Annotated in this window: 91 protein-coding genes and 2 pseudogenes; 62 read left to right on the top strand and 31 right to left on the bottom strand. The window is 64.6% G+C overall.

What is annotated here, in order from left to right; genetic code table 11:
- Window positions 1–54 precede the first annotated feature (54 nt).
- The 3 genes from E5S66_RS13315 to E5S66_RS13305 form a co-directional block, all read right to left on the bottom strand.
- Entirely contained in the window at window positions 55–2,091 is a 2,037-nt protein-coding gene (locus E5S66_RS13315; RefSeq protein ID WP_138349993.1) for a hypothetical protein, read from the bottom strand.
- On the bottom strand, window positions 2,088–2,807 hold the full coding sequence (locus E5S66_RS13310) for a helix-turn-helix domain-containing protein (RefSeq protein ID WP_138349992.1): 720 nt from the start codon (window positions 2,805–2,807) through the stop codon (window positions 2,088–2,090). The genes E5S66_RS13315 and E5S66_RS13310 overlap by 4 nt, the downstream gene beginning before the upstream one ends.
- 642 nt (window positions 2,808–3,449) lie before the next feature.
- A complete protein-coding gene (locus E5S66_RS13305; RefSeq protein ID WP_138349990.1) occupies window positions 3,450–3,848 on the bottom strand; it encodes a hypothetical protein in 399 nt (132 codons plus the stop codon).
- A gap of 185 nt (window positions 3,849–4,033) precedes the next feature.
- On the opposite strand from E5S66_RS13305, the gene E5S66_RS13850 reads away from it, so the two are divergent.
- From E5S66_RS13850 to E5S66_RS13275, 6 genes are all read left to right on the top strand, one after another.
- Complete coding sequence (locus E5S66_RS13850; RefSeq protein WP_138349988.1) at window positions 4,034–4,387, top strand: HNH endonuclease; 354 nt, start codon at window positions 4,034–4,036, stop codon at window positions 4,385–4,387.
- A 109-nt stretch (window positions 4,388–4,496) separates the two neighbouring features.
- Window positions 4,497–4,652, top strand: a complete 156-nt coding sequence (locus E5S66_RS13295) for a site-specific integrase (protein WP_246037248.1) — start codon at window positions 4,497–4,499, stop codon at window positions 4,650–4,652.
- Window positions 4,653–4,881: 229 nt separating this feature from the next.
- On the top strand, window positions 4,882–7,008 hold the full coding sequence (locus E5S66_RS13290; RefSeq protein ID WP_138349986.1) for a TonB-dependent siderophore receptor: 2,127 nt from the start codon (window positions 4,882–4,884) through the stop codon (window positions 7,006–7,008).
- A gap of 10 nt (window positions 7,009–7,018) precedes the next feature.
- Window positions 7,019–7,291 carry a hypothetical protein gene (locus E5S66_RS13285; protein WP_138349984.1) on the top strand — a complete coding sequence of 91 codons (273 nt, stop codon included), beginning with the start codon at window positions 7,019–7,021 and terminating at the stop codon, window positions 7,289–7,291.
- Window positions 7,288–7,575 (top strand): hypothetical protein, encoded by a 288-nt coding sequence (locus E5S66_RS13280; RefSeq protein WP_342777298.1) that lies wholly within the window; start codon window positions 7,288–7,290, stop codon window positions 7,573–7,575. Before E5S66_RS13285 ends, E5S66_RS13280 begins: the two co-directional genes overlap by 4 nt.
- Window positions 7,572–9,107: a PepSY-associated TM helix domain-containing protein gene (locus tag E5S66_RS13275; RefSeq protein ID WP_138350013.1), complete on the top strand. Its 1,536-nt coding sequence runs from the start codon at window positions 7,572–7,574 to the stop codon at window positions 9,105–9,107. The genes E5S66_RS13280 and E5S66_RS13275 overlap by 4 nt, the downstream gene beginning before the upstream one ends.
- Before the next feature lie 331 nt (window positions 9,108–9,438).
- On the opposite strand, the gene E5S66_RS13270 is transcribed toward E5S66_RS13275, so the two are convergent.
- The 6 genes from E5S66_RS13270 to E5S66_RS13240 all read right to left on the bottom strand — a co-directional run bounded on the left by E5S66_RS13270 (window position 9,439) and on the right by E5S66_RS13240 (window position 20,924).
- Window positions 9,439–10,206, bottom strand: coding sequence for a hypothetical protein (locus E5S66_RS13270; protein ID WP_138349982.1), 768 nt, complete (start codon window positions 10,204–10,206; stop codon window positions 9,439–9,441).
- Window positions 10,207–10,503: 297 nt separating this feature from the next.
- Window positions 10,504–12,468, bottom strand: a complete 1,965-nt coding sequence (locus tag E5S66_RS13265; protein ID WP_138349980.1) for a lipase family protein — start codon at window positions 12,466–12,468, stop codon at window positions 10,504–10,506.
- Between the two features lie 1,275 nt (window positions 12,469–13,743).
- Complete coding sequence (locus E5S66_RS13255) at window positions 13,744–16,734, bottom strand: type I restriction endonuclease subunit R (RefSeq protein WP_138349976.1); 2,991 nt, start codon at window positions 16,732–16,734, stop codon at window positions 13,744–13,746.
- A 2-nt stretch (window positions 16,735–16,736) separates the two neighbouring features.
- Entirely contained in the window at window positions 16,737–17,918 is a 1,182-nt protein-coding gene (locus tag E5S66_RS13600) for a restriction endonuclease subunit S (RefSeq protein ID WP_212745369.1), read from the bottom strand.
- Window positions 17,911–19,446 carry a type I restriction-modification system subunit M gene (locus E5S66_RS13245; RefSeq protein WP_246037247.1) on the bottom strand — a complete coding sequence of 512 codons (1,536 nt, stop codon included), beginning with the start codon at window positions 19,444–19,446 and terminating at the stop codon, window positions 17,911–17,913. Before E5S66_RS13245 ends, E5S66_RS13600 begins: the two co-directional genes overlap by 8 nt.
- Window positions 19,434–20,924: a type I restriction-modification system subunit M gene (locus E5S66_RS13240; RefSeq protein WP_138349974.1), complete on the bottom strand. Its 1,491-nt coding sequence runs from the start codon at window positions 20,922–20,924 to the stop codon at window positions 19,434–19,436. The genes E5S66_RS13245 and E5S66_RS13240 overlap by 13 nt, the downstream gene beginning before the upstream one ends.
- A 148-nt stretch (window positions 20,925–21,072) precedes the next feature.
- Here E5S66_RS13240 and E5S66_RS13235 point away from each other — a divergent pair, with 148 nt between their 5' ends.
- Both E5S66_RS13235 and E5S66_RS13230 read left to right on the top strand, forming a co-directional pair.
- Window positions 21,073–22,656, top strand: coding sequence for a competence protein CoiA family protein (locus E5S66_RS13235; RefSeq protein WP_484421929.1), 1,584 nt, complete (start codon window positions 21,073–21,075; stop codon window positions 22,654–22,656).
- A 325-nt stretch (window positions 22,657–22,981) separates the two neighbouring features.
- Window positions 22,982–25,618 carry an AAA family ATPase gene (locus E5S66_RS13230; RefSeq protein WP_138349970.1) on the top strand — a complete coding sequence of 879 codons (2,637 nt, stop codon included), beginning with the start codon at window positions 22,982–22,984 and terminating at the stop codon, window positions 25,616–25,618.
- Between the two features lie 587 nt (window positions 25,619–26,205).
- Here E5S66_RS13230 and E5S66_RS13225 read toward each other — a convergent pair.
- The 7 genes from E5S66_RS13225 to E5S66_RS13195 form a co-directional block, all read right to left on the bottom strand.
- Window positions 26,206–26,586 (bottom strand): hypothetical protein, encoded by a 381-nt coding sequence (locus tag E5S66_RS13225; RefSeq protein WP_138349968.1) that lies wholly within the window; start codon window positions 26,584–26,586, stop codon window positions 26,206–26,208.
- A 69-nt stretch (window positions 26,587–26,655) separates the two neighbouring features.
- Entirely contained in the window at window positions 26,656–28,887 is a 2,232-nt protein-coding gene (locus E5S66_RS13220) for a heavy metal translocating P-type ATPase (protein ID WP_212745368.1), read from the bottom strand.
- 127 nt (window positions 28,888–29,014) lie between these two features.
- Window positions 29,015–29,908 carry a cation diffusion facilitator family transporter gene (locus tag E5S66_RS13215; protein ID WP_138349966.1) on the bottom strand — a complete coding sequence of 298 codons (894 nt, stop codon included), beginning with the start codon at window positions 29,906–29,908 and terminating at the stop codon, window positions 29,015–29,017.
- Window position 29,909: 1 nt separating this feature from the next.
- Window positions 29,910–30,239 carry a P-II family nitrogen regulator gene (locus E5S66_RS13210; protein WP_138349964.1) on the bottom strand — a complete coding sequence of 110 codons (330 nt, stop codon included), beginning with the start codon at window positions 30,237–30,239 and terminating at the stop codon, window positions 29,910–29,912.
- Window positions 30,236–33,364 (bottom strand): efflux RND transporter permease subunit, encoded by a 3,129-nt coding sequence (locus E5S66_RS13205; protein ID WP_138349962.1) that lies wholly within the window; start codon window positions 33,362–33,364, stop codon window positions 30,236–30,238. The genes E5S66_RS13210 and E5S66_RS13205 overlap by 4 nt, the downstream gene beginning before the upstream one ends.
- Window positions 33,365–33,394: 30 nt before the next feature.
- A complete protein-coding gene (locus tag E5S66_RS13200; protein WP_138349960.1) occupies window positions 33,395–34,621 on the bottom strand; it encodes an efflux RND transporter periplasmic adaptor subunit in 1,227 nt (408 codons plus the stop codon).
- Window positions 34,618–35,904, bottom strand: a complete 1,287-nt coding sequence (locus E5S66_RS13195; protein WP_171033571.1) for a TolC family protein — start codon at window positions 35,902–35,904, stop codon at window positions 34,618–34,620. The genes E5S66_RS13200 and E5S66_RS13195 overlap by 4 nt, the downstream gene beginning before the upstream one ends.
- A 656-nt stretch (window positions 35,905–36,560) precedes the next feature.
- Between E5S66_RS13195 and E5S66_RS13190 the strand changes: the two genes are divergently transcribed.
- From E5S66_RS13190 to E5S66_RS13060, 27 genes are all read left to right on the top strand, one after another.
- Window positions 36,561–36,983, top strand: coding sequence for a CopL family metal-binding regulatory protein (locus E5S66_RS13190; protein WP_171033570.1), 423 nt, complete (start codon window positions 36,561–36,563; stop codon window positions 36,981–36,983).
- A 104-nt stretch (window positions 36,984–37,087) separates the two neighbouring features.
- The gene (locus tag E5S66_RS13185) at window positions 37,088–38,926 is read left to right on the top strand and encodes a copper resistance system multicopper oxidase (protein ID WP_028840176.1); all 1,839 of its coding nucleotides are present in this window, start codon (window positions 37,088–37,090) and stop codon (window positions 38,924–38,926) included.
- A gap of 5 nt (window positions 38,927–38,931) precedes the next feature.
- Window positions 38,932–40,005 (top strand): copper resistance protein B, encoded by a 1,074-nt coding sequence (locus tag E5S66_RS13180; protein ID WP_171033569.1) that lies wholly within the window; start codon window positions 38,932–38,934, stop codon window positions 40,003–40,005.
- A 91-nt stretch (window positions 40,006–40,096) separates the two neighbouring features.
- Complete coding sequence (locus tag E5S66_RS13175) at window positions 40,097–40,609, top strand: nuclear transport factor 2 family protein (protein WP_028840177.1); 513 nt, start codon at window positions 40,097–40,099, stop codon at window positions 40,607–40,609.
- 173 nt (window positions 40,610–40,782) lie between these two features.
- Window positions 40,783–41,148 (top strand): DUF411 domain-containing protein, encoded by a 366-nt coding sequence (locus tag E5S66_RS13170; RefSeq protein ID WP_028840178.1) that lies wholly within the window; start codon window positions 40,783–40,785, stop codon window positions 41,146–41,148.
- A 91-nt stretch (window positions 41,149–41,239) separates the two neighbouring features.
- On the top strand, window positions 41,240–41,596 hold the full coding sequence (copC, locus tag E5S66_RS13165; protein WP_246037245.1) for a copper homeostasis periplasmic binding protein CopC: 357 nt from the start codon (window positions 41,240–41,242) through the stop codon (window positions 41,594–41,596).
- Between the two features lie 10 nt (window positions 41,597–41,606).
- Window positions 41,607–42,542 (top strand): copper homeostasis membrane protein CopD, encoded by a 936-nt coding sequence (copD, locus tag E5S66_RS13160; protein WP_028840180.1) that lies wholly within the window; start codon window positions 41,607–41,609, stop codon window positions 42,540–42,542.
- A gap of 132 nt (window positions 42,543–42,674) precedes the next feature.
- Entirely contained in the window at window positions 42,675–43,094 is a 420-nt protein-coding gene (locus E5S66_RS13155) for a hypothetical protein (RefSeq protein WP_028840181.1), read from the top strand.
- 125 nt (window positions 43,095–43,219) lie between these two features.
- Window positions 43,220–44,542: a TolC family protein gene (locus tag E5S66_RS13150; RefSeq protein WP_246037244.1), complete on the top strand. Its 1,323-nt coding sequence runs from the start codon at window positions 43,220–43,222 to the stop codon at window positions 44,540–44,542.
- Entirely contained in the window at window positions 44,539–46,068 is a 1,530-nt protein-coding gene (locus E5S66_RS13145) for an efflux RND transporter periplasmic adaptor subunit (protein ID WP_138349953.1), read from the top strand. The genes E5S66_RS13150 and E5S66_RS13145 overlap by 4 nt, the downstream gene beginning before the upstream one ends.
- 1 nt (window position 46,069) lies before the next feature.
- On the top strand, window positions 46,070–49,219 hold the full coding sequence (locus tag E5S66_RS13140) for an efflux RND transporter permease subunit (protein ID WP_138349951.1): 3,150 nt from the start codon (window positions 46,070–46,072) through the stop codon (window positions 49,217–49,219).
- 172 nt (window positions 49,220–49,391) lie between these two features.
- Window positions 49,392–49,904 carry a MerR family transcriptional regulator gene (locus E5S66_RS13135; RefSeq protein ID WP_212745367.1) on the top strand — a complete coding sequence of 171 codons (513 nt, stop codon included), beginning with the start codon at window positions 49,392–49,394 and terminating at the stop codon, window positions 49,902–49,904.
- On the top strand, window positions 49,901–50,215 hold the full coding sequence (locus E5S66_RS13845) for a DUF2933 domain-containing protein (protein ID WP_065427866.1): 315 nt from the start codon (window positions 49,901–49,903) through the stop codon (window positions 50,213–50,215). Before E5S66_RS13135 ends, E5S66_RS13845 begins: the two co-directional genes overlap by 4 nt.
- 1 nt (window position 50,216) lies before the next feature.
- Window positions 50,217–50,882, top strand: a complete 666-nt coding sequence (locus tag E5S66_RS13125) for a methyltransferase family protein (RefSeq protein ID WP_028839372.1) — start codon at window positions 50,217–50,219, stop codon at window positions 50,880–50,882.
- A complete protein-coding gene (locus tag E5S66_RS13120; RefSeq protein ID WP_138349949.1) occupies window positions 50,879–53,269 on the top strand; it encodes a heavy metal translocating P-type ATPase in 2,391 nt (796 codons plus the stop codon). Before E5S66_RS13125 ends, E5S66_RS13120 begins: the two co-directional genes overlap by 4 nt.
- Window positions 53,266–53,679 carry a hypothetical protein gene (locus E5S66_RS13115; RefSeq protein WP_138349947.1) on the top strand — a complete coding sequence of 138 codons (414 nt, stop codon included), beginning with the start codon at window positions 53,266–53,268 and terminating at the stop codon, window positions 53,677–53,679. Before E5S66_RS13120 ends, E5S66_RS13115 begins: the two co-directional genes overlap by 4 nt.
- Before the next feature lie 80 nt (window positions 53,680–53,759).
- A complete protein-coding gene (locus tag E5S66_RS13110; RefSeq protein WP_138349945.1) occupies window positions 53,760–55,145 on the top strand; it encodes an MBL fold metallo-hydrolase RNA specificity domain-containing protein in 1,386 nt (461 codons plus the stop codon).
- Entirely contained in the window at window positions 55,142–56,653 is a 1,512-nt protein-coding gene (locus E5S66_RS13105; RefSeq protein WP_138349943.1) for a thymidine phosphorylase family protein, read from the top strand. The genes E5S66_RS13110 and E5S66_RS13105 overlap by 4 nt, the downstream gene beginning before the upstream one ends.
- On the top strand, window positions 56,650–57,564 hold the full coding sequence (locus tag E5S66_RS13100; protein WP_138349941.1) for a ribose-phosphate diphosphokinase: 915 nt from the start codon (window positions 56,650–56,652) through the stop codon (window positions 57,562–57,564). Before E5S66_RS13105 ends, E5S66_RS13100 begins: the two co-directional genes overlap by 4 nt.
- Window positions 57,561–60,023: a phosphoketolase family protein gene (locus E5S66_RS13095; protein ID WP_246037243.1), complete on the top strand. Its 2,463-nt coding sequence runs from the start codon at window positions 57,561–57,563 to the stop codon at window positions 60,021–60,023. Before E5S66_RS13100 ends, E5S66_RS13095 begins: the two co-directional genes overlap by 4 nt.
- Complete coding sequence (locus tag E5S66_RS13090; protein WP_246037242.1) at window positions 59,968–61,638, top strand: ABC1 kinase family protein; 1,671 nt, start codon at window positions 59,968–59,970, stop codon at window positions 61,636–61,638. The genes E5S66_RS13095 and E5S66_RS13090 overlap by 56 nt, the downstream gene beginning before the upstream one ends.
- Before the next feature lie 35 nt (window positions 61,639–61,673).
- Complete coding sequence (locus E5S66_RS13085) at window positions 61,674–62,156, top strand: hypothetical protein (RefSeq protein ID WP_138349939.1); 483 nt, start codon at window positions 61,674–61,676, stop codon at window positions 62,154–62,156.
- Entirely contained in the window at window positions 62,153–63,010 is an 858-nt protein-coding gene (locus tag E5S66_RS13080; RefSeq protein ID WP_138349937.1) for an alpha/beta fold hydrolase, read from the top strand. The genes E5S66_RS13085 and E5S66_RS13080 overlap by 4 nt, the downstream gene beginning before the upstream one ends.
- Window positions 63,010–64,197, top strand: coding sequence for an MFS transporter (locus E5S66_RS13075; RefSeq protein ID WP_138349935.1), 1,188 nt, complete (start codon window positions 63,010–63,012; stop codon window positions 64,195–64,197). The genes E5S66_RS13080 and E5S66_RS13075 overlap by 1 nt, the downstream gene beginning before the upstream one ends.
- Before the next feature lie 2 nt (window positions 64,198–64,199).
- A complete protein-coding gene (cfa, locus tag E5S66_RS13070) occupies window positions 64,200–65,393 on the top strand; it encodes a cyclopropane fatty acyl phospholipid synthase (protein WP_281278288.1) in 1,194 nt (397 codons plus the stop codon).
- Between the two features lie 12 nt (window positions 65,394–65,405).
- Complete coding sequence (locus tag E5S66_RS13065) at window positions 65,406–66,053, top strand: DUF6629 family protein (RefSeq protein WP_138349931.1); 648 nt, start codon at window positions 65,406–65,408, stop codon at window positions 66,051–66,053.
- Between the two features lie 299 nt (window positions 66,054–66,352).
- Window positions 66,353–67,408, top strand: coding sequence for a type II glyceraldehyde-3-phosphate dehydrogenase (locus E5S66_RS13060; RefSeq protein WP_028839362.1), 1,056 nt, complete (start codon window positions 66,353–66,355; stop codon window positions 67,406–67,408).
- 440 nt (window positions 67,409–67,848) lie between these two features.
- Here E5S66_RS13060 and E5S66_RS13055 read toward each other — a convergent pair whose 3' ends face one another.
- The 4 genes and pseudogenes from E5S66_RS13055 to E5S66_RS13940 all read right to left on the bottom strand — a co-directional run.
- A complete protein-coding gene (locus E5S66_RS13055) occupies window positions 67,849–68,892 on the bottom strand; it encodes a phospholipase D-like domain-containing protein (RefSeq protein WP_138349929.1) in 1,044 nt (347 codons plus the stop codon).
- Window positions 68,870–69,091 (bottom strand): hypothetical protein, encoded by a 222-nt coding sequence (locus tag E5S66_RS13050; protein ID WP_138349927.1) that lies wholly within the window; start codon window positions 69,089–69,091, stop codon window positions 68,870–68,872. The genes E5S66_RS13055 and E5S66_RS13050 overlap by 23 nt, the downstream gene beginning before the upstream one ends.
- 93 nt (window positions 69,092–69,184) lie before the next feature.
- The gene (locus tag E5S66_RS13045; protein ID WP_212745366.1) at window positions 69,185–70,126 is read right to left on the bottom strand and encodes a cation diffusion facilitator family transporter; all 942 of its coding nucleotides are present in this window, start codon (window positions 70,124–70,126) and stop codon (window positions 69,185–69,187) included.
- Window positions 70,127–70,224: 98 nt separating this feature from the next.
- Window positions 70,225–70,350, bottom strand: a pseudogene (locus E5S66_RS13940) (hypothetical protein); the annotation flags it as partial.
- 29 nt (window positions 70,351–70,379) lie between these two features.
- Here E5S66_RS13940 and E5S66_RS13035 point away from each other — a divergent pair.
- The 4 genes from E5S66_RS13035 (at window position 70,380) to E5S66_RS13025 (ending at window position 74,700) form a co-directional block, all read left to right on the top strand.
- The gene (locus E5S66_RS13035; RefSeq protein ID WP_212745365.1) at window positions 70,380–71,087 is read left to right on the top strand and encodes a gamma-glutamyltransferase; all 708 of its coding nucleotides are present in this window, start codon (window positions 70,380–70,382) and stop codon (window positions 71,085–71,087) included.
- A gap of 184 nt (window positions 71,088–71,271) precedes the next feature.
- A complete protein-coding gene (locus E5S66_RS13680) occupies window positions 71,272–71,427 on the top strand; it encodes a hypothetical protein (RefSeq protein ID WP_212745364.1) in 156 nt (51 codons plus the stop codon).
- Between the two features lie 77 nt (window positions 71,428–71,504).
- Window positions 71,505–73,577, top strand: a complete 2,073-nt coding sequence (locus E5S66_RS13030) for a heavy metal translocating P-type ATPase (protein ID WP_246037241.1) — start codon at window positions 71,505–71,507, stop codon at window positions 73,575–73,577.
- Between the two features lie 19 nt (window positions 73,578–73,596).
- A complete protein-coding gene (locus E5S66_RS13025) occupies window positions 73,597–74,700 on the top strand; it encodes an acetate kinase (protein WP_171033568.1) in 1,104 nt (367 codons plus the stop codon).
- 36 nt (window positions 74,701–74,736) lie between these two features.
- On the opposite strand, the gene E5S66_RS13020 is transcribed toward E5S66_RS13025, so the two are convergent.
- The 4 genes from E5S66_RS13020 to E5S66_RS13005 all read right to left on the bottom strand — a co-directional run bounded on the left by E5S66_RS13020 (window position 74,737) and on the right by E5S66_RS13005 (window position 76,888).
- Window positions 74,737–75,936, bottom strand: coding sequence for a hypothetical protein (locus E5S66_RS13020; protein WP_036196073.1), 1,200 nt, complete (start codon window positions 75,934–75,936; stop codon window positions 74,737–74,739).
- A gap of 94 nt (window positions 75,937–76,030) precedes the next feature.
- On the bottom strand, window positions 76,031–76,306 hold the full coding sequence (locus E5S66_RS13815) for a GDCCVxC domain-containing (seleno)protein (RefSeq protein ID WP_484421928.1): 276 nt from the start codon (window positions 76,304–76,306) through the stop codon (window positions 76,031–76,033).
- Complete coding sequence (locus tag E5S66_RS13010; protein ID WP_017355169.1) at window positions 76,236–76,523, bottom strand: heavy-metal-associated domain-containing protein; 288 nt, start codon at window positions 76,521–76,523, stop codon at window positions 76,236–76,238. The genes E5S66_RS13815 and E5S66_RS13010 overlap by 71 nt, the downstream gene beginning before the upstream one ends.
- A gap of 8 nt (window positions 76,524–76,531) precedes the next feature.
- Window positions 76,532–76,888 carry a mercuric transporter MerT family protein gene (locus E5S66_RS13005; protein ID WP_017355168.1) on the bottom strand — a complete coding sequence of 119 codons (357 nt, stop codon included), beginning with the start codon at window positions 76,886–76,888 and terminating at the stop codon, window positions 76,532–76,534.
- A 41-nt stretch (window positions 76,889–76,929) separates the two neighbouring features.
- Here E5S66_RS13005 and E5S66_RS13000 point away from each other — a divergent pair, with 41 nt between their 5' ends.
- The gene (locus E5S66_RS13000; RefSeq protein ID WP_043766636.1) at window positions 76,930–77,355 is read left to right on the top strand and encodes a MerR family transcriptional regulator; all 426 of its coding nucleotides are present in this window, start codon (window positions 76,930–76,932) and stop codon (window positions 77,353–77,355) included.
- An 89-nt stretch (window positions 77,356–77,444) separates the two neighbouring features.
- Here E5S66_RS13000 and E5S66_RS12995 read toward each other — a convergent pair whose 3' ends face one another.
- Both E5S66_RS12995 and E5S66_RS12990 read right to left on the bottom strand, forming a co-directional pair.
- Window positions 77,445–78,080 (bottom strand): antitoxin Xre/MbcA/ParS toxin-binding domain-containing protein, encoded by a 636-nt coding sequence (locus E5S66_RS12995; protein WP_138349921.1) that lies wholly within the window; start codon window positions 78,078–78,080, stop codon window positions 77,445–77,447.
- Between the two features lie 64 nt (window positions 78,081–78,144).
- Window positions 78,145–79,365 carry a hypothetical protein gene (locus tag E5S66_RS12990; RefSeq protein ID WP_138349919.1) on the bottom strand — a complete coding sequence of 407 codons (1,221 nt, stop codon included), beginning with the start codon at window positions 79,363–79,365 and terminating at the stop codon, window positions 78,145–78,147.
- A gap of 660 nt (window positions 79,366–80,025) precedes the next feature.
- Between E5S66_RS12990 and E5S66_RS12985 the strand changes: the two genes are divergently transcribed.
- From E5S66_RS12985 to E5S66_RS12950, 8 genes are all read left to right on the top strand, one after another.
- Window positions 80,026–80,211, top strand: a complete 186-nt coding sequence (locus E5S66_RS12985) for a hypothetical protein (RefSeq protein WP_138349917.1) — start codon at window positions 80,026–80,028, stop codon at window positions 80,209–80,211.
- A 141-nt stretch (window positions 80,212–80,352) separates the two neighbouring features.
- Window positions 80,353–81,075 carry a hypothetical protein gene (locus tag E5S66_RS12980; protein ID WP_138349915.1) on the top strand — a complete coding sequence of 241 codons (723 nt, stop codon included), beginning with the start codon at window positions 80,353–80,355 and terminating at the stop codon, window positions 81,073–81,075.
- A complete protein-coding gene (locus tag E5S66_RS12975) occupies window positions 81,068–82,927 on the top strand; it encodes a hypothetical protein (RefSeq protein ID WP_138349913.1) in 1,860 nt (619 codons plus the stop codon). The genes E5S66_RS12980 and E5S66_RS12975 overlap by 8 nt, the downstream gene beginning before the upstream one ends.
- A gap of 51 nt (window positions 82,928–82,978) precedes the next feature.
- Window positions 82,979–83,980: an ATP-binding protein gene (locus tag E5S66_RS12970; protein WP_138349911.1), complete on the top strand. Its 1,002-nt coding sequence runs from the start codon at window positions 82,979–82,981 to the stop codon at window positions 83,978–83,980.
- Window positions 83,981–84,519: 539 nt separating this feature from the next.
- Complete coding sequence (locus tag E5S66_RS13675; protein ID WP_212745363.1) at window positions 84,520–85,491, top strand: hypothetical protein; 972 nt, start codon at window positions 84,520–84,522, stop codon at window positions 85,489–85,491.
- A 262-nt stretch (window positions 85,492–85,753) separates the two neighbouring features.
- Complete coding sequence (locus tag E5S66_RS12960) at window positions 85,754–86,899, top strand: sensor histidine kinase (RefSeq protein WP_138349907.1); 1,146 nt, start codon at window positions 85,754–85,756, stop codon at window positions 86,897–86,899.
- Window positions 86,900–87,025: 126 nt separating this feature from the next.
- Complete coding sequence (locus tag E5S66_RS12955) at window positions 87,026–88,279, top strand: cyclic di-GMP phosphodiesterase (protein WP_138349905.1); 1,254 nt, start codon at window positions 87,026–87,028, stop codon at window positions 88,277–88,279.
- On the top strand, window positions 88,276–90,036 hold the full coding sequence (locus E5S66_RS12950; protein ID WP_171033566.1) for an EAL domain-containing protein: 1,761 nt from the start codon (window positions 88,276–88,278) through the stop codon (window positions 90,034–90,036). Before E5S66_RS12955 ends, E5S66_RS12950 begins: the two co-directional genes overlap by 4 nt.
- 15 nt (window positions 90,037–90,051) lie before the next feature.
- Here E5S66_RS12950 and E5S66_RS12945 read toward each other — a convergent pair whose 3' ends face one another.
- The 4 genes from E5S66_RS12945 to E5S66_RS12930 form a co-directional block, all read right to left on the bottom strand.
- The gene (locus tag E5S66_RS12945; RefSeq protein WP_212745362.1) at window positions 90,052–91,272 is read right to left on the bottom strand and encodes an ATP-binding protein; all 1,221 of its coding nucleotides are present in this window, start codon (window positions 91,270–91,272) and stop codon (window positions 90,052–90,054) included.
- A complete protein-coding gene (locus tag E5S66_RS12940; protein ID WP_138349902.1) occupies window positions 91,269–91,604 on the bottom strand; it encodes a flagellar protein FlgN in 336 nt (111 codons plus the stop codon). The genes E5S66_RS12945 and E5S66_RS12940 overlap by 4 nt, the downstream gene beginning before the upstream one ends.
- A complete protein-coding gene (gene flgM / locus E5S66_RS12935; protein ID WP_138349900.1) occupies window positions 91,601–91,912 on the bottom strand; it encodes a flagellar biosynthesis anti-sigma factor FlgM in 312 nt (103 codons plus the stop codon). Before flgM ends, E5S66_RS12940 begins: the two co-directional genes overlap by 4 nt.
- Before the next feature lie 81 nt (window positions 91,913–91,993).
- On the bottom strand, window positions 91,994–92,497 hold the full coding sequence (locus tag E5S66_RS12930) for a flagella basal body P-ring formation protein FlgA (protein WP_028839352.1): 504 nt from the start codon (window positions 92,495–92,497) through the stop codon (window positions 91,994–91,996).
- Between the two features lie 90 nt (window positions 92,498–92,587).
- Here E5S66_RS12930 and E5S66_RS12925 point away from each other — a divergent pair, with 90 nt between their 5' ends.
- The 13 genes and pseudogenes from E5S66_RS12925 (at window position 92,588) to flgL (ending at window position 103,950) form a co-directional block, all read left to right on the top strand.
- Window positions 92,588–93,508 (top strand): chemotaxis protein, encoded by a 921-nt coding sequence (locus tag E5S66_RS12925; RefSeq protein WP_138349898.1) that lies wholly within the window; start codon window positions 92,588–92,590, stop codon window positions 93,506–93,508.
- A gap of 122 nt (window positions 93,509–93,630) precedes the next feature.
- A pseudogene (flgB, locus tag E5S66_RS13935) lies at window positions 93,631–93,696 on the top strand (flagellar basal body rod protein FlgB); the annotation flags it as partial.
- Window positions 93,691–93,993 (top strand): flagellar basal body rod protein FlgB, encoded by a 303-nt coding sequence (flgB, locus tag E5S66_RS12920; protein ID WP_425472239.1) that lies wholly within the window; start codon window positions 93,691–93,693, stop codon window positions 93,991–93,993. The pseudogene flgB (E5S66_RS13935) and the gene flgB (E5S66_RS12920), both read left to right, overlap by 6 nt.
- Window positions 93,994–94,004: 11 nt before the next feature.
- The gene (flgC, locus tag E5S66_RS12915) at window positions 94,005–94,412 is read left to right on the top strand and encodes a flagellar basal body rod protein FlgC (RefSeq protein WP_028839349.1); all 408 of its coding nucleotides are present in this window, start codon (window positions 94,005–94,007) and stop codon (window positions 94,410–94,412) included.
- Window positions 94,413–94,414: 2 nt separating this feature from the next.
- Window positions 94,415–95,086, top strand: a complete 672-nt coding sequence (locus tag E5S66_RS12910; RefSeq protein WP_138349896.1) for a flagellar hook assembly protein FlgD — start codon at window positions 94,415–94,417, stop codon at window positions 95,084–95,086.
- Window positions 95,087–95,117: 31 nt separating this feature from the next.
- Complete coding sequence (flgE, locus tag E5S66_RS12905; RefSeq protein ID WP_138349894.1) at window positions 95,118–96,335, top strand: flagellar hook protein FlgE; 1,218 nt, start codon at window positions 95,118–95,120, stop codon at window positions 96,333–96,335.
- A 45-nt stretch (window positions 96,336–96,380) separates the two neighbouring features.
- On the top strand, window positions 96,381–97,127 hold the full coding sequence (locus E5S66_RS12900; RefSeq protein WP_138349892.1) for a flagellar basal body rod protein FlgF: 747 nt from the start codon (window positions 96,381–96,383) through the stop codon (window positions 97,125–97,127).
- 45 nt (window positions 97,128–97,172) lie between these two features.
- A complete protein-coding gene (gene flgG / locus E5S66_RS12895; RefSeq protein WP_028839345.1) occupies window positions 97,173–97,958 on the top strand; it encodes a flagellar basal-body rod protein FlgG in 786 nt (261 codons plus the stop codon).
- A gap of 8 nt (window positions 97,959–97,966) precedes the next feature.
- Complete coding sequence (gene flgH, locus E5S66_RS12890) at window positions 97,967–98,698, top strand: flagellar basal body L-ring protein FlgH (protein WP_138349890.1); 732 nt, start codon at window positions 97,967–97,969, stop codon at window positions 98,696–98,698.
- Between the two features lie 8 nt (window positions 98,699–98,706).
- Entirely contained in the window at window positions 98,707–99,810 is a 1,104-nt protein-coding gene (locus E5S66_RS12885; RefSeq protein ID WP_138349888.1) for a flagellar basal body P-ring protein FlgI, read from the top strand.
- A 33-nt stretch (window positions 99,811–99,843) separates the two neighbouring features.
- Window positions 99,844–100,818: a flagellar assembly peptidoglycan hydrolase FlgJ gene (gene flgJ, locus E5S66_RS12880; protein WP_138349886.1), complete on the top strand. Its 975-nt coding sequence runs from the start codon at window positions 99,844–99,846 to the stop codon at window positions 100,816–100,818.
- Window positions 100,819–100,821: 3 nt separating this feature from the next.
- Window positions 100,822–102,711 carry a flagellar hook-associated protein FlgK gene (gene flgK / locus E5S66_RS12875; RefSeq protein WP_138349884.1) on the top strand — a complete coding sequence of 630 codons (1,890 nt, stop codon included), beginning with the start codon at window positions 100,822–100,824 and terminating at the stop codon, window positions 102,709–102,711.
- A gap of 18 nt (window positions 102,712–102,729) precedes the next feature.
- Window positions 102,730–103,950: a flagellar hook-associated protein FlgL gene (gene flgL, locus E5S66_RS12870; protein ID WP_138349882.1), complete on the top strand. Its 1,221-nt coding sequence runs from the start codon at window positions 102,730–102,732 to the stop codon at window positions 103,948–103,950.
- 34 nt (window positions 103,951–103,984) lie between these two features.
- Here flgL and E5S66_RS12865 read toward each other — a convergent pair whose 3' ends face one another.
- Complete coding sequence (locus E5S66_RS12865; protein ID WP_138349880.1) at window positions 103,985–105,172, bottom strand: MFS transporter; 1,188 nt, start codon at window positions 105,170–105,172, stop codon at window positions 103,985–103,987.
- Window positions 105,173–105,568: 396 nt separating this feature from the next.
- Here E5S66_RS12865 and E5S66_RS12860 point away from each other — a divergent pair.
- A partial coding sequence (locus E5S66_RS12860) for a flagellin (protein WP_138349878.1) occupies window positions 105,569–106,595 on the top strand: 1,027 nt, incomplete at its 3' end.

Genomic DNA, 106,595 nt, shown 5'->3' with positions numbered 1-106,595 from the left:
TACGCCCAAACGCTGGTATCCACTACTATCAACCCCGGACTCTAGATCAACCTGCTACTGAAAGCGGGGGGACGTCGCGGCTTCGTCAACGGCTCCGGTGATTTCTAGCGCGAGCCGTTGGCGAACGACATCCGGCAGATCGGTCGCGTTCGCCAATGCCATCGCGGCGTCCGCCTGGCGCCCAGACAGCGCCAATGCTTGCACTTCAAAGTTCTCCAGAAAGCCCTGATGGAAGTACGGACGAATGTGCTCGCGAATGGCGGGCCACTGATCGATGGAATCGCCGGGACGCTGCGCCAGCAGCAAAGCGACGCGCGCGCGCGCATCATTCATGTTCAATGCCCCGTACGTCGCGGCGCGCTGGTCGATCTTTTGAGCCAATTCCTTCTGATCAATGCCTAGGTTTGCCGCGAGCGCCAACGGCACCCACCGCGCGTGCTCTTCCGTCCCTACCGCATTCCAGTGCTGCAACACTTCCGCCGCAGCGGCAGTGGCTGTAGTGCGATCCTGCAGTTGCAGCCACAGGCAGTACTCCAGCGCCAACGCCGCCGTGTCGGAGATCTCGAGGCGCTGTGCGGCGCTGTAGAAACGCCGAAACATTGCCGCGGAACGCCGTCGCAAGATGAGGGTTTCCGCTCGATCCATCAGCGGCAGTTCATTCGCGACCGGCGGCCCTCCCAGGACAATGGTGCGCAGCTGTGGGGCAACGCTGTGCGCGACAAGCACGTTGGCACCGACCCATAGCAAAGCGGGACAAGCATCAAACGCCTCAGCCTGGATACGGTCCAGCCATTTCAAGGCCTCATCCCATCGCCCTTGCTTCACCATGTCCCCAAGCACCAGACAACTACCATCGGCATCGAGGTGGGCGGGCGTCAGCCCGACGGTTTCGATCCAGCGCAATCCCTCGCTTATATCCTCGCGGCGCGCGAGCGCGTAGCGAATTGTCTGGGCCGGCCCAGCGCGTTCGTCCACAATCAGCTTGCGGGCCTTCGCCACGTCCTTCTTGCTTAAGAGCAGAGCTTCAATCAGCGTTACGTGCGATTGTGGCGAGAGCACCTTGGCCTCGCTTAACAATGCGGCAGCAAAGTCGTGGTCCACGTCGGAGAGGACGCGTGCGCACCAGCTCAGGGCTAGCGCCCGCAGGGCTTTACCGCCCAGCTGACACGTTCCGCCGTCGCGAACGTCAGTTGCCAAGCGACGCGCTAGATCGGCGGGTTTAGCCTCGGGAAAAAATCGAACCGCTTTCAACCGTGCCAGCCGCCTTTCAACGTCGGCGTTCACCTGCTCGGTCGGCGGGTTCTCGGCCAGTGCCGCGGCTTCGAGCAGTTGCTGATAATCGCGGTGAGGCAGTGACTTGCGAGTTTCCTCTTCCAGCAACGTCTGTAAACCCACATAGCTCAGCTGGCGGCTGCCCGTAGCGTCAGTCGACACGCGCGTGGCCGCATCGATTACGGCTGACAGCAGTCGCCGGCCCTCGCCCCAAGGCAGGCGATGATCATGATGGGCGATTTCTGAAAGGCGCTCCTCCAGCTGCAGGCGTAGTCGACTGGTGTCGGGCTCGCTTGTTGCCCAAGTAATGGGGACAATGAGCTCGGCGAGAATCTCATCGGCCGACTTCGCCGTCAGGAACGAGTGCAAGCGGGACTTGGCGGGGGCTAATGCCTTCAGCACCGCGATGAGCGGCAAAGGATCAATCCCAAGCTTCTGCACGTCTCCCCAGTAGCTCAGCCCGGCTTTGCCTGCGGGGCGGTGGGTTCGTTTCTTCTCGGCGCCAATACGGCCCGTTGTGCGATAGACAAACGCCAAGCGCTTACCCGGGTTTCGCTCGCGCAGCTCTACGACACGGTCAAGAAATTCCAATGCGGAGTTCAGGGTCGTCGGCGCGGCCAGATGCTTCAGCTGATGAATTTCGGCCCCATCGCCCCTAACGACAGCGAGATCTTCGGCGACCTCTACGACGAGCGTTTCGCCGTCGCGCAGTTGCGCCCATGCTAGAGCAGTCGCGACATCTTGATAGTAATAGCCGCGCTTACTCCCAATGGCCTCGGTCCCGGGAACACCTTCCAGACGCGGAGCTTGGCGGCTCATGCAGGCGTCCCCTGCAGTTCCGTTTCAAACTTGACCAGACATCCCTCGAAACATACGGATGGCTTCACTTGGGATACTGGAAATTCAAAGGCCCGTCCCGTCACCGCGATGTCCACGTCTGCCGTTGACATCCACGTGTGGGCTGCGATGGGCTTGCGTTGGCGTTGGATGATCTCGGAGAATGTCGACGCGCTAGCTCGCAGCGCATCGGACAGGGTCGCTCGTTGAACCGGTCGCACCTGTGCTACCTCCTCACCGAGCGCGGTCAACGCATAAACCAACGCTTGGCGACGCCGGTTTGATTCAATCAAGCCCAAGTTCGCCAATTTGCGAATACGTCGATTGAAATTGCCCCGGTCAACGCCGAGCCAATTAGCCAACTCCTGCTGCGTCGGCTGGTCGCCCAGTGCGTTGAGGCGGGCGATCTCCTGCAGTGTTTCTAGTCCGTGCGGAATCGCGCGCGCCACTACCCGAAGATCACTCAGCCAGAGGTTCTGTGTGGTCCCATTGAGTACTTGAACAATTGTCGTTGCAACCCATAGATCGAAAGATGGCTGATGCAAGCCCAGTCCATGGCTGTGGATGGCGGTAGACGCTTCTTGAGCAGCAGCCCGCGCCTGCTCGATCGCTACTTGGCCATGTTCACTACGGGGTTGCGTGATGGCCCTGAGGACCTGTCCCACCAATCGCTCGAGTACTTCGGTGCTTGGTTGCATGGGGGCATGACCTTGCGAACAATCGTAGCCAATTGTAATCTTTAGGTCACCGTCATCCAGCTCTTTCCCTCCACGGGCTTAAGCGCTCTATCGATGATTCTGTTGCCGCTTCGGGTCGGAAGCCGCCCTTCCCTACCCCCGACAAAGGTCCCTAATCTGCTGCCCTCGCCTCCGGCGAGATGCGGCATCGGCTGTTTGAAATGCGCCATAGCCTGGATCGGCCGTCTCGTAAGTGTCCGTGACAACGGGGGTGAACCCTTTCTTCATCGGACTGCGGAAAGAACGCTTCTCCGGGCTTGGCGATATACCACGCCCCGATTAACGCATCGCAGTGCTCGCAGTGGTTGGCCAAGTACGTGGCGTTCGCCATCATTGAGTGACCGAACCGCATCCAGGGAGACCGCGCTCCTACCTGGTTCGCCGCTTCGACATTGAGCGCGCCCAGCTGCATGAATAGCGTGCAGTTCTCAGCGGACTCGTACCCCTCTTCGCCGAGCGCTTCATAGTCTGCAAGTCCTATCGCGCTGACCCGCGTGGCTGTCCGCACTTGTAGCAAGTGTGCGGACCGGTCAAGAGCGCAAAGCGCTGAGCGCGAATGAGTGGCCCTTTTGCTTCGCCAACTGTCAACGCCGTCATTGGAAACTAACCCGCCCCTCGTTCTTCTACCTGCGCCAGCAAAGCCTCCCTATCCATGCCCTTCAAGTGCTTTGCAAGATAGCTTGCACACAGGGTCTGGCCATCGGGGCGCGCATTGTTGACAGCATCTGCAGCCAAGATGATCGCGTGCAGCACGTCCTTGCGAGTTCGCCCCCCATGCGACCAGTCGGCAGGCAGCCGCGCAACCGCTCCGATCGCTTCCTTGCCGGAGAGATACTGCACCGCAGTGATCATCGACCAGTTCAGCCCGATTTCCTCCCGCAGGCGCCGTGCCGCATCTTTCTCGTGCAGTCGCTCCTCGATTACATCCAGGAGGGCCATGGCCGCCGCAGCGGTCTTGCCCTGAGAATCGAGGTGGCTCTTCTTGCGGGGGAACGGATGCATCAGGTTGATGATGATGGGACTATCCGCCCCATGTTGACAATGACCCGCACATAGCGGGATAACAGTGTTGCCGCGTGGGCAGAAGCCCCCGGTGTATTGCCTGCTTAGCTCAAGGCAACAGGTTCCCGATCGGATCGCGCAACGCGACGACGGGAGGTTCTTCCCCTGTTTTTCCTGGACTAAGCATGCCCAAGCTCCAACGACTCAGAACCCAAGCCTTCCACGCACAGCGCGGACTCTGCTGCTATTGCGGCCTCCCTATGTGGCAGGCCTCACCCGACGAGCTGAAAACGTTTGGCCTGCGTGCCCGCACGGTATCGCCATTACGTTGTACTGCCGAACACCTCGTTGCACAGCAGGATGGAGGCAAGGATGTGGTGGGGAACATCGCCGCCGCCTGCTGGCTGTGCAACACCCGCCGCCACAAGCGTAAGTCGCCCCCTCTACCCGAGGTCTATCGGGCCTTCGTGGCACGACGAATGGCAAAGGGGAAGTGGCATCCGCCTAAGGTCGCTAGGTTGCTTAGGGGCACATCATGAGCAGATCGTTGACTCAGCACCACACATGTGTCGACGAGGCAGTACGCCCGAATCCTCCATCGCTGGGTAGAAGAGGCTGGACTCCATCGGCGCCTACGGCACCCACCCGATGCGTAGGACCAAGGCCTCCCTGATCTACCGTCGCACTAAAAATTTACGTGCCGTGCAACCGCTTCTTGGCCGCACGACGCTTGAAAGCACAGTGCGCTATCTGAGCATTGAGATGGATGAAGCTCTAGAGATCGCCGAACAGATGGATATCTGAACTCACCAATCGATTGGGGCCTTGCGGGTGCACTGGCGCTCTCTGCTGCCGCTGGAACCAGCATCGACGGGGCCCTTTGAGGCGGCGCAACTTCTTCGCATGGTCTCGGGCATCCCGTCTTCACCGCGGCCCAGCTCAGGCTATTGCAAATGACAATCGTTCGCGTTTAAGGTGTGGGCACTGAATTGGCGCTTCCCGCCAATCCGCTTGCCTGAAGACTCCCTACCCCATGCCACGATTCCACCACCGCACGAATCACCTCCGCCTGTCCCTGCTGTCCGTCGCCCTCTCAGTCGCCGCACACGCTAATGCACAGACCATCCGATCCGGCCAGACGGAGACTGAGCCAACCGATCTGGACAAGGTGCTGGTGGTCGCACAGCGCGCAGACCGCATCAGCAACGGCGCCACCAACCTCGACATCCCGATCAAGGAAACCCCGCAGTCGATCAGTGTGGTGACCGCCGACCAGATGCGCGACTTCGCCGCCAACAATCTCAACGATGCCCTGCGCCTGGCTACCGGCATCCAGGTGGAGGAGTGGGAAACCAACCGCACCAACTATTTGGCGCGTGGTTTCGAGATCAAGAACACGCAGGTCGATGGCGTCGGCCTGCCCAATGACTGGGGCATCGTCACCGGCGCCATGGACGCGTTCGGCTACGAAAAGCTGGAAGTGATCCGTGGCGCCAACGGCCTGCTGACCGGCGTAGGCAATGCTTCGGGCACGATCAACTATGTGCGCAAGCGCCCAACCAACGAGGAGCGGGGCCTGCTCGGCGTGAGTGTTGGCTCGTGGGGCAAGCACCGCGTCGAGGTGGATTATTCGACCCCGCTCACCAGCGACGGCCGCTGGGCCGGCCGCGTGGTGACCGCGCGCGAAAGCAGCGATTCGTACCTGCGCGACTACAGCAACGACCGCAGTTTCCTGTACGGCGTGGTTGACGGCCAAGTGGGCGAGAACGGTACGCTGACCTTCGGCTATTCCTGGCAGCAGGCTGACTCCGACGGCAACATGTGGGGTGCGCTTACCTTCAACAACGCCGACGGCAGTCAGGCCGAATGGGACCGCAGCGCGTCGACGACCCAAGATTGGACCTACTGGAACACGGTCACCCGCACCGGATTCATCGAGTACGCCCACCATCTCGGCGAGTCGTGGAAGCTCAAGGCTTCGTACAACTATCGCGCCAACACCAGCGATGACCAGCTGTTCTTCGCCTACACCGTGACCGGGCTGGATCCGGTGGCGCATACCGGCTTGGTGGGCTGGGCGTACAAGGGCTATTCGTTGATGCAGTCGCACCTGGGCGACATTAGCCTGTCCGGCACCTTCGAGGCGTTCGGCCGGGAGCAGGACGCAATGTTCGGCTTGAGTTTGGCGCGCAGCCGCCAAGACTACCTGTACAACCCCACCGACTCCTCCAGCCCCGCGTTCGGCGTCTTGCCGCCCTTCCCCTATGCCGGCAACGCTGTCGCCGAGCCGGACTGGGGCGAGCGCGTCCTCGACAACCGCGCCGACCAGCGCCTCAAACGCGCCTACGGCGCCACCCGCCTGACGTTCACCGACCGATTCAAGGCGGTGGTGGGCGTCAACTGGGCGGGTTACGAGCGTGAAGGCGTGAACATCGGCGAAGCCTTCAGCCAAACCAAGACCAGTCCGTACGCCGGCCTGACCTTCGACTTCAACCAGGACATCTTGGGCTACGCCAGCTACTCGGACATCTATCAGCCGCAGGACCAGACTGACATCAACGGTGAGTATCTGGCACCGACCAAGGGCGTGAACTATGAGGTTGGCGTCAAGGCGCAATGGCTGGACAAGCGCCTGCTGACGACCTTGGCCTGGTTCAGCGCCAAGCAGGAAGGCCTGGCCAATTACATGGGCTACGACTTCGACGGCGGCCGTTACTACTACGCGCCGGTAGACGTGCAGTCCAAGGGCTTCGAATTCGAAGCTACCGGGAGGCTCGGCGAACGCACCCAGCTGGTGTTCGGTTACACCCATCTGCAGATGGACGGCGCAGACGGCCACGACACCTTCCCGTGGGCGCCGCGAAACACCGCGAACCTCACCGTGAGCACGCGCCTTGCCAGACTGCCGACGTTGTCGCTCGGCATCGGCGGGCGCTGGCAGGACCGCACCTGGACCGAGGAGAGCTACACCACGATGGTGGTGCGTCAGGGCAGCTACGCGGTGCTCAACGCCTTCGCAACCTGGGACATCCGCCCAAATCTGACCCTGCGCGCCAACATCGGCAACCTGGGGGATGCCAAGTACATCAACAGCATGTACCAGATCGGCTATTACGGCGCGCCGCGCAACTATAGCCTCGGTTTGGACTGGCGCTTCTGAGCACGCCACGATGATTGCCATCTGCCTATTGCTGGCCGCCCTCGCCGGTCTGTGCTTCTACTTGGGGAGTCCGCACCAGCGGCTGTGGCCGGCATCGCGGATCCGGGCACGGACGCTGCGGATCTCAGGATGGGCCGGGCTCGCGCTGTCGCTGGCCGCGGGCACGCCGCAAGCAGGCGTATGGGCGGGGCTGTTCTCGGCGCTGACAGCGTTGATGGCGGCGCTGGTCGCGCTGCCCTATTTGGATGCCGCGTGCCGGTTGCGCGCGGAGATTCAACGATGAGGCACTCGGCGATGTGGCCGCGCTGGCTGGCGCTGGGCCTGCTGGGCCTGCCATTGACCATCGGCATCGTCGGCGTGTTGGCGCTGGCGACGCCAGGGCCCGCATCTATCAGCGCACTGCCATGGATGTTGTTGGTGTTCCCGGTCTGGATCGGCGTGATGGTGCTGCCTTTCGTATTCTCCAGCGGCCGCCTTGCGTGGGTATGGCTGTGCTTGGCCACCGCTACCAGCCTAGGGCTCCTGTACGGGCTGAAGGCGCTAGGCTGGCTGGAGGTGGCCGCATGAAGCCTGCGACTCTGCGCAATTTCCTTCACTTGCACACTTGGGTGGGCCTGCTGTCCGGCCTGGCCCTGTTCATCGCCTTCTATGCGGGCGCGATCACAGTGTTCTCGCACGAAGTCGGCGACTGGAACCGACGTGGCGCGCAGGCGCGGCTCACACCGGATCCGATCGAGCGATCCCAGCAGCTGCTGGATCGGCTCCTGCGTGAGAAGCCCCAAGCCGCCGAGAGCATCTACATCGTGCTACCCGGGGAACACGGCCCGCAGCCGACGGCTTACTGGTACGAAGCGGCCACTGCCCAGTCGCACAAGTTCGCCTTCGACGACCACGAAGCGTTGCGCGAAAGCGCGTTCGGCGACGCCTTCATCGAGTTCATCTACGACCTGCACTTCACCGCCGGCCTGCCGAAACCCTGGGGCACCTACCTGTTCGGCATTGTCAGCCTGCTCTACGGGCTGGCGCTGGTCAGCGGCGTGGTGATCTACGCACCGAGCTTCTTGAAGTCCCTGTTTGCCTTACGGTTGGGTCGGAACACAAAACAGCTGTGGCAGGATGCGCACAACGCCATCGGCATTCTTTCGTTGCCGTTCCATGTGGTGTTCGCCTGGAGCGGAGCGGTGCTGACAATCGGCCTGCTGCTGTTGCTGCCGTTCAACGCGATGGTCTACGACGGCAAACTCAATCAGTTGCTAGAACGCGACTATTTCGGCGCGCCGCAGAAACCGGCCGCGGGCGTAGCGAAGCCGACCCTGCCACTGCACGAGCTGCTGACGCGCAGCCAAGCCGCGATGCCGGGACTGGAGATCGAGGGCATCGGCATCACCCAGGCCGGCGACGCCAATGCGCAAGCTACTGCCTACGGGATCATCGAGCAACGCCGGCTCAACACCCTGGGGGCGGTGGTGCTGGATGCCACCAGTGGACGCTTGGTCGCGTCCTATGCGCCGACCACGATGACTCCAGGGATGTGGATGCTGCGCGGCCTGCAGGCGTTGCATTACGGCAGCTTTGGCCACGAAGCGATCAAGTGGTTGTACTTTGCGTTGGGGCTGGCGGGCGCCTTCCTGTTCTACAGCGGCAACCTGTTGTGGATCGAGGCACGGCGCAAGCGCCGGCAACAGGAACAGCCGCGCAGCGCTCGAGTGATGGCTGCGCTCACCTTGGGCGTCTGCCTAGGCTGCATTGCCGGAGTCTCCGCTGTATTCATCGCTGGCGCACTGTGGCCGGGCTGGCGGGTGGCACCGCTCTACTTCGCGGTGTTTCTGGCCTGCTTGGCTTGGCCTTGCCTGCGCCAGCCGGCCCGCGCGGCGCAGGAACTGCTATGGCTCTGCGCAGCGCTGACCGCCCTTATCCCGGTGGCGGGCTGGATCGGCATGCGCGAACACCTGTTCGCCGCCGCTTGGCACGGGCACTGGCACCGCTTCTTCGTCGATGCCATCGCGATGGCGATGGCGCTGACCTATGCCGCGATGGCGCGAGGTGTACACAAGCGCGCCACTCAGGGCGATCCGAACAGCGTGTGGGCGCTCCGATGAACCTTCGATCTAGCATGGGTCGGTCCCAGTCGCAGCCTTGGGTCAGAGGACGGCAAAACGTCACGACCAAAATCGGCCAGAAACGGACCGTCCACTCCGCGACTGATTGCGCACTGCATGCGCCGATGGATCTAGAGAGGTGGGCTAGCGGTCGGTGCCCGTAAAGATGAATCCCCGCAGCCAAGACAACATCTTGGCTGCGGGGCTTTAGTCCAACTGGGCCTCAATCGAGACGACGGCTATTCTTGATCATCTGGTAGTAGGTCGCAGCTCCCGCCTTAGTCAGTCCGGCTTTCGCCATGAAGACCTCCACGATTTGCTTGCGAGTGGCCTATTTCGATTCATCAACAGGCACTGGGCGCTCCCTCACACCTCCACCCTGTTCTTTATATCGTTCCCAGGATTTTTTAAGCATCTCGTCAAAGCGTTTTCCGCTTGCACCATCAGCCATTTCGAAATCAGTAGGCCAGAGAACTATCGGCCCCGAGAATACCCCGTCACCATTCCGTGCTGGTAGCAATCTCAGCGTGCCCTTCTGACTATCTTCGACTTCCAGTTTAAATGAAGAATAGACTGCTCTTTGATTGCTGACGATGTCCCAAACGTTCCCAGAGAAAGCCCCCAGTGCGTTCACTTTTCCGTCAATCATAATTCTCGACCACGGAAATGGACCACTTTCCATTGATTTCGAAACAATTTCGCCACTGAAACGACCGGAGCCGTCGTAACCAATATCAAGCTGGATTTCGCCCACATCCTTCTGTTTCTCTTCGGTGCCGATTAGATTGAGCTCTTTCCATGATGAGGGATCGCTGGAGAATCGCCCCACAAACATCTTGTAGTTCAATGCCCAAGAAGAAACCGCTTCCGTTGCTTTTGGTGCATTACTTGTAAAAGAGACGATCTTGGATGGAAGCTCTAGTAATCCGAGAAATAGACTTACAAACCAGCCAGAGAGAAGGAACAGGATTTTTCCTGTTCGCAACCACGGATGCTCCATGCGTATCGGCAGCAGCTCGGTTCCTTGGCGTGCGTGGTCCCTTTTAAGTTGAGGTGTCGCTTTGTTAGGTCTTGGCGACCGGGCTTGCTTCTTCTTCATCGGCTCACCATTAAGAGATCCTTCCATGGACAAACATCGATCTTGAAGCAAAAACATTCACTTATTTCGAAGTAAGGCGCAGAACGAAAGTTTTCTGCATGGACCGAAATAGGCGTCCATTGAGTTGGCAGCAGACTACTAATGACAAGTAGATCATCGACTTACGTGCCGCGCCAAGTGACCGCTTTGGGTCAGAAGCCGTGCCTTCCCTGCGCCCGATAAATCGACCTAATCCCACCATCGGGAGTCAACGTCCCGCCAACAGGATGCGGGCCGAAGTGTACTTCGGAAACCGATCTACACCTTCTTCCAAAGTGTGCGCACTGCATCCAGTCGCTCCAGGCATTCGATGTAGCGCGCCATCCCATGATCCGCCACGCGCTCGCGCACATGGTTCTTTGCGAGCGTGTCCCAATCTTCACCGCCCGCCGCGACTTGCCCGAGCATCGGCGTCAGTTGTTCGGCTATTCGCTCCCACAGTGTCCTGTTCTGATGCAAACGCCCGCTCGCATCAAAATACCGGACGTTGCCTATATGGGAGTAACCCATCGATTTGGGCGGCGGGACAAGCGGCACGATATCGCGATCATTGACATATCGAAAGATTCTCTGCGCCAATTCAATGGGAACACTCTTTGCCCAGCCATCATTCCCGACCCGCGGTTGGCCAAAGGTATACACCCCCGCTACTCGAACACCGACGGTCTCGATCGCTTCCAAGCGATACGCCGCCAGAACCGCAAGCGCACCGCCGAGACTGTGCCCGGTAAACCACACTGGCAGAGCAGCGCGTGTCACATAGTTCAACAAGTCTGGCCACACGTGCTCTAGCGCTGCGTGAAATCCGGAATGAATCCCGATGCTTTTATCGTCCTTCCCCCAAGGACTTTTTTTCTGCCGAGCATTCGCATCTGTCAGCCAATCCTCGAGCTTGGTCTCGGTCCCTCTAAAGGCCACGATGCACACCTCTGGCCCCGTAAACACAAAACCTTGAGTTCCACCCGCCTCGAACGGCTGCGCAGACAGACGATGATGCTGTAACAACGAGCTTCCTTGCAGCGCCGCTGCGTCGCTGTAGGCGAGGTTCGCCAGATGCGCGAGCCAGAACGCATGCACATTGCTCTCCGCAAAGCGAAGCGGTTGGAACCCACCCAAGCGTTCCACTTCAAGCGACTCGAGATCCAGCGGCTCATGCGCCAACGGGGACCGCGGCGCCAAAGACTCAGCCCTCGACGACGATCCCTGCTTTTCGAGTTCCGCACGATTGGCGTCAATAGTGCCGGCCCTCAAGGTCAACATCTTCTTGAGCGCACCAAACCAGAAATCCGCTCCAAGCCCAATCGCTAGGATCGTCAATAGCCATCCGACGATCGCCCACACTAGCGCCGAAGACCCCCATAGCTGCCGCCCCTGACTGTCGGCCCATCCAAGCAAACCGGTCCCTGTCGGACTTTTGAGCACACTGTCCCGGAACTCCTTCAGGGGTACGCAGTCACGAGGACCTTCAGGGCATGCGGCAAAGACCTGCTCGGCCATCGCCAGATTCTGGGCGCGGAATGATGGATAATTGTAAAGGGACGATGCGAGGCGAATAGTGTCCGCATTGGTTGCCAGGACCAAGATGAGGCCTGCCCCATAGAGCGCGAAACGGACACGTCGCTTGAACTCACCCGTCGTCCGCTCCATGGACTGTGCGTACCATTTTCGAAGCTCAGTACTCAGCGCTTCCTGAGAGCCACCCGCACGAACGCTCATCGCCTGCCACAGCACCGCCAGATCATTGGGAATCGCGTCGGGCGCGGCGTAGTCGGGCTCAAGCTGCCACGGCAATTCAATTCCCTGCAGCCAATCCAAGATTACATCAGCGAAGACCTGATCAGGAATCTGAGAAGGAAGCCGCCTAGCATTCATCGAGCGTGCGATGAGCATAGCTTCGTGGCGCGATGTGGAGGTAAAGACGCCCCACCCGAGCCACTTTCGCCACAATGCTCCTAATATGGGTGCCCGATCAAATTTTCCCCCCCATGCTGACCGCGCAGGAAGAGAGGCTTTACCGCTAGCGAGATCGCAGATGCGGCGATCCTTATAGAACATATCGACCAATCGTTTCCCAAGGAGCACCCGGAGCTTGTTATGTAAGAGACGGCCTCGCCACTGACGCCATTCGATGACACCCTCCACTAATGCAGTCGCGCAAAGGCTGAGCACCAGAAACAAAAAGGTAAGACCAATAACGACTTCTACGATTGGCGAATCGAACATCGTGCTTCCTCCAAGTCCCTGCGCGATATTTTGAGATCTTCGCGATCGAATGCATTGCAAAGAATGAGCAGAAAAGGCGTACTGGATCTAAGTGCTTGCGGCCGATCGCTCTCATTCAAACACTATTACTGCTGGTCGTCGCACCGGCGCGATCACTTCGTTGATCGAGGAGGGCTGTTGATCGCAGGCCATCGCACCCCAGCCACGTGCCGTGATCTTGTTTAGGGCCCGCATCACCGGTAGATGCCCGTTCCCCAAGCAATGCTTGTTGCGCCAGGAGTTGCCGTGCTCCCGCCTCGCCGTTCGATCCTCATCCTCGCATAGGCCCGCTTGGCGCCGCCATCCGATGCGGCCCGAGTCGGCATCCTGCTGGTAGTTGGCGGGTGGGCACTCCGCTTAAGGTGGTGGTAGATGTCCGCTTAGCGTCGATAGCAACCTCCAGAGCACTAATTTAGGCGCGCATCAAGATATTTCCTTACTGCGGCCATTCCATCGACGCCCTCCTCCGCCACCGGGTCGATCGCGGATTGTCCAGCAAACAGTGGCGCGCTGCTGGGGCACATCATCCAGCCGTCGGCTTGGAGCTCATTAGGAAAGATCGTGTGCAGCGCCGTATAGATGCCAAGAACGTAGCTGATGCGAATAAGCACATCACGGGGCGCGTGGGCACAGTCGCCGCGACGCCATGAGTCGAGAGTCCTTTGATCTGGCCAACCAAATAGTGGGCGCTGTTGTCCGGGGGACATCTGCCACTTCTCGGATATGCGAAAAAAGTCCGGAGGCCAGGACCCGCCAACTCTTGCTCGGTCATAGGTCTGCTGCGATTGCGCGACTCCGAAGGGAAGTCAGCCTGCGGGCTTGGAAGGCGTTTAGCAACCTTCCAACATGGCAGCGCCGCCCCTAAGGCGGCGCTGGTGGTGACGCACTTTGTGCGAGCTGTTACTCCCGCTGCCCCCTTCACGGCGCGCTCCGTGCTGACAGAGTGCGGGATCCGATCTGATTCCCTTCTGGGTGCGACTGCGTAACCACGAGGACATGGTGCTCTGATGGTGCGCGCGTCGCCATAGGAGAGTGGCGCGTAAGCGTGTAGGATTTTTCTGAAGGGTCCCGACGAGAGCGTGCTAATGAGCCCTCTCCGAAAGAATGCATGGAAGTGATTGGCTCCGCGGCAGCAGGTCGCAGCGTGCTGCACGCTTTGCTGTGAGTCCGAGGTGACCCTCCCTACCCCCGATAAATCTCCCTAATCGCTTACCCGACGCCTACCGCGTAAGCCCGTTAGTAATACTGCCGGATGTAGCTGTAGGCCTTCTCGAACAGCTCTTCATCCGCATGCAGCTTGTATTTGAAGAGGGCTTTGCGCAGGGCCTTCTTGACTTCACGCTCACCGGCCTGCGTGCCTTGCCAGCCCGGGAAACGGACCAGTCGCACAATCTCGTCGATGTCCGCGACCACGCGTTCGACCATGATGGGCGTCTCGGCGGTCTTCACCTCGTTGAACAATTCGGTCAGCGCCGCCTTGCCGCGATCCTCGTCCTCTTCGGGCGGGACCTCCTTCTCGGCTTGCAGCGTCTCCTTGGCGATTTCCAGTAGCTGCTTCAGAAATTCGACACTGTTGATCTGGCCAGACTCGAACCGGTCTTTCAGCGCATCAAGCCGCTCCGACAGCTTCTTGAACTTGGGGTTGCCGCCATGCCCGCGCAGCCTGCGCTTGAGCTTGATCTCGATCTCCTTGGCCTTCTTCGGGTCGGGGTTCGACAGCACGGCCTCCAGCAGATCAGCGTCCAGCACCAGGGTGTCGAGGTCATCCCGCACGGCGTCCACATGCACGTTCTGGTGGATCAGCTCGATGGTCTTGGCGCCTAGCGAGTGCCAGATCAGCTTGCCGTGGCCACTGGAGGGCTGCACCGACTGGTACACCTGCGACAACCACTTGTAGTCCTTTTCGAAGGGGCCCAGAACGGTGTCCGGTGACAGCGCCTCCCAGATCTTGTTGAGCACGCTGTACTCAGCAGCAAAGTTGTCCCGCACCTCATTGTTGGGTAGGCACTGCTGCGCGGCGATCAGGCCCTCATATCCCTGCAGGGTGCGGTCGCAGCCAGCGAAGAAGGCCAGACATTTCTGCATCGCCTCAGGCAGCTTGTCCTTCAACTCCTGGATGTTGCTGACCACCTGCTTGACGCTCTGGTCGTCGAACTCCAGCGCTGCTGCCACATCATCGAAGATGCCGAGGTAGTCGACGATCAGGCCGTGGGTCTTCTGCTCGGAGTAAGTGCGGTTCACCCGGCAGATGGCCTGCAGCAGCGTGTGGTCGCGCAGCGGCTTGTCCAGGTACATGGCCTGCAAGATCGGCGCATCGAAGCCGGTCAGCAGCTTGGCCGTGACGATGATCAGCTTCAGAGGGTCGGCCGGGTCGCGGAAGCGATCGAGCAGCCGTTCTTCCTCATCGCGTGAACGGTCATAGGCCGCGTACTCTGGATGCTCTTTCTTATCGGACGCCTGCACCGACATCACTATGTCCGTGGCCTCGGGCGGCAGCAGCTTGTCCAACTCGGTCTTGAACAGCAGGCACGATTCCCGGTCAAAAGTGACGATCTGCCCCTTGAAGCCATTGGGCTCCACCTTGGTCTGGAAGTGCTCAACGATGTCTTCGCACACCTTGCGGATGCGCTCTGGCGTCTTAACCAGCACGGCCATCTTGGCGGCGGTCTTCGCGAGGTTGTCCTTGTCGAGATCCGACAGGCCGCCGGTCAGGTCTTTGTAGGCGGCGTCCAGCGCGGCCTTGTCGATGTGCAGATCGATCAAGCGCGGTTCGAAGTGCAGTTTTAGCGTGGCGCCGTCGCGGATCGATTCCTCGAAACCATAACGGCTCATGTAGCCCTTCTCATCCTCGTCGGCTCCGAAGGCATAGAAGGTGTTGCGGTCGGCGCGGTTGATCGGCGTGCCGGTCAGGCCGAACAGGAACGCGTTGGGCAGCGCCTCTCGCATCTTGCGGCCCAGGTCGCCTTCCTGGGTGCGATGCGCTTCGTCCACCAGAGCGATGATGTTGCTGCGGTCGTTCAGGCTGCCTGTGGCCTCGCCGAACTTGAAGATCGTGGTGATGATGATCTTGCGCACGTCCTGAGCCAGCAGCTGCTGCAGCTTCTCGCGGGTATCCGCCTTTTCCAGGTTGGGAATGTCCGCCCCGGTGAAGGTGCCAGTGATCTGGGTGTCCAGATCGATCCGGTCCACCACAATCAGCACGGTGGGGTTCTTCAGGCCGGCATGCATGCGCAGCTTCTGCGCGGCGAACACCATCAGCAGCGACTTGCCCGAGCCCTGGAAGTGCCAGATCAGGCCCTTCCTGGGGTAACCTGCCAGCACGCGCTCGACGATCTTGTTCGCCGCCTCGTACTGCTGATAGCGGCAGATGATCTTGATGCGCTGCTTTTTCTTGTTGGTGGCGAACAGGGTGAAGCTGCCGAGGATGTCCAGCACCACATGCGGGCGCAGCATGCTCTCAGCGGACAGCTTGAGCGACTTCAGCGGGTGGTGCTGGCCATCGTCGCCATCACCATCCAGATGCCACGGCCCCCAGTCCTTGACCGGCAGGCCGATGGACCCGTAGTGGTAGGCCTTGCCTTCGGTGGCCACCGAGAACACGTTGCAGACGAACAGCTCGGGTACGAACTTCTCGTAGTCGTCGTGCACCTGCACGGCGCCATCGACCCAGCTAATGCACTTCTTGACTGGCGTTTTGGCCTCGATCAGTACCAGCGGCAAACCATTCACCAACAGCACCAGATCAGCCCGGCGCTCGGTGGGGCCAGCGCGGTAGCTGTACTGCTGGGTGACGATGTACTGGTTCTGCGCCAGATCATCCAGGTCGATCAGCCGCACCGGCACATGCTCGTTGTTGTGGCCGAAGGGCATTGAGCGCTCGCCACGCATCCACGCCGTCATTTCCTCGTTGGCCCGGATCAGACCATCGGAGCGCACCGAAAGCACGATGGCGCGCAACTTGTAGAGCACTTCATCCGCACGGTCGGGTTGAGCGGCAATCTCTGAGTTAAGGCGAATCAGCGCATCGCGCAGCCAAGGTTCGACCAGTACCTCCTGAATCTGGCGCGGCACCTCAGCAGGGGCGGCGTAGCGCCAGCCGATGCCCCTGGGGCTCGGACCATAGCTGGATTGAGGCTCCTGAACGGTGTTGGCCGGTACAGCCTTGGTCGGGCCTGTGAGCAGGTCGCGGACGTAGGCTTCGACGGTGTTGGATTCGGTGAAGCTCACAGTCAGGCCTCCCCAAAGGCTTTATTCAAAAATGACCGTTTGATTGACGAGACAGCGCCCCTACGCTTGTCAAGTGCCTTCTTGGCGCGTTCTATTTCTTCTATGGCTCGGCCAATGTCCTCTTGTTGGCCCTTATCGAGGCGGACCATCGGCGCCGAAAGAAATTTCTCTTGAGAAATATTCTTTGCTTCCGTTCCTGAGCACAGGGCTTCGATGTATGAGCGGAACTTCGGCAATTTTGTCCAAGCCAATATGAATTGCTTTGGAGGTGCGTCAGCAGTGAAGTGCAGCCTCCATGTTTTGTCACACAACATTAGATTGTTGGGCGTAGACTCAACGATGCAGGTACGAGCAACGCCCTGCGGCTGGGCATTGGCTCTTGTTACCAGGAAATCGCCAATTTCGACGGTTGCTTCAGGGATGAAATCATTCGGGTTCAGTAGCGCTTTGTTTTCCTCTGGGCAGTAACCCTGCGAACCGACCGCGCTCACCTTCAATACACCAAGCTCGTGAGGTTTAGCGCGCAACGATGAAGCTTTAGGGCTCTTGCCAGCTTCAATGCTTTTTACGACGCTTTTCATAGTCGTCATGAGCCATTTGTCATCGTCTCCAAGAACGGATTGAATGGCTGAGCGCTCGGCAATAGCCAACTCCCTTTGCGCAGAATCAAGTTCGTGACGAAGTTCGTCGATCGATGAGAAAGCGGTCGCTAGGCTAATTTGCTCGCCCATCGACGGCAGCGCAAACTCTTGCGCTGCCATTGTTTTCCAATTGATCGTGGGAGATAACGAACCCACCGAGATCTCCACTGCCCGGTTCATGAACAGATCACTCTGCATGAAGAACGGTAGAAACTCGGGCAGCACCACGTCGGGCTTGGCTCGCAGCACCATCGCGTGTGCCGAACAGATACCGTCGAACTCGGCCACACCCAACTTGCGTTGATACGCGCGACGGCGACCAAAAATGATGTCGCCCTTCTTGAACATAAGCTTTGTGGCTTCAACTTCATCTGGCGTGCCCCAGCGCCGAATCTTCAAGGAATCGGCATCCAGATGTTCCAGACCAACGTAATGCTCCATGCCCGACTCGGACGGGTTGTCGATACGGACATTGACGTTCGTCGCCATCTGATCGAACCGCCAGACCTTCCAACCTGGCTTCAACTTGTTGTTATCAGACACGCTCGATGTCCTCCGTAATCAGTCCATCCAGCGTTTCCACCAGCGCATCCATCTGTTGCCAGAACGCACGGCCATCGGTTTGCCATTGGTCCCAGGTAGAGCGCAGCGATACCGCGTCGCCATTGCAGTCGGTGGCGATGGCGGCGGCAATGCGCTTCACGTACAGCGGGATTGAGAGGTTGCCCGCATTGGCACCGATCTCGGCCAGGGTGGCGACCTTGGCGAAACCGGGCACATCGGCAAAGGTTTTGTACGCGGTCAGGATGCGCTGTTGCTGCTCGGGCTTCAGAAAGCTCTGCGCCCGTTCCCGGGTGACCTCATTCACCGCGTCGATGAAGATCACCTTGCCTTTGCGAGCGGCGGCCTTCTTGCGGTTGCAGATGACAATGCACGACTCCATCGGGGAGTTGTAGAACAGGTTGGGGCCCAAGCCGATGACGGCCTCGACCCAGTCCTGCTCGACCATCTTGGCGCGCATGGCCTGTTCTTCATTACGGAACAGCACACCGTGGGGCCAGAGCACGGCACTACGCCCCTTGGCGGTAAGGCTAGTCAGGATGTGCTGCTGGAAGGCGTAGTCGGCGCGGCCCTGCGGCGGCGTACCCAGCGAGTTGCGGCCCCACTTGTCACTGCTCCAGGCCTCGCGATTCCACTGCTTGATGGAGTACGGCGGGTTGGCCAGGATCACGTCGAACTGGCGCAGGCGGTCGCCTTCGATGTGCTTGGGTTCGGCCAGGGTGTCACCCCGGATGATCTCGAAGTCCTCCACGCCGTGCAGGAACAGGTTCATGCGGGCGATGGATGAAGTAATGAGGTTGCGCTCCTGCCCGTAGAGCTTGAGCGTGCGGTACTCGCCGCCCGAGCGCTTCACTTCGTCCAGCGCCGAGATCAACATGCCACCGGTGCCGCAGGTAGGGTCGTAGATCGACTCGCCTGCCTGTGGCGCCAGGAGTTGCGTCATCAAGTGGACGACGGTGCGGTTGGTGTAGAACTCAGCCGCCGTGTGGCCGGAGTCGTCCGCGAACTTCTTGATCAGGTATTCGTAGGCGTTGCCGAGCTCGTCCTCCGGCACGTTGGCCACCGAGAGTGTCTGCGTCGAGAAGTGCTCGATCAGGTTCTTCAGCGTTTCATCGGGCAGGCGCTCGCGGTTGGTCCACGGCGCATCGCCGAAGATGCCATCGAGCAGATCCGGGTTGGCGGTCTCAATGGCGCGCATGGCTTTCTGGATGGCGGCGCCCACGTTTTTGGGTGCCTGGCGCACATCGTTCCAGTGCGCGCCCTCAGGAATCTGGAAGCGGTGGTTCTCCGCGAACTGCGCGTAGGAGAGGTCGCCGCCTGAGTTGGCCAAGGCCGCTTGGTATTCCTCCTCCCACACATCCGACACGCGCTTGTAGAACAGCAGCGGGAAGATGAACTGCTTGTAGTCGCCGGCGTCGATGAGGCCGCGCAGCAGCACGGCGGCGCCCCACAGGTAGCTTTCGAGTTCTTGTTGGCTGATGCGTTTACTTGGGTGACTCATTTCAGCCATCCCCCTTCAGTCATGACCTGTGCGATCCGCTCTTCGGCTTCACGGCAGCGGGTGAGCGCGTCCTTGAATGCCGTGATGGCGTCCGGCAGCGGTGGGATGTCTTCTTGCAATGGCGGCAGGACATAGCGCGAGATGTTCAGCGTCCAGTCCTCGGCTTTGATCTCCTCGAGGCTGACCACGCGGACCGCGTCCTGCACATCGGCAAAACCGCGATACCAGCCGAGGATCTCGGCGGCGTGCTCGGGTTCCAGATAGTTCTGCGCCCGCCCACGACGGAACAGCCGTGACGCATCGGCGACCAGCACCTTCTTCTTGTGCTTAGCTGGCTTGCGCTTGCGCAGAACCAGGATGCAAGCAGCCAAGCCAGTGCCGTAAAACAGGTTGGGCGCCAAACCGATGACAGCTTCGACCAGATCCATTTCCAGCAGCTTCTGGCGAATGCTGCCTTCCACGCCTTTGCGGAACAGGGCGCCCTGGGGCAGCACCACGGCCATCCGGCCGCTGACGTCGGCCATCGACTTGACCATGTGTTGTACCCAGGCGAAGTCACCGCTGGATGAGGGTGGCAGGCCGGCAAAGTTGCGGCCGAAGGGATCGTTCAGCCACAGGTCCTCGCCCCACTTTTCCAGCGAGAAAGGGGGGTTGGCGATCACGCAGTCGAAGGTGGCCAGTCGGTCGACCTCGAAGAAGGCCGGGTTGCGCAGCGTGTCGCCGCGCACCACCTGGAAGTCTTCAATGCCGTGGAGGAACAAGTTCATCCGCGCAATGGATGAGGTGGTGAGGTTCTTCTCTTGTCCGTACAGCTTGCCCCATAGCCGCTTCACGTCGCCATGCTGTTCCTTCACGTGCTGCACAGCGGCCAGCAACATGCCGCCGGTACCGCAGGCCGGGTCGTAGATGGTCTCGGCTTCTTTGGGATCGAGCATGTCGATCATCAGCCGCACGACGCTGCGCGGGGTGTAGAACTCGCCGGCCTTCTTGTTGGTGGCGTCGGCGAACTTCTTGATCAGGTATTCGTAGGCGTCGCCAAGCAGATCCGAGTTGACGTTCTTGTTGCCAAACGGCAGCTTGGAGAAGTGCTCGATCAGGTCCTTGAGCAAGGCATCAGACAGCCGATCCTTGTTCGACCACTGAGCATCGCCGAACACGCCGTACAGGGTTTCGGGGTTGGCCTTCTCAATCTCGCGCATCGCGCGCTGAAGGGCCGTCCCGACATTGCTGGCCTTGGTGCGAACGTCGTTCCAGTGGCAGTCTTCCGGGATCTGGAAGCGGTGCGATTCCGGGAACCAGGCCAGTTGCTCGTCGCCGGTCTCATCAACGATCTCCTGGTACTCCTCGTCCCAAACGTCGCAGATGCGCTTGAAGAACAGCAGCGGGAAGATGTAGGTCTTGAAGTCGGCCGCATCCACTGGGCCGCGCAGGATGTTGGCGGAGGCCCAGAGGTGGGCCTCCAGCTGGCTCAGGGACGTTTCGTTCATGCCCCGCCCTGCTGAATTGCCCAAGATAAATCAAAGACTTGAATCAAATTCTGCACGCGATCCCCCTTGATGAGCCCCATTCTAGGCCGGGGTGTCTCATTGGGCGAGATGCGCTTTTTTATAGAATCACCCCAGGGAGAGGGGGGCGATGGCAGGGCAAGCCGGGCGCAATGCAAACACCGCTGGATTGAAAGTGCCCTTCGGAGAGCACGACGGGGTCTTGTACCCTCCGTCGGCGGTGGACAGTGGACTGGCCTGCGGTTGCTACTGCCCGGGTTGCGGCCGGCAACTAATGGCCAAGAAGGGCGCAACCCAGCGCTGGCACTTCGCTCACCACCACGGCGGAGGCGATGAGCACTGCTACGAGACGGCCGTACACAAGATGGCAAAGCAGGTCCTCCTCGCCGCAGGTCAGATTCAGCTGCCCAGTTGGAAGCGCATTGCTGCCTGCCCCGACCTCGACCACCAGATGCACCAGGAAGCCCTGAAACGCCCCGCACGCCTATGGGAATACACCCAGGCCAAGGAGGAGGTCTGGATGGTCGGCATGCGCCCAGACGTGGTGCTTGAAGATAACCAGCCCACTACGGTGCCGCTGCTGGTGGAGGTCAAGGTCTCCAACGCCGTCGGCCACGATAAGGCCGCCTTGGTACGTAAGCGCGGCTGGGCCATGATTGAGATTGATCTGTCCCAGCTGGATGCCGACGCGGTGCTCGACGATGCGTTTGAGCGCACCGTGCTCCGTGAAGCTCCTCGATTCTGGATTCATTCGCCGACGGCCGAACGCAAGTTTGAGCAGGTCTTGGCAAATCTCGAGCAGCAGGTCGCTAACCGAAACGCCCGGATCCTGGCCGAGCGCGCCGAGCGTGACGCGGCCCGGCGCAGCTGTGAAGCCAAGCTGGACGCAGACAGTCAACGCAGGGAGCGGTTCCGCCAGAAGCTCCGTGCCCCGCACCTGAGCGATCTAGAGGCACTCGTCGAACTATCCTCGCCCTCGGCCGCGCGGGAGCAGCTGTTACGGCTGTCCGCGCGGGATGCGCCGGCGATCAGCCTAGCCCGCCGGCGCTACCTGGACAACGCCCCCCTCCCCCCCTTTCTCGCGCAGCTCCCGACCGGGTGGCAGCTGATCGACGCCCACCCCCATCTGTGGCAGCTGACCCTGTGGGGGCAGTTCGTGCGTGGCCAGCCCGTGGGTACCCGAATCCAGACCGGAAAGTGGGTCCCGCATTTAGGCCGGATGTTTGGCTTCAATGTCCCGCTGAAGCGACTCTTTGACGCCCAGCAGCGCGATTGGCAGCAGGCCCGGGCAAAAGGCTATCCGCGCCGATACCCATATTCGGCTTCCTTCTTCGAGGACTGGGAGAACGAACTGATTCCCTCCCCCTTTGACTTGGTCGGCGATCTAGCGGATCAGCTATGGGCTGCCTCGCTCGTCGAGTTGCAGGAGATGGGCGTGTACGAGGTGATAGCAACTGAGCCGGACCTGACCGCCTTCATGCCTAATCGTCCCGTCCGAACGACGGAGCAGAGCCCGGCGTTACCTCCGCCGCCCGAGATTCTGTCGGAGCGCCATGAGCGCATAGTCGCCGAGCAGGTCGTCAAACATGAAGGGCTAGCCGAGCCGTACCTCGTCTGTGTGATCTGCGATACCCCACTCTCTCTCGGCAACCGATGTGGGTGCGGGACTAGCCTAAAGCCTAGGGTCGTGCAGCCGACGTCGCCGAGTTCATGAAGAAGATCCCAGGTGATGCACGGACTTGTCGGTAGCCGACAGGGGTGGAAGGCGAACTTCCTTACCCCCGATAAACATCCCTAATCCCTCCCCAACGTCCGCTACCGGCCAGAAGCGGACACAGGAACTTGCTGTCGCGCCAGCATCATATGAGCCCCGGAGGCGCTGGGATGTAGGAGGGAAGGTCTCGTTGTTGGATCGGCAAAGTAGGTATGGCGGGGCTCACTGGCTGAGAAACGGCGCCCGGGACGGTGAAATTGGTTCCTTTCAGGGTTAGTCTGGGTATAGGGGAAAGGTCCATGTCCGGACCTGCGCACTGATTGCCATGGAATTGTTAGAAGAACTACTGGAGATGTCAGCCGGATGGCCGGCTTGGCAGAGCGATGCGCTGAGACGCATCTTCGCTGTGGGCGAAATCAGGGAGCGTGATCTGGTCGATATCCGGGCCATGTTGGAGGAAACGGAAGGCGCTCCCAGCCCGGTCCCATTGGACGCATGCCATATACCGACGATGGGGAATGGTCAGACGACCGTGCTGCTGGAACTGAGAGATCTCCAGCACGTTAATAGGTTTGCCCCAGGCAGCGGAATGCAATTCAATCCCGATGGCCTGAACATCGTGTTCGGGACCAATGGTGCAGGCAAGTCTGGCTATTCTCGAGTCTTGAAGCGTGCGTGTCGGGCTCGGCGCTCAGCCCCTGTCTTGTCCGACGCCTATGCCGATACCCCTGGCACACCCAGCGCCACGATCGTGGTGCTGGATGAGCAAGGTAACCCGCGGCTCTACGATTGGCAGGAAGGACTAGGTGCCGACGCCCACCTGGCAATGGTGGCTGTATACGACAGCCATTGCAGCGAGGACTACATCTCCGAGGAAGGGACCTGCGACTATCAACCTTACGGACTCCCACAACTGGGGGAACTTACTCAGGGAATGATGCGATTGCAGGCGACCATTAGGCACGAACGCGAAGCGATTCGCCTGGATGCATCCCCGTTCGCAGGTCTCAAGGGTACGCACCCCGTCGGTCAGGCCATCCAGGCCCTGTCCGCAGACACTGATCTTGACCAGATCCGGCAATTGAGTGTGTTCAGCCAAGAACACGAAGACCGCATCGTCGAAATCGATCAGTTGCTAGCCAACCTAGATCTTGAACCCTTGGCTAGAGCAAAGGATGGCTTGGCCACGCGCCTGGACCAAGCAGCCTCTAAGTGTCGAAGCATTGAAGGCGTTTCCTCGGATCGGGCCGTGGACAGGCTTCATGAGCTGCATGCCGCGGTCCTTGCGGCTATGGAGGCAGATCGGGTGGCCCAGGCACTTCTTCACGTCGAAGGCGACGAGGAGCTTACGGGCACGGGTAGCGACACTTGGAAGACACTTTTCACGGCTGCCGAAGCGTTCTCGGCGCAGGTCTACCCCCACGCTGAGCACCACCCTTCAACCGACGACGGGGCGCACTGCGTTCTGTGCCAGCAGCCGCTTGCCGAAAGTGCCAGGGAGCGGTTGAACCGCTTCCGCACCTATATTGCGAGCGAGGCGGCAACCGCGTTGAATACCGCCGACACGGCGCTTTCCAATGCGGCCCAGAAGGTTGCACAAGGCATCACTGAAGTCATCGACGAGGCGACTCTTGGAGACTTGCAGGAACTTGATGCCACCATTGCCGACCTGATTGAAGTTCACCGGAACGCGTGGTCTGCGAGGCAAAAGTGGACCGCACAGGCATATGCGACGGGCAACTGGAGTTGCCCCCGGCCTATACCGGCACCGCAGCCCGCCTTGTCGGCTGCCCTTGCCGAGAAAGCTACTGCATGCCTTGCCAAGGCGGTTGAGCTGCGCGCTGCAAAAGATCAGACACGGATCCAGGCACTTACCGATGAGAAGACCAACTTGACGGCCAAACGGGGTTTGGCGGCGGCACTGCCATTGGTCGAGCAGTATGTTCAAGACGCGCGCAAGGTCAGGCACCTGAGATCATTGGAGGATCAGCTTCAAACTAAGACCTTGTCCGTCCGCATCACCAGGATGTCTCAACAGCACATCACGGAAGAATTGCTGCAAGCCATGAGGCAGGAGCTTTTATGGCTCGGCGCGAGAACACTGAAGCCGGCTTTGAAATCTCGCACGCAGTATGGCGAAAACATGATCAGCTTGACGTTGGAGAACACCAGTTCTCCCCCAGGAACGATCTTGTCAGAAGGCGAACAGCGGGCAATGGGATTAGCCATGTTTCTGGCCGAAGTGCAGCTTCGGGCCGATAAGTCCACGTTGGTGTTCGATGACCCTTCAACCTCTCTGGATCATCGCTTCCGCAAGAGGATGGCCAGACGATTGGTAGATCTGGCAAAGGAACGCCAAGTTGTCGTCTTTACCCATGATGCCGTGTTCCTGACAGAGCTACGAATGGCCGCAAACGGTCAGGAGTTGGTGCCCACGCTTAAAACCGTAGAGTGGGCAGATCAGCGGCCAGGGGCAATCATTGAAGGACTGGCGTGGGAGAACGAGAAGTTCTTCTCCCAGCTGGATCGCATCCAGAAAGAAGCGATTGATCTTGCCCGCAACTGCAATGACCAGCTCAACGATGCGGAAAGTCGCAAGGTAAGAAGCCTTTACGCGATGCTACGTGGCGCGCTTGAGCGTGGCATCCGTGAGATTGTTCTGTATGACACGGTCCATCCATTTGCTGATCAGGTCAAAATCGAGAACGTCGGTGCCGTCATTGGCTTTTCCTTGGACGACTGGAAGTCCATCGTGGAGCTGCATGATGAGTGTAGTGGGGTGATTGCCGCCCATGACACGCCATCTGACAGTCAGCAGGAGATCCCTCATCCTTCGGAGCTTGTAGAGAAGCTGAAAGCTATCCGGCCTGTGTTCGAAGGGTGCAAGAAGCGGAATTCGGATTTTGATACCACGACACTTAAGCCGCATCGAGAAAAAAGGAATGCACTTCGCAAGGCCTGACTGCCCTATCACACGCCATTGAGATCCAGGTGCCGAATGGTAAAGGGCAACTACACACCCGAACAGATCAAGGTCATCGAGCGCCGGCGGCCATGTGGTGGTCTCCGCTGTAGCTGGGTCAGGCATAACTAAAGGGGTGCCAAGGACAGTTTCTAGATAGTCAATCACTCGCTGCCGATGTCCGCTTCGGGTCGGAAACGGTCATGCCAATCTAAGCTGTCTAGTCTTGGTCTAACTCGTAACCGCTTTAATCCTAGGCGCTGCACATATCTCGTCTAGTCCCGCCCCGCGGTTGCGGCAGATCGTTTGCCGCGCACCTGACTTAGGGGCTGCGTGCAAAGGGCAGGAGGACCAGTGTCAGCAGCGATAACCCTGCCCCCATCCAAAAAGTCCACGCAGGCCCTCGCTGGTCCCAGAGCCAACCCTGGCATCGCTGAGATGGCGACCAATAGACACAGCACCGGCACGCGGTAACGCTCGCGCGTGGCAACGCCAAGGACACGGGAAGACATAGAACCTCCGAATCAACAAACACAAGCAAATAGCGCATTGGCGCCAGCGCGAGATTGCGTCCTCGATTCGGGGGGCTAGATCAGAAAACTACAGAAACGCAGTCGAGGCGGTGGATCCGATCGGACGATCGGAATCTCCGTTTGTAATGCGACCTGAGTCACCGGTGTCGCCAAGACGGGGGCAAAGGCCAGCGGCGGCAATATCAACGCCGGCACGGATAACTGAACGTGGTCTGCGGCGGTCGTCAGATCCGGGACACAGTGCTTCTCGCACAGGGCTGGATTGTCCTGGTCCGGTTGCATGCCCATCTCGGCGCAGTGCTCGGCCATTGCCGTCATCTCCGGCGGCATCTGTTCCATCGGACAGACATACGCCGCCAAGGCGACCTGCTGGAACAGCAGGCACAGGACCACCACAAGGGCCATACGTAAGCGGTGGCGGGCTCTGTGGATCATGAGGAAGATCCTACTCCAGTCGGACAGCAGCTAGGAAATAATGGTGTATCAGGCAGCCCGACCGAGTCTTCATTTCCCGAGGTCCTTGGAACCAGACCGCAATAAACGCAAGCCGTTGAAGATCACCAGCAGGCTAGCTCCCATATCGGCAAAGATCGCCATCCACATGGTGGCGCTTCCGAAGATGGCAAGCACCAGGAACACGGATTTGACGCCGAGCGCCAGCACGATGTTCTGCAACAGAACGGTCCGAGTACGCCGCGACAGCCGGATTGTTTCGGGAATGCGTCGCAGATCGTCATTCATGATGACGACGTCGGCCGCTTCCATGGCAGTGTCGGTCCCCGCGCCTCCCATGGCGAAACCCATGTCTGACCGCGCCAGCGCGGGCGCATCGTTGATGCCGTCTCCGGTCATCGCAGTTAGGCCGTAGCGCTCTTGCATTTCCTCGATGGCGGTCAGCTTGTCCTCGGGAAGCAGATCGCCCCGGGCGTCATCAATGCCGGCCTGGCGCGCGATGCTTTTGGCTGTGGCCGTGTTGTCGCCGGTCAGCATCACCGACGACACACCCAGCGCATGCAGTTCCGTGAGCGCCTCGCGCGAACTGTCCTTGATCGTGTCGGCCACCGCGAAGATCGCCAAGACCTGGGTTTCCGACGCCAGCAGCGTGACGGAACGTCCCTCGGCTTCATGCACCGCGAGCCGCGCCTCGATATCCGGGCTGCACTGATTGCGCTCTTCGATCAGGCGATGGTTGCCTAAGACGAGTGTCTGACCATCGACGCTGGCGCGGACGCCACGTCCGGGCAACGCGGTGAATTCCTGCACATCACCCTCGCCCTTGGCCAATCCCTGAGCGATGGCCTTGGACACGGGATGATCCGATTGCCCGGCGAGAACGGCTGCCCAACGCAGGACCGATTCCTCAGACACTTCTTTCGCCAATGTCTCGGTCGCGACTAGTTTGGGTTTGCCTTCGGTGATCGTGCCGGTCTTGTCGAGCGCGATCGCCTTGAGCTTGTGGGCACCCTCCAGATAGATACCGCCCTTGATGAGGATGCCGCGCCGCGCTGCAGCGGCGAGACCGCTGACCACGGTCACGGGTGTCGCGATCACCAATGCGCACGGACACGCGATCACAAGCAGCACCAGCGCCTTGTACAACGACTGCGACCATGTCCAGTCCATCAGCCACGGCGTGAGCAGGGCCACCGCGACAGCCAGGGCAAAGATCGCCGGTGTATAGATCGCGGCGAACCGGTCGACAAACTGCTGCGTAGGGGCACGGCTGCCCTGCGCTTTTTCGACTGCATCGATGATGCGCGCCAGGGTTGTATTGTTGGCGGCTGCGGTAACCCGCATCTCGATCATGCCGGTGTCGTTGATCGTCCCGGCGAACACGGGGTCGCCCGGTGCCTTGTCGACGGGAATGCTTTCTCCGGTGACGGGTGCCTGATTGATCGCGGTGTTGCCCGCGGTGATGACGCCGTCCAACGGTACACGTGCGCCCGGTTTGACCCGGACGATCGTTTCCAGAGCAACCTCGGTCGCGGCGATTTCCTTCCAGTCGCCCCCGGCCTCACGTACCTCCGCGGTGTCGGGGGCGAGATCGAGCAAGCTCTTGATGGCGTTGCGTGCGCGATCAAGTGCCCGGCCCTCGATTAGTTCGGCAATCGCGTAAAGCGCCATCACCATGGCCGCCTCGGGCCATTGACCGATCAGGAACGCCCCGGTAACCGCCACTGCCATCAATGCATTGATGTTGAACTGTCCGCGACGCAGCGCGGCCAGGCCTTTCTTGTACGTCGAGAGGCCGGCCAGACCGATGGCGGCGGCGGCCAACGCCATGCCCAGGACTTTGAACGCCAACGTTTCCGGGGCGAAAAAGGCGAGCAATTCCGCAGCGATGGCGAGCGCCAAGCCAAATCCTAGACGCCACAGTCCTCGGGAGACAGGTGCAATTGCGCCCGGAGCTGGGCCATCGTTTGCAACCGGTTGGGGATCGAACCCGGCTTTACGGATCGCCAGCAACGCCTCGGGTATCAACGCCTCCGGGGCGTCGATGGTGACGATGCGTGCGCCCAACTGGAAACTGAGCCCGCGCACCCCGGCGACTGGCGCCAGAGCACGGCGAATTTCGCTTTCCTCGGCCGCGCAATCCATGGTGTCGATGCGGAACGCCGTCCCCTTGCCTACCGCCGCCGTTTGAGCTTGTGCCGGAGGAGGGCCAGAATCACAACAATGGTCTTTGTCTGTGTGCGCACCAGTGGCGCCCGTATCGTCGACTTCATTTGTACTCACAAACTTCTCCGAAAACCATTCTGTTCAACGTTGATGCACTTGGCGCCATTGCATGAGGTCAGTCCGCAGCACGATCAAGAATCTCGAACTTGATGGCTGTTTAAGCTGAACACCCAGAACGAGTCCTTCACGCATGTATTGGACCTTCGACCACCGTAGAGGCATCTACCTGCAACGTGGCGTGTTCGATATCGAATGCTGCTGTCAGCGCCGTAGCCAACGACTGCCGCACCACGTCGGGCGGTTGAGTTTCGTCGGCCAGGATGATGTGCGCAGTCAACACGGGTTCCTTGGATCCAAGCGCCCAGACGTGCAGGTCGTGAACCTTTGCAACACCTGGGTGCGCCAGCATCATGTCGCGCACTTTGTCGAGATCCATCCCCGCCGGCACGCTCTGCATGAGCACGCCGCCCGCTGCCCGCAACAGCGTCCAGGTGCGGGGCAGCACCCAGAGGCCGATCAGGACGGCAATGATCGGGTCGGCCAAGGTCCACCCCGTCATCATGATGATGATTGCACCACCAATCACGCCGACCGAGCCAAGCATGTCAGCCCAGACCTCAAGGTAGGCGCCCTTGACGTTCAGACTGTCGCCGCTGCCCGCCTTCAGCAACCGCATGGAGATCAGGTTCACCACCAACCCGAGCGCCGCGATCACCAGCATGCCCGTAGACGCCACATCGGGAGGCTGCCGGAATCGTCCGACAGCCTCCCAAAGGATGTAACCCGCCACGAGGAACAGCATCCCTCCGTTCACCAGAGCGCCGATGGCTTCCATGCGCGCAAAGCCATACGTGCGCTTGGCATCCGGTGGCTTGCGACTCATGCGCACAGCGAACAACGAGATGGCCAGTGCGATGACATCCGTCCCCATGTGCGCCGCATCCGACAACAAGGCCAGACTGTTGGTGATCAAGCCGCCGATGACTTCGGCGATGAGGAAGACGCTGGTGAGCCCGAAGGCCCACCACAACGGCTTCTCGTACTTGATCTCGCTGACGTGCTCGTGGCCTTCCGCCATTTCAGGACTCCTGCCTGACACCACCGATGGCGATGGCCTGCTCGACATTGCTGATATAGACCCACCCTGCTTCGATCTGCCCGGTGCGTCCGACGCGCTGGAAAACCTCCAAGGCGCGCGTCACTTCATCGTCCTCGCAGAACAACTCCATTTGCACCTCACTGATCACCTGGTCGCCGAACTCGACCGAGTACTGTTGTTCTCGGGCGCTAAGCGCCCGGAGCAATCCCTTGACATCGAACAAGCTCAAGCGCTTGAATCCGCTTGCTTCCAAGGCATGGATGAGATCCGAAACGCGATTGCGGTGCACGAACGCCTTGATCTGTTTCATGACGCGTTCTCCCTGGAGTTGCGCTCGACGGCTTTGCGGTCGGCGCGGTTTTCGAGCCATTCGTAAAGAACAGGCAGCAAGATCAGGGTGAGCAAGGTCGAGCTGATCAAGCCACCGACCACCACTGTTGCCAGCGGACGCTGCGTTTCGGCGCCGACGCCACTGGAAAGCAGCATGGGCACCAGTCCCAGGATGGCGACGCTGGCGGTCATCAACACCGGTCGCAGGCGCAGCGCAGTACCTTGCACCACCGCCTCGCGCACCGACAGGCCTTTCTCCCGCAACTCGTTGAGGAAGCTGACCAGCACGATACCGTTGAGCATCGCCACACCGAATACCGCGATGAAACCGATCGCCGAGGGCACCGACAGGTATTGCCCGGTGACGAACAACGCCAGCAATCCACCGATCGTGGCGAACGGCACGTTGACCAGGATCAGCGAGGCGTACTTGATCGAGTTGAACGCGGTGTAGAGCAGCACGAAGATGAAGAAGATCGTGATGGGCACGATCAGCGCCAGTTTCGCCAATGCCCGTTGCTGGTTCTCGAACGCCCCGCCCCACTCAATCCAGTAGCCTGCGGGCAATTTCACCTGTTGCTTGATCGCAGCGTCGGCCTCCTTGACGAAGCCATCCACATCGCGCCCACGCACGTCCATCTGGATGACGGCATAACGTTGCAGCTGTTCGCGACGGACGAAGGAGTAGCCCTCGCCGACAGTGACATCGGCCACTTCCGACAACGGCACCACGGCGCCTGTTGCAGTGCGCAACGGGATCTGGCGCAGCGATTCGACCGAATTTCGGGTGGCATCGCTCAAGCGCACCGCGATATCGAAACGCTTGACGCCGTCCAGCAACACGCTGACCGGTTCACCGCCCAAGCCGTTGCGCACGATGGTGAGGACCTCTTCGGCGTTCATGCCGTGGCGGGCCAGTTCATCGCGATCGACTTCGATGCGGATTTGCGGCTTGCCGACGTTGGCTTCAAGCGACAGATCGGCCACGCCCTGCACATTGCCCAATGCTGTCTTGAGCTGCCCGCTGATCCGGTCAAGCTCCTGCAGGTCCTGGCCGTAGAGTTTCAATGCCAATGTCGCGCGGACGCCCGAGATCAGTTCCTCCACCCGCATCTGGATCGGCTGCGTGTAGCCCGGCACGACATTGGGCACGACTTTTTCCAGCGTCTCCTGCATCGCCTCTTCAAGCTGCTTGATGTTGCGCCCGCTTTTCCATTCGTCTTCGGGCTTGAGAGCGGTGTAAATCTCCATGTAGTTGACGTCTGCGGTCTCACCTTTCTCGGCGCGGCCGATCATCGCCAGCGTCGTGTCGACCTCCGGGAACTGCTCGAAGGCCTTGGCGATGGTGTTGCTGGTCTTGATCGATTCGTTGAGCGAAGTGGACGGTATCCCCGTCACCCGCCACATGATCGAGCCTTCCTGCAACTGCGGCATGAATTCCTTGCCGAGGAACGGAAACAAGGCAAGGCTCGCCACCAGTGCGACGACGGCGCTGACCACCACCACTTTCTTGCGCCCAAGTGCCTTAGCCAACAGCGGCTGATAGCCACGCTTGATCCGCGCCACCAGCCATGTGTCCCGCTCCGGCTTGGGCTTGAGGATCATGGACGCAAGTACCGGGATCAGGGTCAGGCTCAGGATCATCGAGCCAGCCATCGCGAAGGCAATGTTGAACGCCATCGGCTTGAACATCTTGCCTTCGAGCCCTTCCAGCGCGAACAGCGGCAGGAACACCACGATGATGATGGTGATGGCGAACGTGACCGGACTAGCGACTTCCTTGGCGGCCGCCAGCACCGCCGACGTTCTGTCGACCTTTTCGCCGTGTTCCAGACGCTCGGCCATGATCCGGAACGCGTTTTCGACCATGACCACCGCACCGTCAACCATCATGCCGATGCCAATTGCCAATCCGGCCAGTGACATCAGGTTCGCAGACAGACCGGCTTGGCCCATGCCGATGAACGCGATCAGCATCGCCAATGGCAACGTGATGACCACCACCACCGCCGAGCGCAGATCGCCCAGGAACAGGAACAGGATGATCGCGACCAGGATCGAACCTTCGACCAGGGCGCGGGTCGCCGTGCCGACGGCCTTGTTGACCAGATCGGTTCGTTCATAGATTGGTCTCAGTACGATGCCCTCAGGCAACGCATCGCGCACCACATCGAGCTTGCCCTTGACCGCCTCCACAACGTCTTTGGCGTTTTCACCGATGCGCGCCAGGGCCATCCCCAGCACCACTTCCTCGCCATCGCGTGTCACTGCACCGAACCGGGGTGCCGGCGCTTCAACGACAGTTGCGACGTCGCGCAGATAGACAGGTACGCCGTCCTCGGCCTTGAGCACGATCTCGCCGATGTCCTCGGTCGACTTCAACAGGCCCAGGCCACGCACGAGGAATTGCTCGCGGCCCACATCCATGACATTACCGCCGACCTGGCCATTGTTGGACGGCAATGCATTGATCACATCGCCAAATCCCAAGCCACGCGCATACAGGCGCTGGGGATCGATCTGCACCTGGTATTCGCGCTCACCACCACCCCATGACGTCACATCGTCCACGCCGGGCGCGGTGCGCAGGATCAGGCGCACGGTCCATTCCTGCCAGGTGCGCAGGTCCATGTCGGTGACTTTGTCCTTGCCGACGCCGGGCGCGCGTTCGACCGTGTACCAGAACACCTGGCCGAGACCGGACGTGTTCGGACCCATGCTCGGTTTGCCATAGCCGTCGGGCAGTCGATCGCCTATTTCCTGCAGGCGTTCGTTGACCAGTTGCCGGGCGAAGTAGATGTCCATGTCGTCCTCGAAATAGACGGCGACATAGGACAGCCCGAACAGACTCACCGAACGGATTTCCCGCACCTTTGGCAAGCCGGCCAGAGCGGATTCAACGGGTGTGGTGAGCAGGAGCTCGATGTCTTCCGCGGCAAGGCCCGGAGACTCGGTGTAGATATTGACCTGGACCGGAGTCACATCGGGGAATGCGTCGATCGGTACATTGCGCACCGCATTGACGCCGAGGAAAGCGACCACCGCAAAGATGATCAGGACCAGGAACTTGTAACGCAGGGACATTTCCACCAGGCGATTCAGCATGGCGCACCTTCCCGCGTCAGGAGCAGGAGATCAATGTGCATCACCCTCTCCCAGTTGCGACTTGAGCATCTGCGACTTCACGGCAAAGGCACCGGCCACGACCACTGTGTCACCCGCTTTCAACCCTTCGCGGATCACGGTGCGATCGCCGATGACTTCGCCCGCGCGGACCGGGACCGGTTCGAGCGCGCCTTCTTTGTTGCGGCGGAACACCACCGTCTCGCCCTCGAGTTGCACCAATGCATCGGTGGGGAGTGAGAGTTGGGTAGCGGCGCTGTTGTCGGTGTTGGCAGCGGAGGCCGCCTCGAAATACACCTCGACGAAATCGCCGCCATGCAGGCGATCGTCCTTGTTCGCAACTTCGATCCGCACCGATGCGGTACGCGTGGCATCCGACGTGCGGTGAGCGCTGCGCAAGACCTTGCCGGCGATGCGTTTGCCGCCGATCACTACGGTCGCCGGACTTCCCGTTTCGATGCGAGGCGCCGTGCCCGGCGCCATCTTCGCGTCCACCCACACCACTGACTCATCGACGAGCCGAAACAGCGCCTTCCCCGGCTCGATGCGCTCGCCGACGATGAACTCGTCCTCGGTGATACGACCTGCGTGCGGTGCGGTCAGGGTGAACTGCCCATTGACACTGCCGCTTGAGGTGCCCGGCAAACCATAGGCTTGAGCCTTGGCGCGCGCGCGATCAACGGCGATTTTCGCTTCGTTGATGCGACGGCCGGCCACCGCTTCACGGCCAAGCGCCGACACGCGGCGCCATTCCTGTTCGGCGATTCGCAGGTCAGCCTGTGCATCGGAAACGTCGACACTGGCCAGCGTGGCCAGCGGTGCGCCTGCACGAACCTCGTCGCCGAGCTTGGCGTGGCGGCGCACCACCAGCGACGCGACACGTGGGGTGATCAACGTGGTGCCATAGGCACTGTCGACCACCTCGCCGGGCGCGCGCAGTTCCTCACTGAGCGAGGAAGACTGCAAGGTTTGCAGGGTGATGCCGGCGGCCTTGAGCGCCGCCTCATCCATCTTCACCAGCGCCGCCTCACCTTCTTTACCTTCCTCAGCGTGTTCGCCGCCCTTTTCGGTGCCTTCCGCAGGGGCGTCCTTGCCCGATGCGGCATGGTCCGCTTCGGCCGCTGGCGCCTTGGCAGGTTCGGCTTCGGGCGATTTGGAGCAGGCGGCAATGGCCAGCACCAGCGCGACGGTCACAGGCAGGGACATCAATCGGAACGGGGTCATCGTGTTCTCACTCATGGGGTGCCCTCCAACCCGGCCCAGCGTTCAAGCTGACCGGTGGCGGCGAGGTAGTCGGCGTAGGAGCGCCAAAGGCGGGCTTCGAGTTCGGCGCCGGCGAGCTGCGTGTCCAGGGTTTGCTTGAGTTGCTGAAGATAGTCGGAGGTCGACAGTTCGCCTTCGCGCCACAACCGTTCCAGTAACGTTGTGCGGCGCTCGACATCGGTACCGCGGCTGGCTTGCCAGCGAGTCCACGACGATTGCGTGGCCGCATAGGTGTCGATTGCCCGTTGCCGGTCGCCTTCGAGCTCGATTCGCACGCGGTCGCGATCGGCGACCGCGACATCGGCGTCGGCCTGCGCCGCTACCACTTCGGCGCGATAGGAGTTGCGCACGAACAGCGGCACGCGGATCGACACCCCGACCACGTTGTCGCTGGGACCACCCATATCGAAGCGTTTCCGTCCACCGTAGGCCCCAAGCGTGGGGTCGGCGATCCTGTTGCGCCGGGCGACCGTGACCTCGCGCTCGGCCGCCACTGCAGCGGCCTGGGCAACCAGCCAGTCCGGCAGTTGCTCGATACTGCTGTCTGCCGCGGTAGGCGGCGGCAAGGTGCCAGTCGGCAACGTCAGGTTGGCAAGCAACTCCGGTGACCCGCCCACGGCACGAAATCGTGCCTGCGCTTCGGCCTGCTCTGCCATCAACTGCGATTGCTCCGCTTGCGCCTCATCCCGCGCCAGCAAGGCGAGGTCGCGTTCCAGCCCCGAGATGTCGTCGGCGGAAAACTGCTTCTGCGCCAGATCAACGAAACGCGTCATCAGTGTCAGACGCCGTTCGCCGGTGCGCACGCGTGCGTTGGCTGTCTGCAATTCGGCCCAACCGGTGAACCACTGCTTGGCGAAGTCGCGTCGATGCAGCCGGGCTTCGGCGGTCGCTTGATCCACGCGGGCGGATGCCGCATCCCGGCGCACGCGGCGTTTGCCGCTCAGATCAAGGGTAAGACTGAGCCCAGCCGTCGTGGTGCGGTCGGGGCCTTCGTCGTCGGACGCAAGTTCGGCTTCGGGGTTGTATAGCGGCTGGCCCGCGGCATCGAGGCGGGCCCGGGCCGCGGCGAGTTGTGCCTCTGTCGCGCGGTAACTGGGATGGCGTTGCCAGGCGGCCTGCAGCGCGCCACGAATGCTGGCCGGGGCCAGCACATCTGGGGTTTTGGCAGCGAAAGCCGACTCTGGCAGCACAAAAACAGCCAGAGCGGCGAACGCCAGCCGCACGACGAAGCGTCGTCGCGGCGAACGAAAAAAATGCATTGGTAGATCCTCTGAGTCGACGGTGTCCGATGGCATCTCATGCCAAAGGGTTACAACACGTCACTCAGGAGATCGGTGGCCTCAGTTCGAGGGATATCGAGGCGCTGGGCGGCGAGCCAGACACGGTGGCATCGAGACCGCGTCGTGGACTCAAGGCGAACGCCATGGAGGTCGGTGTCAACGCAGCAGCGTGGTGGGAGCTGCAGTGGCTGCAAGCGCCGGCATGGCTCGTGAGAGGCACTGAGGGGGCCTCGACTCCCGACGTGTCAGACATCACAAGCGCGTGGTCGCTGCCGGCACCCAACCCCATGTCAGCAAAGTCGTGCTGGGCGCATGCCGCAGCCGTCCCAATCTTTAAGGCGAAGACCAGCAATACGAGCACTGCCAAGCGCGCGGAGGCGCGCAGGCGGGCAAGTAATCGTCGGGAAACGGCCGGGGGCATCCGTATACCTTACACACTGCCGGGGTTGTTATGAAATCTCATCTTGACTAGTGCTAGCACGAGTCTTGAGATGCGACAGGCTGGCATCAGTCAACATCATCTTTAAGGAATGACGGCTTCTCGAGCGGCCGCTATGGGTCGAAAGCTGACTACTGCACTCGCCTGGTATCGCTGCATTCATTCCACGTTTACATGCGGATGTATAATCGGGTGCATGGCTCTGCGTGCGCTCCTGATGCGGTTGTTCCTGGTCGTTGCGCTTTTGGCCAACGGTCCGGGCGTCGCGGGCGCGTCCATGCATCTGGAGCACCTGCGCAACTCCGGCGATCTGTCTGACGTGGCTGCGGTGCAGGCAGCAGCAGAGGCAATAACCGCCTGCCACGGGGCCGAAGCGACCGCTCCAGCGGCCGTGGATCACGGCCCCCCGCAGGCTACGAATGAGGCCGGCGACGCATCGCCAGCGGATGACTGCTGCCGGGCGGGCGATTGCTGCGCATGCATGCACCATTGCTCAGCGGCACTTGCCTGGTCGATGCTTGCCGACCTCAGCACCGGCTACCGGCAGACCGCCGAACCTTTCCTGTCCGGGCACGCATCCGCGGCCCGGGCCAACCTCCTGCGACCTCCGATCGGCTAAGTGTCGCGGCGCGCCGTCATCGGCGCCGCTGGATCTGTCCGTGAGTTCCGCACTGACAGAGTAATGCTCGCTTCGCGAGCCTTCGACCTTTTCCCGGAGTTTCCATGTCTTCCGATTCTTTCGGCCGTGCCGAGGGGCTGTCTGTCCCGTCGCGCCGCCTCTTTGTTCAGGGACTAGCCGCCGGCGGCGCCGTTGCGGCACTCGGCCTCTGGCCCCGTTCGAGCTGGGCCGTCCAGGCCGAGGGCGTACCCAACGTGCTCTCGGGCACCGACTTCGACCTGACCATCGGCGAGACGCCGATGAACTTCACCGGCGCCACGCGCACCGCGATCACGGTCAACGGATCCATTCCGGCACCGCTGCTGCGCTGGCGCGAAGGCACCACCGTCAACCTGCGGGTCCGCAATGCCCTGCCCGCCGGCTCCATCCATGGCAGCCAGGCGTCGATCCACTGGCACGGGATCCTGCTGCCGGCCAACATGGACGGCGTGCCCGGGCTCAGCTTCAACGGCATCAACCGCGGCGAGACGTATCAATACCGCTTCGACGTCGTGCAGGGCGGCACCTACTGGTACCACAGCCATTCCGGCTTCCAGGAGCAGGCCGGCCTCTACGGGCCGCTGATCATCGAGCCGCTGGAACCCGAACCGTTCGCATATGACCGCGATTACGTGGTCATGCTCAGCGACTGGACCGATCTTGATGCGAAGCGCCTGTTCGCCCGGCTCAAGAAGCGCTCGGATTTCGACAACTTTTCCAAGCGGACGGTTGGCGATTTCTTCCACGACGTGGAGCAGAACGGCCTGGCCGCTACCGTCGAAGACCGCAAGATGTGGGGCCAGATGCGGATGACGCCGACCGACCTGTCGGACGTCAACGCCAACACCTATACCTACCTCATGAACGGCACGACCTCGCTCGGCAACTGGACCGGGCTGTTTCGGTCGGGCGAGAAGGTGCGCCTGCGCTTCATCAACGGCTCCGCGATGACGTACTTCGACGTGCGTATTCCCGGCCTGAAGATGACCGTGGTCGCGGCCGATGGCCAGTACGTGCGTCCGGTGACCGTTGACGAGTTCCGCATCGCCACCGCCGAGACCTTCGACGTCATTGTCGAACCCACCGGGCAGGATGCATTCACCATCTTCGCCCAGGACAGCGGCCGCTCCGGCTACATCAGCGGCACCCTCGCGGCCAGGGAAGGCTTGCGCGCGCCGATTCCGAGCGTCGACCCAAAGCCGATCCTCAGCATGGACGACATGGGCCATGGCGGAATGGGTGGCGGCGGCCACGACATGTCGTCGATGGCTGGCGGTGCCATGGCCGGAATGGATCACAGCGGCCACGACATGTCGTCAATGTCCTCCAATGCGACAGCCGGCGGCAGCATGGCCGGCATGGACCACGGTGGCGGCGGGATGCAGGAACACCCTGTCACCGAAACCGGCAATCCCCTGGTCGACATGCAGACGATGGCGCCCGTGCCCAGGTTGGATGACCCGGGCATCGGCCTGCGCGACAACGGTCGCCGTGTGCTGACCTACGCCGATCTGCGCAGCACCTTCCGCGACCCCGACGGGCGCGAGCCCGGGCGCACGATCGAGCTGCACCTGACCGGACACATGGAGCGCTTCTCCTGGTCGTTCAACGGCGTGAAGTTCGCCGACGCACAGCCGCTGCGCCTGAACTACGGCGAGCGCCTGCGGATCGTGCTGGTCAACGACACGATGATGTCGCACCCGATCCATCTCCACGGCATGTGGAGCGACCTCGAGGACGAATCGGGCAACTTCATGGTGCGCAAGCACACCATCGACATGCCGCCCGGCACCCGGCGCAGCTACCGGGTGCGTGCCGATGCCCTTGGCCGTTGGGCCTACCACTGCCACCTGCTCTACCACATGGAAGCCGGCATGTTCCGCGAAGTGCGGGTGGAGGAATGAACGCCATGATCCGTTCCCACCGCCATTCTCTGGCCATCGGCCTGGCTTCTGCACTATCACTCGCAGCCGGCATCGCGCCGGTGTGGGCGCAGCAGGCGGACCATGCGGCGCACCAGCCGCCAGCGAAACCCGCTGCAAGCCAGCCGCCGGCCAAGCCTGTGGACCCGCATGCCGGCCACCAGCCGAGCCCGCCCGCCAGGAGTTCCGAGGACGAGGGGGCGATGGACCACGCCAACATGGGCCACGGCGCCATGAAGCAAGGGGCCGCAGTCATGGCTGGCGATGATCACTCCAAGATGGACCACTCGTCGATGGTTCATCAGCCTGCTGCCAGCCAGGATCTTCCAGCCACGGCCGAGCCGCGCGAGCCCATCCCGGTCGTTACACCGGCAGATCGGGCCGCCGCGTTCCAACCACTCGACGCCCACGTGATGCACGGCGAATCGATCAACTCGTACTGGTCGCTTGACCGGCTTGAAGCGTGGGACGCGGATGAGCGCGGCACCGGCATGTTCTGGGAAGCGCAAGGCTGGGTCGGCTCCGACTTGAACCGGCTCTGGCTCCGCAGCGAGGGCGAGCGTGCAGGCGGCTCTACCGAATCGGCGGATGTGGAAGTCCTGTACGGCCGCGCGATCGCCCCCTGGTGGGACGCCGTCGCCGGCATTCGCCATGACTTCGGCTTTGGCGGCGCCCTGTCGCGCACCTATGCCGCGCTCGGCGTCATCGGCCTTGCCCCGTACAAGTTTGAAATCAAGGCGACCGCCTATCTCGGGCAGTCCGGCCAGGTCGGACTCGGCGCGGAAGCCGAATACGAAACGCTGTTCACCAACCGCCTGATCGGCCAGTGGCTGGTCGAGGGCGAAGCATGGAGCAAGGACGATCCGGCGGTTGGCATCGGCAGCGGACTGAGCAAGGTCGAAGCCGGTTTCCGCCTGCGCTACGAGTTCCATCGCCGGTTTGCGCCCTACCTCGGCGTGGTCTGGGAACGCGCTTATGGCCGAACCGCGGATCAGCGTCGCGCGCAGTCCGGGGACATCGACGACACGCGGATCGTGGCGGGCGTTCGTATCTGGTTCTGACAGGCAAACGCACATTGAAACCCGACACCCGAACCACGCCTGACTGTGACGGCTGGCAAGCACACAACCATCGATCTACTGGAGTCTCTGCATGAACGCAATGACAACTTCCATCACCCTCGCCCTGGCGCTCGCCATCGTGCCGCCAGCGATGGCAAAGGCGACGCAGTCCCATGCACAACATCACCCCGTCGCCGCGGCCAGCGCGGACGTGGATGTTCCTACCGACGCAACAGCCGCGGTCGCGGTGGCCGAACGCTTCCACGGCGCGCTGTCCAGCGGTGACATGGCCACGGTCGAAGCGCTGCTCGCAGCCGACGTCCTCATCCTGGAATCCGGAGGCGCCGAGCGCAGCCGCGAGGAATACATGGGCCACCACGCCGTCAGCGATGCGGCATTCCTCAAGGGCGCGCATCGCCAGCTGCTCCGCCAGCGTGCACGGGTCGCGGGCGAGTTCGCTTGGGTCGGCACCGAAAGCGAGCTGCACGCCAAGAAGGACGGCAAGCCACTGACCGTCCAGAGCACCGAGACGATGGTGCTGCAACAGACCGCGGACGGCTGGCGCATCGTCCACATCCATTGGTCCTCGCGAACCAAACGCTGAGCGGGGACTCCGAAATGAAGGCTTACAGATTGAACCGCCTGACCTGGGTTGCCTTTGCGGTGGCGGGCCTGGGTGCTTGCACCCAGGCGGCTACACCCACGCAATCCACCATCGCGCCCGCTGCACAGGTCGTCCAGGAAACAGCCGACGCGACTCCCGCTGCCCTGCCCCGCATGACCGTCCACAAGACCCCGACCTGCGGGTGCTGCGGCAGCTGGATCGACCACGTGAAAAAAGCAGGCTTCACCGTGGATGTGCATGACATGGACGACCTGGGTCCGGTCAAGGAGCGCCTGGGTGTTCCCTATGCCAAGGGCTCCTGCCATACGGCCGAGGTCGGCGGATACCTCATCGAGGGCCATATCCCGGCCGAGGACATCAAGCGCCTGCTTGCAGAGAAGCCGGACGCACGCGGCCTAGTCCTGCCGGGAATGCCGCTCGGTTCGCCCGGCATGGAGGTGCCGGACGGGCGCCAGCAGCCGTACACGGTCGAACTGGTCCGGCACGACGGAACCACTGAGCCGTTCTCACAGCACTGAACAGCCACCAAGCAATGCCGCCGAACGGAGGCATTGCACCACCTTCGCAACGAGGATCATCGATATGAACTTGTCAAACGTTTTTCGCTCCATGGCGCTCGTCTTCGCGATCGCAGCGGGCCAGTTCTCGCTGCAAGTTGCCCACGCCCACGCCGCGCTGCAGCAGTCCACGCCGGCGGCAAATGCGGTGGTGGCCTCGCCGAGCCAGATTGATCTGGTATTCAACGAAACGCTGATTCCGCGGGCCTCGCGCCTCAAGTTGCTCATGAAGCACGGCAGCTCCACCATGCCGGTCGAGAATTTCACGACCGAGATCGTCAACAACGGCAAGACGCTGCGTGCCAAGCTGCCCAAGCCACTGGCTGCGGGTGCCTATCGCGTGGAATACCGCGCCGTTGGGGGCGACAACCACCCGATGACGGGCAGCTTCAGCTTCACTGTGCGCTGAGGATCCCGACATGTTCGACCCGGCGGCGTACGTGTTGCGGTTCCTCGAGTATCTGGTCCTGATGGTCCTGTTCGGGGTGCCATTGTTCGGATGGTACGGTTCGCATCGAACCGCCATCGCCGACGCCTTGAGCGATTGGCCGCTCAGGGGAGTTCTGTTGCTGGGTGCCGCCGTCGGTCTCATGCTCACCGGGACCGACGTCGTGGTCAAGACCGCGAGCATCTTGGGGATGCCGGTTGCCGACGTCGATCGCGCATCGCTGGGCTGGTATTTGTTCGAGACGTCCGCAGGCCTGGCAGCGACAGCGAGGGGCGCATTGCTGGTCATCCTGATCGTCGTGCTCGGATGGCAGCGCCGCCGCGGAAAGGTGGAGTCCGCCTTTCCGCGGCTGGCAATGCTGGCGGGCGGCGCACTTGCTACGCTGGCATGGAACGGCCACGCCGCCGCCGGTGAAGGCGCGTCCGGTGCGCTGCGGCTTGCTGCGGGCCTGGTCCACCTTCTCGCGGCAGGCGGCTGGGTTGCCGCGGTACTGGTGTTCCTGGGCCTGCTCCTGCGCAGGGAGGCGGTCTCCGGCAGTGGGCACCTTCGAACGACGCATGATCTTCTGCACGGATTCTCGACGCTCGGCACGGTCTTCGTCGCTGCGCTCATCGTGTCCGGCATCACGCACTACGGTGATCTCACCGCATGGTCGTTGTCGACACTGCTCGAGAGCACGTACGGGAACCTGCTGCTGGTGAAGCTTGCCCTGTTCGGAGGCATGCTGGGTCTGGGTGCATTGCACCGCTGGACGCTGGTGCCGCGCCTGGGACGCGCCTTGGAAAGCGGCGATCCTGTGCAGGAGGTGCGCGCCCTGCGGCAGAGTGTCGCGGCTGAAGCAGCACTGGCCATCCTGATCCTGATCGTCGTTTCTGTGCTGGGAACGCTCAGCCCCGCGGCTGCCTGAGCGCGATGGCGCATAGTCTTGATGGTCCCTCCCCCGCCGAGCATCGGCACGAACTCCCCCGCCGTCTCTGTTCCTGACCAGAAATTGATCTGGATCAGTTGCACCGGATCAGACAAAGAGTAAGCTCCGACCATGATCCGCCTTCGCCATCGGAACTGGTTCAAGCGCACTGCCCTCCTCGCGATGGTGGCGTTGCTCTGGTCCCAGTTCGCACTGGCCGGTCATGGCGGCTGTCTGGATCTCAAGGCCACAACCGCCGCAGTCGCGGCCGACGCGGACACCCACCACGACCACGGTCACGGTTGTGGCGCCGAGCTTCCCTCGGCTGACGAGGCACTGTGTACCGCGCACTGCAGCGAAGGCGACCTCTCGGCAGACAGCGGACGCATCCCGCCGGTTCCGCCGCTGCTTGTCGGCGTGTGGTTCTCCTGGTTCGCGGTCGCGGAAGTCGCGGACGGTGGCCCCGGGGTTACGTCCACATGGGTCGATTCGCCACCCACGCCTGCCTGGCACCGACCCACCGCGCATCCCGCGGCCCTCCTGCTGATCTGATGCCCGAACGCTGACTGCGCCGCACGCCTGTGCGGTGCAGTGCTGTGCGTTCGTGCCGTGCGCGTCACGGCATGTGTTCCTGCCCCGGCCGAGCGACTGCGTCGCGTCGGCCCAAGGACACTGATATGGCATCTCCGTTCTACCTGTGGCAGGCCAGCCGCCTGCACTGCCACCCGCTGTCCTGCCAGCGGCCACCGCGGCGGCGCCTGCTCGCCTGCGTGCTCGCCGGCGCCTTGTGGGCGCTGGCGCTGCCGGTGACCGCAACCGAGCCCATCCCGGGACACAGTCTCGAGTCGATCCGGACCTGGGTGCTCGAACACAACCCCGAGCTTCGGGCCATGGGCTTGGAAACCCAGGCTGCCGAAGCGCGGATCCTGCCGGCGGGCGCCCTGCCCGACCCAATGGCCTCAGTGGGATTTCGCGGCCTCGATCCGGACAAACCCTGGCGCACCGTCGGTGCCGACCGTGAGGTCAACTACGCGCTGCGCCAGCGCTTCCCGCTCTGGGGCAAGCGCGACCTGATGCGGACTGCGGCCAGCCAGGACGCGGTCGCGATCGGGCTCGATCGCATCACCGCGGCGCGCGACCTGCTGTCCGACGCCGAGGCGGCCTACGCACGTTATTGGCATGCCGATCAAGCGGTAGCCGTGCTCGATCGCCGCATCGCCCTGCTCCGCCAGGTCGAAGAGATCGCGGGAGTGCGCTACGCCCTTGGCCGCGCGCCACAGCAGGATGCCATCCGCGCCCAGGTCGAGCAGACCAGCCTGCAGCGCGAGCGGATCGAACGCCTCGCCGCCAAGCAGGAGGCGGCCGCCACCTTGAACGCGGTGCTGGGGCGCCGTTCCGATGCACCGCTGGCGGCTCCCGACGAGGCGCCGCGCCTTGCCGTCCGCAGCGCTTCGCTTGCCGAGGCTCTGGACGCCGCCGACACGCACCCCGCGGTCCGTTCGCAGCAGGCCCGCGCCGAGGCCGCGCGCACGAATGTGGTGCTGCAGCGTCGCAACCGCTTTCCCGACATCACCGTAGGCGTGGGTGCGATGCAGCTGGGCAACGGCATCCAGAGTACCGAGCTGATGCTCGAGGTGGAGATCCCGTTCCAGCAGCGCGCCCGCCGCGAGCGCGAGCGCGAATCGCGCCTGCTCGAGGAAGCCGCGCTGGCCCGCAGGGACGCCACGCTGCGGGCCGTCGAGGAGCGAGGCGCTTCCGCCTGGTCGCAGTGGACCAGCGCCCGCGAACGCCGGCAACTGATCCAGAACACGCTGCTGCCGCAGGCCGACGCCACCTGGCAGTCGGCGCTGGCGAGCTACCAGGTCGGCGAAGTCGACTTCGGGACGCTGCTGGAAGCACTCAATGAATGGCAGGGCGCCGACCTCGCACGGGTCGATGCATTGCGTGACGAACTGTTGGGCGCCGCCGCCGTGCGCGCCATCGAAGGAGATATCCGATGACCCGTGTCCAGACCCTGTCGCTCGCCATCGGCGTCGCACTCGCCGCCCTCACCACAGGCTGGATGGCCGGCCGCGCGACCAACGAGTCGCCGACCGCAGCTACATCCGCCGAGGCGCCTGCCGCGGAGCGCAAGGTGCTTTATTACCGAAATCCCATGGGGCTCCCCGACACCTCGCCGGTGCCGAAGAAGGATCCGATGGGCATGGACTACGTTCCGGTCTATGCCGACGACGCGCCGCCGGCGGCGCCGGGCACGGTGGTGCTGCCGCCGGACAAGGTGCAGGCGCTGGGCGTGCGCACGGAAGCGGTTACGCGCGGGGCACTGTCCGCCACCGTGCGCACCAGCGGCACGGTCGAGGTCGACGAGACCCGACAGTACGTCATTGCCCCGCGCTTCGAAGGCTGGGTGGAGCGGCTGTACGCGAACCAGACCGGCATGCGGGTCCGCGCCGGGCAGCCGCTGCTATCCGTCTACAGCCCGCAGTTGGCTGCGGCGCAGCAGGAATACAGGCTCGCTGACGAGACCGCCCGCAGGCTGGCCGGATCCGATCCCGCCAGCGCGGCATCGATGACCCGCCTACGCGATGCCGCCCGTACCCGCCTGCGCAACTGGGAAATCAGCAATGCGCAGATGGGCAAGAAGGCCCTGATCCTCACCGCGCCGGCAAATGCGGTGGTGATCGAAAAACCGGTGGTCCAGGGCGCCCGGTTCGAGGCGGGCGAGACCATCCTGCGCCTGGCCGACCTGTCGATGGTGTGGGTGGTCGCCAAGGTGCCGGCGGCGCAGGCCGCGGGCATAGCAATCGGCCAGCCCGCCCGCTTTGAAACCGTAGCCCTGCCAGGCCAAGTGGCCAAGGGCAAGGTCACCTTCGTGCAGCCCGTCATCGATGCAATGACGCGCACCGTGGACGTGCGCATCGCATTGCCCAATCCCAACGGCGACCTGCGGCCCGGGCTCTACGGGACGGTGCTGCTCGAGGCGCCGGGAACCGGCCCGGTGCTCACCGTTCCGCGTTCGGCCGTGCTGGACAGCGGCACGCGCCAGATGGTGCTGGTTGAGACCGGCGCGGGCCGTTTTGTACCGCGCGACGTGACCCTGGGTCGTCGCGGCGGCGAGCGCATCGAGATCCTCGACGGGTTGTCTGAAGGCGAACAGGTCGTGGTGTCCGCCAACTTCCTGATCGACGCCGAGAGCAACCTGCAGTCGGCACTCAAGGGGCTTGAGGGTCACGCAGGACACGGGTCGCCCTCCGGCACCAGTGAAGATCCGCAGCGCGAACAGTCAGGCGATGGCGCCGCCGACCCGCACGCCGGCCATGGTGCCGAGGCAGCGGATCCGCACGCCGGGCACAGCGAGGAGGCGGCTGACCCACATGCCGGCCATGCCATGCCTGCGGCGCCGGCGGATGCGCCGGCTCCCGCCAGCGCCCTTGACGCACCCGCCGGCCAAGACGGCCATGGCGGCCACGGGATGATGAGCGACCACGCCGCACCTACTTCCCCCACCGGGCACGAGGGGCACTGACATGCTTGGCCGTCTCATTGAATGGTCGGTACGCAACGTCTTCCTGGTGCTGGTGATGGCGCTGGCGATCGTCGCCGGTGGCATCTACGCGCTGACGAACACGCCGCTGGACGCCCAGCCGGACCTCTCGGACGTACAGGTGATCGTGTTCACCGAGTACCCAGGGCAGGCGCCCCAGGTGGTCGAGGATCAGGTCACCTATCCGCTGACCAGCGCCCTGCTCGCAGTTCCGAAATCGCGAGACGTCCGCGGCTTCTCGTTCTTCGGCGCCTCCTTCATCTACGTTATCTTCGAGGAAGGCACCGATCTCTACTGGGCGCGCTCTCGCGTGCTCGAAAACCTCAACGTCGCGTCGAAGAACCTGCCGCCCGGCGTGGCACCCGCACTGGGCCCCGACGCCACAGGCGTCGGTTGGGTATACCAGTATGTGCTGAAAAGCGATCGCCACTCGCTGGACGAGCTGCGCGCGATGCAGGACTGGTATCTGCGCTACCAGCTGACCACGGCGCCCGGCGTGGCCGAGGTCGCCAGCGTCGGCGGCTTCGTGCGCCAGTACTCGATCACCGTCGATCCGGTCCGGCTGCGCGCGTTCGACATCCCGATCTCACGGGTGTCCGAAGTGATCGCCGCGAGCAACCGCGACGTCGGCGGCCGCGTGATCGAAATGGCCGAGACCGAGTACATGGTCCGGGGACGTGGCTACCTGCGCGGCATCGAGGACATCGAGAGCCTGGTGCTGCGCGCCGAAGGCGGCGCACCGGTGCTGATCGGCGACGTCGCCCGGGTCGAACTGGTGCCCGACGAGCGCCGTGGCATCGCCGACCTGGACGGCGAAGGCGACGTCGTGGCGGGGATCGTCATTGCGCGGTTCGGCGAGAACGCCCTGGCCGTGATCGGCGGGGTAAAGGACAAGATCGCGGAACTTGCACGCGGCTTGCCCGAAGGCGTCAGCGTCCAGGCGGTCTACGACCGGTCAGATCTCATCGTGCGTGCGATCAAGACGCTGCGCACGACCTTGCTCGAGGAGAGCCTGATCGTCGCGCTGGTTTGCCTGCTGTTCCTGTTCCATGCGCGCAGCGCGCTGGTCGCGATCGTCATGCTACCGGTCGGCGTGCTGATCGCAGTCATCGCGATGCGTGCGCTCGGCATGAACTCCAACATCATGAGCTTGGGCGGCATCGCGATCTCGATCGGCGTGATGGTCGACGCGGCGATCGTGATGATCGAGAACGCGCACAAGCACATCGAGCGCTCCGACGGCTCCCGAAGCCGAGCCCAGCTGATCATCGACGCCTGCCGGGAGGTCGGGCCGGCGCTGTTCTTCAGCCTGATGATCATCACCGTCTCGTTCCTTCCGGTGTTCGCCCTGGAGGCGCAGGAAGGCCGCCTGTTCAAGCCGCTGGCCTTCACCAAGACCTTCGCCATGGCCGGTGGTGCGCTGCTTTCGGTGACCTTGGTGCCGGTGCTCATGCTCCTGTTCGTGCGCGGCAAGATCATGCCCGAGCAGAAGAACCCGGTGAACCGGTTCCTGGTCGCGGCCTATCGGCCCGTGATCGACGTCGTGCTGCGGCACCGCATGGCCACGATCGCGATCGCGCTGGTCGCCCTGTTCGCCAGCCTGTGGCCGGCGTCACGCCTGGGCAGCGAGTTCATGCCCACGCTCAACGAGGGCACCCTCCTGTACATGCCAGCGTCGCTGCCGGGCATGTCGGTGACCAAGGCGTCGGAGCTGCTGCAGCAGCAGGACCGGATCATCAAGGGCTTCCCGGAGGTGGAGTCGGTGTTCGGCAAGGCGGGCCGCGCCCTGACCGCCACCGATCCTGCACCTTTGGAGATGTTCGAAACCGTCATCAACCTCAAGCCCGAGGACGAATGGCGGGACGGCATGACCACCGACAAGCTCATCGCCGAGATGGACGCGGCGCTGAAGTTCCCGGGCGTCGCCAACTCCTGGACGATGCCGATCAAGGCCCGCACCGACATGCTGGCCACCGGCATCCGCACGCCCGTGGGCATCAAGATCTTCGGTAACAACCTGGACCAGCTGGAGGCCCTGGCCACCGAGATCGAAGCCGTAGTACGGCAAGTGCCGGGGACGACCAGCGCCTTCGCCGAACGCCTGACCGGTGCCTACTACCTCGACATCACCCCCGACCTGGCCAGCCTGGCCCAGTACGGCGTGACTCTGGGCGAGGTGCAGGACGTGGTGGCGGCCGCGCTGGGTGGCGAGATGGTCACCACCATCCTGCAGGGCCGCGAGCGTTTCAGCGCGATCGTGCGCTATCCGCGCGAACTGCGCGACGACCCGCAGCGCATCGGGACCCAGGTGCTGGTGCCGGTGCCCGGCGGTGCGCAGGTGCCGCTCGGCGAGTTGGCGAAGATCGAGGTTAGGAAAGGGGCGCCCAGCATCCGCACCGAGAACGCCATGCTGGCCGCATACATCTATGTCGATACCCGCGAAAGCGACCTCGGCCGCTACGTGAAGGCGGCGCAGGAAGCGGTCACTCGACAGGTGCAGTTCCCATCGGGCTACTACGTGACCTGGAGCGGTCAATACGAGTACATGCAGCGCGCCGCCGAAAAAATGCGGGTCGTCATTCCGGTGACGCTGGCGCTGATTTTCCTGCTGCTGTACCTCAACTTCCGCCGCGTCACCGAGTCGCTGATCGTGATGCTGTCGGTGCCGTTCGCCCTGGTCGGCGGTATCTGGCTGATGTGGCTGCTCGACTACAACACCAGCGTCGCGGTGATCGTGGGCTTCATCGCGCTGGCCGGCGTCGCCGCGGAAACCGGCGTGGTGATGCTGATCTACCTCGACCACGCACTTGAAGCGCGTGCCGCGCAGAGGCAGGCCGAAGGCCGGGCACTGGATTCACGGGACCTGCGCGAGGCCATCATCGAAGGCGCGGTCGACCGCGTGCGCCCGAAGATGATGACCGTGGTCGCGATCATGGCGGGCCTGCTGCCCATCATGTGGAGCAGCGGTACTGGCTCGGAAGTCATGCGCCGAATCGCCGCGCCGATGGTAGGTGGCATGGTGTCTTCGACCATCCTCACCCTGGTCGTGATCCCGGCGCTGTACTCGCTGATCAAGCAGCGGCAGCTGGCCAGGAAGCCGCACCCCTCCTCCGCACTACCCAAGGAGATGTAGTGATGGGGCCGTTCAACGCAGGCAGGGACCGACGGTTCATGCAGCTGTGGCCGCGAACATCCGTCCGTCTACGGCCAATTCGCGCGTTACTGGCTTCGCCCACCGCAAGGCCGGTTGACCTGTGTGCGAGACACAGGTCTAGCCTGATCAACACCTCGCCGGGAGCAAGCCGATGACGACCAAGGAAGAAGTGACGCTGCCGCTGATGACGGTCCGCCAGCTGGCACGGCAGGGCGATGTCACGGTGCATGTGGTGCGCAACTACCTGCGGCGCGGTCTGTTGCAAGCGGCCACGCATACCGAGGGCGGCTACCAGTTGTTCTCCACGTCGGAGCTCCTTCGCCTGCACTTCATTCGCACGGCGCAACACCTTGGCTTCACGCTGGGGGAAATCGAGGAAATCATCCACCACAGCCTGCTGCGGCACAGCCCTTGCCCACTGGTGAGGGACATCATCCGACGCAGGCTCGACGACACCCGTCACCAGCTGGACACGCTGCTCGCCATGCACGGACGGATGGAGCATGCCGTGCGCGCCTGGGCTTCGCTGCCGGACTCCATTCCAACTGGCAACGATGTCTGCGCATTGATCGAATCTGTTGCCGCTGCTGAAGGCGGCGGGTTCGTCAAGTCCACCCCGCGGCGACTTCTTGGACGCCGCCCCACAGAGGAGAATTTGCCATGACAGCCTCCAGTCCTGCCCCCTCAGGCTCCCGACGCTGGGTCTTCTGGATCTTCCTGGCGCTGGCCGTGTTCTATCTCGCCGTCGAGCACCGCGCCCACCTTGGGGGGACGCTTCGCTGGTTGCCCCTGGCCATCCTGCTGCTATGTCCCTTGATGCATGTGTTCATGCACAAGGGGCATGGCGGTCATGGAGGTTCCGGAAGTCATGGGCGCGACGGCAATGCCGACGACACACCCCATGGCCAGCATGAGAGCCGTAGCAAGCGGGCACTGAACGACGAAACGTCCGACACCTCGAACGGAGGGCACTGACATGCAGGCACCCGACTCCGGCTACGGCCTTTGGCTGCTGGCCGCCATCAACACCGCGTTCTTCATCTTCTTCGCCTGGAGCTTCTACAAGCCCTTGACCCGCTGGGACTGGCGGGGGTTCGGGATGTTCTCCGCCTTCGTCGTGGCCCTGTTCGCGGAAATGTATGGCTTCCCGCTGACGTTGTACGTCCTGGGCGGGTGGCTCAGTGCCAATTATCCGCAAGTGAACTGGCTCAGCCATGACGCGGGCCATCTGCTGGAGATGTGGTTCGGCTGGCGCGCCAATCCGCATTTTGGTCCATTCCACATGGCGAGCTTCGTCCTGATCGGCGGTGGCTTCTGGCTGCTGTCGGCCGCTTGGCCAGTGTTGTATCGGGCGCAGCGTGAGGGCCGGATGGCCCGAGACGGCGTGTATGCGCGCATGCGCCACCCGCAGTACGTCGCTTTCGTGTTGGTGCTGACCGGTTTCCTGCTGCAGTGGCCCACGCTGCTCACACTCGCCAGCTATCCGGTGCTCGTGTGGGCCTATGCCCGCCTGGCGCGCCGTGAGGAAAAGGACTGCCTGGGCCGCTTCGGCGACGAGTACGTCCGCTACATGCAGCAGGTGCCGGCCTTCATTCCGCGACGCAGGCGCGGCCCCGCCCCATCCCAGGGAGAAGTCCGATGACACACGTCCACGAACCGCCAGTGCGCACGCGCACCTGGCCCATCGGCGACATGGTGAGTGCCGGCTGCGCGCGCACGCTGGAGAGGGCCGTAGCCGCGTTGCCCGGAGTCAACGCCACCATCGCGAATTTCGCCACCGCGACCCTGCAGGTGTCCTACGACCCGGCCCGCCTGTCGTCGGGCGCGGTCGCCACCGCGATCCGCGACTGCGGCTTCCAATGCGACGCCTCGATGCCCGCTGCCGGCCCGGGCGCAGGCGCGCACGCCCACGCTGCGCATGCCCGGCACGGACCGGGTACCACCGCGGAGCACCCTGCCGACGCCCACGCCGGCCACGGCGATGACGCCAAGGATGCCGGGGGTCACGACGCCCATGCGGGCATGAACCACGGCAGCGATCTGCACGCCGCGGCGCGCGACATGGGCCGCCGCTTCCTGGTCGCTCTCGCCTTCGCGATCCCGGTATTCGTGTGGTCGCCCATGGGCGGCCTGATGGAGCCGCCGCCGGTGCCGTTTGGACTGCGCGAGAACGTCTGGTTGTTCCTGCTGGCGACCGGCGCCGTGCTGTATCCGGGCTGGCCGTTCTTCAGTGCGGCGATTCGTTCGCTGCGCCGCGGCGTGCTGGACATGGCGGTGCTGGTGCTGCTGAGCGTGGGCACCGGCTACGGGTTCAGCATCGCGTCGACGTTCTTCTTCGACGGACCGAACTTCTACGAGGCCTCGGCGGTCCTGCTGACCTTCGTCCTGCTCGGCCACTGGCTCGAGATGCGGGCACGCGCCGGCGCTTCGGACGCGATGAAGGCGTTGTTGAAGCTGTCCCCGCCCCGCGCGGTGGTGCGCCGTGACGGACAGGAGCTCGACATCCCGACCGCCGAAGTCCTGGTCGGCGATATCGTCGTGGTGCGGCCGGGGGCGAAGATCCCCGTCGACGGCACCGTCGCTGAAGGCAGCTCCCAGGTCGACGAATCCATGCTGACCGGCGAGTCGATGCCCGTGCGCAAAGACCCAGGGGCCTCCGTTGTCGGCGGATCGATCAACAAGAGCGGTGCATTTGCCTACACCGCCACCAAGATCGGCAGCGATACCGCGCTGGCGCAGATCATCAAGCTGGTCCAGACCGCACAGAACTCCAAGGCGCCTGCGCAACTGCTCGCCGACCGCGCTTCGCAGTGGCTGGTGCTGGCCGCGATCGTGATCGGGCTGCTGACCTTCGCGGTCTGGTTCTGGTGGCTGGGACAGCCGCTCATGTTCGCGCTCACGCTGACGATCACCGTCTTCGTCATTGCCTGTCCCGACGCACTGGGTTTGGCCACCCCGATGGCGATCATGATCGGCACGGGCCTGGGCGCTCGACACGGCATTCTGTTCAAACACGCCGAAGCCATCGAGAAGAGCGCCCGGCTGGACGTTGTGATCTTTGACAAGACTGGAACCCTGACGGTCGGTGCACCGGAGGTGGTCGACATGGCGGTCGCACCGGGCTGGACGCAGGAGCGGCTACTGGCCACGGCCGCTGCGGTCGAGGCGCATTCGGAGCACCCGCTGGCGCAAGCGATCCTCAAGCGCGCCGGTCCGGCAGCCGAACGCGCTACGGCCTTCACCAACATCGACGGCCAGGGCGCCACCGGGGTGGTTGACGGGGTGCAGGTCCTGCTGGGCAATCGCATCCTGATGGTCGAACACGGAATCGATCTATCCGTGCTGGAAGCGGAGGCCGCGCGCCTTACCGGCGCCGGCCGCACCGTGATCTATGCAGGGGTAGGCGGCGAGCTTGCGGGCTTCTTCGCAATTGCCGACGCGATCCGCGAGACCTCGCGCGCCGCCATCGACGAACTGCATCGTCGCAACATCAAAGTGGCGATGATCACCGGCGACAATCGCCCCACCGCCGAACGCGTAGCTCAGGATCTGGGGATCGACATCGTACTGGCAGACGTGTTGCCTGGCGGCAAGTCCGACGAGGTCATCAAGCTGCAGTCGCAGGGCCTCAAGGTCGGCATGGTGGGCGACGGCATCAATGACGCACCGGCGCTGACCCAGGCCGATGTCGGCTTCGCGATCGGAGCCGGCACCGATGTCGCCATCGAGAGCGCCGACATCGTGCTCATGCACAGCGACCCCTACGACGTCGTGCGCGCGACCGCCATCGCCCGGGCTACCCTGCGCAAGATGCACCAGAACCTCGGTTGGGCCGTGGGTTACAACGTCCTGGCCTTCCCGCTCGCGGCCGGTGTTTTCTATCCGTTCGTGCTGTCGCCGGAAATCGCCGCCCTATCGATGTCGGGAAGTTCGGTGATCGTGGCCCTCAATGCCTTGCTTCTCAAACGCCTTCCACTGGCGGACGTTGCCGCCTCCCCTCGCATCCAGTCCAAGGAGTCCACGCCATGAATCCCGCGACGCATCTTTCCCACCCAAGGGCCCGAGGCACGTATCCCCGCCGCTGGTATGCCGCGCTGGCCTTGGCTGCTCTGTTCGCCTTCGCATTGCCGGGTGTCGCCTCGGCGAGTGAAGGCGGATTCCGTCACAACGTACTGATGCGCGGCCAAGTGTTGGAGAAGCAGAACGAAACGCTCGTCGTCTGCGTCGGACAGGCCGACGGCGCCCAGGTCGGGCAGGTGCTGGATGTGATCCGGCACAAGCGCCGCATCCGGCATTCGCGGACCGGCGGTCCACGCTACCGCCGTGAAAACGTCGGCCAAGTGCGGATCGTTGAACTGTTCGACGGTCACTACGCGGAGGCGGAAGTGATCTCCGGCAGCCCCAAGGTCAACGACACAGTGGAGCTCGTTCGCCCCTGACCAGGCGCGTCGCACGGGGATGCGCGTCGGCCCTTCCAACGCCTCCCGCAATCGCTTCCTTTCGAGACAGGAGTCACCTCATGACAGCGTCTTCCAACCCCACCCTGCAGTTCCTCGGCGCCGCGGGCACAGTCACCGGCTCGCGCTACCTGGTCGAGGCCAACGGCCAGCGCGTGCTGGTCGACTGCGGCCTGTTCCAGGGCTACAAACAGCTGCGCGAGCGCAACTGGGCACCGTTTCCCGTCGACGCGGCATCAATCGATGCGGTGATCCTGACCCACGCCCACTTGGACCATTCGGGCTACCTGCCCGCACTCGTCAAGCAGGGGTTCCGCGGCCGGATCCACTGCACCCACGGCAGCGTGGCGCTGTGCGGCCTGCTGCTTCCCGACAGCGGGCACCTGCTGGAAGAAGAGGCGAAGTACGCCGCGCGCAAGGGCTACTCGAAGCACAAGGAGCCGCGACCGCTCTATACGGAAGAGGACGCCCGTCGCAGCCTGAAGCAGCTGCAGGGACATGACCATGAACGCGACATCGAGGTCGCGCCCGGCTTCACGGTGCGCTTCCACCCCGCAGGTCACATCCTGGGCGCCGCCCACGTCAGCCTGGATGTCCAGGGCCAGCGCTTGCACTTCAGCGGCGACTTGGGACGGCAGCAGGAATCGCTGATGAATCCGCCGACGCCCCTGCCCGCCTGCGACGTACTGGTCTGCGAGTCCACTTACGGCAATCGCGAACACGTCCCGATTGACCAGGAAGCGGAATTGGCCCCGATCATCCGCCGTGTTGCCGCGCGCGGGGGCGTTATCGTCATCCCCGCCTTTGCTGTCGGCCGCGCCCAGGCGCTCATGCTGCATATCGCCCGGCTGCGTGAGCGTAAGGAGATCCCTCGCGTGCCGGTGTACCTCAACAGCCCGATGGCGATCAACGCGACCCGGCACTACCACGCCCACCATTCCGAGCACCACGTGTCCGAAGAGGACTGCCAGCGGATGTTCGACGTGGCCACCTTCGTCAACACGGTGGAAGAGTCGAAGGCGCTCAACCGCCAGCGCGGGCCGATGATCATCATCTCGGCCAGCGGCATGATCACCGGCGGGCGCGTGCTGCACCACATCGAGGCATTCGGCCAGGATGACCGCAACGCGATCCTGCTGGCGGGCTACCAGGCCGGCGGAACACGCGGTGCCGCACTGGCGGCGGGAAAGCGCACCTTGCGCATGTTCGGCCGCGAGGTCCCGATTCGTGCCGAGGTGGTGCAGTTGGAAGGCTTTTCCGGCCACGCCGACGCCGGGGAACTCCTCGACTGGATGCGCACCGCGCCGTCCGCGCCGCGCATCGTCTACCTCACCCACGGCGAGCCCGACGCAGCCGACACGCTGCGCGGGCGTGTGCAGCGCGAGCTGGGCTGGCGCGCGCGCGTGCCGGAGCACCTGGAGCAGGTTGGCCTGGAGGATGTGCGGTGACGACGCCGGGCCACACCCGCCTGCGCGTCACCCGTGCCGGCATCGACACCTACCAGCAGCCGGTGGTCTATATGCACCGCGACTGCGAAGTCTGCCGTTCGGAAGGATTTGTCGCGATGACGCGCGTGAGGCTGGCCGTCGGTACGCGCACGCTGGTGACGACGCTGAACGTGGTCGTCGACGCCCGGCTTGGTCTGGACGAGGTGGCCCTGTCGGAGGCCGCGTGGACGCTCCTTGATCCCATGCCCGATGCCCTCGCCTCGGTGCGGCATGCGGAACCCGCGTCGTCGGCAGGCGCGCTCCGTGCCAAAGTGTTCGGGGCGCGGTTGGATGACACGCAGTACCTCGCCCTGGTGCAGGACGTGATGGAAAGCCGGTTGTCGGACCTGGAGCTTGCCGCGTTCGTCACGGCCAGTGCGGGTGACCGCCTGGACCACGCGGAAACCACGGCGCTGACGCGGGCGATGATCGCTGTCGGCCAACGCCTGGACTGGGGCGAAGGCCCGGTGCTGGACAAGCACTGCGTGGGCGGCTTGCCGGGCAATCGCACCACCCCGATCGTGGTGGCCATCGTGGCTGCGCTGGGCTACCGCATCCCGAAGACGTCCTCGCGCGCAATCACCTCGCCCGCAGGCACCGCCGACACGATGGAAGTAATGGCGCCGGTGGCGCTCGACCTGCCTGCGATGCAGCGGGTGGTGGAGCGCGAGGGCGGCTGCATCGTCTGGGGCGGCAACGTGCGCCTGAGCCCGGCCGACGACATCCTGATCCGGGTCCAGCGGCCGCTGGACTTCGACAGCGACGGCCAGCTGGTTGCCAGCGTACTGTCGAAGAAGATCGCCGCGGGCTCAACCCACGTGCTGATCGACATGCCGGTGGGTCCGACCGCCAAGGTGCGTGGCGAGGCCGCGGCGCACAGCCTTGGCGCACGGCTTGCACACACCGCGGACGCGCTTGGATTGCACCTGGGCATCCATCGCTCAGACGGTACCCAGCCGGTGGGTCGGGGAATCGGTCCGGCGCTTGAAGCGCACGATGTGCTCAAGGTGCTGCGCAACGCTGCCGATGCGCCGGCCGACCTCCGCGAACGCGCACTTGCGCTGTCCGCGGCGCTGCTGGACATGGCACCGGGCAACAACGCCGCCACCGGACTGGAGCGCGCGCGCAGCGTGCTGGATTCCGGGGCGGCGCTGGCCAAATTCCTGGCGATCTGCGAGGCCCAGGGGGGCTTCCGCGAACCGCAACGCGCAGCATTCACCGCCGACGTTCCGGCAACCGCATCGGGCCGGATCGCGGCGATCGACAACCGCAGGCTGGCCAAGCTGGCCAAACTGGCTGGCGCGCCGACTTCCCCCACGGCTGGCCTCGAGACCGGTCTGCGCGTCGGCGATACGGTCGAGCGCGGACAGCCCCTGATGACATTGCATGCGGAGTCTCCGGGAGAACTGGCTTACGCCCTTGAGCACGCTCCGGCGTTGCAACCCTTTGCCCTCGCGGAGATCCCATGAACCGTGTACTGATGCCCTTCCCGGCCGATGCGGCCTTGGCTGGCACCTTCGCCGCGCCCTTGCAGGCGCGGGTTTCACCCGTAGGCTGGCGGCACTTCCCCGATGGTGAGTCGCTGGTCACCCTGGACGACGCATTGGTTGGCGCCGATGTGGCGATCCTGGTCAGCCTGCGGCACGCGGACGCCTTGGCCCTCCCCTTGCTTTTCGCTGCCCGGACCGCCCGCGAGTTCGGGGCGCGCTCGGTCGGCTTGATCGCACCCTACCTGGGGTACATGCGTCAGGACACTCGGTTCAATCCAGGGGAGGCGGTCAGTACGCCACTGTTCGCGCAGTTCCTCGAAGAGGCCTTCGACTGGCTGTTGACCGTGGACCCGCACCTGCACCGCGTCGAGCGCCTGCAGTCGCTGTACCGGATTCCGACGGCCCACGTGTCGGCGACGCCGGCCGTGGCCCGCTGGATCGCAGAGACGGTCCCCGACGCGGTGCTGATCGGCCCCGACAGCGAGAGCTTGCAATGGGTCGAGGACATCGCCGCCCGCTCCGGCATGCCCTACCAGGTGCTGGCCAAGGAACGCTATGGCGACTACGACGTGCGCGTGAGCCTGCCCGACCCGCAGGCGGTGGCCGGCCGTACCCCGGTCCTGATCGACGACATCGTGTCGTCCGGCAACACGATCCTGGAAACCCTCGCACACCTGCGTCGATTGTCGCTGCCGCCGCCGTTGCTGGTCGCCATCCATCCGGTGTTCGCGGGCGATGCCTATACCCGTCTGCAGGAAGCGGGCCTGGCCCGCATCGTGAGCACCGACACCATTGCCCACCCGTCGAACGCGATCGCGCTGGGCGCGGACCTCGCTGCCGCGGCATCGAGCCTGATGACCGCTTCGACCGATTCCCCGGAGGGGCCATGAACCTGCATCTCAACTGCTGCACCGCCGACCAGCTGTCGACCGCCGAGCGCCAGCGGATCCTTGAACTCGCCGACGCCCACCAGCAGGCCGATCCCCAGTTCGCTCACTGGGCGGCCGGCTACGGGGTGATCCGACATGACCCGCTTACGCAGCTGCGCGTCCGCCAGATGGTCGATGAGCTGGTTGCCCTAGGCCGTACGCCCGATGCCGGCACCGCATGGCAGCGGCTTGCCGCGGCCGACCGCGTCACCAGCGCCGGCATGTGGCTGGTGGCGCACATGACCTACAGCCAGCGGGTTCGTACCGACGGTGCGGCCCTCGAGTCGGATGACTTCAAGACCACGCCCGAAGGCCACACCGGCGGGTCCCTCAACATGGTGCCCGCCTATGCCGGCTACCTGCTGATGGACGCCCTGGATGGCGTCACCCGCGCGTGGATGATGGGCCAGGGGCACTGCGTGGCCGCGATCGACGCGCTGAACCTTCTGGTTGGCAACATGACTGACCGGCACGCCGAACGCTACGACCGCACCGACGAAGGGCTGAGCCGGTTCGTCAGGGACTTCTACGCCTACACACTCAATCCGGACGGAACGCCGGCATCGCCCCTCGGCTCCCACGTCAATGCGCACACCGCCGGGGGCGTGATGGAAGGCGGCTATCTCGGCTTTGCCGAGCTGCAGTACGTGCATGCGCCGCTCAAGGATGAACGCCTGGTCGCCTTCCTCAGCGACGGTGCGTTCGAGGAACAGCGTGGCAGCGACTGGGCGCCACGCTGGTGGCGCGCCGAGGACAGCGGACTGGTCAGCCCGATCATCATCCTCAACGGGCGCCGCATCGAACAGCGCAGCCAGATCACCCAGCAGGGCGGCGAGCGGTGGCTGGACCGGCACCTGCGATTGAACGGCTTTGATCCGATCGCGCTGGACGGGCGCGATCCGGCCAGCATCGCGTGGGGCATCCACGTGATGGAGTCGCGCCTGCAAGCGGGCGCCGCTGTTCCCGCCGACGTGCGGCTGCCCTATGGCATCGCCGAAACCGTCAAGGGCTTCGGCTTCCCCGGCGCCGGGACCAACGCCTCGCACAACTTGCCGCTGCCGGGGAATCCGGCGAAGGATGCCGCGGCGCGCACGCTCTTCAATGAAGGCGCAGCGGCGCTGTTCGTGGCCGCGTCGGAGCTCGAGCAGGCCGTTGCCGCACTCAACAGCCACGATCTCCAGCAGCGGGTGCGCGAGCGCGACCATGCGCTGGCCGATCGCCAGGTGGAACCGCCCCGCGTCCCGGCGATCGCCGACCGCGGCGCCGGCGGCGAGAGCTCGCCGATGACCGCGCTCGACGAGCAATTTGTCGCCATCGCCGAAGCGAACCCCGGGCTGCGCGTGCGCGTGGGAAATCCGGACGAGTTGCGCAGCAACAAGCTCGACCGCACCCTGGACGCGATGAAGCACCGGGTGCACGAGCCCGAACCCGGTGTCGCCGAATCGACCACCGGCGCGGTCATCACCGCACTCAACGAGGAAGCCGTGGTATGCGCGGCGCTCGGCAACAAGGGCGGGCTGAACCTGGTGGTCACCTACGAGGCGTTCGCACCGAAGATGCTTGGCGCCGTGCGCCAGGAATTGATCTTCGCGCGCCACTTGGCGCAGGCTGGGCGCCCGCCCGGCTGGCTGGGGGTGCCGCTGGTGCTGACCTCCCACACGTGGGAGAACGCCAAAAACGAGCAGTCCCACCAAGACCCGGCCATGGCCGAGGCGCTCCTGGGCGAAATGGCCGACATCTCGCGCGTGGTGTTTCCGCCTGACGCCAACGGCGCCGCCGCAGCCCTCGCCCACGCCTACACGCAACGCGGCACGGTCACCACCCTGGTCGTCCCCAAGCGACCGGTGCCGCACGAGCTGACACCGACGCAGGCGCAGGCGCTGGCCACCCAAGGTGCGCTGTGCCTGGCCGGCAACCCGGCGACAGCGGCGATCCTGCTGGTCGCCACCGGTGCTTACCAATTGCAGGAAGTGCGCCACGCGCAGGTGCGCCTCGTTGAACGTGGCGTGTCGGCAGCGATCCTGTATCTCGGCGAGCCCGGCCGGTTCCGCACGCCGCGCGATCCGGACGAGGCGCGGTACGTGCACTCCGACAGCGAGGTCCATGCACTGTTCCCGGCGGAACGGCCGCGCATATTCGTCACGCATACGCGGCCCGAGCCCTTCCTGGGCGCGCTGCGCCGGCTCGACACTGGCCCGGCCACGACCGCGGCGCTCGGCTTCGTCAACCGCGGCGGCACGCTGGACGTGCCGGGACTGCTGTTCGCCAACCGCAGCACCTGGGCGCACGTGGTCGATGCGGCTGCGGGCGTCCTCGGCGAGTCGCGTGGCAGCCTGCTGTCCGAAGCGGAGCTGGCGGCAGTGGATGGCCGGGGCGATCCGGCCACCGTCCTGCGCCCTGCAGCGGGCCCGGCATCGTGAGCCGCCCGGCCAGGACCTCGTGCTGATGGCGGGCACAGTGCGGCGGGGAGGCCAGATTGCCTGGGCCGGACTGAAGCTCGGAGTCGCCGTGCTCCGCCTGCGCCGGCGCGCACCCGACCTGCTTCCCGCATACGTCAGCACCACCCTGGTGGGGCTGGGGACCACCTTCGTCAAACTGGGCCAAGGCTTGAGCCTGCGCTGGGACCTGCTGCCGGCGCCCTATCGCGATGCGCTGTCGCGATTGCACAGCGACGTACCGGCATTTCCTGCGGACCAGGCCAGACACATGGTCGAACAGGCGTTCGGCGCGCCGGTCGACGCGCTCTTCGCCAGCTTCGATGACAGGCCGCTGGCCGCAGCGTCAGTGGCCCAGATCCACCCTGCGCGCATGCATGACGGTCGGGACGTCGTCGTCAAGATCACCCGCCCCGGCATTCACGCCCAGGTGCAGGCCGATCTGCGGCTCCTGCGGCGCACGATGCGCGTAGCTCAGTGGGTCTGGCCGCCCCTCAGGCGACACCGCCCGCTCGAACTCGTGGACGAACTGGGCGCATTCCTGCGCGACGAGATCGACATGCGTCACGAGGCGCAGAACATGCGGCGCATGGCCAAGGTGCTCGATGCCCTGCCCGGCATTACCCAGCCGCACGTCGTCGAGCCGTACGCCAGCCGCGACGTGCTGGTCCAGGACCGCAGCCACGGCACCCGCCTGGAGACCGCTTACGGAACCGCGGCCGCTCCCGCGCTGGCGAGCGCGCTGCTCGATGCCTACGTGCATCAGCTCTTCGGCGCCGGCGTATTCCATGCCGATCCGCATCCGGGAAACCTGTTCTTCTTCGACGACGGTCGCCTGTGCCTGCATGACTTCGGCTCGATCGGCGTGCTCGACCCGGCATCCCGGCTCGCGCTGGGCGGCATGGTCGAAGCCATCGCCGCCGACGACGCCGAAGGCGTGCTGGATGCGGCAATCGCCTTGGGCTTCTTCCCGCCGCAGGTCGAGCGACGCTCGCATGTGCGCGAGATCCACCTGATCCTGGCCGAGATGGCCAGCCGTCCGCTGGCGGAGTGGTCCATTGCCGAGGCGATCTGGCGCGTGGCACGCATTGGGCAGGGCGCAGGATTCCGGCTACCCGCCCACCTGTTGGCCCTGATCCGCACGTTGTTCTTGGTCGAGAACACGCTGCGGGCACTGGATCCGGACATGGACCTGCTGGGCACGCTGTCGGCGCAGGCAGCCGACGTCATGGCGATCGTCGACGCCAGCCGACCCGCGCGCCGTCCGCTGGCGATGCGGCTGGCACGCACCGCCCGCCAGCTGCCGCAGATCGCCACCGACCTGTTGCGACAGGCACAGCTGAGTGACGGACGACCCGCGTTCTCGGTGCACCACCACGGCCTGGCTCCCACGCACGAGGCGCTTGCGCGCACCGGCAACCGGCTGGCGCTGGCCCTGGTGACCTTGGGCCTGTACGTGAGCGGCTCCCTGCTCGCCCTGCACAGCACCGGTCCGCTGCTGGCCGGACATCTGCCATGGCTGTCCGTCATCGCGTTCGCCGGCGCAGCGCTCCTGTCGCTGCGGCTCGTCGTTGCCATAGGGCGATCAGGCCACCTGTAAGCGCAACAACGCCACTGATGTCCGGAGGAACCGCCATGAAACGTCGCCTTGTCCTGTCCCTCGTCGGCATGCTGTCCCTGGCCGTCGGCAGCGCGTCCGCCACCGAGGCGCCCATGGCGGGTCCAGTCCAGCATATCGATGGATACACGCTGTATTTCGGCATGGTGCCCAGCGCGATTGCTGCGCCCTCGATCGGAACCCACAGCCCCGGTCCGCGCGACGCGCACGGATTGCCGCGCGGGGACTATGCGCGCGAACATCACCTGCTGGTCGTCGTCGAGCGCATGCGCGACGGGGTGCGTCCGACAAACGTGCAGGTCGTGGCGACCGTGCCGATCGCCGGGCAGACGATAAGTCGCACGCTCGGGGCGATGTCGATCAACGGCTCGATGAGCCACGGCGCCGTGTTCGTACTCGCGGGCCCGGGGCGCTACGTCTTCACCACCACCGTGCGCGTGCCTGGCGAGCCCGAACTGATCGTCGCCCGCTTCTCCTATACGCTGGCGCACAATCCATGACCACGCTGCCAGGCTTTGCCGACCCGGCACATCCCGGTCTTCCCGAACGCCTGCATGTGGAGTCTCTCGGCCGGGGGTCGCTACGGGTGACGTTCCTGCCGGGCCTGGGTGGCACCACGCGCTACTGGACCTCGACGCCGGTGGCACCGGCGTTCCGGCATGCGCAGACCGAGCTGGTCGATCTCTACGGGTTCGGGCACTCGCCCCGGCCCTGGTGCCGCTACACGGTCGAGCGGCACGTCGACGCGCTCGCACGCACCCTCCAGGCCGGCCCGCCGCGGGTCCTCGTCGGCCATTCGCTCGGCGCGGCGCTGGCGCTCGCCTTGGCCGCGCGCCACCCCGACCGGGTCCAGGCGCTGTGCTTGTTCAGCCTGCCCGACTACGGCTCGCGCGCTGGCGCGATCGAATGGTTCGCCAGTCAGCGCGGTGGCTGGGTCTACACGAACATGCTGGCGACCGCGCTCGCGTGCCTGGTCACTCGCCGCGTGGCGGGCCGTTGGCTGCCTTATCTGGTGCACAACGTTCCGCCCGAGGTCGCGCGCGACCTGGTGTTGCACAACATGGCCTCGTCCACCACATCGCTGTGGGAGGTGCTCTACCGGCACGACGTGCGGGCCGACGCGGCCGCTCTGCCACCGGACCTGCCAGTAGCGTGTGTGCACGGCCTGCGTGACGCGACGGCACCGCCTGCGCGCGTGAACGAGCTGGCGGCGCGTTTCCCGCTCTGGCGCCATGTGACGCTGGATGCCGACCATCATCCGTGGTTGCGCGATCCGGGCGCCTGCCATGGGGTAGTCGACGCCCTCTGCGAAGCGGTGCGGCCCCAAGCCGTCCGCGCCGAGGCGATCGCGTGATGGCCGGACGCGAACCCGTCGGCATCCCGAGCGCGCGGCCGGGGTTGGCGGCGAGCGCAGCGGTTGCGCTCGCCTACGGCGTGGTGCTGCCGGTCCTGCCCACGGTGGTGGCTTCGTCGCCTTCGCCGGCGCGCGCGATCGCCGAGTTGATGGCGGTCTACAGCGCCGCCATGGTGGTGACGGCACCGATCTGGGTACGGGTCTGTCGCCAACTTCCGGCACACCTGCTCGTGCGCCTCAGCCTGCTTGGCCAGGCCGCGGCGATGATCATGCTCCTCTGGTCTTCGGAAACGACGATGCTGCTGTTGGCGCGCGGCCTACAGGGCATCTTCGCAGGCGCCGCGCTCCCCGCCCTGCAAACCGCCGCTTCGCGCGCCGCTGGCAGTGAGGGCGACCGCTCGCAGCGCCTGTCGGACCTGACCCGAGTCGCGCTGGTCGGCGGCCTGTTCGGCCCGGGCGTGGGAGGCGTCGTGGCGCCCGACGACAGCCTGGTCGGCCCGGTCCTCATCGGCTTCGCCGTGCTCGTGCTTGCAGCCGCAGCGCAGCGGCCTGCGCCCGAGTCCTCCACCATCGTCGTGGCCGGCAGGGGTTCGCCCACGCGCCATCGCGACGTCGCCGTGTTGGTGCTGCTGGCCGCGCTGGCGGCTGCGGCAATGAGCGTCTACGAGGTGGGGCTCGCGACGCAGGGGCGCCTGGTGGATGGCCTTTCGGCACGGGCGATCGGCTTCATGTTCACCGGCTGCGGGGTGGTGATGCTGCTGAGCCAGTCGCTCGTGTTCCGACCGCGCCACGACCCGTTGCGCGCATTCGCCTGGGTGGCGCCCTCGTTCGTCGCCACCGCTGCCGGCCTCGCGTTGCTCGCCTGGCTCGGGGGGCGATGGCCGAGTGCGCTCGGCCTGATCCTCGTGGCGGCAGGTGGCGGCGTGCTGCAGCCGGCGCTCGTCTACTGGACCTCCCGCGCCGCGGGGGCCGCCGAGGCCACCAGTCTGGGGTGGCGCGCTTCGTTCACGAGTGCCGGCCAGGCGCTTGGCAGTCTTGCCGGCGGTTTCGCATTCGCCGCCACCCTTGCCGGAAAGATGGTGCTGTCCACCCTCCTCTTGACCCTGCTTGCCGCGGCCATGCTCGCGCTCGCACGACGCCGCGCACCGGCCGGGCTTCCACTTTCCGTATCGACTCAGGAGCGATGACCGTGTCCCAGACCACTCTCCCTGCTGCCGACCGCGCTGCGCCGCCCGGTAACGTCCCCCAAGCTACGCCGCCGACGCGCCGGCCGGTCCCTGGCCAAGCGGCCGTCGCCACTGTCCTTGCACGCGCCGACGTGCTTGTCGACGGGCCGCGCTCCTGGGACATGCGCGTGCACGATCCCGGGGTGTTTCCCCGCCTGCTGCGGAACGGCTCGCTCGCACTCGGCGAAACCTACATGGATGGTGCCTGGGACTGCGAGGCGCTGGACCAGATGCTCACGCGCCTGCTGCGTGCGCGGCTGGATGAAGCCGTCATCGGCTGGGCCGACCGCTGGGACGCCCTGCGTGCGCGGCTGTTCAACCGCCAGCGGGGCCGGCGCGCCTTCAAGGTCGGCGAGCGCCACTACGACCTGGGCAACGATCTCTACCGCGCCATGCTCGGGGCGCGCCTAATCTACAGCTGCGCGTACTGGAGCGAGGCGGCCGACCTCGACGCCGCGCAGGTCGCCAAGCTCGACCTGATCGCGCGCAAGCTGCAGCTCGCGCCGGGCATGCGTGTGCTCGATATCGGCTGCGGCTGGGGCGAGGCCCTGCGCCACTTCGCCGAGCACTACGGCATCAGCGGTGTGGGCCTGACCATCTCCAGGGAGCAAGCGGACTTCGCGCGCGAGCGTTGTGCCGGGTTTCCCGTCGAGATCCGCGTGCAGGACTACCACGATGTGCGCGGCGAGTTCGACCGGGTGTTTTCCGTCGGCATGTTCGAGCACGTCGGCGTGCGCAACTACCGCGCCTACTTCGAGACAGTGCATCGCTGCCTGCGGCCGCACGGCCTCACGCTGCTGCACACCATCGGCACCAACCGCTCGACCAACCACACCGACCCCTGGATCGAGCGCTACATTTTCCCCAATTCGATGCTGCCCTCGGCGGCGCAGATCACCGCCGCCAGCGAGGGTCTGTTCGTGCACGAGGATTGGCACAACTTCGGTGCCGACTACGACCGGACGCTGCAAGCCTGGCGTGGCAACATCGAAGGTGCGTGGTCCCGGCTGCCGGCCCGCTACGATGAACGTTTCCGCCGCATGTGGCGCTACTACCTGCACGCCAGCATGGCCGCGTTCCGCAGCCGCAACGCGCAACTCTGGCAGCTTGTCCTTTCCCGCGACGGCGTGCCGGGCGGCTACGTCGCGCCCCGCTGACAGGAGGTCGCCATGTGCTTTTCCGCCACCGCAAGCTTTACCGCCAGCGTCGCACTCACCGGCATCGGCGTGCTTGCGCTGCGCGCCGCGCACACGCCCGGCGAGCGCATGTTCGCCTTGATCCCGCTCCTGTTCGCCGCGCAGCAGGCGACGGAGGGCCTCGTATGGATGAGCTACCCGTGGGATACACCGACCTTGCGCGCCTGGGCAACGCAGGTCTATTCGGTCTTCTCCCACCTGGTCTGGCCCGTCTTCATCCCATGGGCGGTGCGTGCACTCGAGCCCGTGCCATGGAGACGGCGCGTGTTGGTCCTGCTCGGTGTCGCCGGCCTCGCGAGCGCCCTGTTCCTCCTCTTCGGCATGGTCGTCACGCCGATTGACGTGGTCCCGACCGGGGGCCACCTCGCGTATCGCTCACCACATTTCTTCCTGCCGATATCACTGACGCTGTATCTCGCCGCGACGACGGTGGGGCTGGGCGTGTCGAGCCAGCCGGTGATCCGCTGGTTCGGCGTGCTGGCACTGGCATCGGCGGGCTTCACCTACCTGGTTTATGCGCGCTGGTTCATCTCGGTCTGGTGCTTCTACGCCGGCTTGCTCAGTGTCATGGTCTACATCGAGCTCGCGTCGCGCCGAACCGCAGCTCGCCCTGCACCCTGACCTTCTTGCACTTCATGATTCCCGCGCTGGCCCGCAGGCACACGAGAGATTCTGGCTGCCGCCAGCCCGGCTTTCATGGCGGTCTTATCTTGTCCTTCCCGTTGTCTCACGGCGCGCCTGCGCCACTTGGCACATGGCGTAGACCGGAGGTCTGATAGAGTGAGCGCCATTCGAGGATCTTCATCAAGCCTGGTGTCCAAGCGACAGCAGCTGACCCGCTACGTGGAATACTCGGCCCGCGTTCCTGAGACAACCGGCGACACTGACAGCCGAGCGAACTCCGCTGTGAGGAGAAGACGATGAGCCAAGCGAAGAAGTGCAGAGTCGCCGTCAACGGCTACGGCGTGATCGGAAAGCGTGTCGCCGAAGCCGTGGCCAGGCAGGACGATATGGAGCTCGCAGGAGTGGCGGATATCAGTACCGACTGGCGTCCGCGCGTGGCGCTGCAGAAGGGCTTTCGCCTGTTCGGGGCCACCGGGGAACATACGCAGGCGATGCGGGAGTCAGGCCTCGAAGTCGTGGGAAATCTGGAAGATCTGCTCGGGGTGAGCGATCTGGTGGTTGACTGCACGCCGAAGCGAATCGCGGCGCTGAACGTTGACATCTATCGACAAAGGGGCATCAAGTTCATCGTCCAGGGTGGCGAAAAGCACGAGGTGACCGGACACTCCTTCGTCGCCGAGGCCAGCTATTCGAGCGCATTGAACCGGGAAAGCACGCGAGTCGTCTCCTGCAACACCACCTCGATCGTCAGAACACTTACTGCATTGAAGCACGCGGGTCTGCTGCGCCGCGCGCGCGGGACGCTGCTGCGCCGCGCCACGGATCCGTGGGAAAGCCATCTCGGCGGCATTATGAACACCCTCGTCCCCGAGCCTGAAATTCCCAGCCATCAGGGGCCGGACGCGCAGTGCGTCGACCCCGCTTTGGATGTCATCACGATGGCGGTCAAAGTGCCGGAGACCTTGGCGCATCTGCATTACTGGTCGGTGCAGTTGACGCGACCGGCCTCCACTGAAGAGGTGCTCGACGCCTTTGCCGCATCGTCCCGGATCGCGCTGATACGCACGGATGCCGGATTGTCGGCTCTCAATACGGTCAAGGAGCTCATGGCCGATCTCGGCCGGCCGCATGACAATCTCTATGAAGTGGCTCTGTGGTCGGACATGTTGAAAGTCGAAGGGGACGAGCTGTTCTACGCTTACATGGTCGACAATCAGGCGATCGTCATTCCAGAGACGATCGACGCCGTCCGGGCGTTGACCGGAACGATGAGCAACGCTAAAGAATCGATCGCCAAAACCGATGCAACACTCGGGATCGGCTTGCTGACCCAAATCGCCGGGCGACGATGATTGCAAAAATATTCGGCGCCCACCTCGGGCTTCAAGCGCGTCCGATCCGGGCGCAACAACGGCTCTGCGATCGATGAACCTTCCAGACCCCGCGTCCTCGAGTCCAGGTCAGGCGATATGTTCGCCAATTTCACGGGACGACCGGGTCCACTTCCGCCAGAAAGTTCGCCCGGCGCGTCCACTTTCGCTTGCCCAGTCACTCGGCACCACCGAAGGCCAGCTGCATTCATCGTCTGCCCCCTGAGGTCGCGCAATGCTGGCCTGGACGTGGGTCAAGCGCTCACGGGCTTCAGGCAGTGTCAGCGATGACGACGCAATGCCAGCGGGCCGGTTGCGCGACGACACCGGAACGACGGGCAGCCGCGACACAACGGATTCGACGGGGCGCCGCCCCGGCCAAGTCCGCCCCTGCGGTCTTGGCGCACCCACTCCGGGTGTCGTCAGAGCCAGCGGCGTGCCCACCAACCGATCAGTTGGGTAACCGGCGAGTGCCATGGCCTGCGCCGCGACCAGTCTTCGGTGACTTCGGCAGCGTCGTCCAGGTCCAGTAGAAACTGGCCGGCAAGCTGTCCATTCAGCGCCGGTCCGTGTTCGAACAGATTGAGCTCATCGTTGACGAAGAAGCTGCGGTAATCGAAGTTCGCCGTACCCACCGTCGCCCAGTCGTCATCCACCAAAACCGTCTTGGCATGGAGGACGCGGGACTGGTACTCCCAGATCCGTACGCCCGCCGCCCGCAAGCTGCCATAGGCGGCGCGCGCGGCCCACTGGGTGATGGGAACGTCGCTCTTGCCCGGCACCAGCAAGCGCACGTCCAGGCCTCGCCTGGCAGCGTCGCGCAGCGCCGCTTGGCTGTGCTGGTCGGGGACGAAGTAGGGAGTGGTCAGCCAGATCCGGTGACGCGCTGCACGGAACGCATCGGTGAATTCGCAGTGCAATACGTGCCGGCAGCGGCGGTTGCTGTTGGGCACCAGCTGCCGGCCGGAGTGCGTTACCGGTGGCCAGGGCGCGCGCGGGTAGGCATCGAAGTGGCGGATGGCATCCTGCACGAGTTCACACTCGAACCGCAGGTGGGTGTCGCGCCACCGGCCGGGGCCGACGGCGGCGGCCGAACTGTCCCGATGAATGTTGAAGCCGCCCAGATAGGCGGCCGTGTCGTCCACGACCAGCAGTTTGCGGTGGTTGCGCCGATGGTACGCCAACGGCCGCCTCCACGACCAGGGGCGGCTCCAGTGCAGTTGGACCCCGGCGGAGCGCAACGCGGCCAGCCGCGCACTGGAAAGCATGCCCCAGGAGCCGACGGCATCGATGCGCAATCGGACCAGTATTCCGCGCGCGGCCGCACTGGCCAGGAGATCGAGGATCGGTTCTCCGGCCTCATCGTCCGCGAAGATGTAGGACTCCAGACGGATGGTGGAACGGGCCGCCGCGATATCCGCGCGCAGATCGGCGTAGAGGGCGTCACCCTCGATGTAATGTCGCATCGCTCAGGGCGCGGACGGACGCGACGAGGCGACCGCGATTGCCGTTCTCTTCGGTTTCTCCGATTTCGCCGATGACTGTCCGGCCCTCCTGGGGAGGAAACCAATCCGCTACAGATCCGCCATCGTTCTCCCACCGGCTGATCGCCTCTTGGCGCATTCGTGCACGCACGGATGCGGCGTTCCTGTCCTCGCGCTGCATGCCTTGACTCCTCTTCTGCTTCTGGGATTCCGTCTAATCCGCGGCCAGCTTGTGGAGCGCCAGTTGTCGCGCCGATACCGGGCTCACGCCGCGTTATTCGATCGCGGTCGCCTCCTCTTCGGTCGCAAGGCAGCGGTCCTCGATCTGGGTGGTCGAGAAGTAGATTTGGAATCGCTCGCGCAGGAGGCCGCTCACCTCCCGCAGCACGCGGTCGCCTTCCGCCATGCTGCGCACCCTGACATGGCTTGAGAAAACATTGACGCCCGACGTCAGGCTCCATGCGTGGACGTGGTGGACGTCGGTGACGCCCTCCAGTTCACGAATCGCGGCGATCGCGGCGTGCAGATCGAGATCCTGGGGCGTGCCTTGCAGGAGGATGTGGAGAGCGTCTTTCGTGATCCCCCATGACGCCCACAGGAGCACTACTCCGAACGCCATCCCCAGCAGCGGGTCGATCGCCAGGAAGCCCGTGAAGCGGATCACCAGGGCGGACACGATGATCAGGAAGCTGCCGACGAAAGTCTGGAGGATATGCCAATAGGCGCCGCGGAGGTTCAAGTCGGCCTTCTGTCGCTCGTAGAGCAGCCAGAGCGCGACCAATTCCGTAGCGATGCCCCCGGCCGCGGCGATCAGCATGGGCGTCGTCGGCAGATCGATGGGCTCCCTCAGCCGCATCGCGCCCATCCCGAAGACGAACAGGGCCATGATCGCGAGGAACAGGCCGTTGAATAGGGCGCCCAGTATCTCTGCGCGCACATAACCGAATGTCCGGGCGGGGCTGGATTTGCGCTCCCCGAGCTGTAGCGCGACCAAGGCGATGAGGACGCCGCCGACAGCGGAGAAGGTGTGGAAAGCGTCGGAAGTGACCGCGACGGAGCCCGTCCAGAGCCCGATCCCCAGTTCAATCACGAAGTAGACGCCGGTCAGCCAGCCCGAAATGGCCAGCGCTCGCTTGTCGGTCGTCGCAGGCGTGTGCCCCGAATGACCAGAACCGGGTTTAGCCATCGTCGGGCTCTTTGGGAGCAGGGCCAGCATCGCTATTATACCTTGGGACGCTCTTGCGGCAGGACTACAAGTACACCGGCCAACCTTCGCCAGGCGGACTCATCCAGCAAGACCGTGCCTGACATCTGCTATCTCGGCCCCTTGCCGACCGTGATTCCGCCGGGACCGGATCCCACCGGAATGGTGCGCGCCGCGCGAGGGGTTTCGGGGTCGATCTCCGAAACAATGTCGGCGAAACTGTTGACGACGAAGACCCTGTGGCCGCTGTGCTGACGGCGACTCCATGAGCACCCGCCAAGGTGATGATCTCAGGGATCACCTTCTGAGTCGTGGTGTCGATGACCGACACGGGGTTGGCGGGCGACTCTTCCGTTCCCTGATTGACGACGTAGAACTCACGTCCGTTGGGCAGAGCGAAAAGTTGGATCAGGCGGGGCCCCAACGGGACTTTGGTGATGACACGCCGGCCTGGGGTGTCGGTCACGGCTACGCTGTTCTCGTCGCGCAGGGAAACGTAGCAGTGGCGTCCATCCGGGGTGAAGCCGACCTGGACCGGAGCCTTGCCGACGGGCACGCGCGCGACCTCTGTCAAGTCTTGTTCGCGCGGGGCTGCGGTGGCTTGATCGACGTCGCGTGCTCGGGCGAAGGCAGCCCCGGCTACTACCACCACATCGTGGAAGCGGTGAAGATCGCCTTCGCCGATCGCGACGAATGGCTGAGCGATTCGAGCTTCGTCGACATCCCACTGCAGAAGCTGCTGTCGAAGCATTACGCCGACGAGCGCCGCGCGCTGATCGATCCTGCGCGTGCGCTACCGATCGGCGGGGTCGAGCCGGGCCTGCGCTACGGTCCCGCTGCCGACCGCCGGCCAGCTGACGGCGACACCGTCTATTTCTGCGCCACCGACGGCGACGGCCTTGTGGTGTCGAACGTTCAGTTGATCTACCACGATTTCGGCTCGGCCGTGTCGCCGGCGACACCGGCGTGCTGATGCAGAACCGCGGCAGCTTCTTCTCGCGCGACGACCGCCACCCGAACCGGCTCGAGCCTTGCAAGACCCTCTTTCCACGCCATCATCCCGGCCATGCTGCTCAGGGACGGTGCGTCGGTGATGGCCTGCGGCACCAAGGGTCGCGAAGGCCAGCCGCAGACCCAGGCGGGCCCTGCCCACACGGATGATCGACCTCGGCTTCCACGAGCAGCACGCCATCGAGGCCCCGCGCTGGGAGGGCTCGCTGGGCCACGCCCAAACGATCCGGTTCGACCGCCGCACCGGCTTCTTCGAAGGCGGTGCCGACTCGCGCGGGGATGGGTCGGCGATGAAGTTCTGACCAGGCGCGTCAGACCGTCAGGTTGATCCATCTCGCCACTGATGCATCATTGCATCTGCATCCAGGAAGGCAGACCCATGGCGCAACACACTCATCATCAAGATCATCAGGCGCATGGCGAGCAACCGCCGCATCCTCCCAAAGGTGCCGATGGCGACGTCCATGCCGGGCACGACAAGCATGCCGGCCACAGCGTGGCGAGCTTCCGCGACAAGTTCTGGCTCACGCTGCTGCTGACCATCCCCACGCTGATCTGGAGCGGGATGATCCAGCATTGGTTCGACTACACCGCACCCCAGTTCCCGGGGTCGGCGTACATCCCGGCGGTGTTCGGCACGATCGTGTATTTCTACGGCGGCTGGCCGTTCCTCCGCGGCGGATACCACGAGCTGAGAAATCGCCTGCCGGGCATGATGACGCTGATCTCGCTTGCGATCACCGTCGCCTTCCTTTACAGCGCGCTGGTCACGCTCGGCGTTGTCGAGGGATTGGACCTGTGGTGGGAGCTGGCGACGCTGGTGGCGATCATGCTGCTTGGCCACTGGATCGAGATGCGTTCGATCAACCAGGCACAGGGCGCTCTCAAGGAACTCGCCAAGTTGCTGCCTGATATGGCGGTGCGGTTGGATGAGATCGGTACCGCGAAGGAAGTCCTTGTCGCAGAACTGAAGCGCGGTGACCTGCTGCTCATCAGGCCCGGCGCGAGCATTCCCGCCGACGGCGTAGTGAAGGAAGGCACCAGCGCCGTCAACGAAGCGATGATCACCGGTGAGTCCAAGCCGATGGACAAGTCGGCGGGCGACCAGGTGATCGCCGGCACCGTCAACGGACAAGGCTCGCTGCGGGTCGAAGTGACAGGCACCGGCGACGAGACCGCGCTCGCGGGCATCATGCGGCTTGTCGAGCAGGCCCAAACGTCGCGTTCGCGTGCCCAGGCCCTGGCGGACCGGGCGGCGTTCTACCTCACGATCATCGCCATCGTCTCCGCCGCCATCACCGCCATCGTCTGGCCACTCCTCGGTCGACCGTGGAGCTTCACGATCGAGCGCGTAGTGACCGTGCTCGTGATCGCCTGCCCCCATGCGCTGGGTCTGGCCATCCCGCTGGTGACCGCCATTTCCACCACGATTGGCGCCCGGAACGGCCTGCTCGTGCGCGATCGACGCGGCCTCGAAGAGGCCCGTCTGCTGAACACGGTCGTGTTCGACAAGACAGGTACGCTCACCCTCGGTTCCCATCGCGTCGTGAAGACCACCGCCGCCGAAGGACTCACCGACGACGAGGTGCTTCGCGTGGCCGCGTCCGTCCAGCGCGATGCCGAACATCCGATCGCGCAGGCACTGATGACCAGCGCAAAGGAACATGGCATCGACGTTCCGATGTCGCAGGACTTCGAGTCCATGCCAGGTCGCGGCGTACGCGCAGTCGTCGAGGAGCGCTCGCTTCACGTTGGCGGGCCGGGGCTCCTGAGAATGCTCGCCGTCGAACCGCCGGAGACGCTTCGGCGGGCCGCCGAATCAGCGGCAGCCGATGGTCAGTCTGCAACCTATCTGGTTGAAGGTGAGCGGGTGCTCGCAGTGTTCGCGATTGCTGACGCCATCCGTCCCGAATCCTTCGATGCGGTCAAGCGCCTGCACGACAGCGGACTCGAGGTTGTCCTGCTGACTGGGGATTCTAAGGCCGTCGCCAACGCGGTCGCGAAGGAACTCAATATCGACATCGTCTTCGCCGAGGTATTGCCCGAGGACAAGGTGGCGAAGATCGAGGAGCTGCAGGCCCAGGGCAAGCGCGTCGCGATGGTGGGTGACGGTGTCAATGACGCTCCGGCGCTGCTCACGTCCGACGTCGGCATCGCCATCGGCACAGGGACGGACGTCGCGGTCGAGGCCGGCGACGTCGTACTCGTGCGCAGCGACCCGCGCGACGTGCCAGCGATCATCGAATTGAGCAAGGCCACCTATCGCAAGATGATCCAGAACCTGTGGTGGGCCGCCGGCTACAACATCGTCGCCATCCCTCTCGCCGCTGGCGTTCTCGCCGCATGGGGGATCCTGCTGCAACCTGCGCTTGGGGCAGTGCTCATGTCGCTGAGCACCGTCGTTGTGGCAATCAATGCGCAGTTGTTGCGCCGGGCGGTGCGGTCCCCATGAACATGATTCGGGGACACCTGTGACCACGCGCCGGCTTCTTGCACTCAACGTTGGCTCGTCCACCCTCAAGGGCGCGTCCTATCTGTTCAACACTGAGGGACACGGCGCGCAGTCTCGTCTGCTCGAGCGCTCCCGGGCCGAAATTCCAGTCGGCGTGGATGCACAGGAGCGCCTTGCCACCCTGCTCGAGGCATTGTCGGAGCCGTGGCCCAGCCCCGACGTGGTGGTGCACCGAATCGTACATGGCGGTGACCTGCACGACGCCCGCGAGCTCGACGAAACCGTGCTCGCGAAACTGGATGCATTGGTGCCGTTCGCACCCTTGCACCAGCCGGTAGCCCTCGCTTTCGCGCGTGCCGCGCGCATGCGTTGGCCGCACGCGCGCCAAGGCGTGGCCTTCGACACCGACTTCCACGCGTCGCTCGCGCCCTGGAGCCGGCGCTTGCCTGTCCCTGAAGCATGGGATGCGCTGGGCATCCGCCGCTACGGTTTCCATGGACTCGCCTTTGCCTCCGCGCTCCGCATAGTGGCCAGCCACGACGCTGGAATCCTGAAGGGCCGCGCTGTCTTCGCGCATCTGGGGGGTGGCTGCAGCGTCTGCGCCGTCGAGGGCGGCCGCAGCCGCGACACCACCATGGCGCTCACTCCGCTGGGTGGAATTCCGAGCCCTACCCGCTCCGGAGATCTCGATCCCGGCGCGTTGCTGTATCTGCTGAGGCATGAACGCCTGGATGCGCAGGCGCTTGAAGACGGCCTGTACCGCAGTGCAGGCCTTGCCGGAATCGCCGGCCATGGCGACATGCGCGTGTTGCTGACGGGTCCCGGCCCGCAGGCCCAGCTTGCCGTGGAGCTCTTTGCAGTCCGGATTGCGCAGTCCATCGCGGCCATGGCCACGGCAATTGGCGGTCTCGACCATGTCGTCTTTTCCGGCGGCATCGGCCATCGCGCGCCGGTTTTGCGGGCTCGCATCGTCGCGCGACTGGCCTGGCTCGGCCTGGCGCTGGCACCTGACGTCAACGATGCTGGAGCCACGCGGATCGACCGCGGGGGCGGGCCGAGCATATGGAACGTCGCGATCGATGAGGAGCGCGAACTGGCTGAATCGGCACTCGCCTGGCTGTAGCCACGACACGCCCCAAGGGTCGGCTCCGGTGGGGAATCACTCCTCGATCCGTGACGACGTGAGCACCGCTGCGAATCCACCACCGGGGGTGCGCATGTTCGTGGTCTGGCCCTGGTACAGCCTGGCCGCGAACAACAGGACACCCGCCTCGGACGCGAAGCAGCGCACATCCGCCTTGAGGGACTGGCCCCCATGCACGATCCGCATGCTCGGTGGTGCGAAGGCCTGTGCGATGTAGGTCGCCGACGCCATAGACGCCCAAGTCCGCCGGGTCAACTTGTCGCCCCGATAACTCCCACGGCTGCCAAACCCTGCTGCAGGCTTGAAGAAATATCCGTTGCGCACTGCCCACAACGCATCCCGGTTCGCGGGCACGAGTTCGACCGTGGGCGGGATCACCTGGCCCAGCAGTGCCGTCGAACCCGCATCGACCCCGAACCCGCCGAGCAGAGCCGGGTCCCCGAGCACCGCAAGGTTGCGCTTGTCGGCAAACAGCGCGTGTGCTCGGGGATGCGGCATCAGCGCGACGTCCCCTGCCAGGTAAGCCTCACGAATGTCTGCATGCGAGGCATCCTCGAGCGCGAAATCGGTCAACCGGTTGTAGACAGTGTCGATTCGACCGTGGGCATCCTCAAGCCCGTCCGAACCAAACGACAAATCCTCGGGAGCGCTGATCACGCAGTCCACGCCATGGTCCCGAAACGCGTTCGCGTACAGCTCAAACTCGGGGTAAAGGAACTGCGCTCGCGGAGTGCTGTCCACGATGGCCAGGCGCGACGGCGTGCGCCCGGATTGCTGCCGAGCATCCTCCATCCAGGCCGTGACGGCCGCATCACGCGCTTGGGCCGCGTTGGTCCAGGTGGCCCATGCTGGCGGCGCGCAAGACCGCACGGCATCGAGCAACAAGGCATTGAGGAGCAGACCGCCTGGATTGGTGTTGACCTCGATCAGCCGCGGCCCATCGACCGTCAGGTGAAAGTCCAGACCCAGGACGCCCCCCGCTGAACCCGGATCATGGGTTGCAATGTCAGGGGCCCATTGCAGGACCCGTTGGCTATATCCCGGGTTTCCTGCGACGTCGAAGACCGCCGCCGCGACTCGTCCCATGGCCTCCAACGCGGGCCGATCAACGAACAAGGCATAGGGTGAAAATAAGTGCGCGTGTACGGCGGGATCAGTCGTGAACTCCGGAAAGGCACCCCGGATCGACTCGTGCAGACGGAGGATGTCGACCACTTCGCATGCACACCGCTGGTTGAGCGGCGCGCTTTCCAGGGTGGCACAGTCGATCTCGCAGCCTGTCTGTCCAACTATTATCGGAGTCCGCGGTTCAACCACAACAGGGATTGTTCTGTTGGATCGGTGGACATGGCACTGTTCCGAACGAGCAGAACACACAGCAGTCGCCTTGATGCGGACGCAAAACCGCTCCACAGCCCGTGCACTCATAGAAGAATTGACACACTGTGATGGGCATTGTCTCGGTCGCCCGATGGCCGCACTCCGGGCAGGTCAAGATGCTTTCCAGCTTGACGTCACTCACCGCCAGTCCGCACCTTGGCCGGGAAGCCTGCTTCCGTGACTGCACGCGCGATTCCGGCTGCATCCGTCTGGCTCGATTCGAACGTCACCGTGACTGTTTCAGCCCGGGTGTCCACCTTCACATCGGCCACGCCCGGCACCTTCTCCAGCGCCTTCCTGATGGTGATGCCGCAGGCGGGACAGGTCATGTTCTCAGCATCGAGCATCACTACGGTTGCGGGCGTCGCAAGAGCGGCACCGACCGACAGAGCAGCCACCAGGGCCAGTATCCACTTGTGCATCGCGCCTCCTACAGAATCCAGACGATGTAATAGGGAAACAGCAGCAACAGGACGATGAGGGCTGTCGCCAACCAGAGCCAACGTCGCCTGCGTCGCAGAGCGTCCGGGGCGATGCAACTGCCATCCACACCGCACCGTGCCGCCGGTCGATACAGCATCCAAAACGCCACGGCCAAGGACAGTACGGCGGCGGCGCTGAACCAGGGCCTCAAGGGATCGAGAGCTGTCAGGGTGCCGATCCAGGCGCCACTGATGCCCAGCAGGACCAGCACCAGCGGCACGACGCAGCAGACCGATGCGCCAATGGCGGCGATGCTCGCGCCAACGATGGCTGGAACAGACGATTTGGCCGGGGTTGTTTGCATCAGAGCATACTAGCCTCTGTACCTAAGTACGGAGTCAAGCCGTGCGTCCGAACACGTTTACGATCAGCCGGCTGGCGGCGGCGGCCGATGTGCACGTCGAAACCGTGCGCTACTACCAGCGACGTAGGCTGCTGCGTCAACCCGAGCGACCCATAGGAGGCGTGCGTCGTTACGACGAAAACGATGTCAATCGGCTTCAGTTCATCCGGCGCGCTCAGATGATGGGATTCAGCCTCGACGAGATCGCTGGCCTGCTAGAGATCACAGGCGAACGTTCTTGCGAGCAGACCCGTCAGCTGACCGAGCGAAAGCTCGTCGATGTCCGTCTACGAATCCGCGAGCTGCGACAGCTGGAGAGGGATCTCGAACAGAAAATAGCGCGGTGCGCCCAAGTGCCGGCGGGAGAGTGCTGCCCAACCCTCGATTTTCTGGAGCGGCCAAGAAAGCCAGCTGCGACAGGCAGTTAGCTCACTTTCGGCCCGTTTTTACACGAATCCCTGCCGACCCTCATCTACACACCAATGTCTCCGATGGCTCACCAAGCCGCCCTGCGCGACTAACCTAGTTGCTCATCCAGATATTTTCGCAAAGCGGCCAATCCATCGACGCCCTCTTCCGCTACAAAGTTGATCGCGGATCGCCCGGCAAATAGCGGCGCACTGTTTGGGCGGATCATCCAACTGTCAGCCTGGTGTTCATTGGGGAAGATGGTGTGCAGGGCCTTATAGATTCCAAGAAAGTAGCTGATGCGGACGAGTACATCACGAGGCATCTCTGCAAAGTCGCCGTCTAGCAATGAATCTAGAGCCTGTTGATCTTGGCAGCCCAACAGTAAGCACTGTTGGGCGTGGGATATTTGCCACTTTTCGGCTATGCGGAAAAACGTCCGGAGGCCGGGGCCCAACAGCCCTTGCTCGGTCATAGAACGGCTGCCACTGCACGGTTGCGAAGGGAAGTCAGGGTGCACGTCTGGAATGCGTTTAGCAACCTGCAAAATGGCAGCGCCGCCCGTGGGGCGGCGCTGATGGTGACGCATTGTTGTGCGAGCTGTTACTCCCGCTGCCCCCTTCACGGCGCGCTCCGTGATGACAGAGTGCGTGATCCGATCTGATTCCTTGCCGGGTGCACCTTCGGCCAGAAGCGAGCCCGTAAAGGCGATCAGTGGTCTGTGCCCATTGCTCCAAGAGGTCAATCTTGGCCCCGTGGCGATCCTGGGAGCAGAAACAGCGCATCAGATCGAACACCCGACTAGGCAGTTAGCGCTCTCGCTTAAGTCTCCGAGGAGAGTCGAGGAGGTCGCCGATCATTCGAGGTAGCCCACCACCAACGCGGAATTGCCGAATGTGAGTCAGCATGTCTACTGCGTTTTCGTCGTGCGAATTGAGAAGATCAAGCATGAACTTATCAATCATCCGAGCTCGGATCTGTTCCACCCCGGTCAGGTTCCCCATAGGCGATGACGCTATGTCGTCGGTCTCTTGGTGCTTGGCTGTCGAGGCTCGCAGCGCATCCAGGAGTTCAGTCCGCAACACACTGTAGTGGTCTTCAAACGCCGCGAGGAAGCTGGAGAGTGAATTGTCGACGCGAACGATGGGCGACTCTGGCTGGGCTGGGTATCGGAGCCTGTCGGTGGACATGAAGCCATCTTTGCCCCATTCCGGATCGTAGTCTTTGGCGCGTTTTCGCACCCAAAATCCGAAGTGCTGCGGTTTGATGGGCTCGTCAGTCCGCCTAACTATTCGCCGTTCAACTAGCGCCACAAGGCTCGTGCGGGCTTCCTCCCCCATCCGCCATCTTCGGACAAAAGCACCAATGGCGCGGCGGATCGCATCAAGGTAAACATCCGCCTCCCTGAACGAAAGAGCGTCCTTGGCCAGACAGAACGCACACGAAAGCAGCGCGATGGCGTCGAGTGATCCGATCTGCGCCACGTCCAGCGCTGCTCGTTTTGTATGCCCGAGATTCCTGTGCTCATGAATCGCTTTCGGGAGGCCAGCCCGTCGAGCCAGGATGCGTTCGGTGGGAGTCAATCGAAGCAACCCTAGGCGCTCCATCAAGGCCAACTGAAGCGGGCGCACGAGGGCGCCGGGGATCTCCTGCTTTCCGGCGAGCGTCCAGAAAGGCGACTCATAGAGTTCTTTCGCGAGCTGGAAAACCGCATCGGCGTGAACAACGTCGATGAGACGTTGTCCATTGAGGCCACGAATGACCCCCGGGTTGCTCCCTGAATAGTAGATGCGATGGAAGAGCCGTCGCCGGCCGCGGCTGTCTGTGGTCAGGTCTTCGGTCGGGAAGTGGCGGTCGATCTCCGGCAGCCAGTAGGCATCGAGGTCATCCCAGGACCGTGCCCCAGCCATCAATTCGTAGACCACGCAGGCCCAAAGGCGAGATCGCACGCGGACGGCGATGTCGTCGGCCCGGTTTGCGCGCACCTGCTTCTCAGCTGAATCCTGATCACTATGGTCTTGGAGTGTCATATGAGCCGAAATGACATATCAGTGACACTCCAGTTAGCCTGCCACTATCGGCCACCACGTGTCACTAGGCGCCACAAGCCATGCGAAGTCGGACGCATCTCACACAACCGCCCGACGTGGCCAGGTCCATGGTCGACATCCACGGGGAATTGGTCGGGGGAACGTCTCTTCAACACTGCCTGGGCTTCCGCAGCGCGAGGTCGTTTCAGCGGGCTCTGCAGGCTGGGAACCTGCCGGTGGAGACCTTTTTGCTACCCGGAAGGCGCGGAAGGTTCGCGCGGACGAGGGACGTGGCGCTGTGGTTGGCCACACTCGGCCGGGAGTCGGGTGAACCGTGAGCGATTTGGTGTCTGGCTCTAGGGCAAAACAACTCCCCACTCTCTAACCGATGCCATGACCTCGGAGCGAGCACCGCCGATGGGCGTGCACACCGAATCTGATGCTACGAACTGGAACAACAGAAACTAAAGAAACTAACCAGGAGGAACTACGCGCCGACCAACGTCCGACTCACTAATTGCCGAACTTTCCAATCCCGGAAAAAGAAACGGGACCCCTGCCAGGGTCCCGCGATGCCATAGGGCGCTCACCCGCAGCATCGTTCTTTTCCTGGGCAATGTCAACTGCTACCTCTGGCAGCCTAATAAAGGACATCCCCAGATGAAAAACAACCGCAAAGAGGCCAACAGCATGCCGTTGGTCGCCGTGACCTCCGCCCTTGACGAGGCCGTCGACAGGCACAACGAGCGGCTCCGTCCCGTCCACTACCAGACCCACTTGAAGGTACCGGGCGGACCGGCATACCGCTGCCACCTGTACATCAGTCCGTTGTCCGCATGGTTCTGAGCTACCGGTTCGAGCCCGAACCCGTGCACTGAGCGCCGAGGCGCCGTTCGCGAGCGCGAGCTGTGCCTTTTCTCACTGCCACTCGACCGGGAAATCCCCGGTCCCTTGCCGTGCGCCTTAGCGGCGCGCGAAGGAGCTGTCATGACTGCTGGAACCACCGCGACCGCGGGCGCTTCGTCCGTGGCATCGCATGCCATTGATCCGAACCTGTCCTACACCCCTCGCAAGCTGACCCGTGGCGAACGTAATCGTCGCGAAGTATTCGTCTTCTTTTCGCCACGCAACCAGCGAGTCGTCACGATCGCCGACGCGGTCAACGCCGCAGTGGCACTCAAGCTCGAATTCGATCCCACCATCCAGAAATACGTCGAGCGTCCGCGGCGCATCCAATTCACCGCCAAACAACAGATTGATGTGTCGTTCTGGACACGCGACACGTCGGGCGAGGAGCGCTTCTACTTGGTGGTTCCCGAAGCAGGCGCCGTTGGCAGCACGACGGGCACCGTCTCCATTCGGGATCGAAACGGACTCGACGACGCCGCCCAGCGCAATGGCATCCGGCTGCACTATGTCACTGAGCTGGAATTGCTTTCCGCACGGGCTTGGCTTGCGACGGGCTTCGAACTGTTGCCGTTGGTGTGGGAATACGGCCGGCTGGCGACGCGCTCGCTTATTCGGAACCAGGTCCGAGCTCGCCTCGCCAACAGCGAACGTGTCTCGCTGTCGAGCCTCATCAAGACACTCGATTTCACGCCTGCAAGCGTGCGTGCAGTCGTGGCCGGCATGATCCATCACGGCGAGTTGCGGTTGGTGGACTATTTGCCGGGCGCTGCCGACGCCGTCTTGGAGATAGCCCGTGCGTAGCCTCTACACGTGCTACCCCAGTGAGGAGCTTGCTGCCTGGTACAAACCGAAGGAATCGGATCTCACCGAATCGATCCGGTCGCGCTTCAAGGAAGCGTGCGCTGCCTTGACGGCGGTCCTCACAGGTGACATGGGCATTACCCGTGCGGCTGACGCGCACGGGTTGTGCCATAAACGCCTGCGCGCCATGGTGAAACGCGCCCCGCAACTGGCGCACGACGGGCAACCGTACGGGTTCAGGGTGTGCGTGCCATGGGGCACCTATCAGCGCGGCGAACAGGAAGGCGATGCGGAAATGCCGCGGCTGGCCGGTCCGCATGCGATGAGTCAGCTCCTCTCGGCGCGCCCCGAAATTGCGATCTGGATCGACGAATTCGGGCAGCCCTTGCCACCCGGGCGACCGCCGAAGGCCTTCGATCGGTTGCACGCGAAGATCGTGGCCGAGCTCAAACGCTTGGACTTGCGGGATTTCTATCCCCTGAATCAAGCGGATCAGGGGCGTCGTGCCCTGCTCCGCTTTATCCGCCAGCGCCGCATCGATCACTCCGATGTCGGCAATCTCGACACCGCCGATGCCCCGCCCTCCACCTTGTCGGGAATTTTCCGGGGAAGCCCGTTCGCCCGTACGGAAATCGACGGACATCGCATCGATATCGAGGCCGTCCTCGGCGTGGCATTGCCCAATGGCGGTTCGGTCAAGCGCCAGATCACTTCGATGTGGCTGCTGGTGGAGATCGAGGTTGAATCCCGCGTCATTGTCGGTTGGGTCCTGCGCGTCGGCAGGGCGTACAACAACCTCGATCTCGGCTCCTGCATCACGAATTCCCTGCAGCCGTGGAAACGCCGGGAACTGACGATCCCTGGCTTGGAGTACGCACCGGGCGCCGGCCTCCCCTCAGGCTCACTGGGCGCACACTCGTCATGGCGTTCGCGCTTGCTGGCCCTGGACAACGCGAAGGCGCATTCGGCCTTGGACTTTGAGCAGGCGTTCTGCCGCGCCCGCGGCGGCATGTTGTTTTATGGGCGTGCACACGAGCCACGTTCCCGCCCGATCGTTGAGCAGTTCTTCTCGCGCCTGGAGCGCGGCGCACTCCGCGATGTGCCGGGAGGTTTCGAGCCCGCCAAGCGCCTGGGCGAGAACAAGATCCGTATCAGCAATTTCGCGCCGAACGACTATCCGATCCAGTTGCATGCGTTCGAAGAATTGCTGGACGTCATCATCGCGAACTACAACGCAACGCCCCACCCCGCGCTGGGCGACCTGAGTCCGCTGCAGTTCCTGCAGATGCAAGGGCCGAAGGCCTTCGCTTTCATGCCTGACACGGCCGAGGAAGATGCCAGCGACATGGGGAGCGTGCTGGTGCCGCTAACGGTTCACGGCAATCGCAACGAAGGCGTCATGCCACACGTCAATTACATGTACGTGCGCTATCGCAGTCCGGATTTGGACCATAAGTGGGAACTGGTCGGTAAAAAGGTGCTAGCCCGCGTCCGTCGCCACGACCTTCGATCGTTCGTGCTGATGCGCACCGCCACCACGCCCCTGTGCGCCGTCCGGGCGGCCGCGCCCTGGAACCGCACAGCGCACGATGAGACCACACGGGCCATGGTCATGCAGTGGTCGAAGTTGAGGGCAGGCTTCTCCATCACCGGCGCGGATTGCGCAATCGCAGCATACGTCGCATTCCTGCGTGCACAGGCGCCAACCTCCCAGCAGGCAGTGGATCAACTTGCTCGCATGGAGCAGGTCCACAACGGCACGCCACCTAGCTCACGTCCGCCGACGATCAATGCCCCCATGAAGATCCCTCCGGGTGGCTGGATCAGCCTCGACGACGAAAACGACTTCTGAAGCTCCGGTTTTCCACCTTCCCGCATGGTGCGCAAGCGCCCAGGAGAACTCATGGACAACAACGAACATCCCATTTTCATCCCCAACAGCTACCAGATCTATACTAAGCCGACCGAATACCTCGCCAATTTCATCCTCTCCAATATCAGTCAAGGTCATCACGGTTGCTCGGTGTACGGCGGTGGCGGGCTCGGCAAGACGACTGCGCAGCAGTACCTGACCGGCAATGCGTCGCGCTGGCTGGTGAACAACAAGACGAAACAGCAGATCGGCGTCGCGGCGCGCATGGTGATGCCCAGCGGCATTCGTCGCTCAGACCGTGCGTTCTGGACCGCTATGAACCGGCGCCTGAAGCTCGTCAACGCCATCCGCATGGATCCCGGCCTGGGCCTCGAACGCCTGGTGAATTTCATTCGCACCCGTTGTGGCCAAGCGCGGCAACGCCGCATGGTGCTCTTCATCGACAACGCCCAGCGCATCACCGAGGCCGAGTACCAGTACCTCGAGGATCTGGATGGTTTGGTGCTCGACGAGAACCTCAGTCTGTTCCTCGTCCTGGTTCGCCAGAGTGATGCCGAGGGTGTCGATGTCGGCGACGACTGGCTGGAACGCCCGTCCCATACCGTGCGCCGCTGGTTCATGGACACTGCCCCGTTCCGGCCGCTGATGGGGATTGCGGAAATCACCCATGCCTTGGGGCGTTACGACCGTTCGGTCGCCTGGCCGACGCCGGACATGCCGTTCTCGCGCTACTTCGCCAAGAACGCGTTCGACCGCGGCTGGTGCCTGTCGAAGGATGCGCCGGTGATCTTCGAGGGCGTCCGATCGCTGCGCACGGAGTACAAGCTGCCCGAAACTGACGCGTGGCCGATGGCAACGTTTACCTTGGTCGTGCACTCGCTCCTCGCCGACATTGCCCACGAGAAATCGGACTTCAACGGTTTCACGCCTGAGCAGGTAAGGCACGTCCTCCTGGCCAGCGGCTATCTCCGCCTGGAGTTCGTCCGGGCCAAGATGCGCATGCCCGACATGGGCCATGACGAGGCCGCGTAATGGCCTGGCGTGACGTCATTCAAGGAGGGCCGGCATTGCCGGCTCTCCTTGGCGCTGATCTCGAACCCTATCCCTATATTTCCGGCTACGGGCTGCTTCGGAGGATGACGCAATTGGGCCGGCTGATGGGCGGTGAGCTGACGGCACTAGGGATTCGCAACCGAGTGACATCCGACGCACTGACCGCGACCCAAAGGCCTGGCGCCCCCAAATCGGGGCTGCTTCACGCACTTGGGTTGCGAGCGACGCGCGTCGGTGACTATTGGTCACCAGAAGTGTGGAGCCCGTTACGCACGGGGCGTGTATTAGAACGCCACAACCTCCCACTGCGCGATTGCCCTCTCTGCGCGGCCCATGGCTACCACTGTGCGCTTTTCCAGTTGCCTTTCATCGATCGCTGTCCATGGCATGCCGCCAAGCTGCACGCAGGCTGTCCTCAGTGTGGTCGAACCTGCTGGGCACGCTTTCACCCGGATCTTCGTCTTGGTCGGTGCGAGTGCGGGTACGACGCATTCGAGGTCAGGACGGCTTCGATCAACATGTGGCATTTCCCGGCGGCGGAAGTCGACGCATGGGCCAGCCGATTTCTGCACTGGGCCGCCGAAGAGCGGAAGTCCCGCCTGCTCGTAGTCCCCGCGCCGCATACCGACTGGATGCCTGGATACGCTGCACTGGCCCGCCAATCGCTTGAACTCGAGGGCATGCTCACAACCGCCAAGCCCACGGCCGAGCTGGAAGAGTTTTCCGATGCTGGGCAGGAACCACCCGAAGGCGAGTTCTGGAGCTGGAGCCTTCTGGGGGGCGAGCGTCCACTGACGTTCGTGCCGCTCCCCGCCTCAATGCACGCCAAGCTCGCTCAGGCAACCCTAGATGCCGTGGCAGCGTTTCCTGCCGATACTCCCACCCCACACGAGCTCGCCACCTTGAATGGTCTGGAGGAAGGACAGACCCTCCAACAGAACCTCGTCAACCGCCCCGAATACCTGATCGCTCCGCATGGGTTGTCCAGCGACCAGAACACTTGGCTCAACCTCTCTGCTGTCGACCCAACGGCAGCCAGTTTCTGCGGCGAGTTGCTGGACAGGGTGATCTCAGGTCTGGATGTGCGCGACGATGGTTGTAGCCGATCCCTTCAGGCTGCCCGATCCCATGCGTTGGATGGGGTCCCGGGGCGACGCCACGTGACTAGAGCGCTGGAAGCCATCCTTGCCCGGGCGTATTCCCAAGGTTTGGAGAATGTACTCAGGTCTATGATGACCGGCGGGAAGGCGCCTGCACGACAACGCTGGGTCTTGCCCACCGCAGAGATCGTAATCGGGAACGAGGTGATTCGTTCGGTCAGGGTATGCTGGACGCCAACACGTCCACCCCCTTTCAGGCGTACAGTCGATATCCCGACGTCCATCTCACCCGCGCCAAAGCACAAGACTGGATCCAAGCCGTCGGCAACGCAGCTGCGGACCCGGAACCGACTGGCGCGCCGAGCTGGCAAAGTACGACAGAAGAAATAGCGGGCAGATCGTCGGCAGTTCGAGGAAATTATGGGCGGTTGCTGGTAGTTCTGTGAGTTCCGGGCGTGTTGTTGGCAAGAAAATCTCCGACGAAACGCCCAGCTAGTTCGCGCTTCTCTTTTGATATCAGTCAGTTAGGTTCAGGGCGAATGCTCCGCGTCAATCACCGGGCTCGGTAAGGATGTGACATTTCCAGCTGGACCGACCAGTCTTTCGTAGACATCCAGCCACCCTTACCCAATTGACGTATGGTGCCGAGATGATGCATGACTTCCTCATCGCGAATCGGGCCGAGCTGATCGCCAGATGCAGGACGAAGGTGGCCCAGCGCGCATCGCCGGGTATGCTCGAGGAAGAGTTGCAACACGGCGTCACCGTCTTCTTGGACCAGCTCATCAAAACGTTGGCGGTCGAACGCTTCGTGGACACGTCCCGCAGCCGTAAGGTCTCCGGGCGTGCGGGCGGCGGCAAGCCGGCATTGTCGGAGATCGGCGAATCGGCGGCCTTGCACGGCAAGGAGCTGCTGCAGCATGGCTTCACGGTCGAGGAAGTCGTCCACGACTATGGCGACCTCTGCCAGGCCATCACCGACTTGGCGTTCGAGCGAGGTGCGGCCATCGGCGTCGATGAGTTCAGGACGCTCAACAGGTGCCTGGACAACGCCATCGCCACGGCGGTGACCGAGTTCGGCTATCAGCATGACTTCGTCATGGCGGGCCTGCAGGCCGACGCATTGAACGAGCGATTGGGATTCTTCGCCCATGAGTTGCGCAACCTGCTGTGCACCGCAACACTTGCACTATCGATCATCAAGGAAGGCAATGTCGGCCTGACCGGTGCCACCGGTGGCGTGCTTGACCGCGCCCTGATCGGCCTTGCCAACCTCATTGGTCGCTCCTTGGCCGACGTCCGCGCCACCGCTGACATGGAGGTACAGCATCGGCTGTTCTCGCTGGCCGACTTCATCGCCGAGATCAAGCTGTCGGCGACGCTGGAGGCGAAGGTCAAGGGGTGCGTGCTGACGGTATCGCACGTCGATCCGTTACTGGCGGTTGATGCGGACCGCGACTTGCTGCTGTCGGCAACGGGAAACCTGTTGCAAAACGCGTTCAAGTTCTCCCACGCGCATAGCGAGGTCACCCTCAATGCCTATTCCTCGGCCGACCGGATCCTGATTGACGTCGAGGACCATTGCGGCGGCCTGCCGCCCGGCGCCGCGGAGCGCATGTTCAACTCCTTCACTCAGATGGGCGCCGACACCAGCGGACTAGGGTTGGGCCTGTCCATTTCACGACGCAGCGTCGAAGCGAACCACGGCATCCTCAGTGTGCGCGACATACCCGGCACGGGCTGTGTATTCACCATCGATCTACCACGTCATGCGTTGGTGACAGGGGTTCTATCCTGAAGTTTAATTTCAACGACGGCGATGGTCTGGAAGAAACGTCACCCCAGTTACATGTCGACACGTTCCGTCGCTTTCTCACCCGCTATAGACTGGTTCACTGAAAAGCTCAGGGCGAGAAACGCCACGATGTCATCCATCCGACGCATCCCGGCGGCGAGCCTGCGCACCGGCATGTATCTGCACAAGATCGGGGGCTCCTGGCTCAGTCATCCGTTCCTGCGCAACAGTTTCCTGCTGGTGAACCCGGAGGATGTCCGGCGCATCGTCGAGGCCGGCATCGAGAGCGTGTGGGTGGACGAATCCCGGGGCGATGCGCTGCAGGACGCGGAAGGCATCGGCGAAGCCCCGTGCGCCCATACCACGGACGAAGATCCGGCCCGAGCGACGCTCCCCGGTGCCGACGCGCAGGCGCCCGCCTTCACCACCCGCCCGCGGACTCCGCTTGCGGATGTTTCGATGGAAGCCGAGCTGGCGCGGGCGCGCAACATCTGCCTGGCCGGCAAGGCGCAGGTGGCGGAAATGTTCGCCGAGCTGCGGTTGGGCAAGACCGTCAGCCAGGAGTCCGTGCTGCCGCTGGTGGATGAGATCGCGTCCTCGGTGTATCGCAACCCGGCCGCGCTGATCAGCGTGGCGCGGCTGAAGACCCATGACGACTACAGCTACCTGCACTCGGTGGCGGTGTCCGCACTGATGCTGGCGCTGGCCCGCCAGTTGAAGCTGGACGAACGGCTGGTGCGCATCGCCGGGATCGGCGGGCTGATGCACGACCTCGGCAAGGCGTTCATGCCGCTGGAGATCCTCAACAAGCCGGGGCGCCTGACCGACGAGGAGTTCGCAATCATGAAGCGGCACTCCGGCGCGGGCGCGCAGGCGTTGCAGGAAGGCGGCTGCGAACCCGACGTGGTCGACATCGTCCTGCATCACCACGAACGCATGGACGGGCGCGGCTATCCGCACGGCCTGCGCGAAGACGAGATCTCGCTGCTGGCGCGGATGGGTGCGGTATGCGATGTCTATGACGCAGTGACGTCGGTGCGCCCGTACAAGCGGCCGTGGGACCCGGCGATGGCGATGCGCGAGATGGCGCGCTGGGACGGGCATTTCGACACCCGCGTATTCAACGCGTTCGTCAAATCGGTGGGCATCTATCCGGTCGGCTCGCTGGTCAGGCTGTCTTCCGAGCGGCTGGCAGTGATCCTGGAACCGGGCGTCGATTCGCTGCTAAGGCCCATCGTGAGCGCGTTCTACTCGATCCGTTCGCGCGAGAAGATCCTGCCGCAGACGCTCGATCTGGCGGCACCGGATTGCCGCGACAGCATCGTCTCGCCGGAAAGCCCGGAACAATGGGGACTGGGCAACCTCGAGGCACTGTGGCTGTGAGCAGTCTGCTGCCGGCGGACGGAACGATGGGTGGCAAGTCGCCGCAGGCCGAAATCTATCGCCTGGGCGCCAGCGGCCCCAGCCTGAATTCGGTGCTCGCCTCGGTGGACGGCATCACCCGCAGGCTCGCCCTGCTCCATATCGACGTCGATGGCATCGGCACCATCAACGCCACCCTTGGCGAAAACATCGTCGAGCAGGCGCTGCGCGTGGCCGCCCGCCGGCTGGTGCAGGCGGTCCCCGGCGAAGCCTGGCTGTGGCGGCTGGGCAGCGAGGAGTTCGTCGCCGCGATCGCCTATCGCGACGGCGACAGCGACGGCGAGACGCTGGCCGAACGGCTGCGCGAGGCGTTCGACGCGCCGGTGCAGGTGCCGCCATTCGTGCTCGACGTGACCCTGTCGATCGGCATCGCCGTCTATCCCGACCACGCCCATGACGCCGCCGCGCTGCTGGTTGCGGCCGAGCAGACCCTGCGCCGCGCCAAGCGCAGCGGTCCCGGCGGCCAGGCGATCTACGTGCCCGATGTGCCGCTGGATCCGGCCAACGATCCCGGCCGCGAACACTCGGGCCACCGCTTCGTGGACGCCATCGCGCAGAGCGAATTCCGGCTGTACTACCAGCCGGTGGTCAGCGCGCAGGACGGCAGCATCGTTGCCTGCAGTTCGCTGCTGCGCTGGCACAACACCCAGGAAGGCGTGCTGCGCGCCAACCGCATCCTGCCGGCGGTGGAGCGCGCGGGCCTGGCCGGCGCGGTGGGCCTGTGGACGATCGAAACCGCGATCGGGCAGGTGCAGCGCTGGCGCGGCATGGGCATCGACTATCTCAATGCCTCGGTGCCGCTGGAAGGCGCGCTGCTCAGCCGCGGCGAATGCCTGGACCTGATCGGCGAGCTGCTGCACCGCTACGACGTGGCCGGCGCGGCGATCGAATTCGAAGTCTCCGAATCGGTGCTGACGCTGGATGCGCCGCACGTGGCGGCCAATCTGGCCGGGCTGCGCGCGATGGGCGCGGTGCTCACCCTCGGCGACTTCGGCATGCGCGGGCTGAGCCTGTCCACGCTGGCGCAGTTCCCGCTGGACCGGCTCAAGATCGACCGCAGCTTCCTGCGCAACATCACCACCAACCCACGCAGCGCGGCGCTGGTGCGCGGCATCATCGCGATGGGCCACCAGCTGGGCATGACGCTGGTGGCAAAGGGGGTGGAAACCGACGCCGAGCTGGGCTTCCTGCGGCGCAATCACTGCGACTTCTTCCAGGGCTATCTGTTCAGCCCGCCGCTGCCCGGCACCGACATCGACGAACTGCTGCGCCAGCGCTTCCTGCTGCCGCATGTGTTCCAGGACAGCGTGTCGATGCAGCCCACCCGCACCCTGCTGCTGCTGGACGACGAGGAGAACGTGCTGCGCTCGCTGGTGCGGCTGCTGCGTCGCGACGGCTATCGCCTGCTGGCGGCGAACAGCGTCAGCGAGGCCTTCGACCTGCTGGCACGCAACGACGTGCAGGTGGTGCTGTCCGACCAGCGCATGCCGGACATGAGCGGCACCGAATTCCTGGCCCGCGTGCGCGACCTCTACCCGGATACCGTGCGGTTGGCGCTGTCCGGCTATACCGACCTGGAAACGATCAGCCAGGCGATCAACCAGGATGCGGCCTACCGTTTCCTGATCAAGCCCTGGGACGATGCCGACCTGCGCGAACACGTGCGCGCGGCGTTCCGGCTGGTGGAACAGCGCGGCAACGGCGGCCACCGCGAATAGCGCGGGGCGCTGGACTCAGACTGTTGGCGCCGGCGGCTCGGCGCGCGGCTGGCGGATCGGCAGGACCACCCGGAAGGTACTGCCCTGCCCCACCCGGCTGGACACGTCGATGCGGCCATGGTGCTTGGCGATGATGCCGTAGGAAATCGCCAGCCCCAGCCCGGTGCCGCGACCGATCGGCTTGGTGGTGAAGAACGGATCGAACAGGTGCGGCAACGCCTCCGGCGGGATGCCGCAGCCGCTGTCGGTGATGCTGATCCACGCTTCCTGGTCGTCGCAGCCGCTGGCCAGCTCGATGGTGCCGCGCTGTTCGATGGCCTGGCCGGCATTGAGCAGCAGGTTCAGGAACACCTGGTTGATTTCCGAGGCCAGGCATTCCACCGGCGGCAGGCTGCCGTAGTGTTTTTCCAGCCGGATCTTGTACTTGAGGTCGTTCCAGACGATGTTGAGGGTGGAATCCAAGCCCTGCAGCAGGTCGGCCGGCTGCATCTTCTGGTCGCGGCCCACCCGCGAGAAATCCTTCAGGTCCTGCACGATCTTGGTCACGCGCTCGATGCCTTCGCGCGATTCCTTCAGCAGGTTGGGCAAGTCCCCGACGATGTAGTCGATGTCCAGCCGCTGGCGCGCCTGCAACAGTTCGTCGCGGCGCGCGCCCGGGTCTTCCGAGAACATCGCCTCGTGGTATTTCTGCACCAGCGCCAGCAGCGCGGTGGAATAGTCCTGCAGGGTGCCGAGGTTGGAGCCGACGTAGCCGATCGGGTTGTTGATCTCGTGGGCCACGCCGGCCGCGAGCTGGCCGATCGAGGCCATCTTCTCCGACTGCAGCAGCTGTTCCTGGGTGCTGGCCAGGCGATCGACCGTGCGCTGCAATTCTTCGTATTGCCGCTGCCGCTCGCCGCGTTCGCTGATGTCCAGCACCACCATGAAGCAGTGCGCGCTGTTCGGGGCATGGCCGCAATGGATCTCCAGCGACAGTGGCGATGCCGACTGCGGGCGCACCGCGCCCTGCCAATGGCCGCGGCGCAGCGATTCGGCCCAGTCTTCGTCGGACATCATCGCCACCAGCGATTCCGGACCGCTGCCGGGCGCCAATTTCTCGGCCAACACCAGCGCCGCCGGGTTGGCGGCATGCACGGTCCGGTCGCCGTCAAGGAACAGCACGGCGAATTTCACCGTGCTGGCGGCCCAGATGGCGTCGTCGCTCCACAGGGAGGACGGCGCGGCGTCCATGTTCATCCGCTGCCCAGCCACCGGGACTGGGTTTGCGCGCTGGCGTAGCCGGCGCCGTTGTAGACGCCATTGGCCTCGCTGCGGCCAAGGTGCCGCAGCGTCCACGCCACCTCGCGGCGGCGACGCGCCAGCAGCACCGCGTTGGCGCGGTTGAGTTCGTGCAGCTCGGAGACGCGGGCCATGTCCTCGGCGCCGGCGCTGCGCTCGGCGTCGGCCAGCGCTTCCAGCTTGGCCTGGGTGGAGCGCAGCAGCGCGTCCACGTCGTGCTCCAGCAGGGCGCGACGCTCGGCCTGCAAGGCCGATTCGAGCGCGTCCAGCGGATGCACGGCCAAACTCATCCCAGCAGCTCGCGTTCCAGCGCCAGCAGGCGGCTGGCGATTTCCTGCGGGTGGATCTCGTAGGTACCCGAGTCGATGGCGTTGCGGATCTCCTCGATCCGCGCCATGTCGGGCTTGCCGGGCGAGGCCAGGTCGCGCGCCATCGCCTTCAGGCCCACCGCCTGGCCGGTCAGGCGCAGGCTGTCCACGGGTGGAGTTGCGGCGACCGCCGCACCCCGCGCCCCGCCGGCACGCACCGGGCCGGAATCATTGACAGTCGCGGCCTCCACGGGTTTCGCCGGCAGCCCGCCTTCGATTTTCGTGGTCATGGGAATGTGACTCCGGTCAAGTGGCTCGCAAGTTCTATCGGCAGGGCAGCGTGCGACTTTAGGGGAATATCGGAATAATTTTCAATTGACCACTTCCACCGTCCCGTCGGCCGCCAGGCGGCCGCGGATGATCCGGTGCGAACTGTCGTTCTCGACGTTCAGGATACCGCCCGCGCGGGCCTGCCCCAGCGCCTTGCCGCCCATCCGCACCTCCGTGCCGCCGAGGCTGGCACGCAGCACCACCGGGTCGCCCCGCTTGACCATGACGGCCAGCGCCGGGTTTTCTTCAGCCGCCCGCGCTGGCTGTGCCATGGCGCCCAGCCGCAGCGGCACGAACAGCCGCCAGCCGGGGCTGTCCGGGCAGCGCACGTCGGCCACCGTGGGGCTGCTGGCGCTGGCTGTCAGCGGCTGGCGGCAGGCCGGCAACCGCAGCCCCGGGGCCACCATCGCCTGCGCCGAGGCATCCGCCTGCAGCGCCGAGATCGCGGCGTCGCGGATCGGTTGCAGCGGCTGCACGTCCTGCGCCGCGACCGCCGCGGTGGCGGCCAGCAGCAGGCAGGCGAGGAACTGGCGGGGACGATCCATCGGGCTTTCTCGCGAACACGGTATTCCCGCATCCGGACGCAAGAAGCATGCCGGACTCAAGCTGGCGCGTTCCGGGCCGACAACGGCGTCATGCAACGCAACCAACTGCTCGACCGCATCGACCAACGCATCCGCCTGGCTGGCCACAACCGGTTGGCCCTGCTGTTGTTCCGCCTCGGCGGGCGTCAGCTTTTTGGCGTGAATGTCTTCAAGGTGCAGGAAGTCCTGCCGCGCCCGGCGCTGTTCACCATGCCGCAGCTGCCCGCAGGGTTCCTCGGCGCCGCCGATATCCGTGGTCGCAGCGTGCCGGTGCTGGACCTGGCCAGCGCCATCGGCCAGCCCGCCGACGGCCCCGCCAACTACCTGGTGGTGACCGAGTTCAACCGCAGCGTGCAGGGCTTCCTGGTGTCGGCGGTGGACCGCATCGTCAATGTCGCGGTGGAAGACGTGCAGCCGCCGCCGGAGTTGGGCAACGACCCGCACTACCTGACCGGCGTGACCCGCTACCACGACGAGCTGATCCAGCTGGTGGACGTGGAAAGCGTGCTGGCCGAAGCGCTGCCGCCGCCGGCCAGCAAGGTCCGGGTCGCCCCGATCGCCCATGCCGGCAACCGCGAGGTGCTGGTGGTCGACGACTCGCGGGTAGCGCGCAACCAGATCCGCCACGTGCTGGACCAGCTGGGCCTGGGCTGCACCCAGCTGTCCGATGGCAAGCAGGCGCTGGATCACCTCAAGCAGATGGTGGCGTCCGGGCAGGATCCGGTGCAGCGCTACGGCATGGTCATCTCCGATATCGAGATGCCGGCGATGGACGGCTACACGCTGACGTCGGAAATCCGTCGCGACCCGGCGCTGAGCGGCCTGTACGTGCTCCTGCACACCTCGCTGTCGGGCGTGTTCAACCATGCGATGGTCGATCGGGTGGGCGCGGACGACTTCGTGCCCAAGTACTCGCAGCAGGAGCTGGCCGACCGGATCACCAGCAGGCTTGCGGAAGTTTCTCGGAATTGATTTTCAAGCCATTGTTTTTCATTGATTTTTATCTGAACTGACGGCGCGGACATTCGCCCCTGGCGGGGCGATGGCACACGCGTTGCATCGGCTCATGCGGACAAACCCCCTCGGAGGGGCGCATGAGCGATTTCCTTGGCATCCACGGTACCGCGCTGGCGCTGCGTGAGCAGCGGCTGCAGGTGCTCGCTTCCAATCTGGCCAATGCCGATACCCCCGGCTTCCAGGCCCGCGACCTGGACTTCAGCACCGCCCTGCAGGCGGCACTGTCGCCGGCCACCGGCGAGGGCGTCGATGCCCTGAGGGCAGCCGCGGACCAGGCCACCTACGCGCGCCCCGGCGTCCAGCCCAGCATGGACGGCAACACCGTGGACACCCAGCGCGAGCAGGCCACCTACGCCCAGGCCGCGCTGGAGTACCGCGCCTCCATGGCCTTCGTCGAATCCAAGGTGAGAACCATGCTCACCGCCATCACCGGCCAGTAAGGGGGCATGCCATGAGCAACCTGCCGATTTTCGACGTCGCCGGCTCCGCCATGCAGGCGCAGTCGGTGCGCCTGAGCACCGTGGCCAGCAACCTGGCCAATGCCAATACCGTGGCCGGCACCGCGGAGGGCGCCTACCGCGCCAAGCAGCCGGTGTTTTCCGCCGAGCCGCTGGCCGCAGACCCGGCGCTGGCGGGGGTGCAGGTGCTGGAGGTGCGCGAAAGCGACGCCGCGCCGATCCGCCGCTACGACCCCGGCAACCCGCTGGCCGACCCGCAGGGCTATGTCTACGCCCCCGACGTGGACCCGGTGGCGCAGATGGTGGACATGATCTCCGCCTCGCGCAGCTACCAGGCCAACGTGGAGGTCTTCAACAGCGCCAAGGAATTGGCCGTCGCCACCCTCAACATGGGCCGCTGAACATGAGTACCGTGACTCCCGCAACGGGCAACGACAGCGCCTATGCGCAGTACGCCTTCCCCACCGCCAGCAATGGCAAGACCGACAGCATGGGCCAGGCCGACTTCCTGCGCCTGATGACCGAGCAGATGAAGAACCAGGACCCGCTGAACCCGCTCAAGGGCAACGAGTTCCTGGGCCAGCTGGCGCAGTTCTCCACCGTGCAAGGCATCGAGAACATGCAGCAGGCGATGAACGCCATGGCCAGCGTGATGGAGAACGACCAGTCGCTGCGCGCCGCCAACCTGGTCGGCCGCGACGCGCTGGTGGAAGTGGACAAGGTGAGCCTGGCCGAGGGCGCGGGCGCCAACGGCGAGATCGTCGCCACCCACGCCGGCCCGGTGCAGCTGGAAGTCGTGGGTGCCGGTGGCCAGGTCGTGCGCCGGATCAGTGTCGAAGCCGCCGGCGCCGGCCCGGTGCAGTTCGCCTGGGACGGCAAGGACAGCGACGGCAACACCCTGCCCGCCGGCACCTACACCTTCCGCGCCAGCAGCGGCAGCGGCGATGCCAGCGAAGCGCTGGGCGTGCGGATGGCCGCCCGCATCGACAGCGTTTCGATCGAGCCGACCGGGCTGGTCCTGAACCTCGCCGGCCTCGGCAGCATCCCCCTGTCTTCCGTCCGTCGCATCGGCTGATCGCCGTCCAACCCTTTCCAAGGAGCGCACCATGAGCTTTCGCATCTCCGTCAGCGGCATGAACGCCGCCAGCCAGGACCTCAACATCACCTCGCACAACATCGCCAACGTCAACACCACCGGCTTCAAGCAGTCGCGGGCGGAGTTCGGCGACCTGTTCGCGGTGTCCGCCTACGGCCTGTCCAACGTCGCCACCGGCGCCGGCGTGCGCATGCAGGCGGTGGCCCAGCAGTTCGGCCAGGGCAACATCGACTTCACCGGCCGCGCGCTGGACATGGCGATCTCCGGCCAGGGCTTCTTCACCCTGTCCAGCAACGGCGCCACCGTCTATTCGCGCGCCGGCAACTTCGGCGCCGACCGCGAGGGCTACGTGGTGAACCCGTCCGGGCATCGCCTGCAGGTGTTCCAGCCCAACGCCGCCGGCGGTTTCGACACCGGCCGCATGGGCGACCTGCAGCTGCCCACCGGCGACGCCCCGCCCGCCGCCACCGGCAACGTCACCGTGGAAACCAACCTCCCGGCCGCGGCCACCGCGCCAACGGTGACGCCGTTCGATCCGCTCGACCCCAACAGCTACAACCACACCACCGCGGTGACCGTGTACGACTCGCTGGGCGCCGCGCACAGCCAGTCGCTGTATTTCGTCAAGACCGCCAACCCCAACGAGTGGCAGGTGCATACCCTCGTCGACGGCAACGCGGTGGGCGGCCCGCAGACCCTGCAGTACTCCGACACCGGCGCGCTCACCTCGCCCTCGCCGGGCCAGATCAGCCTGCCCGCCTACGCCACCACCAACGGCTCGGCGCCGCTGAACCTGGTGCTGGACCTGGGCCGCTCCACCCAGTACGGCGACAAGTTCAGCGTGCTGGGGCTGACCCAGGACGGCCATACCACCGGCCGCCTGACCGGCGTGGAGACCTCGCCGGAAGGCGTGGTGTCGGCGCGCTACACCAACGGCGTGGTGCAGCCGCTGGGCCAGGTGGCGATGACCAACTTCGTCAATCCGCAGGGGCTGCAGTCGCTTGGCGACAACGTCTGGGCCGAAACCTACAACTCCGGCGAGCCGCGCCGCGGCCAGGCCAGCACCGCCGACTTCGGCATGGTCCAGGGCGGCGGTCTTGAAGCCTCCAACGTGGACCTGACCGAGCAACTGGTGAACATGATCACCGCGCAGCGCAACTTCCAGGCCAACGCGCAGATGATCCAGACCCAGGACCAGATCACCCAGACGGTGATCAACATCCGCTGATGAACCCCGCCGCCTCCGCACGCGCGGGGGCGGCCGGAGGCTGCCATGACCGATCGAGCCCTTTACGTTGCGATGACCGGCGCCAGCGCCATGCTGCGCGGCCAGGCCACCGTGGCCAACAACCTTGCCAATGCCGACCGGGTGGGTTTCCAGGCCACCCTGGAAGCTACTGCCGCCAAGCCGATCGAAGGCCCGGGCTATCCCTCGCGGGTGGCCACCGAAGCGCGCACGCTGGGCATCGACGCCCGCATGGGCGCGATCCGGCAGACCGGCAACCCGCTCGACATCGCCCTGCACCAGGAGCGCTGGCTGGCGGTACAGGACGGCGCCGGGGCCACGGCCTACACCCGCGCCGGCGACCTCACCATCAATGCCAACGGCCTGCTGTCCACCGCCAACGGCCAGCTGGTGCTGGGCGCGGACGGCGCGCCGCTGGCGATCCCGCCCAGCCAGAGCATGGACATCGCCAGCGACGGCACCATCTCGACCGTCCCGCTCGGCCAGCCACCTTCCACCATCGCCGAAGCCGGCCGGCTGCAGCTGATTTCCGCCAGGACCACCGAACTCGAGCGCGGCGACGATGGCCTGATGCGCCCGCGCGCCGGCATCGCCCCGCAGCCCGCCACCGGCGCCTCGCTGACCTCCGGCACGCTGGAGGACAGCAATGTCCGCCCGGCCGATGCGCTGGTGTCGATGATCGAACTGGCGCGCAAGTTCGAAATGCAGGTACAGCTCTTGCAGCGTGCAGACGAGAACGCGCGCGCCAGTGCTTCGCTGGTGTCGATGCGCTGACCGCAGCGCCTTGCATCCCCGAATTGAATTGAAAGGACACACGCCATGACCCAGTCCCTGTGGATCGCCAAGACCGGCCTCGATGCCCAGCAGACCAAGATGGCGGTGATTTCCAACAATCTCGCCAACACCAACACCACCGGCTTCAAGCGCGACCGCGCCAGCTTCGAAGACCTGCTGTACCAGACCATCCGCCAGCCGGGCGGCGCCACGTCCGAGCAGACCCAGCTGCCCACCGGCCTGCAGATCGGTACCGGCGTGCGGGTGGCGGCCACCGCCAAGCAGTTCGCCCAAGGCAGTCTGAACCAGACCGGCAACGCGCTGGACACCGCCATCAACGGCCGCGGCTTCTTCGAAGTGCTGATGCCCGACGGCAGCTCCGCCTACACCCGCGACGGCAGCTTCCAGATCAATGCGCAGGGCGAAGTGGTGACCAATGAAGGCTACCCGGTGCAGCCGGGCCTGCAGCTGCCGGAAGGTGCGCAGAGCGTCACCATCGGCGCCGACGGCACGGTCAGCGTGCAGCTGGCCGGACAGGCGCAGCCGGTGCAGATCGGCGCGCTGACCCTGGCCGACTTCGTCAACCCGGCCGGCCTGCAGGCGCTGGGCGAGAACCTGTTCGCCGAAACCGGCGCCAGCGGTCCGGCGCAGACCGGCGGCCCCGGCACCGGCGGCCTCGGCCGGCTGATCCAGGGCGCGCTGGAAGCCTCCAACGTCAACGTGGTGGAAGAGCTGGTGTCGATGATCGAGACCCAGCGCGCCTACGAAACCAACGCCAAGGCGATCTCCACCACCGACCAGATGCTGGCGTTCCTGAACAACAACGTGTGAGCACTGCCATGAGCCGCGTCGCCCCCCTCGCCCGCGCCGCCACCTTGGCCGCCGCCGTCCTCGCCCTGTCGGGCTGCGCCACCGCGAACCGGCTGCAGGGCGACGTGCGCCCGTTCGACACCCCCGTCGCGCAGTACGCGGAAGCCGCGCCGCAGCCGGTGCGCGCCGCGCCCGGTCCGGGCGACGGCGGCGGCTCGATCTATGCCGGCCGCAGCGGCAAGCCGATGCGCCTGTTCCAGGACAACAAGGCCAGCGACATCGGCGACCTGCTGACCATCGTGCTGGTGGAAAGCACCACCGCCACCACCCAGGCCAAGACCGCGGTCACCAAGAAGAGCGGCGTCGACATGGCCGCACCCACCCTGGCCGGGCAGCAGGTCACGCTGAACGGCAAGTCGCTGCTGTCGGCGTCGGTGGAGGGCGGGCGCGACTTCGCCGGCAACGGCAACAGCGCGCAGAGCAACAAGCTGGAAGGCCAGCTGACCGTGCGGGTGGTGCAGGACCTGGGCAACGGCAACCTGCTGGTGCGCGGCGACAAGCAGCTGCGCCTGAACCAGGGCGACGAGATGGTGCAGGTGCAGGGCATCGTCCGTCGCACCGATATCGGTTCCGACAACCGGGTGACCTCCGACCGCGTGGCCGACGCCCGCATCGTCTACGGCGGCCGCGGCACCCTCGCCCGGTCCAACGCGATGGGCTGGCTGGGCCGCTTCTTCAACTCCGCGCTGTTCCCCTACTGAGGCCGGCCATGATGAAACGTATTGCAACCGCGTTGGCTGCGCTGCTGTGCACGCTGGCGCTGGCGCCGCCGGCGCAGGCCGAACGCGTCAAGGATCTGGCGCAGGTGGCTGGCGTGCGCGGCAACCCGCTGATCGGCTACGGCCTGGTGGTGGGGCTGGACGGCAGCGGCGACCGCACCAGCCAGACCCCGTTCACCGTGCAGAGCCTGCGCACCATGCTCGACCAGCTGGGCGTGTCGATCCCGCCCAACGTCAACCCGCAGCTCAAGAACGTGGCCGCAGTGGCGGTGCACGCCGAACTGCCGGCATTCGCCAAGCCCGGCCAGCCGATCGACGTCACCGTGTCCTCGATCGGCAACGCCGGCTCGCTGCGCGGCGGCAGCCTGCTGATGACCCAGCTCAAGGGCGCCGACGGCGAGGTCTACGCGATCGCCCAGGGCAGCCTGGTGGTCAGCGGCTTCGGTGCCTCCGGGCGCGACGGCTCGCGGATCTCGGTCAACGCGCCCAACGGTGGGCGGATTCCGTCCGGGGCCATCGTCGAGCGTTCGGTGCCCGCCTCCAACGCCGGCGACAAAGTCGTGCTGAACCTGCACGAATCCGACTTCACCACCGCCTCGCGGATCGTGTCGGCGGTCAATCGCAGCTTCGGCGCCGCCAGCGCCCGCGCGCTCGACGGCGTGACCATCGAGATCGCGCCGCCGGCCGGCGACCGCGTGAGTTTCCTGGCCGCGTTGGAATCGCTGGACGTGGACCCCGGCACTGCCGCCGCCAAGGTCATCGTCAATGCCCGCTCCGGCACCGTGGTGATGGGCGGCCAGGTCAGCGTGCTGCCGGCGGCGGTGGCCCACGGCTCGCTCACCGTCACCATCACCGAAGCCACCCAGGTCAGCCAGCCGGGCGCGTTCGGCCGCGGCGAAACGGTGGTGACGCCGCGGTCCAGCGTCAACGCCGACGTGGAAGGCAGCCACATGGTGATGTTCCGCGGCGGCACCTCGCTGGAGGAGATCGTGCGCGCGGTCAACGCGGTTGGCGCCGCGCCGGGCGACATCGTGGCGATCCTGGAAGCACTCAAGCAGGCCGGCGCCCTGCGCGCGGAACTGGAAGTGATCTGACCTCGGTGGCATGCCCTTTGCATCCATCCTGACATGCGCCTGCCCGTCGCCACTGCCTTCCCCCTGCAACGCCCCGAGGTGACTCCGCGCGCCCGCGTGGAGGAAGCCGCGCGCGGTCTGGAAAGCCAATTCGCGCAGATGCTGATCAAGAGCATGCGCAGCGCGACCCCGGGCGACCCGTTCGGCGGCGACAACAGCTACCGCGACATGTACGACCAGGCACTGGCGAAGGAATTGACCAAGGGCCGCGGGCTGGGCCTGCAGCCGATGATCGTGCGCCAGCTGTCCGGCACCACTGTTACCCCGGAATCGCCAGCTGGCGGGCTGCCGCTGCGCCAGCCGAACGCGCCGATGGCGCTGCCCGCCGCCGATACGCCGTCCGGGCTGCCATTGCCGGCCGGCCTGCGCGGCAGCTCGCTGACGCTGGCACCCGCCAGCAGCGGTACCTCGCTGCAGGCGATGGCGATGCCGCCGCGCCCGCCGCTGGCCGCCGCCGTCAACACCTGCGACGAAAACGCGCCGCTGGACTGCAGCAGCCCCGAAGCCTTCGCCCGCTCGGTCTGGCCGCATGCGCGCAAGGCCGCCGAGGAGCTGGGCGTGCCGGCGAAGGCACTGGTGGCGCAGGCTGCGCTGGAAACCGGCTGGGGCCGTCGCCTGGCCGGGCGCGAAGGCGTCACCTCGCACAATCTGTTCGGCATCAAGGCCGGCGGCAGCTGGCGCGGCGGCAAGGTCGAAACCGCCACCCACGAATACGTCAACGGCCGGCGGGTCAACGAACGCGCCGCGTTTCGCAGCTACGGCAGCCCGGCCGACAGCTTCGCCGACTACACCCGGCTGCTGAAGAACCCGCGCTATGCCGACGCGCGCGGCACCGGCGGCGACGTCCATCATTTCGCGAAGGCGCTGCAGCGCGCCGGCTACGCCACCGACCCGGCCTACGCGGCCAAGATCGTGGCGATCGCCGACGGCGCTACCATGCGTCGTGCGCTGGCCGGACTGGAGGGTTAAACGATGCCGACTGGCGGCGTACTCGGAACCGGCGCATCCGCCCTGCTGGCGTTCCAGCGGGCGATGTCCACCGTCGGCCACAACGTGGCCAACGCCACCACGCCCGGCTACAGCCGCCAGCGGGTGGAATTCGAAGCGCGAGCGGGCCAGCCGGGCCGGATCAGCATCGGCCAGGGCGTCGACGTGGCCAACCTGCGTCGGCTTGCCGACGGCCTGGTGTATGCGCGCCAGCTCGACAGCGCCGGCGAAATGGGCCGGCTGACCCAGATGACCGGACTGTCGTCGCGGGTGGACAAGCTGATTTCCGACCCCACCACCGGCCTGGCCACCGCCTGGTCCAGCTTCTTCAGCGCCGCCAAGGGCGTGGTGGCCGATCCCACCTCCACCGCCGCGCGCAGCCAGATGCTGACCACCGGCGGCCAGCTGGCCACCCGCTGGCGCTCGCTGGACGGGCATCTGGGCCAGCTCGGCAACGAGGTCGAGGCCAGCCTCAAGGACAACATCACCGCCGCCAACCAGCTGGCCGGCGAGATCGCCAACCTCAACCGCGACATCATCGCCTCCGGCGACAACGCCTCGCCCGACCTGCTCGACCAGCGCGACCTGCGCGTGGGCCAGCTATCGGCGCTGGTCGGCGCCGAAGGCGTGCTGCAGGACGACGGCGCGATGAACGTGTTCACCATCGGCGGCCAGCCGATGGTGCTGGGCGCGCGCGCCATGCAGCTGTCCACCGTGGCCGACCCGTATCAGGCCAACCGCGCACAGCTGGCCGTGCAGTCGCCGGCGGGGCCGGTGCCGCTGCCGGCCGGTTCGGTCTCGGGCGCCATCGGCGGCCTGCTGGAATTCCGCAGCAACGTGCTCGATCCGGCCCGCGCCGAACTGGGCCGCCTGGCCACCGCCTTCGCCGACACCTTCAACGCCACCCAGCGCGGCGGCATCGATTACGCCGGCAATCCGGGCACCGACTTCTTTACCCTGCCCGACCCCAAGGTCTATCCGCACAGCGGCAACGCCGCGGCGTCCACCGCCAGCTTCGCCACCAGCGTTGCCGACGTTGGCGCGCTCACCGGCAACAACCTGGTCCTGCGCTTCGACGGCGCTGCATGGAACGCCGCCCGCGCCGATACCGGCCAGGCGGTGGCGATGACCGGCACCGGCACCGGCGCGGACCCGTTCGTGGTCGAGGGCGTGGAGCTGGTGCTGTCGGGCGCGGCCACGGCCGGCGACCGCTTCCTGCTGCAGCCCACCGCCGCGGCCGCCGCCAACATCCAGCTGGCGCTGACCGACCCCGGCCAGATCGCCGCCGCCGCACCGATGACCGTGGGGCTGGACGCCGGCAACATCGGCAACGTCAGCGGCGGCACCGCCAGCGTCACCGATCCGGCACTGTTCGCCGGGTTCACCAGCGCCAACATCAGCTTCCTCGACGCCAATACCTACACCATCGACGGCGGCCCGCCGATCGCCTACGCCCCCGGCGACACCATCACCGGCAGCGGCTGGTCGCTGGTGCTGAAGGGCAACCCCGCCGCCGGCGACGAAATCAACCTCGGCCGCACCGGCCCGCGTTCCTCCGACAACGCCAACGCGCGCCTGTTGGCGGCGGTGGACGCCAAGGCCGTGCTCAACGGCGGCCGCAACGACGTCACCGCGGGCATGTCGCAGCTCACCGCCCGGGTCGGCGGCGATGCCCGCCACGCCCAGCTCAACCTCGACGCGCAGCAGGTCATGGACGACCAGATCCTGGCCGAGCGCGAATCCGTTTCCGGCGTCAACCTCGACGAGGAAGCCACCAACATGCTGCGCTACCAGCAGGCCTATCAGGCTGCCGCGCAAGTGATCGCCACTGCCGATACCATGTTCCAGGCACTGCTCGGCGCCGTGCGCCGCTGATGCCATGAAGGAGGCCCCATGACCCTGCGCATTTCCACCCAGAGCCTGTACATGCAGGGCCTGAACAGCCTGCTCAGCCGGCAGAGTGAAATCGCCCGCACCCAGCAGCAGATCAGCAGCGGCATCAAGCTCACCCAGGGCAAGGACGACCCGGTCGGCATGGCCACCGCGCAGCGGCTGGACCACCTGCAGGCCGCGCTGACCCAGTACGACAGCGACGCCCTGCGCGTGGACCACCGCCTGCGCATGCAGGAAAACGCGCTGACCGACGCCAACGACAGCCTCACCCGCGCCCGCGAGCTGGCCATCCAGGCCAACAGCGGCGCACTTGGTCCGGACGACCGCAAGGCCATCGCCACCGAAGTGCTGCAGCTGCGCAAGAACCTACTGGACATCGCCAACCGCGACGACGGCAACGGCCGCCGCCTGTTCGCCGGCACCCGCGACGGCGTGATTCCCTTCACCGACAACGCCGGCAGCGTGATCTACCACGGTGACGACGGCCGCAACTCGGTGGAAGTGGGGCCGGATGTCGCCATCGAAGACGGCGATCCCGGCAGCGCCGTGTTCCTGCGCGTGCGCACCGGCGACGGCTACGCCCGCGGCAGCGCCGGCGCCGGCAACACCGGCAGCGGCCTGCTGAACAGCGCCCAGGCCACCGACGCCAGCACCTGGAACGGCGACACCCTCACCCTGCGGTTCACTGCCCCCGATGCTTACGAAATCGTCGATGCCGGCGGCAACCCGCTGGCGCCGCCGGTGACCGGCAGCTGGACCAGCGGCAGCGCCGTGCCGCCCGCATCGTCCGGGCTGGGCGTGGAGTTCAGGATCAGCGGCAGCCCCGCCGCCGGCGACACCTTCAGCGTGGAAACCGCCCCCAACCAGGACGTGTTCGCCACCCTGCAGGCCTTCGCCGACGCGCTGCTGCTGCCCGGCACCGGCCCCGCCGACAACGCCCGCCGCGTCAACGCCTTCGGCAGCGCCATCGGCGACATCACCACCGCGCAGGGCCACATGCTGTCGCTGCGTTCCGGCGTCGGCGCGCGCATGAACGACATCGACACCGCCAACGACGGCCGCAGCCTGCAGAGCCTCACCCTGTCCGAATCGCTGGCCAGCCTGCGCGAAACCAATCTGGCCGAAGCCATCAGCCGCCTCAACATGCAGATGCTGGCGCTGGAAGCCGCGCAGAAGACCATGCTGCAGACGCAAGGCATGTCGCTGTTCAACAAGCTCTGAGGCGGCACCGAGGCTAATATCCGCCACCCGGACATCAGGCCGCGGCAGCCCGCGTCCGCCGGCTGACCACAACCAACCCGACCAGCGCCAGCAGCGAAAACCCGGCGCCGGCGGCGAAGGTCATTGCCGGCCCCGCCGCCGTCCACAGCGCGCCGGCCAGGAAGCTGGCCAGCAGCAGGGCCAGGCCGGTCATCAGGTTGAACAGGCCGAACGCGGTGCCGCGCAGGTCGGCGGGCGCCGCGTTGGCGACCAGCGTGGCCAACAAGCCCTGTGTCGCCCCCATGTGCAGCCCCCACAGCACGGTGCCGGCCAGCACCCAGCCCACCGACGATGCCAGCGCCAGCACCACGTCGGCCGCAACCAGCAGCACGATGCCCAGCGCCAGCAGGCGATGCCGGTCGCCGCGGTCGGACCAGTGCCCGAACGGCCACGCGCTGGCGGCATACACCACGTTCATCACGATCAGCACCAGCGGCACCCAGGTCGCCGTCAGCCCCAGATCACTGGCGCGCAGCAGCAGGAAAGCCTCGCTGAACCGCGCCAGCGACAGCGCCGCGGCGAAGGCGATCACCAGCCAATAGGACGCCGGCAGCCGGCGCAGCTCGTCGCGGTGGATCGGCGAGCGCCGCCGGTGGACCACCTCCAGCGTTTCCGGCTCCTGCACGCCCCAGACGATGAACAACACCGAGACCACCGCCGGCACCACCGCCACCCAGAACACCAGCCGGAAGTCATCGCCGCTGGCAGCCATCAGCAGCAGCGCGATGCAGGGCCCGGCGAAAGCACCCACGGTATCCATCGACTGCCGCAGTCCGTAAGCCGCCCCGCGCGACTCCGGCGGGGTGATGTCGGCCACCAGCGCATCGCGCGGCGCCCCGCGGATGCCCTTGCCGATGCGATCCACGAAACGCGCCGCCAGCACCATGCCCAGCCCCGACGCCAGCGGGAACAGCGGCTTGGTCAACGCCGCCAGCCCGTAGCCCAGCAGCACCAGCGGCTTGCGCCTGCCGAGCCAGTCGCTGAGCGTGCCCGAGAACACCTTGACGATGGCCGCGGTCGCCTCGGCAATGCCCTCGATGATGCCCACGGACATCGCACTGACCCCCAGCACGCTGACCAGGAACACCGGCAGCAGGCTGTGCACCATCTCCGACGATGTGTCCATGAACAGGCTCACGAAGCCCAGCGCAACCACGCCGCGCGGCAGGTGTGAAACTTTCATCAGGCGGCTCCGGCGGGCACTTGCATGGCTGTGCCGGCAAGCTTGCCGGCCCACGACGCGATTGTCGCGCGCGCCACGTCAACAAGCCGCAGCACGACCACGCCCACTTGCCGAACACCGCCGACTACAGGCCGCCAGCACATTGCCGATACCGGCTTGCAGGCCGCTCACCGCACTGCAAAGGCAGGCTTTAGGGAATCTTTAGGGCCTTCACGGAAAATTTTTTATTTCTGCGAAGTCCGCCACAGATCCAAACATTTCTCTCAAGCAACCCATCGCAACGCCGTTACAGGTGACAGCAGAGGACGGGGCCGAACCAAGCGGCGCAAGAACCCCTGCGGCCCAACCGGCAAACCCCGATCCGCGCCGGATTCGATCACCCAGGAGACAAGTGCAATGTCCATCATCAACACCAACGTGATGTCGCTGAACTCGCAGCGCAACCTCGCGGCCAACAACGCCAGCCTGGGCACCACCATCCAGCGCCTGTCCTCGGGTCTGCGCATCAACAGCGCCAAGGACGACGCCGCCGGCCTGGCGATTTCCGAGCGCTTCACCACCCAGATCCGCGGCCTGAACCAGGCGGCCCGCAACGCCAACGACGGCATCTCGCTGTCGCAGACCGCCGAAGGTGCGCTGGCCGAGATCGGCAACAACCTGCAGCGCATCCGCGAACTGGCGGTGCAGTCGTCCAACGCCACCAACTCGTCCACCGACCGCGACGCGTTGCAGGCGGAAGTCACCCAGCTGCAGGCTGAAATCCAGCGCGTGGCCAGCCAGACCGAGTTCAACGGCACCAAGCTGCTGGACGGCAACTTCGCCGGCCAGGCCTTCCAGGTTGGCGCCAACGCCGGCCAGCTGATCACCGTCGACTCCATCGCCAGTGCGCAGACCAGCTCACTCGGTAACGGCAATTTTGCCGCCAACGTGGTCGGCGGCGTAGTCACTGCCGGCACCGTGTCGGGATTGAGCATCAATGGCAAGACGATCGATGACGTCACCGTTACCGCCGATGCAGCGGGTGCCGCCAAGCTTGCCGCTGCCATCAACAACAAGGCTGGCGACACCGGGGTGTTCGCGATCGCGAATGGCGCCAATGGCGTGACTCTTCAGTCCCTCAAGGCCGATACCGACACCGTCGTCGGCGGAACTGTGGCCAACAGCGGCCTGACCGGCGCTACCACCGCCGCTGCGTCCGGCACGGCAACCCAGGTCGATGACCTGAACATCAGCACTTTCCTCGGCGCCCAGCGTGCGATCTCGATCGCCGACAAGGCCCTGACCGCGGTGAACAGCTCGCGCGCCGAACTGGGTGCGATCCAGAACCGCTTCAGCTCGGTGATCGCCAACCTGAACACCACCTCGGAAAACCTGAGCGCCTCGCGCAGCCGCATCCGCGACACCGACTTCGCCAAGGAAACCG

Source organism: Thermomonas fusca, assembly GCF_005862345.1.
GTDB classification, from domain to species: domain Bacteria; phylum Pseudomonadota; class Gammaproteobacteria; order Xanthomonadales; family Xanthomonadaceae; genus Thermomonas; species Thermomonas fusca.
Note: the sequence above shows the minus strand (reverse complement) of the source record. Positions and strands in the feature narration are given on the sequence as shown.

What these genes read in the sequence shown, in the direction of transcription:
- E5S66_RS13285 (WP_138349984.1), top strand. Translation starts at nt 7,019, where the DNA reads ATGATTGCCATCTGCCTATTGCTGGCCGCCCTCGCCGGTCTGTGCTTC.
- E5S66_RS13170 (WP_028840178.1), top strand. Translation starts at nt 40,783, where the DNA reads ATGACCGTCCACAAGACCCCGACCTGCGGGTGCTGCGGCAGCTGGATC.
- E5S66_RS13145 (WP_138349953.1), top strand. Translation starts at nt 44,539, where the DNA reads ATGACCCGTGTCCAGACCCTGTCGCTCGCCATCGGCGTCGCACTCGCC.
- E5S66_RS13090 (WP_246037242.1), top strand. Translation starts at nt 59,968, where the DNA reads ATGGCCGGGGCGATCCGGCCACCGTCCTGCGCCCTGCAGCGGGCCCGG.
- E5S66_RS13035 (WP_212745365.1), top strand. Translation starts at nt 70,380, where the DNA reads ATGAGCACCCGCCAAGGTGATGATCTCAGGGATCACCTTCTGAGTCGT.
- E5S66_RS13095 (WP_246037243.1), top strand. Translation starts at nt 57,561, where the DNA reads ATGAACCTGCATCTCAACTGCTGCACCGCCGACCAGCTGTCGACCGCC.
- flgE (WP_138349894.1), top strand. Translation starts at nt 95,118, where the DNA reads ATGAGCTTTCGCATCTCCGTCAGCGGCATGAACGCCGCCAGCCAGGAC.
- E5S66_RS13200 (WP_138349960.1), bottom strand. Translation starts at nt 34,621, where the DNA reads ATGAGTGAGAACACGATGACCCCGTTCCGATTGATGTCCCTGCCTGTG.
- E5S66_RS13175 (WP_028840177.1), top strand. Translation starts at nt 40,097, where the DNA reads ATGAACGCAATGACAACTTCCATCACCCTCGCCCTGGCGCTCGCCATC.
- E5S66_RS12955 (WP_138349905.1), top strand. Translation starts at nt 87,026, where the DNA reads ATGTCATCCATCCGACGCATCCCGGCGGCGAGCCTGCGCACCGGCATG.
- E5S66_RS12990 (WP_138349919.1), bottom strand. Translation starts at nt 79,365, where the DNA reads ATGACACTCCAAGACCATAGTGATCAGGATTCAGCTGAGAAGCAGGTG.
- E5S66_RS13125 (WP_028839372.1), top strand. Translation starts at nt 50,217, where the DNA reads ATGCAGGCACCCGACTCCGGCTACGGCCTTTGGCTGCTGGCCGCCATC.
- flgC (WP_028839349.1), top strand. Translation starts at nt 94,005, where the DNA reads ATGAGCAACCTGCCGATTTTCGACGTCGCCGGCTCCGCCATGCAGGCG.
- E5S66_RS13155 (WP_028840181.1), top strand. Translation starts at nt 42,675, where the DNA reads ATGATCCGCCTTCGCCATCGGAACTGGTTCAAGCGCACTGCCCTCCTC.
- E5S66_RS13295 (WP_246037248.1), top strand. Translation starts at nt 4,497, where the DNA reads ATGCGTAGGACCAAGGCCTCCCTGATCTACCGTCGCACTAAAAATTTA.
- E5S66_RS13195 (WP_171033571.1), bottom strand. Translation starts at nt 35,904, where the DNA reads ATGCATTTTTTTCGTTCGCCGCGACGACGCTTCGTCGTGCGGCTGGCG.
- E5S66_RS12960 (WP_138349907.1), top strand. Translation starts at nt 85,754, where the DNA reads ATGCATGACTTCCTCATCGCGAATCGGGCCGAGCTGATCGCCAGATGC.
- E5S66_RS12930 (WP_028839352.1), bottom strand. Translation starts at nt 92,497, where the DNA reads ATGGATCGTCCCCGCCAGTTCCTCGCCTGCCTGCTGCTGGCCGCCACC.
- E5S66_RS12885 (WP_138349888.1), top strand. Translation starts at nt 98,707, where the DNA reads ATGATGAAACGTATTGCAACCGCGTTGGCTGCGCTGCTGTGCACGCTG.
- copD (WP_028840180.1), top strand. Translation starts at nt 41,607, where the DNA reads ATGTTCGACCCGGCGGCGTACGTGTTGCGGTTCCTCGAGTATCTGGTC.
- E5S66_RS13230 (WP_138349970.1), top strand. Translation starts at nt 22,982, where the DNA reads ATGGAATTGTTAGAAGAACTACTGGAGATGTCAGCCGGATGGCCGGCT.
- E5S66_RS13110 (WP_138349945.1), top strand. Translation starts at nt 53,760, where the DNA reads ATGACAGCGTCTTCCAACCCCACCCTGCAGTTCCTCGGCGCCGCGGGC.
- E5S66_RS13045 (WP_212745366.1), bottom strand. Translation starts at nt 70,126, where the DNA reads ATGCTGGCCCTGCTCCCAAAGAGCCCGACGATGGCTAAACCCGGTTCT.
- E5S66_RS13265 (WP_138349980.1), bottom strand. Translation starts at nt 12,468, where the DNA reads ATGTTCGATTCGCCAATCGTAGAAGTCGTTATTGGTCTTACCTTTTTG.
- E5S66_RS13190 (WP_171033570.1), top strand. Translation starts at nt 36,561, where the DNA reads ATGGCTCTGCGTGCGCTCCTGATGCGGTTGTTCCTGGTCGTTGCGCTT.
- E5S66_RS12925 (WP_138349898.1), top strand. Translation starts at nt 92,588, where the DNA reads ATGCAACGCAACCAACTGCTCGACCGCATCGACCAACGCATCCGCCTG.
- E5S66_RS13120 (WP_138349949.1), top strand. Translation starts at nt 50,879, where the DNA reads ATGACACACGTCCACGAACCGCCAGTGCGCACGCGCACCTGGCCCATC.
- E5S66_RS13315 (WP_138349993.1), bottom strand. Translation starts at nt 2,091, where the DNA reads ATGAGCCGCCAAGCTCCGCGTCTGGAAGGTGTTCCCGGGACCGAGGCC.
- E5S66_RS13180 (WP_171033569.1), top strand. Translation starts at nt 38,932, where the DNA reads ATGATCCGTTCCCACCGCCATTCTCTGGCCATCGGCCTGGCTTCTGCA.
- E5S66_RS12940 (WP_138349902.1), bottom strand. Translation starts at nt 91,604, where the DNA reads ATGAGTTTGGCCGTGCATCCGCTGGACGCGCTCGAATCGGCCTTGCAG.
- E5S66_RS13275 (WP_138350013.1), top strand. Translation starts at nt 7,572, where the DNA reads ATGAAGCCTGCGACTCTGCGCAATTTCCTTCACTTGCACACTTGGGTG.
- E5S66_RS13245 (WP_246037247.1), bottom strand. Translation starts at nt 19,446, where the DNA reads ATGGCTGAAATGAGTCACCCAAGTAAACGCATCAGCCAACAAGAACTC.
- E5S66_RS13065 (WP_138349931.1), top strand. Translation starts at nt 65,406, where the DNA reads ATGTGCTTTTCCGCCACCGCAAGCTTTACCGCCAGCGTCGCACTCACC.
- E5S66_RS13005 (WP_017355168.1), bottom strand. Translation starts at nt 76,888, where the DNA reads ATGCAAACAACCCCGGCCAAATCGTCTGTTCCAGCCATCGTTGGCGCG.
- E5S66_RS13140 (WP_138349951.1), top strand. Translation starts at nt 46,070, where the DNA reads ATGCTTGGCCGTCTCATTGAATGGTCGGTACGCAACGTCTTCCTGGTG.
- E5S66_RS12910 (WP_138349896.1), top strand. Translation starts at nt 94,415, where the DNA reads ATGAGTACCGTGACTCCCGCAACGGGCAACGACAGCGCCTATGCGCAG.
- E5S66_RS13150 (WP_246037244.1), top strand. Translation starts at nt 43,220, where the DNA reads ATGGCATCTCCGTTCTACCTGTGGCAGGCCAGCCGCCTGCACTGCCAC.
- E5S66_RS13135 (WP_212745367.1), top strand. Translation starts at nt 49,392, where the DNA reads ATGACGACCAAGGAAGAAGTGACGCTGCCGCTGATGACGGTCCGCCAG.
- E5S66_RS12900 (WP_138349892.1), top strand. Translation starts at nt 96,381, where the DNA reads ATGACCGATCGAGCCCTTTACGTTGCGATGACCGGCGCCAGCGCCATG.
- E5S66_RS13030 (WP_246037241.1), top strand. Translation starts at nt 71,505, where the DNA reads ATGGCGCAACACACTCATCATCAAGATCATCAGGCGCATGGCGAGCAA.
- E5S66_RS12980 (WP_138349915.1), top strand. Translation starts at nt 80,353, where the DNA reads ATGACTGCTGGAACCACCGCGACCGCGGGCGCTTCGTCCGTGGCATCG.
- E5S66_RS13205 (WP_138349962.1), bottom strand. Translation starts at nt 33,364, where the DNA reads ATGCTGAATCGCCTGGTGGAAATGTCCCTGCGTTACAAGTTCCTGGTC.
- E5S66_RS13085 (WP_138349939.1), top strand. Translation starts at nt 61,674, where the DNA reads ATGAAACGTCGCCTTGTCCTGTCCCTCGTCGGCATGCTGTCCCTGGCC.
- E5S66_RS13815 (WP_484421928.1), bottom strand. Translation starts at nt 76,306, where the DNA reads ATGCAGCCGGAATCGCGCGTGCAGTCACGGAAGCAGGCTTCCCGGCCA.
- flgL (WP_138349882.1), top strand. Translation starts at nt 102,730, where the DNA reads ATGACCCTGCGCATTTCCACCCAGAGCCTGTACATGCAGGGCCTGAAC.
- E5S66_RS13680 (WP_212745364.1), top strand. Translation starts at nt 71,272, where the DNA reads ATGATCGACCTCGGCTTCCACGAGCAGCACGCCATCGAGGCCCCGCGC.
- E5S66_RS13050 (WP_138349927.1), bottom strand. Translation starts at nt 69,091, where the DNA reads ATGCAGCGCGAGGACAGGAACGCCGCATCCGTGCGTGCACGAATGCGC.
- E5S66_RS13075 (WP_138349935.1), top strand. Translation starts at nt 63,010, where the DNA reads ATGGCCGGACGCGAACCCGTCGGCATCCCGAGCGCGCGGCCGGGGTTG.
- flgM (WP_138349900.1), bottom strand. Translation starts at nt 91,912, where the DNA reads ATGACCACGAAAATCGAAGGCGGGCTGCCGGCGAAACCCGTGGAGGCC.
- E5S66_RS13290 (WP_138349986.1), top strand. Translation starts at nt 4,882, where the DNA reads ATGCCACGATTCCACCACCGCACGAATCACCTCCGCCTGTCCCTGCTG.
- E5S66_RS12970 (WP_138349911.1), top strand. Translation starts at nt 82,979, where the DNA reads ATGGACAACAACGAACATCCCATTTTCATCCCCAACAGCTACCAGATC.
- E5S66_RS13210 (WP_138349964.1), bottom strand. Translation starts at nt 30,239, where the DNA reads ATGAAACAGATCAAGGCGTTCGTGCACCGCAATCGCGTTTCGGATCTC.
- E5S66_RS13235 (WP_484421929.1), top strand. Translation starts at nt 21,073, where the DNA reads ATGGCAGGGCAAGCCGGGCGCAATGCAAACACCGCTGGATTGAAAGTG.
- E5S66_RS13010 (WP_017355169.1), bottom strand. Translation starts at nt 76,523, where the DNA reads ATGCACAAGTGGATACTGGCCCTGGTGGCTGCTCTGTCGGTCGGTGCC.
- E5S66_RS13310 (WP_138349992.1), bottom strand. Translation starts at nt 2,807, where the DNA reads ATGCAACCAAGCACCGAAGTACTCGAGCGATTGGTGGGACAGGTCCTC.
- E5S66_RS13080 (WP_138349937.1), top strand. Translation starts at nt 62,153, where the DNA reads ATGACCACGCTGCCAGGCTTTGCCGACCCGGCACATCCCGGTCTTCCC.
- E5S66_RS12865 (WP_138349880.1), bottom strand. Translation starts at nt 105,172, where the DNA reads ATGAAAGTTTCACACCTGCCGCGCGGCGTGGTTGCGCTGGGCTTCGTG.
- E5S66_RS13305 (WP_138349990.1), bottom strand. Translation starts at nt 3,848, where the DNA reads ATGCATCCGTTCCCCCGCAAGAAGAGCCACCTCGATTCTCAGGGCAAG.
- E5S66_RS13055 (WP_138349929.1), bottom strand. Translation starts at nt 68,892, where the DNA reads ATGCGACATTACATCGAGGGTGACGCCCTCTACGCCGATCTGCGCGCG.
- flgG (WP_028839345.1), top strand. Translation starts at nt 97,173, where the DNA reads ATGACCCAGTCCCTGTGGATCGCCAAGACCGGCCTCGATGCCCAGCAG.
- E5S66_RS13240 (WP_138349974.1), bottom strand. Translation starts at nt 20,924, where the DNA reads ATGAACGAAACGTCCCTGAGCCAGCTGGAGGCCCACCTCTGGGCCTCC.
- E5S66_RS12945 (WP_212745362.1), bottom strand. Translation starts at nt 91,272, where the DNA reads ATGAACATGGACGCCGCGCCGTCCTCCCTGTGGAGCGACGACGCCATC.
- E5S66_RS13185 (WP_028840176.1), top strand. Translation starts at nt 37,088, where the DNA reads ATGTCTTCCGATTCTTTCGGCCGTGCCGAGGGGCTGTCTGTCCCGTCG.
- flgH (WP_138349890.1), top strand. Translation starts at nt 97,967, where the DNA reads ATGAGCCGCGTCGCCCCCCTCGCCCGCGCCGCCACCTTGGCCGCCGCC.
- E5S66_RS13675 (WP_212745363.1), top strand. Translation starts at nt 84,520, where the DNA reads ATGTGGCATTTCCCGGCGGCGGAAGTCGACGCATGGGCCAGCCGATTT.
- E5S66_RS13100 (WP_138349941.1), top strand. Translation starts at nt 56,650, where the DNA reads ATGAACCGTGTACTGATGCCCTTCCCGGCCGATGCGGCCTTGGCTGGC.
- E5S66_RS13115 (WP_138349947.1), top strand. Translation starts at nt 53,266, where the DNA reads ATGAATCCCGCGACGCATCTTTCCCACCCAAGGGCCCGAGGCACGTAT.
- E5S66_RS13060 (WP_028839362.1), top strand. Translation starts at nt 66,353, where the DNA reads ATGAGCCAAGCGAAGAAGTGCAGAGTCGCCGTCAACGGCTACGGCGTG.
- flgJ (WP_138349886.1), top strand. Translation starts at nt 99,844, where the DNA reads ATGCGCCTGCCCGTCGCCACTGCCTTCCCCCTGCAACGCCCCGAGGTG.
- E5S66_RS13225 (WP_138349968.1), bottom strand. Translation starts at nt 26,586, where the DNA reads ATGATCCACAGAGCCCGCCACCGCTTACGTATGGCCCTTGTGGTGGTC.
- E5S66_RS13850 (WP_138349988.1), top strand. Translation starts at nt 4,034, where the DNA reads ATGCCCAAGCTCCAACGACTCAGAACCCAAGCCTTCCACGCACAGCGC.
- E5S66_RS13270 (WP_138349982.1), bottom strand. Translation starts at nt 10,206, where the DNA reads ATGAAGAAGAAGCAAGCCCGGTCGCCAAGACCTAACAAAGCGACACCT.
- E5S66_RS13215 (WP_138349966.1), bottom strand. Translation starts at nt 29,908, where the DNA reads ATGGCGGAAGGCCACGAGCACGTCAGCGAGATCAAGTACGAGAAGCCG.
- flgK (WP_138349884.1), top strand. Translation starts at nt 100,822, where the DNA reads ATGCCGACTGGCGGCGTACTCGGAACCGGCGCATCCGCCCTGCTGGCG.
- E5S66_RS12985 (WP_138349917.1), top strand. Translation starts at nt 80,026, where the DNA reads ATGAAAAACAACCGCAAAGAGGCCAACAGCATGCCGTTGGTCGCCGTG.
- E5S66_RS13845 (WP_065427866.1), top strand. Translation starts at nt 49,901, where the DNA reads ATGACAGCCTCCAGTCCTGCCCCCTCAGGCTCCCGACGCTGGGTCTTC.
- copC (WP_246037245.1), top strand. Translation starts at nt 41,240, where the DNA reads ATGGCGCTCGTCTTCGCGATCGCAGCGGGCCAGTTCTCGCTGCAAGTT.
- E5S66_RS13280 (WP_342777298.1), top strand. Translation starts at nt 7,288, where the DNA reads ATGAGGCACTCGGCGATGTGGCCGCGCTGGCTGGCGCTGGGCCTGCTG.